At 70.9% G+C, this 111,358-nt stretch carries 109 protein-coding genes, 2 tRNA genes, 5 pseudogenes and 2 riboswitches (2 of these 118 only partly in view); of the genes and pseudogenes, 75 read left to right on the top strand and 41 right to left on the bottom strand.

Features of this window, described 5'->3' with window-relative positions; all coding sequences use genetic code 11:
• The 7 genes and pseudogenes from KKZ08_RS14865 to KKZ08_RS14835 all read left to right on the top strand — a co-directional run.
• Nucleotides 1–528: the 3' end of a uroporphyrinogen-III synthase gene (locus KKZ08_RS14865; RefSeq protein ID WP_223774905.1), read on the top strand. Its footprint begins 627 nt before the window's first position; 528 of the gene's 1,155 nt are visible here — the last part of the coding sequence; the start codon falls outside the window, past its left edge; it ends in the stop codon at nt 526–528.
• Nucleotides 529–654: 126 nt separating this feature from the next.
• Nucleotides 655–1,242 carry a CGNR zinc finger domain-containing protein gene (locus KKZ08_RS14860; protein ID WP_223774904.1) on the top strand — a complete coding sequence of 196 codons (588 nt, stop codon included), beginning with the start codon at nt 655–657 and terminating at the stop codon, nt 1,240–1,242.
• Between the two features lie 103 nt (nt 1,243–1,345).
• Nucleotides 1,346–1,921: a sigma-70 family RNA polymerase sigma factor gene (locus KKZ08_RS14855; RefSeq protein ID WP_223774903.1), complete on the top strand. Its 576-nt coding sequence runs from the start codon at nt 1,346–1,348 to the stop codon at nt 1,919–1,921.
• Nucleotides 1,918–2,717, top strand: a pseudogene (locus KKZ08_RS14850) (anti-sigma factor). Before KKZ08_RS14855 ends, KKZ08_RS14850 begins: the two are co-directional and overlap by 4 nt.
• Before the next feature lie 108 nt (nt 2,718–2,825).
• On the top strand, nt 2,826–5,168 hold the full coding sequence (locus tag KKZ08_RS14845) for a UvrD-helicase domain-containing protein (RefSeq protein ID WP_223779059.1): 2,343 nt from the start codon (nt 2,826–2,828) through the stop codon (nt 5,166–5,168).
• Between the two features lie 380 nt (nt 5,169–5,548).
• Complete coding sequence (locus tag KKZ08_RS14840) at nt 5,549–6,982, top strand: NAD-dependent malic enzyme (protein ID WP_223774902.1); 1,434 nt, start codon at nt 5,549–5,551, stop codon at nt 6,980–6,982.
• A 232-nt stretch (nt 6,983–7,214) separates the two neighbouring features.
• Nucleotides 7,215–7,496, top strand: a complete 282-nt coding sequence (locus KKZ08_RS14835) for an HU family DNA-binding protein (RefSeq protein WP_016645140.1) — start codon at nt 7,215–7,217, stop codon at nt 7,494–7,496.
• A 74-nt stretch (nt 7,497–7,570) separates the two neighbouring features.
• Here KKZ08_RS14835 and murA read toward each other — a convergent pair whose 3' ends face one another.
• Nucleotides 7,571–8,920 (bottom strand): UDP-N-acetylglucosamine 1-carboxyvinyltransferase, encoded by a 1,350-nt coding sequence (gene murA, locus KKZ08_RS14830; protein WP_223774901.1) that lies wholly within the window; start codon nt 8,918–8,920, stop codon nt 7,571–7,573.
• A gap of 253 nt (nt 8,921–9,173) precedes the next feature.
• Between murA and KKZ08_RS14825 the strand changes: the two genes are divergently transcribed.
• The gene (locus tag KKZ08_RS14825; RefSeq protein WP_223774900.1) at nt 9,174–9,773 is read left to right on the top strand and encodes a YqgE/AlgH family protein; all 600 of its coding nucleotides are present in this window, start codon (nt 9,174–9,176) and stop codon (nt 9,771–9,773) included.
• Here KKZ08_RS14825 and KKZ08_RS14820 read toward each other — a convergent pair.
• Nucleotides 9,746–10,642 carry a LysR family transcriptional regulator gene (locus tag KKZ08_RS14820; protein WP_223774899.1) on the bottom strand — a complete coding sequence of 299 codons (897 nt, stop codon included), beginning with the start codon at nt 10,640–10,642 and terminating at the stop codon, nt 9,746–9,748. The genes KKZ08_RS14825 and KKZ08_RS14820 overlap by 28 nt on opposite strands.
• An 83-nt stretch (nt 10,643–10,725) precedes the next feature.
• Between KKZ08_RS14820 and KKZ08_RS14815 the strand changes: the two genes are divergently transcribed.
• The 7 genes from KKZ08_RS14815 (at nt 10,726) to KKZ08_RS14785 (ending at nt 20,271) form a co-directional block, all read left to right on the top strand.
• Nucleotides 10,726–11,958, top strand: a complete 1,233-nt coding sequence (locus tag KKZ08_RS14815) for an MFS transporter (RefSeq protein ID WP_223774898.1) — start codon at nt 10,726–10,728, stop codon at nt 11,956–11,958.
• Nucleotides 11,959–12,091: 133 nt separating this feature from the next.
• Nucleotides 12,092–12,397, top strand: coding sequence for a DUF3039 domain-containing protein (locus KKZ08_RS14810; RefSeq protein WP_055550135.1), 306 nt, complete (start codon nt 12,092–12,094; stop codon nt 12,395–12,397).
• 102 nt (nt 12,398–12,499) lie between these two features.
• Complete coding sequence (locus KKZ08_RS14805; protein WP_223774897.1) at nt 12,500–14,200, top strand: beta-N-acetylhexosaminidase; 1,701 nt, start codon at nt 12,500–12,502, stop codon at nt 14,198–14,200.
• 281 nt (nt 14,201–14,481) lie between these two features.
• Nucleotides 14,482–15,387, top strand: coding sequence for an FAD binding domain-containing protein (locus tag KKZ08_RS14800; RefSeq protein ID WP_223774896.1), 906 nt, complete (start codon nt 14,482–14,484; stop codon nt 15,385–15,387).
• Entirely contained in the window at nt 15,384–17,387 is a 2,004-nt protein-coding gene (locus tag KKZ08_RS14795) for a (2Fe-2S)-binding protein (protein WP_223774895.1), read from the top strand. Before KKZ08_RS14800 ends, KKZ08_RS14795 begins: the two co-directional genes overlap by 4 nt.
• The gene (locus tag KKZ08_RS14790; RefSeq protein ID WP_223774894.1) at nt 17,384–19,687 is read left to right on the top strand and encodes a molybdopterin cofactor-binding domain-containing protein; all 2,304 of its coding nucleotides are present in this window, start codon (nt 17,384–17,386) and stop codon (nt 19,685–19,687) included. The genes KKZ08_RS14795 and KKZ08_RS14790 overlap by 4 nt, the downstream gene beginning before the upstream one ends.
• A 41-nt stretch (nt 19,688–19,728) precedes the next feature.
• A complete protein-coding gene (locus KKZ08_RS14785) occupies nt 19,729–20,271 on the top strand; it encodes an AAA family ATPase (protein ID WP_223774893.1) in 543 nt (180 codons plus the stop codon).
• A gap of 9 nt (nt 20,272–20,280) precedes the next feature.
• Here KKZ08_RS14785 and KKZ08_RS14780 read toward each other — a convergent pair.
• The 3 genes from KKZ08_RS14780 to KKZ08_RS14770 form a co-directional block, all read right to left on the bottom strand.
• Nucleotides 20,281–20,355, bottom strand: a tRNA-Cys gene (locus KKZ08_RS14780).
• Nucleotides 20,356–20,459: 104 nt separating this feature from the next.
• Nucleotides 20,460–21,047: a Uma2 family endonuclease gene (locus KKZ08_RS14775; protein ID WP_223774892.1), complete on the bottom strand. Its 588-nt coding sequence runs from the start codon at nt 21,045–21,047 to the stop codon at nt 20,460–20,462.
• 52 nt (nt 21,048–21,099) lie between these two features.
• Nucleotides 21,100–21,924 (bottom strand): helix-turn-helix domain-containing protein, encoded by an 825-nt coding sequence (locus KKZ08_RS14770; protein ID WP_223774891.1) that lies wholly within the window; start codon nt 21,922–21,924, stop codon nt 21,100–21,102.
• Between the two features lie 317 nt (nt 21,925–22,241).
• Here KKZ08_RS14770 and KKZ08_RS14765 point away from each other — a divergent pair, with 317 nt between their 5' ends.
• Nucleotides 22,242–22,772 carry a DinB family protein gene (locus KKZ08_RS14765; protein WP_223774890.1) on the top strand — a complete coding sequence of 177 codons (531 nt, stop codon included), beginning with the start codon at nt 22,242–22,244 and terminating at the stop codon, nt 22,770–22,772.
• Nucleotides 22,773–22,781: 9 nt separating this feature from the next.
• On the opposite strand, the gene KKZ08_RS14760 is transcribed toward KKZ08_RS14765, so the two are convergent.
• The gene (locus KKZ08_RS14760) at nt 22,782–23,174 is read right to left on the bottom strand and encodes a MerR family transcriptional regulator (protein WP_223774889.1); all 393 of its coding nucleotides are present in this window, start codon (nt 23,172–23,174) and stop codon (nt 22,782–22,784) included.
• Nucleotides 23,175–23,223: 49 nt separating this feature from the next.
• Between KKZ08_RS14760 and KKZ08_RS14755 the strand changes: the two genes are divergently transcribed.
• Nucleotides 23,224–24,108 carry an NAD(P)-binding domain-containing protein gene (locus KKZ08_RS14755; RefSeq protein ID WP_223774888.1) on the top strand — a complete coding sequence of 295 codons (885 nt, stop codon included), beginning with the start codon at nt 23,224–23,226 and terminating at the stop codon, nt 24,106–24,108.
• Here the strand turns inward: KKZ08_RS14755 and KKZ08_RS14750 are convergent.
• Nucleotides 24,086–24,541 (bottom strand): ATP-binding protein, encoded by a 456-nt coding sequence (locus tag KKZ08_RS14750; RefSeq protein WP_223774887.1) that lies wholly within the window; start codon nt 24,539–24,541, stop codon nt 24,086–24,088. The two genes, KKZ08_RS14755 and KKZ08_RS14750, sit on opposite strands and share 23 nt — an antisense overlap.
• Nucleotides 24,542–24,697: 156 nt before the next feature.
• Here KKZ08_RS14750 and KKZ08_RS14745 point away from each other — a divergent pair, with 156 nt between their 5' ends.
• The 6 genes from KKZ08_RS14745 (at nt 24,698) to KKZ08_RS14720 (ending at nt 31,222) form a co-directional block, all read left to right on the top strand.
• Complete coding sequence (locus KKZ08_RS14745; RefSeq protein WP_223774886.1) at nt 24,698–25,552, top strand: helix-turn-helix transcriptional regulator; 855 nt, start codon at nt 24,698–24,700, stop codon at nt 25,550–25,552.
• Nucleotides 25,549–25,893, top strand: coding sequence for a DUF397 domain-containing protein (locus KKZ08_RS14740; protein ID WP_223774885.1), 345 nt, complete (start codon nt 25,549–25,551; stop codon nt 25,891–25,893). The genes KKZ08_RS14745 and KKZ08_RS14740 overlap by 4 nt, the downstream gene beginning before the upstream one ends.
• 54 nt (nt 25,894–25,947) lie before the next feature.
• On the top strand, nt 25,948–27,390 hold the full coding sequence (locus tag KKZ08_RS14735) for an MFS transporter (protein WP_223774884.1): 1,443 nt from the start codon (nt 25,948–25,950) through the stop codon (nt 27,388–27,390).
• A gap of 123 nt (nt 27,391–27,513) precedes the next feature.
• Entirely contained in the window at nt 27,514–29,313 is a 1,800-nt protein-coding gene (locus KKZ08_RS14730) for a DEAD/DEAH box helicase (protein ID WP_223774883.1), read from the top strand.
• Nucleotides 29,314–29,641: 328 nt separating this feature from the next.
• A complete protein-coding gene (locus tag KKZ08_RS14725) occupies nt 29,642–30,283 on the top strand; it encodes a helix-turn-helix domain-containing protein (RefSeq protein ID WP_223774882.1) in 642 nt (213 codons plus the stop codon).
• Nucleotides 30,284–30,412: 129 nt separating this feature from the next.
• Nucleotides 30,413–31,222 carry a S16 family serine protease gene (locus tag KKZ08_RS14720; RefSeq protein WP_223774881.1) on the top strand — a complete coding sequence of 270 codons (810 nt, stop codon included), beginning with the start codon at nt 30,413–30,415 and terminating at the stop codon, nt 31,220–31,222.
• Here the strand turns inward: KKZ08_RS14720 and KKZ08_RS14715 are convergent.
• The 7 genes from KKZ08_RS14715 to KKZ08_RS14685 all read right to left on the bottom strand — a co-directional run bounded on the left by KKZ08_RS14715 (nt 31,152) and on the right by KKZ08_RS14685 (nt 36,356).
• Complete coding sequence (locus KKZ08_RS14715; RefSeq protein ID WP_223774880.1) at nt 31,152–31,358, bottom strand: hypothetical protein; 207 nt, start codon at nt 31,356–31,358, stop codon at nt 31,152–31,154. The genes KKZ08_RS14720 and KKZ08_RS14715 overlap by 71 nt on opposite strands.
• Nucleotides 31,359–31,370: 12 nt before the next feature.
• Nucleotides 31,371–31,970 carry a helix-turn-helix domain-containing protein gene (locus tag KKZ08_RS14710; protein ID WP_223774879.1) on the bottom strand — a complete coding sequence of 200 codons (600 nt, stop codon included), beginning with the start codon at nt 31,968–31,970 and terminating at the stop codon, nt 31,371–31,373.
• Between the two features lie 133 nt (nt 31,971–32,103).
• Entirely contained in the window at nt 32,104–33,072 is a 969-nt protein-coding gene (locus tag KKZ08_RS14705; protein ID WP_223774878.1) for a glycine betaine ABC transporter substrate-binding protein, read from the bottom strand.
• Nucleotides 33,069–33,923 (bottom strand): ABC transporter permease, encoded by an 855-nt coding sequence (locus KKZ08_RS14700; protein ID WP_223774877.1) that lies wholly within the window; start codon nt 33,921–33,923, stop codon nt 33,069–33,071. The genes KKZ08_RS14705 and KKZ08_RS14700 overlap by 4 nt, the downstream gene beginning before the upstream one ends.
• The gene (locus KKZ08_RS14695; RefSeq protein ID WP_223774876.1) at nt 33,920–35,188 is read right to left on the bottom strand and encodes a betaine/proline/choline family ABC transporter ATP-binding protein; all 1,269 of its coding nucleotides are present in this window, start codon (nt 35,186–35,188) and stop codon (nt 33,920–33,922) included. The genes KKZ08_RS14700 and KKZ08_RS14695 overlap by 4 nt, the downstream gene beginning before the upstream one ends.
• Complete coding sequence (locus KKZ08_RS14690) at nt 35,181–35,828, bottom strand: ABC transporter permease (protein ID WP_223779058.1); 648 nt, start codon at nt 35,826–35,828, stop codon at nt 35,181–35,183. The genes KKZ08_RS14695 and KKZ08_RS14690 overlap by 8 nt, the downstream gene beginning before the upstream one ends.
• Before the next feature lie 33 nt (nt 35,829–35,861).
• Nucleotides 35,862–36,356 (bottom strand): Lrp/AsnC family transcriptional regulator, encoded by a 495-nt coding sequence (locus KKZ08_RS14685; RefSeq protein WP_223774875.1) that lies wholly within the window; start codon nt 36,354–36,356, stop codon nt 35,862–35,864.
• A 121-nt stretch (nt 36,357–36,477) separates the two neighbouring features.
• Here KKZ08_RS14685 and hppD point away from each other — a divergent pair, with 121 nt between their 5' ends.
• On the top strand, nt 36,478–37,626 hold the full coding sequence (hppD, locus tag KKZ08_RS14680) for a 4-hydroxyphenylpyruvate dioxygenase (protein WP_223774874.1): 1,149 nt from the start codon (nt 36,478–36,480) through the stop codon (nt 37,624–37,626).
• Here hppD and KKZ08_RS14675 read toward each other — a convergent pair.
• Both KKZ08_RS14675 and KKZ08_RS14670 read right to left on the bottom strand, forming a co-directional pair.
• Entirely contained in the window at nt 37,623–38,453 is an 831-nt protein-coding gene (locus tag KKZ08_RS14675; protein ID WP_223774873.1) for an alpha/beta hydrolase, read from the bottom strand. The genes hppD and KKZ08_RS14675 overlap by 4 nt on opposite strands.
• Before the next feature lie 82 nt (nt 38,454–38,535).
• Nucleotides 38,536–38,901: pseudogene (locus tag KKZ08_RS14670) on the bottom strand (cupin domain-containing protein); the annotation flags it as partial.
• Between the two features lie 298 nt (nt 38,902–39,199).
• On the opposite strand from KKZ08_RS14670, the gene KKZ08_RS14665 reads away from it, so the two are divergent.
• The gene (locus KKZ08_RS14665) at nt 39,200–39,649 is read left to right on the top strand and encodes a MarR family winged helix-turn-helix transcriptional regulator (protein ID WP_223774871.1); all 450 of its coding nucleotides are present in this window, start codon (nt 39,200–39,202) and stop codon (nt 39,647–39,649) included.
• A 308-nt stretch (nt 39,650–39,957) separates the two neighbouring features.
• Here KKZ08_RS14665 and KKZ08_RS38975 read toward each other — a convergent pair.
• Nucleotides 39,958–40,758, bottom strand: a pseudogene (locus KKZ08_RS38975) (tetratricopeptide repeat protein); the annotation flags it as partial.
• Nucleotides 40,759–41,357: 599 nt separating this feature from the next.
• Between KKZ08_RS38975 and KKZ08_RS14655 the strand changes: the two are divergent.
• Entirely contained in the window at nt 41,358–42,728 is a 1,371-nt protein-coding gene (locus tag KKZ08_RS14655) for an FAD-linked oxidase C-terminal domain-containing protein (protein WP_223774869.1), read from the top strand.
• Between the two features lie 16 nt (nt 42,729–42,744).
• Here the strand turns inward: KKZ08_RS14655 and KKZ08_RS14650 are convergent, their stop codons facing one another.
• Nucleotides 42,745–43,230 (bottom strand): SsgA family sporulation/cell division regulator, encoded by a 486-nt coding sequence (locus KKZ08_RS14650; RefSeq protein ID WP_223774868.1) that lies wholly within the window; start codon nt 43,228–43,230, stop codon nt 42,745–42,747.
• A 267-nt stretch (nt 43,231–43,497) separates the two neighbouring features.
• Between KKZ08_RS14650 and KKZ08_RS14645 the strand changes: the two genes are divergently transcribed.
• Both KKZ08_RS14645 and KKZ08_RS14640 read left to right on the top strand, forming a co-directional pair.
• On the top strand, nt 43,498–44,973 hold the full coding sequence (locus tag KKZ08_RS14645) for an RDD family protein (protein WP_223774867.1): 1,476 nt from the start codon (nt 43,498–43,500) through the stop codon (nt 44,971–44,973).
• A 116-nt stretch (nt 44,974–45,089) separates the two neighbouring features.
• Nucleotides 45,090–45,842, top strand: coding sequence for an RDD family protein (locus KKZ08_RS14640; RefSeq protein ID WP_223774866.1), 753 nt, complete (start codon nt 45,090–45,092; stop codon nt 45,840–45,842).
• A 46-nt stretch (nt 45,843–45,888) separates the two neighbouring features.
• Here KKZ08_RS14640 and KKZ08_RS14635 read toward each other — a convergent pair whose 3' ends face one another.
• Nucleotides 45,889–46,152 (bottom strand): hypothetical protein, encoded by a 264-nt coding sequence (locus KKZ08_RS14635; protein ID WP_223774865.1) that lies wholly within the window; start codon nt 46,150–46,152, stop codon nt 45,889–45,891.
• A gap of 446 nt (nt 46,153–46,598) precedes the next feature.
• On the opposite strand from KKZ08_RS14635, the gene KKZ08_RS14630 reads away from it, so the two are divergent.
• Nucleotides 46,599–49,019 carry an immune inhibitor A domain-containing protein gene (locus KKZ08_RS14630; RefSeq protein WP_223774864.1) on the top strand — a complete coding sequence of 807 codons (2,421 nt, stop codon included), beginning with the start codon at nt 46,599–46,601 and terminating at the stop codon, nt 49,017–49,019.
• A gap of 111 nt (nt 49,020–49,130) precedes the next feature.
• Nucleotides 49,131–49,430, top strand: coding sequence for a hypothetical protein (locus KKZ08_RS14625; RefSeq protein ID WP_223774863.1), 300 nt, complete (start codon nt 49,131–49,133; stop codon nt 49,428–49,430).
• A 60-nt stretch (nt 49,431–49,490) separates the two neighbouring features.
• Here KKZ08_RS14625 and KKZ08_RS14620 read toward each other — a convergent pair whose 3' ends face one another.
• Nucleotides 49,491–50,075: an isochorismatase family protein gene (locus KKZ08_RS14620; RefSeq protein ID WP_223774862.1), complete on the bottom strand. Its 585-nt coding sequence runs from the start codon at nt 50,073–50,075 to the stop codon at nt 49,491–49,493.
• An 80-nt stretch (nt 50,076–50,155) separates the two neighbouring features.
• Nucleotides 50,156–51,484, bottom strand: coding sequence for a nicotinate phosphoribosyltransferase (locus KKZ08_RS14615; protein ID WP_223774861.1), 1,329 nt, complete (start codon nt 51,482–51,484; stop codon nt 50,156–50,158).
• Nucleotides 51,485–51,562: 78 nt separating this feature from the next.
• On the opposite strand from KKZ08_RS14615, the gene clpS reads away from it, so the two are divergent.
• The 10 genes from clpS (at nt 51,563) to KKZ08_RS14570 (ending at nt 59,485) form a co-directional block, all read left to right on the top strand.
• Nucleotides 51,563–51,877 carry an ATP-dependent Clp protease adapter ClpS gene (gene clpS / locus KKZ08_RS14610; protein WP_223774860.1) on the top strand — a complete coding sequence of 105 codons (315 nt, stop codon included), beginning with the start codon at nt 51,563–51,565 and terminating at the stop codon, nt 51,875–51,877.
• 28 nt (nt 51,878–51,905) lie between these two features.
• Nucleotides 51,906–52,511, top strand: coding sequence for a DUF2017 domain-containing protein (locus KKZ08_RS14605; protein ID WP_223774859.1), 606 nt, complete (start codon nt 51,906–51,908; stop codon nt 52,509–52,511).
• Nucleotides 52,512–52,873: 362 nt separating this feature from the next.
• On the top strand, nt 52,874–54,379 hold the full coding sequence (locus tag KKZ08_RS14600) for an amino acid permease (RefSeq protein WP_223774858.1): 1,506 nt from the start codon (nt 52,874–52,876) through the stop codon (nt 54,377–54,379).
• Nucleotides 54,380–54,465: 86 nt separating this feature from the next.
• Complete coding sequence (locus KKZ08_RS14595; protein ID WP_223774857.1) at nt 54,466–54,888, top strand: M67 family metallopeptidase; 423 nt, start codon at nt 54,466–54,468, stop codon at nt 54,886–54,888.
• A riboswitch (cobalamin riboswitch) is annotated at nt 54,861–55,011 on the top strand. Its footprint overlaps the gene before it by 28 nt.
• A gap of 42 nt (nt 55,012–55,053) precedes the next feature.
• Nucleotides 55,054–56,034, top strand: a complete 981-nt coding sequence (locus tag KKZ08_RS14590) for an ABC transporter substrate-binding protein (RefSeq protein ID WP_223774856.1) — start codon at nt 55,054–55,056, stop codon at nt 56,032–56,034.
• A gap of 80 nt (nt 56,035–56,114) precedes the next feature.
• Nucleotides 56,115–57,128, top strand: coding sequence for an iron ABC transporter permease (locus KKZ08_RS14585; RefSeq protein WP_223779057.1), 1,014 nt, complete (start codon nt 56,115–56,117; stop codon nt 57,126–57,128).
• Nucleotides 57,125–57,898 (top strand): ABC transporter ATP-binding protein, encoded by a 774-nt coding sequence (locus KKZ08_RS14580; RefSeq protein ID WP_223774855.1) that lies wholly within the window; start codon nt 57,125–57,127, stop codon nt 57,896–57,898. Before KKZ08_RS14585 ends, KKZ08_RS14580 begins: the two co-directional genes overlap by 4 nt.
• A gap of 101 nt (nt 57,899–57,999) precedes the next feature.
• The gene (locus KKZ08_RS38970) at nt 58,000–58,101 is read left to right on the top strand and encodes a putative leader peptide (protein ID WP_320590866.1); all 102 of its coding nucleotides are present in this window, start codon (nt 58,000–58,002) and stop codon (nt 58,099–58,101) included.
• Nucleotides 58,102–58,232: 131 nt separating this feature from the next.
• Nucleotides 58,233–58,520 (top strand): MoaD/ThiS family protein, encoded by a 288-nt coding sequence (locus tag KKZ08_RS14575; RefSeq protein ID WP_223774854.1) that lies wholly within the window; start codon nt 58,233–58,235, stop codon nt 58,518–58,520.
• 11 nt (nt 58,521–58,531) lie between these two features.
• On the top strand, nt 58,532–59,485 hold the full coding sequence (locus KKZ08_RS14570) for a cysteine synthase (RefSeq protein WP_223774853.1): 954 nt from the start codon (nt 58,532–58,534) through the stop codon (nt 59,483–59,485).
• 96 nt (nt 59,486–59,581) lie between these two features.
• Here the strand turns inward: KKZ08_RS14570 and KKZ08_RS14565 are convergent, their stop codons facing one another.
• The gene (locus KKZ08_RS14565) at nt 59,582–60,049 is read right to left on the bottom strand and encodes a type II toxin-antitoxin system PemK/MazF family toxin (protein WP_223774852.1); all 468 of its coding nucleotides are present in this window, start codon (nt 60,047–60,049) and stop codon (nt 59,582–59,584) included.
• Between the two features lie 222 nt (nt 60,050–60,271).
• Between KKZ08_RS14565 and KKZ08_RS14560 the strand changes: the two genes are divergently transcribed.
• Complete coding sequence (locus KKZ08_RS14560) at nt 60,272–61,024, top strand: MBL fold metallo-hydrolase (RefSeq protein ID WP_223774851.1); 753 nt, start codon at nt 60,272–60,274, stop codon at nt 61,022–61,024.
• A 71-nt stretch (nt 61,025–61,095) separates the two neighbouring features.
• On the opposite strand, the gene KKZ08_RS14555 is transcribed toward KKZ08_RS14560, so the two are convergent.
• Complete coding sequence (locus KKZ08_RS14555) at nt 61,096–62,343, bottom strand: PTS transporter subunit EIIC (protein WP_223774850.1); 1,248 nt, start codon at nt 62,341–62,343, stop codon at nt 61,096–61,098.
• Between the two features lie 224 nt (nt 62,344–62,567).
• A complete protein-coding gene (locus tag KKZ08_RS14550) occupies nt 62,568–63,893 on the bottom strand; it encodes a PTS transporter subunit EIIC (protein WP_223774849.1) in 1,326 nt (441 codons plus the stop codon).
• 234 nt (nt 63,894–64,127) lie between these two features.
• Here KKZ08_RS14550 and KKZ08_RS14545 point away from each other — a divergent pair, with 234 nt between their 5' ends.
• From KKZ08_RS14545 to rdgB, 4 genes are all read left to right on the top strand, one after another.
• Nucleotides 64,128–64,361: a PTS glucose/sucrose transporter subunit IIB gene (locus KKZ08_RS14545; protein WP_160505264.1), complete on the top strand. Its 234-nt coding sequence runs from the start codon at nt 64,128–64,130 to the stop codon at nt 64,359–64,361.
• A gap of 115 nt (nt 64,362–64,476) precedes the next feature.
• Nucleotides 64,477–65,223, top strand: coding sequence for a ribonuclease PH (rph, locus tag KKZ08_RS14540; protein ID WP_223774848.1), 747 nt, complete (start codon nt 64,477–64,479; stop codon nt 65,221–65,223).
• A 132-nt stretch (nt 65,224–65,355) separates the two neighbouring features.
• Entirely contained in the window at nt 65,356–65,751 is a 396-nt protein-coding gene (locus KKZ08_RS14535; protein WP_223774847.1) for a hypothetical protein, read from the top strand.
• A 44-nt stretch (nt 65,752–65,795) separates the two neighbouring features.
• On the top strand, nt 65,796–66,398 hold the full coding sequence (rdgB, locus tag KKZ08_RS14530; RefSeq protein ID WP_223774846.1) for an RdgB/HAM1 family non-canonical purine NTP pyrophosphatase: 603 nt from the start codon (nt 65,796–65,798) through the stop codon (nt 66,396–66,398).
• A gap of 57 nt (nt 66,399–66,455) precedes the next feature.
• Here the strand turns inward: rdgB and KKZ08_RS14525 are convergent.
• From KKZ08_RS14525 to bcp, 4 genes and pseudogenes are all read right to left on the bottom strand, one after another.
• Nucleotides 66,456–66,531 (bottom strand) — tRNA-Leu (locus tag KKZ08_RS14525).
• Between the two features lie 75 nt (nt 66,532–66,606).
• Nucleotides 66,607–66,684: pseudogene (locus KKZ08_RS14520) on the bottom strand (HNH endonuclease); the annotation flags it as partial.
• Between the two features lie 11 nt (nt 66,685–66,695).
• Nucleotides 66,696–68,192: a glycine betaine/L-proline transporter ProP gene (gene proP, locus KKZ08_RS14515; RefSeq protein ID WP_223774845.1), complete on the bottom strand. Its 1,497-nt coding sequence runs from the start codon at nt 68,190–68,192 to the stop codon at nt 66,696–66,698.
• Between the two features lie 159 nt (nt 68,193–68,351).
• Entirely contained in the window at nt 68,352–68,819 is a 468-nt protein-coding gene (bcp, locus tag KKZ08_RS14510; protein ID WP_223774844.1) for a thioredoxin-dependent thiol peroxidase, read from the bottom strand.
• Nucleotides 68,820–68,967: 148 nt separating this feature from the next.
• Here bcp and KKZ08_RS14505 point away from each other — a divergent pair, with 148 nt between their 5' ends.
• From KKZ08_RS14505 to KKZ08_RS14495, 3 genes are all read left to right on the top strand, one after another.
• A complete protein-coding gene (locus tag KKZ08_RS14505) occupies nt 68,968–69,288 on the top strand; it encodes a DUF3618 domain-containing protein (protein WP_223774843.1) in 321 nt (106 codons plus the stop codon).
• Between the two features lie 66 nt (nt 69,289–69,354).
• A complete protein-coding gene (locus KKZ08_RS14500; protein ID WP_223774842.1) occupies nt 69,355–69,699 on the top strand; it encodes a co-chaperone GroES in 345 nt (114 codons plus the stop codon).
• 63 nt (nt 69,700–69,762) lie between these two features.
• A riboswitch (guanidine-III (ykkC-III) riboswitch) is annotated at nt 69,763–69,828 on the top strand.
• A 52-nt stretch (nt 69,829–69,880) separates the two neighbouring features.
• Entirely contained in the window at nt 69,881–70,201 is a 321-nt protein-coding gene (locus KKZ08_RS14495) for a multidrug efflux SMR transporter (RefSeq protein ID WP_127912809.1), read from the top strand.
• 21 nt (nt 70,202–70,222) lie between these two features.
• Here KKZ08_RS14495 and KKZ08_RS14490 read toward each other — a convergent pair whose 3' ends face one another.
• On the bottom strand, nt 70,223–72,625 hold the full coding sequence (locus tag KKZ08_RS14490) for a transglycosylase domain-containing protein (protein ID WP_223774841.1): 2,403 nt from the start codon (nt 72,623–72,625) through the stop codon (nt 70,223–70,225).
• 186 nt (nt 72,626–72,811) lie between these two features.
• On the opposite strand from KKZ08_RS14490, the gene KKZ08_RS14485 reads away from it, so the two are divergent.
• The 4 genes from KKZ08_RS14485 to KKZ08_RS14470 are packed head-to-tail and all read left to right on the top strand — an operon-like array spanning nt 72,812 to nt 76,326.
• A complete protein-coding gene (locus KKZ08_RS14485) occupies nt 72,812–73,633 on the top strand; it encodes an ABC-2 family transporter protein (RefSeq protein WP_223774840.1) in 822 nt (273 codons plus the stop codon).
• Nucleotides 73,626–74,468 carry an ABC transporter permease gene (locus KKZ08_RS14480; RefSeq protein ID WP_223774839.1) on the top strand — a complete coding sequence of 281 codons (843 nt, stop codon included), beginning with the start codon at nt 73,626–73,628 and terminating at the stop codon, nt 74,466–74,468. The genes KKZ08_RS14485 and KKZ08_RS14480 overlap by 8 nt, the downstream gene beginning before the upstream one ends.
• 6 nt (nt 74,469–74,474) lie before the next feature.
• On the top strand, nt 74,475–75,440 hold the full coding sequence (locus KKZ08_RS14475; protein WP_223774838.1) for an ABC transporter ATP-binding protein: 966 nt from the start codon (nt 74,475–74,477) through the stop codon (nt 75,438–75,440).
• A 10-nt stretch (nt 75,441–75,450) separates the two neighbouring features.
• A complete protein-coding gene (locus KKZ08_RS14470; protein ID WP_223774837.1) occupies nt 75,451–76,326 on the top strand; it encodes a DUF1707 domain-containing protein in 876 nt (291 codons plus the stop codon).
• 111 nt (nt 76,327–76,437) lie between these two features.
• On the opposite strand, the gene KKZ08_RS14465 is transcribed toward KKZ08_RS14470, so the two are convergent.
• The gene (locus tag KKZ08_RS14465) at nt 76,438–77,760 is read right to left on the bottom strand and encodes an SGNH/GDSL hydrolase family protein (RefSeq protein ID WP_223774836.1); all 1,323 of its coding nucleotides are present in this window, start codon (nt 77,758–77,760) and stop codon (nt 76,438–76,440) included.
• Between the two features lie 380 nt (nt 77,761–78,140).
• Between KKZ08_RS14465 and KKZ08_RS14460 the strand changes: the two genes are divergently transcribed.
• The 3 genes from KKZ08_RS14460 to KKZ08_RS14450 all read left to right on the top strand — a co-directional run bounded on the left by KKZ08_RS14460 (nt 78,141) and on the right by KKZ08_RS14450 (nt 82,248).
• Nucleotides 78,141–79,352 carry a DUF445 domain-containing protein gene (locus tag KKZ08_RS14460; RefSeq protein WP_223779056.1) on the top strand — a complete coding sequence of 404 codons (1,212 nt, stop codon included), beginning with the start codon at nt 78,141–78,143 and terminating at the stop codon, nt 79,350–79,352.
• Between the two features lie 221 nt (nt 79,353–79,573).
• Nucleotides 79,574–81,130, top strand: coding sequence for an MFS transporter (locus KKZ08_RS14455; protein WP_223774835.1), 1,557 nt, complete (start codon nt 79,574–79,576; stop codon nt 81,128–81,130).
• 155 nt (nt 81,131–81,285) lie between these two features.
• Nucleotides 81,286–82,248: a helix-turn-helix domain-containing protein gene (locus KKZ08_RS14450; RefSeq protein ID WP_223779055.1), complete on the top strand. Its 963-nt coding sequence runs from the start codon at nt 81,286–81,288 to the stop codon at nt 82,246–82,248.
• Between the two features lie 105 nt (nt 82,249–82,353).
• Here the strand turns inward: KKZ08_RS14450 and KKZ08_RS14445 are convergent, their stop codons facing one another.
• From KKZ08_RS14445 to KKZ08_RS14430, 4 genes are all read right to left on the bottom strand, one after another.
• A complete protein-coding gene (locus tag KKZ08_RS14445) occupies nt 82,354–82,656 on the bottom strand; it encodes a hypothetical protein (RefSeq protein ID WP_223774834.1) in 303 nt (100 codons plus the stop codon).
• 94 nt (nt 82,657–82,750) lie between these two features.
• Entirely contained in the window at nt 82,751–83,263 is a 513-nt protein-coding gene (locus KKZ08_RS14440) for a nucleoside deaminase (protein ID WP_223774833.1), read from the bottom strand.
• A gap of 97 nt (nt 83,264–83,360) precedes the next feature.
• Nucleotides 83,361–83,564, bottom strand: a complete 204-nt coding sequence (locus tag KKZ08_RS14435) for a DUF397 domain-containing protein (protein ID WP_223774832.1) — start codon at nt 83,562–83,564, stop codon at nt 83,361–83,363.
• Complete coding sequence (locus KKZ08_RS14430) at nt 83,564–84,409, bottom strand: helix-turn-helix transcriptional regulator (RefSeq protein ID WP_223774831.1); 846 nt, start codon at nt 84,407–84,409, stop codon at nt 83,564–83,566. Before KKZ08_RS14430 ends, KKZ08_RS14435 begins: the two co-directional genes overlap by 1 nt.
• Before the next feature lie 214 nt (nt 84,410–84,623).
• Between KKZ08_RS14430 and KKZ08_RS14425 the strand changes: the two genes are divergently transcribed.
• Entirely contained in the window at nt 84,624–85,253 is a 630-nt protein-coding gene (locus KKZ08_RS14425; protein ID WP_223774830.1) for an ATP-binding protein, read from the top strand.
• A 44-nt stretch (nt 85,254–85,297) separates the two neighbouring features.
• Here KKZ08_RS14425 and KKZ08_RS14420 read toward each other — a convergent pair whose 3' ends face one another.
• Nucleotides 85,298–86,077 carry a hypothetical protein gene (locus tag KKZ08_RS14420; RefSeq protein ID WP_223774829.1) on the bottom strand — a complete coding sequence of 260 codons (780 nt, stop codon included), beginning with the start codon at nt 86,075–86,077 and terminating at the stop codon, nt 85,298–85,300.
• Nucleotides 86,078–86,315: 238 nt separating this feature from the next.
• Between KKZ08_RS14420 and KKZ08_RS14415 the strand changes: the two genes are divergently transcribed.
• The 3 genes from KKZ08_RS14415 to KKZ08_RS14405 all read left to right on the top strand — a co-directional run bounded on the left by KKZ08_RS14415 (nt 86,316) and on the right by KKZ08_RS14405 (nt 90,340).
• Nucleotides 86,316–87,002, top strand: a complete 687-nt coding sequence (locus KKZ08_RS14415) for a hypothetical protein (RefSeq protein ID WP_223779054.1) — start codon at nt 86,316–86,318, stop codon at nt 87,000–87,002.
• Between the two features lie 96 nt (nt 87,003–87,098).
• Nucleotides 87,099–88,517, top strand: coding sequence for a ParB/RepB/Spo0J family partition protein (locus tag KKZ08_RS14410; protein WP_223774828.1), 1,419 nt, complete (start codon nt 87,099–87,101; stop codon nt 88,515–88,517).
• Complete coding sequence (locus tag KKZ08_RS14405) at nt 88,514–90,340, top strand: DEAD/DEAH box helicase (protein ID WP_223774827.1); 1,827 nt, start codon at nt 88,514–88,516, stop codon at nt 90,338–90,340. Before KKZ08_RS14410 ends, KKZ08_RS14405 begins: the two co-directional genes overlap by 4 nt.
• On the opposite strand, the gene dcm (KKZ08_RS14400) is transcribed toward KKZ08_RS14405, so the two are convergent.
• On the bottom strand, nt 90,325–91,398 hold the full coding sequence (gene dcm, locus KKZ08_RS14400; RefSeq protein ID WP_223774826.1) for a DNA (cytosine-5-)-methyltransferase: 1,074 nt from the start codon (nt 91,396–91,398) through the stop codon (nt 90,325–90,327). The two genes, KKZ08_RS14405 and dcm (KKZ08_RS14400), sit on opposite strands and share 16 nt — an antisense overlap.
• A 271-nt stretch (nt 91,399–91,669) precedes the next feature.
• Between dcm (KKZ08_RS14400) and KKZ08_RS14395 the strand changes: the two genes are divergently transcribed.
• Nucleotides 91,670–92,224, top strand: a complete 555-nt coding sequence (locus tag KKZ08_RS14395) for an HNH endonuclease (RefSeq protein ID WP_223774825.1) — start codon at nt 91,670–91,672, stop codon at nt 92,222–92,224.
• Nucleotides 92,225–92,318: 94 nt separating this feature from the next.
• Nucleotides 92,319–93,566 (top strand): DNA (cytosine-5-)-methyltransferase, encoded by a 1,248-nt coding sequence (gene dcm / locus KKZ08_RS14390; RefSeq protein ID WP_223774824.1) that lies wholly within the window; start codon nt 92,319–92,321, stop codon nt 93,564–93,566.
• On the opposite strand, the gene KKZ08_RS14385 is transcribed toward dcm (KKZ08_RS14390), so the two are convergent.
• The gene (locus KKZ08_RS14385; protein ID WP_223774823.1) at nt 93,477–93,956 is read right to left on the bottom strand and encodes a very short patch repair endonuclease; all 480 of its coding nucleotides are present in this window, start codon (nt 93,954–93,956) and stop codon (nt 93,477–93,479) included. The two genes, dcm (KKZ08_RS14390) and KKZ08_RS14385, sit on opposite strands and share 90 nt — an antisense overlap.
• Nucleotides 93,957–94,004: 48 nt before the next feature.
• Complete coding sequence (locus KKZ08_RS14380) at nt 94,005–95,054, bottom strand: SEC-C domain-containing protein (protein ID WP_223774822.1); 1,050 nt, start codon at nt 95,052–95,054, stop codon at nt 94,005–94,007.
• Between the two features lie 172 nt (nt 95,055–95,226).
• Here KKZ08_RS14380 and KKZ08_RS14375 point away from each other — a divergent pair, with 172 nt between their 5' ends.
• Nucleotides 95,227–96,039 (top strand): class E sortase, encoded by an 813-nt coding sequence (locus KKZ08_RS14375; RefSeq protein WP_223779053.1) that lies wholly within the window; start codon nt 95,227–95,229, stop codon nt 96,037–96,039.
• A 28-nt stretch (nt 96,040–96,067) separates the two neighbouring features.
• Here KKZ08_RS14375 and KKZ08_RS14370 read toward each other — a convergent pair whose 3' ends face one another.
• Nucleotides 96,068–97,510, bottom strand: a complete 1,443-nt coding sequence (locus KKZ08_RS14370) for an MFS transporter (RefSeq protein ID WP_223774821.1) — start codon at nt 97,508–97,510, stop codon at nt 96,068–96,070.
• A gap of 108 nt (nt 97,511–97,618) precedes the next feature.
• Here KKZ08_RS14370 and KKZ08_RS14365 point away from each other — a divergent pair, with 108 nt between their 5' ends.
• From KKZ08_RS14365 to KKZ08_RS14345, 5 genes are all read left to right on the top strand, one after another.
• Nucleotides 97,619–98,149, top strand: a complete 531-nt coding sequence (locus KKZ08_RS14365) for a helix-turn-helix domain-containing protein (RefSeq protein WP_223774820.1) — start codon at nt 97,619–97,621, stop codon at nt 98,147–98,149.
• A gap of 58 nt (nt 98,150–98,207) precedes the next feature.
• Nucleotides 98,208–98,540 (top strand): DUF6412 domain-containing protein, encoded by a 333-nt coding sequence (locus KKZ08_RS14360; protein ID WP_223774819.1) that lies wholly within the window; start codon nt 98,208–98,210, stop codon nt 98,538–98,540.
• A gap of 148 nt (nt 98,541–98,688) precedes the next feature.
• The gene (locus KKZ08_RS14355; RefSeq protein ID WP_223779052.1) at nt 98,689–99,438 is read left to right on the top strand and encodes a YidC/Oxa1 family membrane protein insertase; all 750 of its coding nucleotides are present in this window, start codon (nt 98,689–98,691) and stop codon (nt 99,436–99,438) included.
• A gap of 149 nt (nt 99,439–99,587) precedes the next feature.
• Nucleotides 99,588–100,445, top strand: a complete 858-nt coding sequence (locus KKZ08_RS14350) for a fumarylacetoacetate hydrolase family protein (protein ID WP_223774818.1) — start codon at nt 99,588–99,590, stop codon at nt 100,443–100,445.
• Between the two features lie 338 nt (nt 100,446–100,783).
• Complete coding sequence (locus KKZ08_RS14345; protein WP_223779051.1) at nt 100,784–102,013, top strand: hypothetical protein; 1,230 nt, start codon at nt 100,784–100,786, stop codon at nt 102,011–102,013.
• A gap of 85 nt (nt 102,014–102,098) precedes the next feature.
• On the opposite strand, the gene KKZ08_RS14340 is transcribed toward KKZ08_RS14345, so the two are convergent.
• Entirely contained in the window at nt 102,099–102,566 is a 468-nt protein-coding gene (locus tag KKZ08_RS14340) for a heme-degrading domain-containing protein (RefSeq protein WP_223774817.1), read from the bottom strand.
• Nucleotides 102,563–103,675 (bottom strand): Gfo/Idh/MocA family oxidoreductase, encoded by a 1,113-nt coding sequence (locus KKZ08_RS14335; protein ID WP_223774816.1) that lies wholly within the window; start codon nt 103,673–103,675, stop codon nt 102,563–102,565. Before KKZ08_RS14335 ends, KKZ08_RS14340 begins: the two co-directional genes overlap by 4 nt.
• 68 nt (nt 103,676–103,743) lie before the next feature.
• On the opposite strand from KKZ08_RS14335, the gene KKZ08_RS14330 reads away from it, so the two are divergent.
• From KKZ08_RS14330 to KKZ08_RS14295, 8 genes and pseudogenes are all read left to right on the top strand, one after another.
• Nucleotides 103,744–104,940, top strand: coding sequence for an ROK family transcriptional regulator (locus KKZ08_RS14330; protein WP_223774815.1), 1,197 nt, complete (start codon nt 103,744–103,746; stop codon nt 104,938–104,940).
• A gap of 644 nt (nt 104,941–105,584) precedes the next feature.
• Complete coding sequence (locus KKZ08_RS14325) at nt 105,585–105,722, top strand: hypothetical protein (RefSeq protein ID WP_223774814.1); 138 nt, start codon at nt 105,585–105,587, stop codon at nt 105,720–105,722.
• Between the two features lie 258 nt (nt 105,723–105,980).
• A complete protein-coding gene (locus tag KKZ08_RS14320) occupies nt 105,981–106,409 on the top strand; it encodes an LPXTG cell wall anchor domain-containing protein (protein ID WP_223774813.1) in 429 nt (142 codons plus the stop codon).
• A gap of 78 nt (nt 106,410–106,487) precedes the next feature.
• Nucleotides 106,488–107,204: pseudogene (locus KKZ08_RS14315) on the top strand (GntR family transcriptional regulator); the annotation flags it as partial.
• Between the two features lie 145 nt (nt 107,205–107,349).
• Entirely contained in the window at nt 107,350–108,390 is a 1,041-nt protein-coding gene (locus KKZ08_RS14310; RefSeq protein WP_223779050.1) for an FAD-dependent oxidoreductase, read from the top strand.
• On the top strand, nt 108,387–109,088 hold the full coding sequence (locus KKZ08_RS14305) for an HAD family hydrolase (RefSeq protein ID WP_263303343.1): 702 nt from the start codon (nt 108,387–108,389) through the stop codon (nt 109,086–109,088). The genes KKZ08_RS14310 and KKZ08_RS14305 overlap by 4 nt, the downstream gene beginning before the upstream one ends.
• Nucleotides 109,085–110,653 carry a 2-aminoethylphosphonate ABC transporter substrate-binding protein gene (locus KKZ08_RS14300; RefSeq protein WP_223774812.1) on the top strand — a complete coding sequence of 523 codons (1,569 nt, stop codon included), beginning with the start codon at nt 109,085–109,087 and terminating at the stop codon, nt 110,651–110,653. Before KKZ08_RS14305 ends, KKZ08_RS14300 begins: the two co-directional genes overlap by 4 nt.
• 74 nt (nt 110,654–110,727) lie before the next feature.
• Nucleotides 110,728–111,358, top strand: the 5' portion of a protein-coding gene (locus KKZ08_RS14295) for an HAD-IIA family hydrolase (protein ID WP_223774811.1). 149 nt of this gene lie beyond the right edge of the window; only the first 631 of its 780 coding nucleotides appear in the window; the start codon lies at nt 110,728–110,730; its stop codon lies off the right edge, out of view.

The raw sequence follows: 111,358 nt of genomic DNA, 5'->3' as shown, positions 1-111,358 counted from the left end.
AGCGCGCCCGCCGCCGCGTCGCTGCTGGCCCGCGCCGAGGAGCGGGGCATGGTGGAGGAGTTCCTGGCCGCCCTCGGCCATGACGTGCTGCCCGCCTGTGTGGGGCCCGTGACCGCGCTGCCGCTCCAGTCGCGCGGCGTGGACACCGTCCAGCCCGAACGCTTCCGGCTCGGCCCCCTCGTCCAGCTGCTCTGCCAGGAGCTGCCCGCCCGTGCCAGGGCGCTGCCCATCGCCGGGCACCGCGTGGAGATCCGCGGCCATGCCGTCCTGGTCGACGAGGAGCTGCGGGCCGTGCCGCCCGCCGGCATGGCCCTGCTGCGCGCCCTCGCCCGCCGCCCCGGCTGGGTGGTGGCCCGCGCGGAGCTGCTGCGGGCGCTGCCCGGCACGGGCCGCGACGAGCACGCCGTGGAGACGGCCATGGCGCGGCTGCGTACGTCCCTGGGCGCGCCGAAGCTGATCCAGACGGTGGTCAAGCGGGGCTACCGGCTCGCGATCGACCCGGCGGCGGAGTCCAAGTACGCGGAGTGACAGCGGATCTGACGGCTCGTCGGACGTGTGCCGGTGGGAGGGGTTCCGGACCCGCCGGGCGGCGTGCACTGTAGGGGGTAGGCGACGGCATTCACTCACCGGTACCCCCAAGGCGGTGACAGGCGCATGGCGTTGGGCATGGCCCCGGCCCCGTACGAGCTGCGATTCGACTCCGGGCGGAGCTGTCTGGACCTCGTGGCGACGAACCACCCCGTGGAACGGCTCGACTCCGTACGCAGGCTGCGTGCCTGGCTCGCGGGTGCCGGTCTCGTCCCGCCGGGCGCCCCGCTGCCCGGCGCGGACCAGGGCTGGCTCACCGCGTTTCGCGAACTGCGGGCTCACGTCGCTGAGTTGGTACTCGGCGAAATCGAGAAGCGGCCCGCCGACAACGCCCTGGAGCACGTCAACGCGCTGGCCGCGGCCGCGCCCCCCGCCCCCCGCGCGGTGCGCACCGCCGACGGCTCCCTGGCCCGCGTCCTGCGCGACGACCCGGCCTGCGCGGCACTGCTCGCCGGCGTCGCCAGGGACGCCGTCGACCTGCTCACCGACCCCGTGGCCCGCGCCCTGCTGCGCCAGTGCGAGGGCGACACCTGCCCCATCGTCTACCTCGACACCTCCCGCGGCCACCGCCGCCGCTGGTGCTCCAGCGAGGTCTGCGGCAACCGCGAACGGGTGGCCCGCCACCGCCGCAGGGCGGCGCTCGCCCGGGCGTGAACCGGAGCCGAGCCGTGCGGCGTTGAACACCTGGGGCTTCGCGTACGTACCTCCGGCATGAGACCCACCCGACCCGCCCGAAGCGCGGACACCGGAGGCAGACGTGCGCAAGGATTCCGCTGTGGCCGATGAACGACCGCGGCCGCCCCGGCACCGTCTCGGGCGCCCGCCGGGGCCGGACGAGGAGTTGATGCGCGCGCTCTACCGCGAGCACGCGGGACCGCTGCTCGCGTACGTGCTGCGGCTGGTCGCGGGGGACCGGCAGCGCGCCGAGGACGTGGTGCAGGAGACGCTCATCCGTGCCTGGAAGAACGCCGGACAGCTCAACCGGGCGACCGGTTCGGTACGCCCCTGGCTGGTGACGGTCGCCCGGCGCATCGTCATCGACGGCCACCGCAGCCGGCAGGCCCGGCCGCAGGAGGTCGACCCGTCGCCGCTGGAGGTCATCCCCGCGGAGGACGAGATCGACAAGGCACTGTGGCTGATGACGCTCTCCGACGCCCTGGAGGACCTGACTCCCGCGCACCGGGAGGTACTTGTCGAGACGTACTTCAAAGGGCGTACGGTCAACGAGGCGGCCGCGACGCTGGGCATTCCCAGCGGCACGGTCCGCTCACGGGTCTTCTACGCGCTTCGCTCGATGAAGCTCGCACTGGAGGAGCGGGGGGTGAAGGCATGACCGGGTCCTACGACCACCACGGCGCGTGGCGGGACGACACCGTCCACGAGGCCGTCGGCGCCTACGCCCTCGGCGTCCTGGACGAGGCCGAGAGCGCGTGGTTCGAGGCGCACCTCGCGGACTGCGAGCCCTGCGCGCGGCAGTTGGAGGACTTCTCCGCCGTGGAGCCGATGCTGGCGGCGCTCGCCGGCCTCCCGGGCGGGCGCGGCGCACCGGAGATCGGCGAACGGCTCGCCGCGCGCCCGGCCCGCGCCTCGCCGACCGCCTCCTCGGCGAGGTGTCGCGCACGCGCGAGCGGCGGCGCAGGCGCGGCCTCTTCCTCGTCGCGGCCGCCGTCGCGCTGATCGTCGGCGGCCCCCTCACCGTCCTCGCGGTGACCGGCGACGACGGCAGCGGCCCGAAGAACCTCGCCGCGGACCCGCACCCCACCAGCCCCGCCGAGGACGCCTTCTTCCACCACATGGACGAGAAGAAGGCGGCCACCGACCCCTCGACCAAGGTCAGCGCCACGGTCGGCACGGAGAAGAAGGCCTGGGGCACCCACGCGGTCCTGGAGCTGAAGAACGTCAAGGGACCGCTCAAGTGCTCCCTCGTCGCCGTCGGCAAGGACGGCACCAAGGAGACGGTCACCAGCTGGTCGGTGCCCAAGTGGGGCTACGGCATCAAGGACAGTCCGGACAAGTGGGCGCGCGGTCCGCTGTACGTCCACGGGGGCGCCGCCATGGACCGCAACGACATCGACCACTTCGAGGTGACGACGTTCGACGGCGAGCGCCTGGTCGAGGTCGACGTGTAGGCGCGGCCAGGTGCACAAGCGCGGTCCCTTTCGCGTACGGTGGACGGCTGCTCAACAGGGGCAGCAGCACGCTCGAAAGGGGCCTCGGTGGCCGACGCCAACGCAGTGATGCCGTCAGGCACACGCGACCGCGAGATCAGTGTCGAACAGGACCATCTCGACCAGGTCTACCGACGTCTCGAGGAGAAGATCCACGAGGCCGAGTTCCTGATGAACGACGCCGCGAAGCGCTCCCAGGTCGGTACGCCGGGCGCGCTCGCCGAGCGCGACGCCCAGGTCTTCCGCGCAGGTGTCCATCTCAACCGGCTCAACAACGAGTTCGAGGACTTCCTGTTCGGCCGCATCGACCTGCTCCAGGGCAAGGACGGCAAGAAGGGCCCCGACGGCGCGTACACGGCCGTGGAGCCCGCCGAAGGCGCGATCACGGACGACAACACGGCCGAGATCGCGGAGACGCTGCACATCGGGCGCATCGGCGTACTCGACGCGGACTACTCCCCGCTCGTCATCGACTGGCGTGCGCCCGCCGCCGCCCCCTTCTACCGCTCGACCCCGGTCGACCCGGGCCGTGTCGTACGCCGCCGCGTCATCCGCTCCAAGGGCCGCAAGGTCCTCGGCGTGGAGGACGACCTGATGCGCCCGGAGATCACCGCGTATCTGCGCGGCGAGAAGCTGCCGGTGATCGGGGACGGCGCGCTGATGGCCGCGCTCGGCCAGGCCCGCAGCCACACCATGCGCGACATCGTGGCGTCCATCCAGGCCGAGCAGGACATGGTGATCCGCGCGCCCGCCGCCTCCGTGACGTACGTGGAGGGCGGCCCCGGCACCGGCAAGACGGCGGTGGCCCTGCACCGCGCCGCCTACCTCCTCTACCAGGACCGCCGCCGTTACGCGGGCGGCATCCTCATCGTCTCCCCGACCCCGCTCCTGGTCGCCTACACCGAGGGCGTCCTGCCCTCCCTCGGCGAGGAGGGCCAGGTGGCGATCCGCGCGGTCGGCTCCCTGGTCGACGGCGTCGAGGCCACGGTCTACGACTCCCCGGCGGTGGCCCGCGTCAAGGGCTCCTCGCGGATGCTCGGCGTGCTGCGCAAGGCGGCGCGGGGCGCACTGGAGGGCGTACAGGGCAGGCAGCCCAAGGCGCCCCGCGACGAGCAGCTGACCTTCGGCGACGATCCGGAGCCGCAGCCCGAGCAGTCCCAGGGCGCCCCCACCCGGCTGCGCGTCGTCGCCTTCGGCCGCCGCCTCGAACTGGACGCCGAGCAGCTGAACCGCATCCGCCGCAATGCCCTCGGCGGGACCGCCCCCGTCAATCTCCTGCGCCCGCGCGCGAGGAAGCTCCTCCTGGACGCCCTGTGGTCGCAGTCCGGGGCCGCGGGCCGCCACTCCGACCCGGAACTCGCCGCCGAGCTGCGCTCCTCCTTCGACGACGACATCACGTCCGAGGACGACTTCATCCGCTTCCTCGACGCCTGGTGGCCGGAGCTGACCCCCCGCGCGGTCCTCGCCGCGATGGGCGACGAGCGGCGCCTGGCCCGCTGGGCGCGCCGCGCCCTGAACCCCGGCGAGATCCGCAAGGTCGCCCGGTCCCTCAAGCGGGACGCCCTGTCCGTGCACGACGTGGCGCTGCTCGACGAGCTCCAGGCGATCCTCGGCACGCCGCACCGGCCCCGCAAGAAGAAGGAGCTCGACCCCCTCGACCTGCTCACGGGCCTGGAAGAGCTGATGCCGCAGCGCGAGGAGTCCCAGCGCGAGCGCGCCGAACGCCTGGCGGCGGAACGCACCGAGTACGCCCACGTGATCGTCGACGAGGCGCAGGATCTCACCCCCATGCAGTGGCGCATGGTGGGCCGCCGCGGCCGGCACGCCACGTGGACGGTCGTCGGCGACCCGGCGCAGTCCTCGTGGTCCGACCCGGACGAGGCGGCCGAGGCCCGCGACGAGGCGCTCGGCTCGCGCCCCCGCCGCCGCTTCACGCTCACCGTCAACTACCGCAACCCCGCCGAGATCGCCGAGGTGGCCGCGAGGGTCCTGGCCCTCGCGATGCCGGGCGCCCACTCGCCCTCGGCGGTCCGCTCGACCGGCGTGGAGCCCCGCTTCGGCGTCGTGCGCGACGGTGACCTCGGCGCGTCGGTGCGCGAGGAGGCGGCCCTGCTCCTGGAGCGGGTGAGCGGCACGGTCGGCGTGGTCGTCGCGATGAACCGCCGCGACCAGGCGGCCCGCTGGCTCGCCGGGCTCGGCGACCGCGTGGTGGCGCTCGGCAGCCTGGAGGCCAAGGGCCTGGAGTACGACGCGACGGTCGTCGTCTCGCCCGCGGAGATCGCCGACGAGTCCCCGGCGGGCCTGCGGGTCCTGTACGTGGCGCTGACGCGCGCGACGCAGCAGCTCACGGTCCTGTCGGGCGAGCGGGACGACCCGGACGCGGACGGCGTGCCGGACCTGCTCCGCGATTAGCCGCGCCGTGCTCCGCACGGCAGTTACCGGGACGGGAATTGCCTTACGGGGATCCTTTGTTACCTTGGATGTGGCACCGGCTCGATCCAAGCCCCCGGGCCCAACCTTCGTCGCTACGAGCGACCACTTGCCGCGAGGCGAGCATGGCGGGTCGGTGTCATGAACGGATGAGAGAGGCCCACGTCACCAAGTGACGTGGGCCTCTTTCTGTTTCCCTCAACTTCTCGTATGGTGGAAACAAGTTTCCGAAAGCGCACCACGGCGCGATGCACCGGCCGGTGAACAAAACGTTCTCAATCCGGGGCGGCTACCACGTACCCGGCGGTAGGTGCGACCATCGGACGGCAAGAGCTACAAGGTGAAAGCAGAGGAAGTCGGCCATGGCAACGGCGCCCAGCGTCTCCTACTCGATGACGGTCCGGCTGGAGGTGCCCGCGAGCGGAACCGCGGTCTCCCAGCTCACCACGGCCGTCGAGTCATCCGGGGGCTCGGTCACCGGCCTCGACGTCACGGCCTCCGGCCACGAGATGCTGCGGATCGACGTGACGATCGCGGCGTCCTCCACCACGCACGCCGACGAGATCGTCGAGCAGCTGCGCACCATCGAGGGCGTGACCCTCGGCAAGGTCTCCGACCGTACGTTCCTGATGCACCTCGGCGGCAAGATCGAGATGGCGTCCAAGCACCCCATCAGGAACCGTGACGACCTCTCCATGATCTACACCCCGGGTGTCGCCCGGGTCTGCATGGCGATCGCCGAGAACCCCGAGGACGCGCGCCGCCTGACCATCAAGCGCAACTCCGTTGCGGTCGTAACGGACGGATCGGCCGTCCTCGGCCTCGGCAACATCGGCCCGAAGGCCGCGCTGCCGGTCATGGAGGGCAAGGCGGCCCTCTTCAAGCGCTTCGCCGGCATCGACGCCTGGCCGCTGTGCCTGGACACCCAGGACACCGACGCCATCGTCGAGATCGTCAAGGCGATCGCCCCCGGCTTCGCGGGCATCAACCTGGAGGACATCTCCGCGCCCCGCTGCTTCGAGATCGAGGCCCGGCTGCGTGAGGCCCTCGACATCCCCGTCTTCCACGACGACCAGCACGGCACCGCGATCGTCGTCCTCGCCGCCCTCACCAACGCGCTGCGTGTAGTGGGCAAGGGAATCGGCGACGTGCGCGTGGTCATGTCCGGCGCCGGCGCGGCCGGCACGGCCATCCTCAAGCTGCTGCTCGCCGCGGGCGTCAAGAACGCCGTGGTGGCCGACATCCACGGCGTCGTGCACGCCGACCGCGAGGACCTGGTCTCCCACGACGTCGACTCGCCGCTGCGCTGGATCGCCGACAACACCAACCCCGAGGGCCTCACGGGCACGCTCAAGGAGGCCGTGGTCGGCGCCGACGTGTTCATCGGCGTCTCGGCCCCGAACGTGCTGAACGGCGACGACGTCGCGGCCATGGCCGACGGCGCCATCGTGTTCGCGCTCGCGAACCCGGACCCCGAGGTCGACCCCGCGATCGCCCGCCAGACGGCGGAGGTCGTGGCCACCGGCCGCTCGGACTTCCCGAACCAGATCAACAACGTCCTGGTCTTCCCCGGCGTCTTCCGCGGCCTGCTCGACGCCCAGTCGCGTACGGTCAACACGGAGATGATGCTGGCCGCCGCGGGCGCCCTCGCCGACGTCGTCGCCGAGGACGAGCTGAACCGGAACTACATCATTCCGAGCGTCTTCAACGACAAGGTCGCGGGTGCCGTGGCCGGTGCCGTGCGCACCGCCGCCAAGGCCGCGGGGACCACTGTGACGGGTCCCACGTCCGCCTGACCCTCGGCGCGTCGCGGGCTGTGGGGCCGCAAACGCCCCTTTAGGGTGGCGGACCATGGGCTCTGCGGCCCTTCGGAGGGTGCCGGATTGGCTTTCCCGCCGCAGGTGGGGGCAGGATGCGTAATCGGGCGCGAGGGTCTGACGTAAGACCCGGGTCCGGGGACTGTCCGAGGACCCTGGCAGCATCGGCTTCGATCACGCCTCAACGGCAAAAGAACACGGGAGTACAAACATGAACCGCAGTGAGCTGGTGGCCGCGCTGGCCGACCGCGCCGAGGTGACCCGCAAGGACGCCGACGCCGTGCTGGCCGCGTTCGCCGAGACCGTCGGCGAGATCGTTGCCAAGGGCGACGAGAAGGTCACCATCCCCGGCTTCCTGACCTTCGAGCGCACCCACCGTGCCGCTCGCACCGCCCGTAACCCGCAGACCGGCGAGCCGATCAACATCCCGGCCGGTTACAGCGTCAAGGTTTCGGCTGGTTCCAAGCTGAAGGAAGCGGCCAAGGGGAAGTAACCCTGAGCAGCTGAAAGGGGCGGTCACCCACCGGGTGACCGCCCCTTTCCCATGCGCTGACGCGCTGAGGGCCGTTACAGCGCCGTCCTGCCGTTCGGCAGCTCGACCTTCGCGCCGAGCTCCTGGAGCTTGTCCATGAAGTTCTCGTAGCCGCGGTTGATCAGGTCGATGCCGTGGACGCGGGAGGTGCCCTGGGCCGCGAGAGCGGCGATCAGGTACGAGAAGCCGCCGCGCAGGTCGGGGATGACCAGATCGGCGCCCTGGAGCTTCGTGGGGCCGCTCACGACCGCGGAGTGCAGGAAGTTGCGCTGGCCGAAGCGGCAGTCGGAGCCGCCGAGGCACTCGCGGTAGAGCTGGATGTGCGCGCCCATCTGGTTGAGCGCGGAGGTGAAGCCGAGCCGCGACTCGTAGACCGTCTCGTGGACGATGGACAGGCCCGCGGCCTGCGTCAGGGCGACGACGAGCGGCTGCTGCCAGTCGGTCTGGAAGCCGGGGTGCACGTCCGTCTCCAGGGCGATCGCGTTGAGCGAGCCGCCCGGGTGCCAGAAGCGGATGCCCTCGTCGTCGATCTCGAAGGCACCGCCCACCTTCCGGTAGGTGTTCAGGAACGTCATCATCGAGCGCTGCTGGGCGCCGCGGACGTAGACGTTGCCTTCGGTCGCCAGGGCCGCGGAAGCCCAGGAGGCGGCCTCCAGGCGGTCCGAGAGGGCGTGGTGGTTGTAGCCGCCGAGGCTGTCGACACCGGTGATCCGTATGGTCCGGTCGGTGTCCATGGCGATGATCGCGCCCATTTTCTGCAGGACGCAGATCAGGTCCTCGATCTCCGGCTCGACCGCGGCGTTGGAGAGCTCGGTCACACCCTCCGCGAGGACGGCGGTGAGCAGGACCTGCTCGGTGGCGCCCACGGACGGGTACGGCAGGCGGATCTTGGTGCCGCGCAGCCGCTGCGGGGCCTCCAGGTACTGGCCGCCCTCGCGCTTCTCGATGGTGGCGCCGAACTGGCGGAGCACCTCGAAGTGGAAGTCGATCGGCCGGCCGCCGATGTCACAGCCGCCGAGGCCGGGGATGAAGGCGTGCCCGAGGCGGTGCAGGAGCGGACCGCAGAAGAGGATCGGAATCCGCGACGAGCCGGCGTGGGCGTCGATGTCGGCGACGTTGGCGCTCTCGACGTGCGACGGGTCCAGGATGAGCTCGCCCGGCTCCTCGCCGGGGCGGACCGTCACGCCGTGCAGCTGGAGCAGGCCGCGTACGACACGCACGTCGCGAATGTCCGGGACATTGCGCAGCCGGCTCGGAGCGCTGCCGAGCAGCGCGGCAACCATGGCCTTGGGCACGAGGTTCTTCGCGCCGCGGACACGGATCTCGCCCTCCAGCGGGGTTCCGCCGTGGACAAGCAGTACATCGTCAATGCCGGTGACGGTCATGAATCTCGCGTTCCGATTGGATGGACGGGGGAACAAGGGGCAAGCGTAATGGCCGTGTACCCCCCTTCCGTAAGGCCAAGGGCACGCAAAACAGGTCATGAGTTCGCCACAACACGAACCGTACGGAACCGGACACTCCGGGTCACCGCCCCCCGCCGTGCGCTCCGGTCGCTCTCATGCGCCCTGAACTGCACCGGCTCACGTACGGCCATTACCTCCCCGCGCACCGCGAAGATGCGGGATCATGTGGTCCATGACCGAGGTGTCCTCGCTCACAGGGCGGCTGCTCGTGGCCACGCCGGCCCTGGCGGACCCCAATTTCGACCGTGCGGTGGTGCTGCTCCTCGACCACGACGAGGAGGGCTCGCTCGGCGTGGTCCTGAACCGTCCCACCCCCGTGGACGTCGCCGACATCCTGGAGGGCTGGGGCGACCTGGCCGGCGCGCCGGGCGTCGTCTTCCAGGGCGGCCCCGTCTCGCTGGACTCGGCGCTCGGCGTCGCGGTGATCCCCGGCGAGGAGGGCACGCCGCTCGGCCTGCGCTACCGCACGGGCCGCGTGGATCCCGTGGGCTTCCGCCGGGTGCACGGCGCGATCGGCCTCGTCGACCTGGAGGCCCCGCCGGAGCTGCTCTCCCCGGCCCTCGGCAGCCTGCGGATCTTCGCGGGCTACTCCGGGTGGGGCCCCGGCCAGCTGGAGAAGGAGCTGGAGGACGGCGCCTGGTACGTGGTCGAGTCCGAACCGGGTGACGTCTCCTCGCCGGACCCGGAGCGGCTGTGGCGCGCGGTGCTCAGACGCCAGCGCAGTGAGCTGGCGATGGTGGCGACCTACCCGGACGATCCGTCGCTGAACTGACCGGCGCCCTCCAGATACCGCTCGGCGAGCGGGTGCGCGTCCCTGGCCGGGACCACGAGGCGCACGGCGACGGGCGGCGCGTTCTTCAGGCGTACGTAGCGCAGCGCCGGGTGGGAGTGCCTGCGGGCCACCGGTTCCGGGGCGATGCCCACACCGTGGCCCGCGGCGACCGCCTCCAGCCATTCGTCGAAGTTGTGTGCGGTGCAGGCGAGCCGGGGGCGGCGGCCCTCGGGCCACAGCTCGGGCCCCGTCGTGCCGGTGACCGTGTTGACGACCAGCGGCAGGCCGGCGAGTTCCGTCCAGTCGACGACGCGGCGGCCCGCGAGTTCGGCCGCGTCGCGGGAGAGGACGGCGACGCGCGGCTCGTGCAGCAGCAGGCGCGAGCGCACCGCGCCGCCGGGCGGCAGCTCGCCCCGGACGACCGCGATGTCACAGGCGCCCGTCAGCAGGCCCGCGAGGGGGGCGTCGCCGCGCACCAGCCGCACGCCCGCGCCGGTGGCTTCCTTGAAGGCGGCGACGAGGGCCGCGCAGGCCTCGGGCAGCAGGGAGGTGAAACCGAGGCGCAGGACGGGCGGCTCGGCCCCGGCGGCGGTGCGCAGGGTGCCCTCCAGCCGGCGCAGCAGCGGCGCGAGGTCGTCCCGCAGCCGCTGTCCGGCCCCGGTGAGCGCCACCCGCCGTGTGGTCCGGTCGAGGAGCCGCGCCCCGAGGCTCTCCTCCAGGGCCCGCACGGCCCGGGTCAGCGCGGGCTGCCCGACGCGGAGCCGGTCGGCGGCGTGCGTGAAGCTCAGCTCGTCGGCGACGGCGAGGAAGGCGCGCAGGTGCCGCAGCTCGATGCCGTCCAGAGTTTCCTGGAGCCGTACGTCATTCATGCCGCCCCAGCATAAATACCCGCCGTGAGGCATTTCCCCCGGGATGCGGAGGGTGCCTACGTTTCCCTCGCCCGGCAGGACCGGTGAGGGACACGAGGGACACGAGGGAGCTGAACGGCGTGCGCAAGGTGTGGTTGCTGATGGTGGGGGCCTTCACGCTGGGGCTCGACGCCTATGTGATGGCGGGGCTGCTGCCGGTCGTCGCCGGGGATCTGGGGACGACCGTGTCGCTCGCGGGGCAGATGGTCACCGTCTTCACCCTCGCGTACGCGGTCAGCGCGCCGCTCGTGGCCGGGCTGCTGTCCGGCGTACGGCCCCGGGTGCTGATCCTCGCCGCGCTCGCCGTCTTCACCCTCGGCAACGGCCTCACCGCGCTGGCGCCCGGCCTCGGGGCGCTGCTCGCGGCGCGCGCGGTGGCGGGGGTCGGCGCCGGGGTGTACTCGGCGCTGTCCACGGCGGCCGCCGCCTCGCTGGGGGGGCCGGAGCGGCGCGGGCGGGCGCTCGCGCTGGTGATGGGCGGGATGAGTTCGGGCACGGTCCTCGGCGTCCCGCTGGGTGTGCTGCTCGCCGACCACACGTCCTGGCGGGCCACGATGTGGCTGGTGACGGGGCTGGGCACGGTCGCGCTCGTGGGTCTCGCGGTGGGGCTGCCGGAGGTGCCCGCCGAGCCGCCGGTCCCGATGCGGGCCAGGCTCGGGGCGCTCACCGACCGCACGGTGCTGCCCGTCGTGAGCGTCTCCTTCCTGGGCGCGGTGGCCAGCCTCGGCCTCTACACCTACCTCGCGCCGGTGCTCGACTCCTCGGGCGGCGTCGGCGAGAGCCAGGTGGCGCCGTACCTGTGGGCGTGGGGCATCGGCGGTGTGCTCGGCAGTGTGCTCGCCGGGCCGCTGGTGGACCGCACCGGCCGGGTGACGGCCCTGGTGACGGGGATCATCTCCGCCCTGGTCGTCGCGATGGGCGCCCTGCCGCTCCTCGGCGCCGCCGCCTTCCCCGCGCTCGTCGTCTGGGGAGCCGCGGGCTGGGCCTTCCAGGTCCCGCAGCAGCACCGCCTGCTCGCCCTGCGCGCCGAGCGCGGCACGGTGGCCCTCGCGCTCAACAACTCCGCCCTCTACCTGGGCAGCGCGGTCGGCTCCGCCTTGGCGGGCCTCGCCCTTTCGGTGGGTCTCGCTCCCCGCGCCTTGCCGTGGGCGGCGGCCGGGGTGGCTCTGGCGGGGCTCGCCCTGCACCTGTCCGCTGCGCGGGGCCGGGCGGGCGGGGGCGACTCCTGCGGCGTGCGGGCCGGTGGGGGCTTGTCGCGCAGTTCCTCGCGCCCCTGAGGGGGGCGTGGTGCGGTCTCGTTCGTTGTCTGCGGGTGGTGGGGGCTTGGCGCGCGGTTCCCCGCGCCCCTTCCGGGGCGCTCGCGGTCCGGCCGCTGCCGGGACGCCGCGCGCGTGAGTACCCTTGGCCCTTATGAGCACTCTTGAGCCCGAGCCCGAGCGCGGGGCAGGTACGGGGACCCTCGTAGAGCCGACGCCGCAGGTGTCGCACGGTGACGGCGACCACGAGCGCTACGCGCACTACGTCCAGAAGGACAAGATCATGGCGAGCGCGCTCGACGGCACGCCCGTCGTCGCGCTCTGCGGCAAGGTGTGGGTCCCCGGCCGCGACCCGAAGAAGTACCCCGTCTGTCCCATGTGCAAGGAGATCTACGAGTCCATGGGCGCAGGCGGCGACAAGGACAAGGGCGGCAAGGACGGCAAGGGCGGCAAGAAGTAGTCACCCCTTCCGGTCCTTGGTGAGACCCCTTCGCTCAGGGGGCGTTGCGTGTACCGCAACGCCCCTTTTGCGTTCCGCAATCGCGTGACAGCCTTGCGCGGCATGACCCTTGAGCGCCCACCCGTCGCCCACCACCGCCCTCATGGAAGGCGCTTCGCGCCGCTCGCTGAACTCATCCCGGCGCCCGCACGCGCCGAGGCCGTGCCTGGTTCCTCCTTCGCCGCCGGCCCCGCCACCACCCTGTGGGCAGGCCCCGGCACCGAGTCCACCGAACGCTGGCTCCGCGCCACGCTCGGCGCCGCGCTCGGGCTCCCGCTCACCCCCGGCGCCGAGGGAGCGGGTGGCTCCGTCTCCCTGCTGGTGGACGCCGCCCTGGAGCCGGAGGCGTACCGGCTCACCATCGACGAGGCCCGCGTCGAGATCCGCGGCGGCGCGGCCTCGGGCGTCTTCTGGGGCGCCCAGACCCTCCGCCAGCTCTTCGGCCCCGACGCCTTCCGGCGCGCGCGACTGCGGCCCGGCGCACGGCACTCCCTGCCCGCGTGCGTCATCGAGGACGCGCCCCGCTTCGGCTGGCGCGGCATGATGCTCGACGTGGCACGGCACTTCATGCCGAAGGACGGCGTCCTGCGCTACCTCGACCTGCTCGCCGCCCACAAGCTCAACGTCTTCCACTTCCACCTCACCGACGACCAGGGCTGGCGCGTGGAGATCAAGCGCCACCCCAAGCTGACGGAGACCGGTTCGTGGCGGGCGCGCTCCAAGTGGGGTCACCGCAACTCGCCGCTGTGGGAGGAGCGCCCGCACGGCGGCTTCTACACGCAGGACGACATCCGCGAGATCGTCGCGTACGCCGACTCCCTGCACATCACCGTCGTCCCCGAGATCGACATCCCGGGCCACTCGCAGGCCGCCATCAGCGCCTACCCGCATCTCGGCAACACGGACGTCGTCGACACCGGGGCGCTCACAGTCTGGGACACCTGGGGCGTCAGCAAGAACGTCCTCGCGCCCACCGAGGACGTACTCCGTTTCTACGAAGGTGTCTTCGAGGAGATCCTCGACCTCTTCCCGTCCACCTTCGTCCACGTCGGCGGCGACGAGTGCCCCAGGGACCAGTGGAAGGCGTCGCCCGCCGCGCAGGCCCGCATCAAGGAGCTCGGGGTCGATGGCGAGGACGGGCTCCAGAGCTGGTTCATCCGGCACTTCGACACCTGGCTCACCGAGCGCGGGCGGCGGCTCATCGGCTGGGACGAGATCCTGGAGGGCGGCCTCGCCGAAGGCGCCACCGTCTCCTCCTGGCGCGGTTACCGGGGCGGCATCGCCGCGGCCAAGTCGGGCCACGACGTCATCATGTGCCCCGAACAGCAGGTCTACTTGGACCACCGGCAGGACGGCGGCCCCGACGAGCCGATGCCCATCGGATTCGTCCGCACGCTCGAAGACGTCTACCGCTTCGAACCCGTCCCCGCGGAGCTGACGGAGGAGGAGGCCGCGCACGTCATCGGCACCCAGGCCAACGTCTGGACCGAGGTGATGGAGAACCAGGACCGCGTCGACTACCAGGTGTTCCCGCGCCTCGCCGCCTTCTGCGAGGTGGCCTGGCGCCGCCTGCCGGCCCCCGCCGAACGGGACTTCGCGGACTTCGGCCGCCGCATGGAGGCCCACTACGCGCGACTTGACGCCCTGGGGGTCGACTACCGCCCGCCGGGCGGCCCTCTGCCCCGGCAGCGGCGGCCGGCCCCCGAAGGACTGACCAACAGCGACCTCGGCCGCCCGATCGAGGGGCCGCCCCCGAACGTGTGAGGGCCCGTCCGGGTGCGCGGAACCGGCGGCCCGTTGCCCCGAACGCGGGCCGCCGGAAGCAGTGCGAAAACGGCATATCCCCCTGGTCTGGGGACGAATGCCTCCTAGCGGACCCCCGCGTCGGCCCCCGGCGAAGATGTGCCAGAGTTGCCACGTCCGGGTTGTGAGCACGTACCGTACGGCGGAACAGGCGTAACGGTGACACGTCGCGAACGGCGAGCACTTCACGTACGCGACGTAGGTGAAGTACGCGGCCGGGCATCGGGAAGGGGCAGCCGGTTTTGACCACGCACGCACCGCAGGCGGCACAGACACCGCGGTCGGTGAAGCTGCCCGCCACGCTCGACGAGGCCGTGGCGGCACTCGCCGCCATGCCCGCCGCCGTGCCCGTCGCCGGCGGCACGGACCTGATGACCTCCGTCAACTCCGGACAGCTGCGCCCCGCCGCCCTCGTCGGCCTCGGCCGCATCAGCGAGATCCGCGGCTGGCAGTACCAGGACGGCCACGCCCTGCTCGGCGCCGGCCTCACCCACGCCCGCATGGGCCGCCCCGACTTCGCCGCGCTGATCCCCGCCCTGGCCGCCGCCGCGCGCGCCGCGGGACCGCCCCAGATCCGCAACGCGGGCACCCTCGGCGGCAACATCGCCTCGGCCGCGCCCACCGGCGACGCGCTGCCCGTCCTCGCCGCCCTCGAAGCCGTCCTGATCATCGCGGGACCCGGCGGCGCCCGCCGCGAGGTCCCCGTCTCGCACCTGCTCGCGGGCATGGAGATGCTCCGCCCCGGCGAGCTCATCGGCTTCGTGCGCGTGCCGTTGCTGCACGCCCCCCAGGTCTTCCTCAAGGCCACCGGGCGCACCGGCCCCGGCCGGGCCACCGCGTCCGTCGCGCTGGTCCTCGACCCCGCCCGGCGCGGTGTGCGCTGCGCGGTCGGCGCCATCGCGCCCATGCCGCTGCGGCCCCTGGAGGCCGAGCAGTGGGTCGCCTCCCTGATCGACTGGGACGGCGGGCGCGGCAGCCTCGTGCCGGAGGCGGTCACCGCCTTCGGCGAGTACGTCGCCGCCGCCTGCATCCCCGACCAGCCCCCGGCGGCCGACGGCACCGAACAGCCGTTGACGCCCGCCGTACTGCACCTGCGGCGCACCGTCGCCGCGCTGGCCCGACGAGCACTGGGGAGGGCGCTGTCGTGAGCGACGACCGGAACACCCACAACGGCGGCGGCTGGCAGCCGCATCCGCAGGGCGAGTACGACTCGGACGCCACGGCGTTCGTGCAGCTCCCCGAGGGCATGCTCGACACCCCGCTCGCCGCGCCGGGCCACGGCTATGTGCCGCCGCAGATAACGGTCACCCCGACCACGTCGGACGCCACCGACCCGGCGGCGACCGGCACCTGGGTCATGCCGCCCGAGGTGACGGGCGCGGCGGGCGGCGGGCACCAGACGGTGGGCTGGCCCGACGCGGGCACGGCGCAGCGGCCCCACGCCGAACAGCAGCCCCACCAGCAGGACCAGCACCACGGCTACGACCCCCGGGCGACCGGACAGTGGAGCTTCACCGACGGCGACGCGGCGGAGCGGCAGGCGTACGGGCAGGAGTACGAGCAGCAGGCTCAGGGCTACGAGCAGCAGGAGTACGAGCCCGGGTACGACCAGGGCCACGCGCACGGTCAGGACCACGGCCAGGACCACAGTCAGGGCTACGGGCAGCAGTACGGGCAGGGCGTCGCCGCGCCCTCCTCCGACATCACCGGGCAGTGGTCGATTCCCGTCGCCGGCGGTGATCTGCCGGACGAGTCGGGCGAGTACACGGCGTCCTCGCAGGCCGGCGAGTTGGCCTACCCCGCGCGGACGCAGCACGACGCCTGGGCCGGAAGCGGCATGCCGCCCGCGACCCTGCCGGGCGGCGCGCCCGCGCCGTGGGCGACGGGCGCGGGGACCGGTGCGCCCTGGGGCGCACAGCCCCAGGAGGCCGCGCACCAGCTCCAGGAAGCGCCGGAGTTCCAGGAAGCCAGGGAGCAGGCCCACGCCGAGGCACCTCGGCAGGAGCCGCAGGAGAGCCGGTTCGAGCAGACGACGCTGCTGCGGGCGGTCAGCGTGCCGCCCGCCGGGCAGTCGGGGGCCGAGGCGGCGCGGGCGGCGCAGGCCGCGCAGGCCGCTCACGCGGCGGAGGCCGTCGAAGCCGCGCAGGACGCCGTCGAGGCCGCCCAGGAGGCCGCGGAGGCCGCCGAGATCGCGGAGGTCCTGGAGTCCTCGGAGCCGACGGACGAGTTCGAGGCCGCCGAGCAGGTCGACGTGGCCGAGGCCGCCCCGGAGACCGACGCCGAAGCGGTGCCGGAAGCGGCGCCCGAAGCTGCCGTGGAGCCCGCGGACGGGCCGGACGCGCCGGCCCTGCCCGACACGACGGACGAGGCGCTCGACACGGCCGCCGAGCCCGACGAGTCCGGTGAGCCCGTCGAGTCCGGTGAGACGCAGGCGGCGGAGAAGGCGACGGCAGAGACGACCGAGACGGCAGGGGCGGCAGACGCGACCGAGACGGCAGAGGCGACCGACGACGCCCCCGTCATCGCGCCCAACCCCCTCCACGACGACCACCCCCTCGGCTCCTACGTCCTGCGCGTGAACGGCACCGACCGCCCCGTCACGGACGCCTGGATCGGTGAGTCCCTGCTCTACGTCCTGCGGGAGCGGCTCGGCCTCGCGGGCGCCAAGGACGGCTGCTCGCAAGGTGAGTGCGGGGCGTGCAACGTCCAGGTGGACGGCCGCCTCGTCGCCTCCTGCCTGGTGCCCGCCGCCACCACCGCGGGCAGCGAGATCCGCACCGTCGAGGGCCTGGCCACCGACGGGCAGCCCTCCGACGTGCAGCGTGCGCTCGCCGCGTGCGGCGCCGTGCAGTGCGGCTTCTGCGTGCCGGGCATGGCCATGACCGTGCACGACCTCCTGGAGGGCAACCCCGCCCCCAGCGAGCTGGAGACCCGCCGCGCGCTGTGCGGCAATCTGTGCCGCTGCTCGGGCTACCGGGGCGTGCTCGACGCCGTGCGCGAGGTGGTCGCCGAGCGGCAGGCGTCCGCCGCCGCCGACACGGCCGCCGCGCAGGACGAGCGGGCCGAAGAGGCCCGCATCCCGCATCAGGCACCACCGGGCGCCGGTGGCGTCCACCAGACCGCGTACGAGGACGGAGGCCAGGCGTGAGCGAGGACACCGGCACCGCGGCCGCACCCGCCGACACCGCGCCGGGCGGCGAGCCGCTGCCGCACGGCATCGGCGCGTCCCTGCCGTCGGCGGAGTGCCGCGCCAAGACGGAGGGCACCTTCCCCTACGCCGCCGACCTGTGGGCCGAGGGCCTGCTGTGGGCGGCGGTGCTGCGCTCCCCGTACGCGCACGCGCGCATCGTCTCCGTCGACACCAGCCACGCCCTGGAGATGCCGGGCGTGCACAGCGTCATCACCCACGAGGACGTGCCCGGCGACGCGCTGCACGGCCGCCGGACGCCGGACCGGCCGGTCTTCGCCTCCGACGTCGTACGCCACCACGGCGAGCCGATCGCCGCCGTGGCCGCCGACCACCCCGACACCGCGCGCATGGCGGCCGCCGCCGTCATCGTCGAGTACGAGGTGCTTGAGCCGGTCACCGACCCGGAGAAGGCCTTCGAGGCCGAACCGCTGCACCCCGACGGCAACTTGATCCGCCACATCCCGCTGCGGCACGGCGACCCGGAGGCGGTCGGCGAGCTCGTCGTCGAGGGGCTGTACCGCATCGGCCGCCAGGACCCGGCGCCGATCGGCGCGGAGGCGGGCCTCGCGGTGCCGCGCCCCGACGGGGGAGTGGAGCTGTACGTCGCCTCCACCGACCCGCACGCCGACCGCGACCGCGCCGCCGCCTGCTACGGCCTCCCCGCCGACCAGGTCAAGGTTGTCGTCACGGGCGTCCCGGGCGCCACCGCCGACCGCGAGGACGCGAGCTTCCAGCTGCCGCTCGGCCTGCTCGCGCTGCGCACCGGCTGCCCCGTCAAGCTCACCGCGACCCGCGAGGAGTCCTTCCTCGGCCACGCCCACCGCCACCCCACCCTGCTGCGCTACCGCCACCACGCGGACGCCGAGGGCCGCCTGGTGAAGGTGGAGGCACAGATCCTGCTGGACGCGGGCGCGTACGCGGACACGTCGGCGGAGGCCCTGGCCGCGGCCGTCTCCTTCGCCTGCGGCCCCTACGTCGTACCGAACGCCTTCATCGAGGGCTGGGCGGTCCGTACGAACAACCCGCCGTCCGGACACGTCCGGGGCGAGGGCGCCATGCAGGTGTGTGCCGCGTACGAGGCCCAGATGGACAAGATCGCCAAGAAGCTGGGCGTCGACCCGGCCGAGCTGCGGCTGCGCAACGCCATGGCGACCGGCGACATCATGCCCACCGGCCAGACGGTGACGTGCCCGGCCCCCGTGGCCGAACTCCTCGCCGCGGTGCGGGACTTCCCCCTCCCCGAGCTGCCCAAGGACACCCCCGTGGACGAGTGGCTGCTGCCGGGCGGCCCCGAGGGCGCGGGCGAACCGGCCGCCGTGCGGCGCGGTGTCGGCTACGGCCTCGGCATGGTCCAGCTCCTCGGCGCGGAAGGCGCGGACGAGGTCTCCACGGCCACGGTGAAGGTCCACGACGGCGTCGCGACGGTGATCTGCGCGGCCGTCGAGACCGGCCAGGGCTTCGCGACGCTGGCCCGCCAGATCGTCCAGGAGACGCTGGGCATCGAGGATGTGCGCGTGGCCCCCGTCGACACGGACCAGCCCCCGGCGGGCCCGAGCTGCCGCGGCCGCCACACCTGGGTGTCGGGCGGCGCGGTGGAGCGCGCGGCGAAGATGGTCAGGACCCAGCTGCTCCAGCCGCTGGCCCACAAGTTCGGCATGTCCACCGAGCTGCTCCAGATCACGGACGGCAAGATCACTTCGTACGACGGCGTACTGTCCACGACGGTCACCGAGGCGCTGGACGGCAAGGAACTGTGGGCCACCGCCCAGTGCCGCCCGCACCCCACCGAGCCGCTGGACGAGGCCGGGCAGGGCGATGCCTTCGTGGGCATGGCGTTCTGCGCGATCCGCGCGGTGGTCGACGTGGACATCGAGCTCGGTTCCGTACGGGTCGTCGAGCTGGCCGTAGCCCAGGACGTGGGCCGCATCCTGAATCCGGCCCAGCTGAGGACCCGCATCGAGGCGGGCGTCACGCAGGGCGTGGGCGCGGCGCTCACGGAGAACCTCCGCACCCCGCGCGGCCTGGTCCGCCACCCCGACCTCACCGGGTACGCGCTGCCCACATCCCTGGACACCCCCGACATCCGCATCGTGAAGCTGGTGGAGGAGCGGGACGTCGTCGCCCCCTTCGGCGCGAAGGCGGCCAGCGCGGTCCCGGTGGTCACCTCCCCGGCGGCGATCGCCTCGGCGGTACGCGCGGCGACGGGCCGCCCGGTCAACCGCCTCCCGATCCGCCCGCAGGCGGCGGTGGCGCAGTAATCGATAGTGGCGAGCCGGACCCCGGTGGCACCATGAGCGGCATGACTGTCTCCCTCCCCACCGGCGTCATCGTCATCACCGGCATCATGGCGTCCGGCAAGTCCACGGTGGCGCAGGCGCTGGCCGAGCGGCTGCCGAAGGCAGCGCATGTGCGGGGCGACGTCTACCGCCGCATGATCGTCTCGGGCGGCGTGGAGTACGAACCGGGAGCCGGCGGAGAGGCGGAGGCTCAACTCGCCCTGCGGTACGGCCTGTCGGCGTCCACGGCGGACGCGTACGCGCGTGCCGGTTTCACGGCGGTCGTCCAGGACGTCATCCTGGGCGAGCAGCTGAAGACGTACGTGGACCTCGTCCGCACGCGCCCCCTCCACGTGATCGTGCTCGCCCCACGCCCCGACGTGGTCGCCGCCCGCGAGGCCGGCCGCGGCAAGACGGGCTACGGCGCGTGGACGGTCCAGGACCTGGACACGGGCCTGCGCGAGACGACCCCGCGGCTCGGGCTCTGGCTGGACAGCTCGGAGATGAGCGTGGAGGAGACGGTGGACGCGGTGCTGGGGCGGCTGGATGAGGCGCGGGTCGCCTGAGCCCCGCCCTGGAGGCCGTGGCGGGAATCGAACCCGCGTTACTGGATTTGCAGTCCAGCCCCTCAGCCACTCGGGCACACGGCCAAGTCGTTGACCTGACTCCTTGAACGTAGCCGGGGCCCGGCGGGGGGCTCAAGGGAACGGCCGGGTCCGCAATGTGACTGCCATGCGCCGTTCATGACGGGCGCTCAGGTGTACCTCGGCAGGTTGTCCGTGGGGATGGTCCACTCCGCGATCGTGACGGGCTCGCCGTAGACGAAGTCCTTGCGGGTCGCGTAGCGGGGGCCTTCCGGTGTGGCGTGGATGTCGGTCATGACCGCGCCCGAGCCGGTGCGGGGGTCGAAGATCACGTAGGTGGGGATGCCCAGGAGCGGGTAGTCCCGCATCTTGCCGACCCAGTCGTTGTCGGGGTTGGAGCGGGAGACGACCTCGACGGCCGCGATGAGCGTCCGTGGGTCGAACGCGCCCTGGATCTCCATGTCGGCCTCGGCGATCACCATGACGTCGGGGTGCCGCATGATCCCTTCCGGCAGGGCTTCGACGTCGGGGGTCCCGGTGTGCGCCACCAGCTCTTCCGGCATGACCTTCTCCAGGCGTTTCCGGATGCGCAGCGCGGTGAGCTCATGAGGTCCGGTCGGCGACATCATGTCGTGGACGATTCCTTCTTTGGTGATCTCGAATTTGCCCGGAAGGGTGTCGTCCATCGATCGCACGAACTCCCGCATGGTCCGGTAAGCGTGGCCGGCCACGTCCTTGTCGCTCGGGGCGACGGTCATGTCGCTCGCTCCTTGTCGTTCGTGGCCTGAAGCAGGAGTCATGACTTTCATGCTAGGCGGCTGCTCGTTCCCGGGCGCGGCACGCGGCGCAGTGACCCGGCTCCGGTGACCGGAAGGCGTGGTCGCAGCCGTCGCAGTTCTGGAGTGGTGCCGGGCGGGGCGGCCCGACGCGCGCCGCGGGCAGGGGTGGTGGCAGGAGTTCCGTCAGGCGGTGGGTCAGGAAGGCCGCCGGGTGGCGGATCGGCTCGTCCGGCAGGGCCGTGGTGAGGACGTGGCGTACGGCTTCGGGGGCGACGCCGCGTTCCAGCCAGGCGGTGACGGCTGGGGTGAGGCGGTGGATGTCGCGTGCGGTGAGGAGGAGCCGGGGGTCGTCGGCGCGCAGGCCCGTCAGTAAGTCGGCTGCGGGGTGCGGCCGCGGGGCCCGTGCGGGGAGTGACGTCGCTGGTTCGGGCTCCTCGGGTTCGGGCGCGGGAGCGCGGCGAGCAGGAGGGGCGGCGGCGGGGCGGGGCTGGGGCTTGTTGTACGAGAGGGTGCGGGTGACGATCCGGCCGGACGGCGTGCGTTCCTTGATCCGGGCGAGATAGCCGTGCGCCTCCAACTCCCGCAGGGCTGCCGCGATGCGGGTCTCGCCTTCCGGGAACTTCGCCGCCAGGGCCTTGATGCTGACCGGCGAGCCCTCGGGCAGGGACTGGATGTGCGTGGCCAGGCCGATCGCCGTCAGGGTCAGCTCGGGGTGCTGGGCCAGGTGGTTTCCCACGACGGTGAACTGGTCCGGATGGTGTTCGTTCACGTGGCCGACTCCGTTCCGGGAACGGTGGGAGTGCCCGGAGCGGGGGGACCGGGCGCGCGAGGGGGCGTTAAGCTGCTGGGCAGTCATCGGGAAGGTCCGTTCTTCCTGGGTGATCAGGCCCTCGCCTTGGGATTGCCGTCCCGGCGGGGGCCGTTTGCTGTTGTCGCCGACCTTGCCCGACCAAACCCCTTGATCACCAGCGGAGTTGGTGTCGATCACCCGTCCGACTGATCGCGCGCGCGATCGGTCAGGTGAGTGGATTCGGTGGGGGACGGGTGGGGTTGGTTCTTTCCCTGGTTCTTTGTCTTTAGGGGCGGGGGTAGCCGGGACGCGTGGGTCCGCGATCCGGCATGACCTCAAGTAGGTCTGAGATTGGCCTACTTCGCTCGTAGCGTTCCTCCCTGATGGCGGAGCAGTACGTAGGGAAGGCGGAGACCATGCACGATCTGCTGGACGCGTTGGACGGGCACCGGGAGGCGCTGCGGTACACCACCCGCGACCTCACCGACGAGCAGGCCGGGCTGCGCACCACGGCGAGCGAGCTATGCCTGGGCGGGCTGATCAAGCACGTCACCTCGGTCGAGAAGAGGTGGGGCGCCTTCATTCTGGAGGGCCCGTCCGCGCTGGTCGGGGTGACCGACATGACCGAGGCGGACTGGGCGCGGCGGGCCGACGAGTTCCGCATGCTGCCCGGCGAGACGCTGGCGGGCGTGCTGGACGCCTACGCCGAAGCCGCCCGCCGCACCGACGAGATGGTCGCCGGCCTGCCCTCCCTCGACGTGACCTACCCGCTGCCGGAGGCCCCCTGGACCAAGCCCGGCACACGCTGGTCGGCCCGCCGCACGCTGCTGCACATCATCGGCGAGACCGCGCAGCACGCGGGCCACGCCGACATCATCCGCGAGGCGCTGGACGGGGCGCGCAGCATGGGCTGACCGGATGACCTACGACGCGGCGCCGTCGAAGGGCGGGTAACTGTCGCCGCCCATCCGCTCGGCGGCGTCGATGTACCGGGTGAGGGCGTCGCGGGACCCGGCGAGCGTGGCCATCTGGTCCTCCAGCCGCCGCAGCCGCCCCCGCATCGCGGTCAGCAGCTCGGGGCACCCCGGCAGCTCCGGTGCCTCCCCGAGCGCGCACGGCAGTACGTACGCGATGTCCTCCGAGGACAGGCCGGCGCCCAGCAGGTGCCGGATCTGCTTCACGCGCAGCACGGCGCTCTCGTCGTACTCGCGGTAGCCATTCGCACCCCGGCCGGCCTCCAGCAGGCCCTGGGCCTCGTAGTAGCGCAACTGGTGGGCGTTTACGCCCGCCCGGCGGCTGAGTTCCCCGATCAACATCGCGCCCTCGCTTGACCTTCACACCGGTATGAACGTTGAAGATCCTGTCATGAGCAACCGAAGCGAAACCCCCGTGACAGTCATCGGCCTCGGACTGATGGGCCAGGCGCTCGCCGCCGCGTTCCTGAAGGCCGGTCACCCCACCACCGTCTGGAACCGTACGGCCGCCAAGGCCGATCAACTGGTGTCCGAGGGGGCGTCGTTGGCCCCATCAATCGCCGCCGCGCTCAAGGCGAGCCCCTTGACCGTCCTCTGCGTCACCGATTACGAAGCCGTACGCGAACTCCTCGGCGCGAGCGACGTCGACCTGGACGGTACAACGCTGGTCAACCTCACCTCGGGTGACTCGGCCCAGGCCCGGGAGGCCGCCAGCCGGGCCGAGCGGCGCGGCGCCCGCTACCTCGACGGCGCCCTCATGGCCATCCCGCCGGTGATCGGGACCGCCGACGCGGTCATCCTGCACAGCGGGCCCCGAGCGGACTTCGAGGCGCACGAACCCGTACTCGAAGCGCTCGGCACCCTCACCTACCTCGGCGACGACCCCGGTCTCGCGTCGCTGTACGACGTGGCGGGCCTGGCCATGATGTGGAGCGTCCTGAACGCCTGGCTCCAGGGCACCGCCCTGCTCAGGACCGCCGGTGTCGACGCCGTGACGTACGCGCCGTTCGCCCGGCTGATGGCCGCCGGTGTCGCCGACTGGTTGCCCGGTTACGCCGAGCAGGTCGACAAGGGTTCCTTCCCCGCCGACGTCGCCGCTCTGGAGACCGACGCGCGGTCCATGGCCCACCTGATCGAGGAGAGCGAGGCGGCGGGCATCAACGCGGAACTCCCGAAGCTGTTCAAGGCGATGGCGGACCGGGCCATCGCGGCGGGACACGGGGGCGAGCAGTACCCCGTACTGATCGAGGAGTTCAGCAAGCCGAGTGTCGGCTGATCGGGGGCGGGGAGGTCAGTTCCGCCCAGACGGTTTTGCAGGGGGCGGGGCCGTCCGTCGTGCCCCAGCGGTCCGACAGGGCCTCCACCAGGAGGAGGCCCCGGCCCGACTCGGCCTCCGGCAGCGGTCGTTGGGCGGTGCTCGGCGGGTGGCGGTCCGTCCTCGCGTCCGTCACCTCGATACGGAGCGTGTCCGTGCCGGTGAGCATTAGAGCGAGGCGGAAGCTCCTGCCGGGCACGTGGCCGTGCAGCACGGCGTTGTTCGCCAGCTCGGCGACGATGTGCTCCGCGGTTTCGTAGGGGCGCTCCCAGCTGCGGAGTTGCTCCCGCGCCAGCAGCCGGGCCAGGCGGGCGCCTCTGCGGGTGGCGGAGAGCAGGACCGTGAACTGGTGTGTGGGGGCGGGGCTCTGCACCCCGGCGGTCTCTTGGTTCACGTCACTCAGAGTGGCCGTGCGAGTGCGCCGTGAACAGTGCTGCGGGCCGTGCGTATCGCGTTTGTCCCACGCTTGTCCCGCGTTGTCTCGGCTGTCTTGGGTGACGTACGGGTACGAGTGCGCGTTGGACCTGGACGGACGTCGGAGGTGGGCGCGGTGGAAGCACGCAACGACGGTGTCGACGAACCCGGTTGGGATGTCGACCCCGAGGACGAGATCAGTGCGGCGGTCGAGATGGTCGGCCAGCACCTGAAGCTGCGGAGGGAGGCGGCGGGGCTCCGCGTCGCGGAGTTCGCCGACGCGGTCGGCTACGGGGAGGACATGGTCCGGAAGATCGAGCGCGGGGTGCGGATTCCTCGGCCCGAGTATCTGGACATGGCGGATGGGGTGCTGCGGGCGGAGGGGCTGGTCTCCGCGATGAAGCCGAAGATGCGGGAGGCCAGGTATCCGAAGAAGGTGCGGCAACTGGCGAAGCTGGAGGAGCGGGCGGTCGAGGTCTGCCTCTACAGCAACCACAACATCCATGGGTTGTTGCAGACGGAAGAGTATGCGCGGGCGCTGCTCGGTACATGGCGGCCCGCGCTGTCCAGCAGTGAGATGGAGCGGGCACTGGCGGCGCGCATGGCCCGGCGGTCCATCTTCGACCGTACGCCTTCCCCGGATCTCAGCTTTGTCCAAGAAGAGGTGACGCTTCGGCGCCCGATCGGAGGGAGAATGGTGCTGCGTCGGCAGCTCGAACGGCTGCTGGAGTTGGGGCAGTTGTCGAACGTCGAGATCCAGGTAATGCCGACCGACCACGTGGGTCACCCGGGAACGGCAGGCTTGATCGAGGTGCTCAAATTCGGCGACGGCACCGCAATGGGGCGTTCTGACGGTGTGTTCAACAGCCGCCCTGTCTCGGACCCGAAGCAGCTCCGTATCCTCGAACTGCGGTATGGCATCATCCGGGCCCAGGCTCTCCCGCCGCGGGAGTCATTGGCCTTTATCGAGCAAGTGCTGGGAGAGACATGATCCGCGAAGCCGCTGCTGGACCCGGTTCCGAGCTGCACTGGTTCACGAGCAGTTACAGCAGCAGCAGCGACCCCAACGACTGCGTTGAAGTCGCCCTGGACTGGCGCAAGAGCAGCTACAGCAGCAGCAGTAACGGCGAGGACTGCGTAGAGGTCGCGCAGGGCTGGCACAAGAGCAGCTACAGCAGCAGCAGTGAGGGCGAGGACTGCGTCGAGGTCGCCGCCCCCACCCCCACCTCCATCCACATCCGCGACTCCAAGACCCCCACCGCCCCCCACCTCACCGTCACCCCCGCCACCTGGTCCCGCTTCCTCGCGGACGTACGACCAAGGGCCCACTGAACCCCCGCCTCCGGACAGGGGTAAAACACGCCCACGCCTCTTACCCTGAGGCGCATGACCGAGACTGGCGTCGCCGCCGAAACCACCGCCCCGCCCCGCCCGGAGGGCCCCGGCGTCCTGGGCAAGCCCTACCGCGCCCTCAGCATCGGCATCGTCTCCGTCGTGCTGCTGATCGCCTTCGAGGCGACCGCCGTCGGGACGGCGATGCCGATCGCCGCACGGGAGCTGGACGGGGTCGCGCTGTACGCCTTCGCGTTCTCGGGGTACTTCACCACCAGCCTCTTCGGCATGGTGTTCAGCGGGCAGTGGGCCGACCGGCGCGGGCCGCTCGGGCCGCTGGCGGGCGGCATCTCGCTCTTCGCGGCGGGGCTGCTGCTGAGCGGGACCGCGAGCGTGATGTGGCTGTTCATCGCGGGACGCGCCGTGCAGGGGCTCGGCGGCGGGCTCGTCATCGTCGCGCTGTACGTCGTCGTCAGCCGGGCGTATCCGGAGCGGCTGCGGCCCGCCATCATGGCCGCCTTCGCGGCGAGCTGGGTCGTGCCGTCCGTCGTCGGGCCGCTGGTGTCCGGCACCGTCACCGAGCACCTCGGGTGGCGGTGGGTCTTCGTCGGCATCCCCGTTCTCGTCGTCGTGCCGCTCGCCCTCGCGCTGCCCGCGATCCGGCGGACCGCCGCCGGGCCCGTCGACGCGTCGGCGCCCGTCGCCCCCTTCGACCGGCGCCGCATCCGCCTGGCGCTCGGGATCTCGCTGGGGGCCGCGCTCCTTCAGTACGCGGGTCAGGACCTGCGGTGGTTCTCGCTGCTCCCGGCGGTGCTCGGCGCCGTCGTCCTCGTGCCCGCCGTCCTCGGACTGCTGCCGCGCGGCACGTACCGCGCCGCCCGTGGCCTGCCCTCCGTGGTGCTGCTGCGCGGGGTGGCCGCGGGGTCGTTCATCGCGGCCGAGTCCTTCGTGCCGCTGATGCTCGTCACGCAGCGGGGGCTGAGCCCGACCATGGCCGGGCTCTCGATCGCCGTGGGCGGGGCGACCTGGGCGCTCGGGTCCTACGTACAGTCGCGGCCCCGCATGGAGCCCTACCGGACGCGGTTCGTGGCGACGGGGATGGTGCTCGTCGCCGCGTCCATAGCCGCCGCGCCCACCGTCCTCATCGCGGCCGTGCCCGTGTGGATCATTGCGGTCGCCTGGGGCCTCGGCTGCTTCGGCATGGGCACGGTCATCGCCTCCACGAGCGTGCTGCTGCTCCGGCTCTCGCCGCCCGAGGACGCGGGGTCGAATTCGGCCGCGCTCCAGATCTCCGACGGACTCTCGAACGTCCTGCTGCTCGCGGTCGGTGGCGCCGCGTTCGCCGCGCTCGGCGGCGGCACGGTGGGCGCGGGCCACGGCCCGGACGGCGTCTCGGCCTCGCACCCGGCCGCCTTCGTCGCCGTCTTCCTGCCCATGGCCGCGGTCGCCCTGGTGGGGGCGTGGGTGGGCACCCGGCTGACGGAGCGCAAGCCCTGAGCCGTCATGTGACACCCGTCGCACCCGCCCCGGCAGCCGCCCTGAACTCGGCGGTACGTCAACATCTCACCGGTAGGGTGGCCCGGTTGTCTTACGTACCCGAGCCGTAAAAACCCGGAGACCGTGACTACCACCAGCGCCGCCGCCAACTCCTCCCACCACCTCTCCCCGGCCTTCCCCGGCCGCGCCCCCTGGGGCACCGCCAACAAGCTGCGTGCCTGGCAGCAGGGGGCGATGGAGAAGTACATCCAGGAGCAGCCGCGAGACTTCCTCGCCGTCGCCACCCCCGGCGCCGGCAAGACGACGTTCGCGCTCACGCTCGCGTCGTGGCTGCTGCACCACCATGTCGTGCAGCAGGTCACCGTGGTCGCGCCCACCGAGCACCTCAAGAAGCAGTGGGCCGAGGCGGCGGCCCGTATAGGCATCAAGCTGGACCCCGAGTACAGCGCGGGACCGCTCAGCAAGGAGTACCACGGCGTCGCCGTGACGTACGCGGGTGTCGGCGTACGCCCGATGCTGCACCGCAACCGCTCCGAGCAGCGCAAGACCCTCGTCATCCTGGACGAGATCCACCACGCCGGTGACTCGAAGTCCTGGGGCGAGGCCTGCCTCGAAGCCTTCGAGCCCGCGACCCGGCGCCTCGCGCTCACCGGTACGCCCTTCCGGTCCGACACCAACCCGATCCCCTTCGTCACGTACGAAGAAGGGAACGACGGCATCCGGCGCTCCGCCGCCGACTACACCTACGGCTACGGCAGCGCGCTCGGCGACGGCGTCGTGCGGCCGGTGATCTTCCTGTCGTACTCGGGCAACATGCGGTGGCGTACGAAGGCCGGCGACGAGATCGCCGCGCGGCTCGGCGAGCCGATGACCAAGGACGCCGTCTCGCAGGCCTGGCGCACCGCGCTCGACCCGCGCGGCGAGTGGATGCCGAACGTCCTCAAGGCCGCCGACACGCGGCTCACCGAGGTCAGGAAGGCCATCCCCGACGCGGGCGGGCTCGTCATCGCCTCCGACCAGGACTCCGCGCGCGCCTACGCCAAGCTGATCCGCGAGATCACCGGGAGCAAGGCCACGGTCGTCCTCTCCGACGACACCGGCGCCTCGAAGCGCATCGACGACTTCAGCGCGAGCACCGACCGGTGGATGGTCGCCGTCCGCATGGTGTCCGAAGGCGTCGACGTGCCGCGCCTCGCGGTGGGTGTCTACGCGACGACGATCTCCACGCCGCTGTTCTTCGCGCAGGCCGTCGGCCGCTTCGTGCGGTCCCGGCGGCGCGGCGAGACCGCGTCCGTCTTCCTGCCGACCGTCCCCGACCTGCTGACCTTCGCCAACGAGATGGAGGTCGAGCGCGACCACGCCCTCGACAAGCCGAAGAAGGAGGGGGAGGAGGACCCCTACGCCGAGTCCGAGAAGGAGATGGACGAGGCGAACAAGCAGGAGGACGAGGACACCGGCGAGCAGGAGCAGTTCTCCTTCGAGGCGCTGGAGTCCGAGGCCGTCTTCGACCGGGTGCTCTTCGACGGCGCCGAGTTCGGCATGCAGGCGCATCCGGGGAGCGAGGAGGAGCAGGACTATCTCGGCATCCCCGGTCTCCTCGAACCCGACCAGGTGCAGATGCTGCTCCAGAAGCGGCAGGCCCGGCAGATCGCGCACAGCCGCAAGAAGCCGGACGAGGAAGCCGACCTGCTCGAACTGCCCGCCGAGCGGCGTCCCGTGGTCTCCCACAAGGAACTGCTCGGGTTGCGCAAGCAGCTGAACACGATGGTCGGCGCGTACGTCCATCAGAGCGGGAAGCCGCACGGCGTGATCCACACCGAGCTGCGGCGCACGTGTGGCGGGCCGCCGAGCGCGGAGGCCACGGCGGGGCAGCTGCGGCAGCGCATCGCGAAGGTCCAGGAGTGGGCCACCCGCATGAAGTGAGCCCGTTCGGCTCGGGGGCCGGGAGCGGGGCGTTCCGAGTGCGGAGGGCTTGTGCGGATGTCGTACGCCTGTCCGGATCGGCGCGCCACGCGTAACGGGGCAGATGGGGGCGGTGCGGGCGCCCCCATGCCCGGATTCTGGACTGAGTCTTCCGCTGAGCGGGACGATCTCGCTACTGTCCCCGACACACGCACACGCCCCGTGGCAGCGCCGCCGCGGAGCGCAGCCGGTGTTCCGACCGGCGGCCTCTGACGCGCGTCGCCCACGGGACCGGCGGCGCAACCGCCGCGTAAGGAGGTCGCCGACCCTCACCAAAGGAGTGGGCGTCGTGACCGCGGAGACATCCCAGACGCTGGACCGAGGACTGCGCGTCCTCAAGCTGCTGGCCGACACCGACCATGGCCTCACGGTCACCGAGCTGTCCAACAAGCTCGGCGTGAACCGCACCGTGGTGTACCGCCTGCTCGCCACGCTCGAACAGCACGCCCTCGTACGACGCGACCTCGGCGGGCGCGCCCGCGTCGGCCTCGGCGTGCTGCGCCTGGGCCGCCAGGTGCATCCACTGGTGCGGGAGGCGGCGCTGCCCGCGCTGCGTTCGCTCGCCGAGGACATAGGGGCGACGGCCCACCTGACCCTCGTCGACGGCTCGGAGGCCCTCGCGGTGGCGGTGGTCGAGCCCACGTGGACGGATTACCACGTCGCGTACCGGACGGGCTTCCGGCACCCCCTGGACCGGGGCGCCGCGGGCCGCGCCATCCTGGCCGCCCGCCAGGGCCTGGTGACCGACCCCGGGTACGCGCTCACCCACGGCGAACTGGAGGCCGGGGCGAGCGGGGCCGCGGCGCCGCTGGTCGGCGTGACCGGGATAGAGGGCAGCGTGGGCGTGGTGATGCTCGCGGACTCCGTGCCGGAGCGGGTGGGGCCGCGGGTGGTGGACGCGGCTCGGGAGGTCGCCGACGCGTTGCGCTGAGGCCGCGGGGCGAGCGGAGCCGTGCGCACCCGGGAGATCGCCGGCTCCGCCGAGCTCGTCCTCAACCGCCGGACGGGCTTGATGGGGCGCCCGCTCGGGTGGGGTGTTCCGTCACGTTAGATTGATCCCGTGGTCTTCTCCTTCGCTCGATTCACGCGGCCCCAGGCCCTCGCCGTCTGCGCCCTGCCCGTCGTGGCCCTGCTCGCCGTCGCGGGGCTCGCGCCGTTGCCGTATGCCGTGGCGCAGCCCGGTGGTACGGCGGACGTGCTGGGGGAGCACGAGGGCAAGCCGGTGCTCACCATCACCGGCGCGCCCACCCGCGAGACCAAGGGCGAGCTGCGCATGACGACGATCGTGGCGACGGGCCCGCAGATGGACGTGCGGCTCGGCGACGTGATCGACGGCTGGTTCCGCACGGACCGCGCGGTGATGCCGAAGGACTCGGTCTACCCGACCGGGGACAACGTGAAAGAAGTCCAGAAGCACAACCTCGGCGACATGAAGGAGTCGCAGGACGACGCCACGAAGGCGGCGCTGTCCTACCTGAAGGCCAACGGCTTCGACGGCACCGACAAGGTGGACGTCAAGGCCGACCTCGGCAAGATCGGCGGTCCCAGCGCCGGGCTTTTCCTCTCGCTCGGCATCATCGACAAGCTGGACGGCGACGGCAGCGGCCGTGACCTCACGGGCGGCGGCAAGATCGCCGGCACCGGCACCATCACCGCCGACGGCGAGGTCGGCGCGGTCGGCGGCGTCGCCCTGAAGACGCAGGCCGCGCGGCGTGACGGCGCCACGGTCTTCCTGGTCCCGAAGGCCGAGTGCGCGGATGCCCAGGCGGAGCTGCCGAAGGGCCTGCGCCTGGTCCCGGTCACGACACTGAAGGGCACGGTCGACTCACTGCGGGCCCTGGAGAAGGGCGCGAAGGTCCCGAGCTGCTGACCAGCCGCAGGCCCAGCTCGACCAGGGTCCAGCCGAGCCGGGCGCCGAGCCGGGCGCGGGAGTCCCGTGCGGGTGCCTCGCGTCGTAACTCCTCCGCGCGCGCGTGGTGCAGCATCAGGTGTACGTCGGGGTGCATGCCGTGCCCCTCTCAGGTGCCGTCGGCCTTCGGCCGGGTCGGGAAGATGTGGGAGTGGACGCGCACCTTGGCCACGTCCGGTGTGTCCTCTTCGGGCGCCGACGCGCGGTAGCTCTCCACGAGTTCATGGATCTTGCCGCTCAGCTCGGCGGCGAGCCCGGGTGTCAGCCGCAGGGTGAAATCGCTGGTGTCCGCGGCCTCGTCCCACTCCTGTGACCACTCGTGCCGCGTGGCGATCCAGGTGGAGACCTCCTGGGCGCGCTGGGTCGCGTACTCGTGCAGGAGGGTGCTCAGCGCGCCGCGCACCTCTGGGTCCGGGTCGCGGATGAGGTTCTCGTCGGTCCGCGTGCCCTGGTGGGCCGACCGCCACCACCGCTCCCGCCCCTTGCCCCGCTCCGGGTCGTCCTCCACGAACCCGTACTCCGCGAGCTGCCGCAGGTGGTAACTGGTCGCCCCGCTCGACTCGCCGAGCCGGGCGGCGAGTTGGGACGCGGTCGCCGGGCCGTCGAGGCGCAGCGAGGAGAGCAGGCGCATGCGCAGCGGATGCGCGAGGCCGCGCAGTGTGCGGGCGTCGAGGTGGTGGACCTTGCGGGGCGCGGGCTGTTCCGTCATGCCCTCAGCGTAGAGATGCAAAGACTCCGTTGCAACGGGTTCTTTGCAACGGGTTCTTTGTAACCGGATGCTTGTAACCGGGTACTTGTATCCGGGTACTTGTGACGGGGACCGCGTAACTCCCGTATCGCGGTCACTCCTTGACGAAGCCCTCCGCGATCAGCCAGTCCTTCGCCACCTCGTGCGGGTCCTGGCCCTCCACGTCCACCTTGGAGTTCAGCTCCCGCGCCACCGCGTTGTTCAGTTTCTTCGTGATCGGCGCCAGGATCTCCGCCATCTGCGGGTACTTCTCCAAGGACTTGCTGTTGATCTCCGGGGCCGCGTTGTAGTTGGGGAAGAAGCGCTTGTCGTCCTCCATCGTCGTCAGGTTCATCGCCTTGATGCGGCCGTCCGTCGTGAAGACCTCGCCGTACGTGCACGTCCCCTTGGACACCTGCGTGTAGATGATGCCGGTGTCCATCTTGGTGATGTCGGCCGCCGGGACGCTCATCCCGTACTCCTTCTGCATGCCCGGCAGCCCGTCCTCGCGCGAGGCGAACTCGCTCTCCACACAGAGCGTGACGGCCTTCGGGTCGGACTTGGCCAGGGCCGCCACGTCGGAGAGCGTCCTCGTCCTGTACTTCGCCGCGTTCCGCGCGTTCGTCGCCAGCGCGTACGTGTTGTTGAGCGTGGCCGGCGGCAGCCACGTGACGCCGTTCCTCAGGTCCGCGTCGCGCACCGCCTGCCACTGCTTGTGCGGGTCGTCGATCGGCTCGGTGTTGCCCTGGTACGTGATCCAGGCGGTGCCCGTGTACTCGTACATCGCGTCCGCGTCGCCGCTCTTCACGGCCTCGCGCGCGCCGATCGAACCCTGGATGCCCGTGCGGTCGAGCACCTCCGCGCCCGCCGCCTCGAAGGCGATGCCCATGATCGCGCCGAGGATCAGCTGCTCGGTGAACTCCTTGGACGTGACGGTGAGGTCGGCGCCCTTGAGGGGCAGGCCCCGGCCGATGGAGCCGGGCCTGACGTCGTCCACCATGGGGCTGCCGCTGGTCAGGCCGCAGCCGGCCAGCAGCGCCGCGGCCAGCACTCCGACGGCCCATGTGCGCGCGGTGACTTTCATGAGCCCGCCTCCAGCCCGCGCGGGCGCAGGAACAGTTCGGCCAGCGACGCCAGCCAGTCCACCAACAGCGCCAGCACGATCGTCAGGATCGAACCGAGCATCAGGACCGGCATGCGCTGGTTGGTCATGCCGGTCGTGATCAGGTCGCCGAGGCCGCCGCCCCCGCCGAACGTGGCGAGGGTCGCCGTGCCGACGTTCAGGACGAGCGCCGTCCGCACGCCCGCGAGGATCAGCGGGACGGCCAGCGGGAGTTCGACCTTGCCGAGGACGCCGAGCGGTGACATGCCGATGCCGCGCGCGGCTTCGAGCAGCGTCGGGTCGTTCGCCTTCAGGCCCGCGATCGTGTTGGACAGGACCGGCAGGACGGCGTAGACGATGATGCCGATCAGCGCCGCCTTCTCGCCGATGCCCAGCCAGATCACCAGCAGGGCCAGCAGGCCGATCGCCGGGGTCGCCTGGCCGACGTTGGCCAGCGCCATCGCGGCCGGCGCCGCCCTGCGCAGCTTCCCGCGGGTCAGCAGGATGCCGAGCGGGATGGCGATGATCAGGACGAAGAAGGTGGAGATGACCGTGAGCTGGATGTGCTGGCGGAGCCTGAGCCAGACGTTGCCGTTCGCCAGCGCGTTCCTGGAGATCGAGTCCAGGTCCGTCTGCTGGAACCACCCCCAGGTCAGCAGCAGCACCACCGCGAGGACGGCGGGCAGGAACGTGACCTTCTGCCAGGTGACGCGGCGCGTCTGCCTCCCGGCGGCCGGTGGCGGCGGAGCCTCCTGCTCGCTCTCGCCGACGTCACGGAAGGCGAGGCCCTTGACCTCGTGCTCCCCCTCGGGGCGGTGTTCGTGCGGCCTCATGCCCTCGCCGCCCCTCCGAGCTCCCCGGGCCCCGCGCCCTCCTGCTCCTGGTGGGTCAGCTGGGCGCGCTGCTCCTCCAGTTCGTGCTGGTGCTCGATGGCGTCGAGGCGGTCGGCCTCCAGCATCTCGTGGACGGAGTTCAGCAGCGTCTCCATGTCCACCACGCCCGTGTACTCGCCGCGCCGCCCGGTCACCGCGACCCGGCCCGCGTTGTCCGTGAGCACCGCTTCGAGCGCGTCGCGCAGCGTGGCGTCGCGGGTCACCGTGTCGTGGACGAGGGTGCCCGCGCGGGCCAGGGAGCCGCGGGCCCGCATCAGGTCGCCGCGGCGCAGCCACTTGTAGGGGCGGCCGCGCTTGTCGAGCAGGAGCAGTTCGTTCGTGGTGCCCCCGCGCAGCTTGTCGAAGATGTCCTGGAGCGGGTCGTCGACGGTCACCGTCGGTACGTCGGCGATCTCCACATCGCGTACGCGCGTCAGGTTCAGCCGCTTCAGCGCCGCGCCCGCGCCCACGAAACCGGAGACGAAGTCGTCCGCCGGGTTGGTCAGGATCGCCTCGGGCGTGTCGAACTGCGCGATGTGCGAGCGCTCGCGCAGCACGGCGATGCGGTCACCGAGCTTGATGGCCTCGTCGAAGTCGTGCGTGACGAAGACGATCGTCTTGTGCAGCTCGCTCTGGAGCCGGATCAGCTCGTCCTGGAGGTGGTCGCGGGTGATCGGATCGACCGCGCCGAACGGCTCGTCCATCAGCAGGACGGGTGGGTCGGCCGCCAACGCCCGCGCCACACCGACGCGTTGCTGCTGGCCGCCGGAGAGCTGACGCGGATAGCGGTCGTGGAACTCGCCGGGATCCAGGCCGACCAGGTCGAGCATCTCCTCCACCCGGGAGCGGATGCGCGCCTTGCCCCAGCCGATCATCTTCGGTACGAGGGCGATGTTCTGGGCGACCGTCATGTGCGGGAAGAGGCCGGAGGACTGGATGGCGTAGCCGATCTTGCGCCGCAGCTTCACCGGGTCGATGTCGGTGACGTCCTCGCCGTCGATGCGGATGCGGCCGCCGGTCGGCTCGATCAGGCGGTTGATCATCTTCAGCGTCGTCGACTTGCCGCAGCCGGACGGCCCGACGAAGATCACCGTCTCGCCCGCCTTGATCTCCATGCTGACGCTGTCCACGGCCGGCTCGGGGCTGCCCGGATAGCGCTTGGTGAGGTTCTCCAGCTCGATCGTCGCCCCGGAGGTGGCGGCGCCGGACTCGGTGGGCTCAGACACGGATACCCCTTGGGATCGTCAGCCGGCCGATCAGGACGTACGCGGCGTCGAAGAGCAGCGCAAGGACGATGATGCCCAGCGTGCCCGCGAGCACCTGGTTGAGCGCGTTCTTGCTGCCGAGCGAGCCGATGCCGCGGAAGATCTCGTTGCCGAGGCCGGGCCCGGAGGCGTACGCGGCGATGGCGGCGATGCCCATCAGCATCTGGGTGGAGACCCGGATGCCGGTGAGGATCGGCGGCCAGGCGATCGGCAGCTCCACCCGGAAGAGCCGGGCGGCCCTGGACATCCCGATGCCCTTCGCCGCGTCGACGAGCGAGGGGTCCACGCCCCGCAGGCCGACGATGGCGTTGCGCACGATGGGCAGCAGGCCGTACAGGGTCAGGGCCACGACGGTCGGCGCGACGCCGAGGCCCACGACCGGGATCAGCAGGCCGATCATGGCGAGCGACGGGACGGTGAGGATGGTGGAGGTGACCGTCGTGGCGACATTGCCCGCCCACTCGCTGCGGTAGGTGAGGACGCCGATCAGTACGCCGATCACGGTCGCCACGACCATGCACTGGAAGACGGCGCTCGCGTGTTGGTACGCGTTCGTCAGCAGCTGTTCGTGACGGGTGCCGAGGTAGTCCCAGAAATTCACTGCCGTGCTCACCTCGCCTTTTCTCGAAGGTGCTCAGGGGCCGTAGGACTCGGGGGCGCAGGGGTCTTCGGACGCCTGTTCCACGAGCGGGATGATCCGCAGCGGAACGGGATTTTCCATGACGATCGCGGTGGAGGCCCGGACGATGCCATCAAAACCCACGACCCGGTCGATCACACGTTGGAGATCCGCGTTCGACCGCGCCACGAGGCGGCAGAGCATATCGCCGTGGCCCGTGATGGTGTGGAGTTCGAGCACCTCGGCGACGGTCGCCAAATGGGCCCGCACATCCGCGCCCTGCCCCTGTTTGATCTCCAGCGTCGCGAAGGCCGTGACGGGATAGCCGAGCGCCGCCGGGTCGACCTCCGGGCCGAACCCGCGGATGACTCCATTGGACTGAAGCCGGTCCATCCGCGCCTGCACCGTGCCGCGCGCGACCCCGAGCCTGCGGGACGCCTCAAGAACCCCGATACGCGGCTCGCGCGCCAGGAGCACGATGAGCCTGCCGTCCAGATGATCGATCGCCATGCGGCCTCCAGGGTGGTCATCATGTACAGATAGCCCGGCCATCCTGGCCCCCCGCTGTACAGATTGACCACTGAAAACGCGAACTATTGCGCACCTTGTGGATCGGCGGGAGCCTCAGCACATGACTGAGACCAGCACCCACCCCACCCCGGACACCGCGCGCGAGGCCGATCCCTTCCCGGTCAAGGGAATGGACGCGGTCGTCTTCGCCGTGGGCAACGCCAAGCAGGCGGCGCACTACTACTCCACGGCCTTCGGCATGAAGCTCGTTGCCTACTCCGGACCGGAGAACGGCAGCCGCGAGACCGCCAGTTACGTCCTCACGAACGGCGCCGCCCGCTTCGTGTTCACCTCCGTCATCAAGGCCTCCTCCGAGCGGGGCCACTTCCTCGCCTCCCACGTGGCCGAGCACGGTGACGGCGTCATCGACCTCGCCATCGAGGTCCCCGACGCCCGCGCCGCGTACGCGTACGCCGTCGAGCACGGGGCGCGCGGCATCGTCGAGCCGTACGAGGAGAAGGACGAGAACGGCAAGGTCGTGCTCGCCGCCATCGCCACCTACGGCAAGACCCGCCACACGCTGGTGGAGCGCACCGACTACGACGGCCCTTATCTGCCCGGCTTCGTCTCCGCGCAGCCGATGGTCGAGCCGCCGGCCAAGCGGACCTTCCAGGCGATCGACCACTGCGTCGGCAACGTCGAGCTCGGCAAGATGAACGAGTGGGTCGCCTTCTACAACAAGGTCATGGGCTTCACGAACATGAAGGAGTTCGTGGGCGACGACATCGCGACCGAGTACAGCGCGCTGATGTCGAAGGTGGTCGCGGACGGCACCCTCAAGGTGAAGTTCCCGATCAACGAGCCCGCCATCGCCAAGAAGAAGTCGCAGATCGACGAGTACCTGGAGTTCTACGGCGGCGCGGGCGTCCAGCACATCGCGCTCGCCACGAACGACATCGTCGAGTCCGTGCGCACGATGCGCGCGGCGGGCGTCCAGTTCCTCGACACCCCCGACTCGTACTACGACACGCTCGGCGAGTGGGCCGGTGAGACCCGCGTGCCCGTGGAGACCCTGCGCGAGCTGAAGATCCTCGTCGACCGCGACGAGGACGGCTACCTGCTCCAGATCTTCACCAAGCCGGTCCAGGACCGCCCGACCGTCTTCTTCGAGATGATCGAGCGGCACGGCTCGATGGGCTTCGGCAAGGGCAACTTCAAGGCGCTGTTCGAGGCGATCGAGCGGGAACAGGAGAAGCGGGGCAATCTCTAGCCGCCGGACGAGTCCGGCATCCCCGGCCGGGCCCCGGGCCTCGTGCGCGCGTGTACGAAGTCCAGGGAGCGCGTGAAGATCTCCTCGACCCCGGCGTCGGGGAGGCCGTGCCAGCCGTGGTCCGCGCCGGGGACCGTCCACAGTTGCGCCGATGCCCCCGCCCCGCGCAGCGCGGCGGCCAGCGACGCGCTGTGCGAGTGGTCCACCATCGTGTCCGCGTCGCCGTGCACCAGCAGGAACGGCGGCGCCCCCGGGTGTACGCGGCTCAGCGGACTGCCCGCCCGCGCCGCCTCCGGTACGGCCGCCGGGGCCGCGCCCAGCAGGAGCGCCTCGGGGGTGACGGGGTCCTCGGGGCGGAACGGGCCGCGCGCGGCGGTCAGATCGCTCGGCCCGTACCAGATCACGGCACCGGCGAGGCCCGGCCCGTCCAGCGCGAGGAGCGAGGCCAGGTGCCCGCCCGCCGACTCGCCCCAGACCACGGTCCGCCCGGTGTCGATGCCCAGCTCGGGGCCGCGCAGGGTGAGCCAGTGCAGGGCGGTCCGGACGTCGTCCAGCGGGGCGGGGAAGCGGGCCTCGCCGCTCAGCCGGTAGTCGACGCAGGCCACGCCGAACCCGGCGGCCGCGATGCGCGCGAACGGCCCCGGGGACCACTGCCGCGTCCGCGGACCCATGTCGTCACGCCGCCCCTGGAGCCAGGCACCGCCGTGCACGAACAGCACCAGCGGCGCCGGTCCGGCCGTGGGGGCGGCGCCCGGCAGCCACAGGTCGAGTTCCAGGGGGCGGCTGCCCATGGCCTGCCGGTAGGGCACGCCGCGCAGCTCGCGCACGCCGGCTCGCGCGCCGCCGCCGGTGGCAGCGGGGCCCGGTCGGGGTGCGGCGCGGCGATCAGCCGGCGCAGCGCGGGGCCGGTCACCGGGTGCGCCACTGGTGGTCGGGGAGGAAGTTCACGTCGTACTCCTGGGGCACGGTCCCGAACTTGTGGGGCGCGGGTATGAGCGGCCGGTGCGGCAGGCCGTGCTGTTCCGTGGGCGCGCCGAGGTTCTCGAAGAACCGCTCGAAGGTGCCGCCGGGGCCCGCGGCGACGCCGACGACCTGGCTGTGGTGGCGCTCCATGCGGTAGGCGTGCGTGCAGTTCTTCGGTACGAAGCCGAAGTCGCCGGGGGTGAGCAGCTTCTCCTGCTGGACGCCCTCGGTGTCCTCGACGAACAGCCGGACGGCGCCCTGGGTGACGTAGAAGACCTCGTGGGTGTCGGCGTGCACGTGGGCGGGGATGAGGTCGCCCTTGGGGCCCTCCACGGTGAAGAAGTTGAAGGTGTTCTCGGTCTGCTCGCCGCCCGCGTAGACGGTGACCAGGTCGCCGAAGAGATGGGCGCGGTCGCCCTCGCCCTTCTCGATGAAGTAGGGCTTGCCGGGGTCCGCAGGGATGCGGGAGGCGGGGCGGTAGCGCGTGGCGTACTCGATGGTCATGGAATGCTCCGGGGAAGTCGGACCGCAGGGATACCTGAAGACTGTCAGGTAGCCTGACATTCGAAAGTGCCGGTGAGCAAGCCGGTGAGCACATCTGTGAGGAAAAATGCCGCCCACCCAGCGCGACCTGCCCCAACTCCTCGGCGAGGCCCGCCGCTGGTGCGAGGAGGGGCTCTTCGCCGCCATGGCGGCCGCCGGCGAGACCCCGGTCTCCCCGACACAGGTGCAGCTCTGCTCCGTACTGGACGAGGAGGGCACCACCGTCTCCGAACTGGCGCGGCGCATGGGCGTCACCCGGCAGACCGCCCACCAGGCCGTGCACGGACTCGTCGCCGCCGGGATCCTCGAACAGGTCCCTGACCCCGCCTCCGCCCGGCAGCGCCTGATCAGGCGCACCGCCGAGGGGGAACGCGCCCACCGCCTCGCCAAGGCCGCCCTCGCCCGCATCGAGGAGCAGCTCGCCGCACGCATCGGCGAGGACCTGGCCGCCGCCCTGCGGGCCGCCCTGGAGGCGCCGTGGGGGCCGCCGCCCGGCGCGGACTCAGTTCCCGGGTGACGCCGTGCGCACGCGACCGGGAGACGCCGGGGACGACCGGCGAGGGCTGCTCGGGGCCGCCCGCGCGGCGTCCGGGGCGGGGCGAGGCCCGCCGCGGCGAGGAGTGGCCCGGCGCGGCCCGGCGCGGCTCCGCCCGCCGCTCGGGACCGGCGCCGCGCTTCGTACACCTGCTCTGGCCCGCCCTCCGGCGGATCGCCCAAGGCCGCCAGGGCCCGCTTCGCCTTGGGCACGGCGAGCGGCGAGAAGTACGGGTTGATCCGCAGGGCCTCCCCGATGTGCCGCCGCGCCGCGCCGTACTTGCCGAGCTGCCGCTCGATCTCCCCGCGGTGGTAGGCGAACAGCGCGCTGCGCGGCCCCTTCTTCATCGCCTCGGTGACGAGCTTCAGGCCCTTCTCGCCCTCCCCGGAGCGGTGCAGCGCCCAGCCCAGCGCGTCCGCCGTCTGCGGATTGCCGTGCCGCTTGTACTCCGCCTTCAGCCGCTCCACCGCGGCCTCCGCGTCACCGTGGTCCGCCTCGAAGAGACCGAGCACCCGTTCGTTGTTGACGCCGCCCGCGCCCTCCTCCCGCACCCGCGCCCGCAGCACGTCGTACTGGGCGCGCGCGGCGGGCCGCAGCTTCAGCGCCTCGTACAGCTCGCCCAGCTCCAGGGCGTACTCGGGCTGCGGCTGCCTGGTGAGCGCCGAGCGGTAGGCGTGCAGCGCCTCCGAGGTGTGGCCGAGCGCCGCGAGCGCGCGGCCACGGCCCGCCAGCGAGGCATGGTGGTCGGGATCGGCGGCGAGCGCCGCGTCGTAGTGGCGCAGCGCCTCCGCCGGCTCGCCCCGCTCCCACGCCAGCTCCCCGACACGGTGCAGGCACGCCGCCCTCTCCGCGGGCCCGTCGGCGAGCGCCGCCGCGTCGGTCAGCGCGGCGTTGGCGTCCTCGCGCCAGCCTCGGTCGCGGTAGACCTGCCCGGTGCGCGCCTTCACGGCGGAGCGCGAGCCCAGCTTCTTGAGGGACTCCAGGGCCTTGCCGACCGCCTTGGCGTCACCGAGCCCGGTGTAGGCGTCGATCAGCGTGGAGTGGCCCACCCACCGCTTCGGCGCCTGCCGGACCGCCCGCTCGCCCCACATGCGGGCCGCACGGAAGTCGTGCCGGGCGTTCGCCAGGGCGGCGAGCCCCGCCAGCGCCTCCGGATTGCCCTCGGGCCGCGCCTTCAACGACGTACGCAGCGCCTGCTCGGCCTTCGGGTAGTACGCGACGTCGGCGGTGCGCGCGCCCCGCGCCACATACGCCGAGCCGAGCATCGCCCAGGAGTGTCCGTCGCCCGGGTGCGCCCGCAGATGCGTCTCGCGGTCCCCGATGAGCGCCGCCAGGTCCGCCAGCGCCGCCGGCCTGCCCGCCTCCACGGCCACCCGGGCACGCCCCACCGGTCCTAGCGCGGGCGGCGAGGCCTTCCCGCGGTCCAGCGGCACCAGCACATAGGCGGCCCCGAGCGCCACCGACCCCGCCGCGCAGGCGACCAGCGCACGCCGCACCGAACGCCGCATCGGGGGCCGGTAGGGCTTCGGGGAGGACCCGTAGGACTTCCGGGGCGACCTGTAGGGCTTCAGAGGGGACCCGTAACGCTTCATGACACTCACTGTGCGTCAATACGAAGAGCACATCCCGGCACGGGGAAGGGCGCGGCACACGGGTTCACACCGATGGCCCCGGGTGCGACGCTGTGATCATGAGCCGCACCCTCGTCGAACTCCTCCAGGAGGGACTGCCCGCCGAGGCGGTCCTCACGGACCCGGACGTCACGTCCGCGTACTCCCACGACATGGCGAGCTTCTGCGCCGCCGGTGTCCCCGCCGTCGTGGTCCTGCCCCGCACCGTCGAACAGGTCCAGCACGTCATGCGCACCGCCACCGAGCTGCGCGTCCCCGTGGTGCCGCAGGGCGCCCGCACCGGCCTGTCCGGTGCCGCCAACGCCAGCGACGGCTGCATCGTGCTGTCCCTCGTCAAGATGAACCGCATCCTGGAGATCAGCCCCGTCGACCGGATCGCCGTCGTCGAACCGGGCGTCGTCAACGCCGCGCTCTCCCGAGCGGTCGGCGAACACGGCCTGTACTACCCGCCGGATCCCTCCAGTTGGGAGATGTGCACCATCGGCGGGAACATCGGCACCGCCTCCGGCGGCCTGTGCTGCGTCAAGTACGGCGTCACCGCGGAGTACGTCCTCGGGCTCGACGTCGTCCTCGCCGACGGGCGGCTCATGAGCACCGGCCGGCGCACCGCCAAGGGCGTCGCCGGATACGACCTCACGCGGCTGTTCGTCGGCTCCGAGGGCAGCCTCGGCATCGTCGTCCGCGCCGTCCTCGCGCTGAGGCCGAAGCCGCCGCAACAGCTGGTGCTCGCCGCCGAGTTCGGGTCGACCCAGGCGGCCTGCGACGCCGTCTGCAAGATCATGGAGGGCAGTTACGTCCCGTCGCTGCTCGAACTGATGGACCGTACGACCGTGCGGGCCGTCAACGCGCTGGCGAACATGGGGCTGCCCGAGACCACCGAGGCCCTCCTGCTCGCCGCCTTCGACACCCCGCACCCCACGGCCGATCTCGCCGCCGTCGGCGCGCTCTGCGAGGCGGCGGGCGCCACCCAGGTCGTCCCGGCCGAGGACGCCGCCGAGTCGGAACTCCTGCTCCAGGCGCGGCGGTTGTCCCTCACCGCGCTCGAAGCCGTCAAGGGCACGACGATGATCGACGACGTGTGCGTGCCGCGCTCCAGGCTCGCGGAGATGCTCGACGGTGTCGAGCGCATCGGCGAGAAGTACGGCCTGACCATCGGCGTCTGCGCCCACGCGGGCGACGGCAACACGCACCCCACCGTCTGCTTCGACGCGGCGGACGCCGACGAGGCCCGGCGCGCCCGCGAGTCCTTCGACGAGATCATGGCCCTCGGTCTCGAACTCGGCGGCACCATCACCGGCGAGCACGGCGTCGGCGTCCTGAAGAAGGAGTGGCTGGCGCGCGAGCTCGGCCCAGTGGGCGTGGAGATGCAGCAGGCCGTCAAGGCGGCCTTCGACCCGCACCACCTCCTCAACCCCGGAAAGCTGTTCTGACGGCCGGAAGGGGTGATCACTCGCCGTCCTTGGACTCGTCCGAGGGCCACGGGTCGCGCAGCCACAGCTCGTCCACGCGGCCACAACCAAAGGTGGGCGCGAGCAGCTCGGCGAGGCCGTCGTCGATGCCGAGCTGCTCGGTCTCGGAGCCCGGGGGCACCACCCGCAGGGTGCGCTCCAACCAGGCGGAGACGGCCGCCGCCGGAGCCTCCAGGAGGGCGTCGCCGTCCGGTGAGCTGAGCGCCATCAGGACGACGCCGCGGCCGTCCACCTTCGTCGGCCAGACCCGCACGTCACCGTGGCCGCACGGCCGGAACACCCCCTCCACCAGCAGCTCGCGGGCGAACGTCCAGTGCACGGGGTGCTCGGAGCCGATGTGGAAGGCGATGTGGACGGCGTAGGGATCGGCGGTGCGGTAGGTGAGCCGGGCCGGGACGGCGACGAGCCGTTCCGGCGAGAGGATCAGCTTGATTTCCAGTTCGCGTTCCACCACGGAGTGCATGTCGGTGCGTTCCTTTCTCGTAGGGACCCTGGGAGCGGCCCCGTACGAGTGGAGAGCGCGTGATCGCCGAAGCATTACGCGGGTTCGGGAAATTTTCTCCGGACGACTTCGAAGAGGGGGCGTCGACGGGGGCGTGGAGCTCGCGGGGGAAGTGTGGGGACCGTGCCCGGATAGTGGTCCGTAGGGCGGGAGCCGCCCGGTGGGACACGGAGGTCTGATAGATGTGGAGCCCTCAAAAGACCCCCGAGCAGATACGGGACGACGGACATGAGCGCCCCAACTCCGGCCCCAGGCGACGACAGGCCGCGCGAAGGCTACTACCCCGACCCGTCCATTCCGGGATATGTCCGGTACTGGAACGGCGCCGCCTGGGTGCCCGGTACGAGCCGTCCCGCGCCGTCCGACGGCGAACCCCTCCCGGCACCGCCCGGCACCGGCCGGGGCACGGGCGCCCCGGTGACGCCGCCCGCCGTGGAGGAGACCGGCCCGCACTTCTTCGACGAGGAGCCCCTGGCGGCCGGCCAGGAGCAGCACGGCGTCCGCCCCGAGCCCGCCTCCGCCTGGCAGGCCGACGCGACCCGGCAGTCCGGCCTCGGTGGTGAGCAGGAGCGTCGCATCTCGTGGGGTGCCCAGGGCAGGGCCGACCCGCGTGTGCCGAGCGACGGGACCCCGGCCGCCGGGCCCGCGGCGGCGCCCGAGCCGCCCGAGGACGAGAGCAACCCCGGCACGGTCATGATCCGCGCCGTCAAGCCGGGCGCGTCGAAGCCGACCGCCGGCGAGGGAACAGTGACGTTCCGCCGCCCCACGGGCCCGGTGAAGCCCGCCGACGGGGCGGCCACGGGGGCGCCCGCCCCCACGCCGACTCCCGCACCGGTGGCCGACGGCACCATGACGATCCGCGCCGTGCGGTCCGCCTCCGGACAGCAACAGGGCGCCCAGACCGCCACCTCGCAGCCCGCCGTCCCCGCGCAGGCCTCCGTACCGCCGCAGGCACCCGCCCCCGCCCAGGCTCCCGCGCCGCAGCCCCAGCCGGTCCAGCAGCCCCAGCCGGGCGCCGCGACCCCGCAGCCCACCGTGCCGCAGCAGGGCGGTGCCCCGCGCCCGTCACCTCCGGGCCCGGCGGCGGCTCGCAGTCCTGGGCCCAGCAGGTGCACCAGCTCGCGGGCGCCGCCCCGGCCCCAGGGCAGGGCGACGGACAGCCGGTCGTGCCGTGGAAGCCGGTGGCCGACGACCCGTTCCTCGCCGCCGCGCGCCCAGGCGTCGGCCAGGCCCGCCGGACTCGGCAGGCGCCTCGCGGCGCGGCTCGTCGACACCGTCGCCCTCGCGGCGGTCACCGGGGCCGCGGCCCTGCCGCTCGGCGCCGAGGCCGCCGACCACGTCGACAGCAAGATCGACGCGGCGAAGCTGTCGGGGGAGAAGACCACGGTCTGGCTGCTCGACGGCACCACCGCGGGCTACCTCGGCATCATCCTCGCCGTCCTCCTGCTCTTCGGCGTCGTGTACGAGGCGCTGCCCACCGCCAAGTGGGGCCGCACCCTGGGCAAGAAGGTCTGCGGCATCGAGGTGTGGGACATCGAGGAGCACGAGCCGCCGACGTTCGCGGCGGCCCTGCGGCGCTGGCTGGTCTACAGCGTGCCCTGCCTGTTGGTGGTCGGTGTCGTCGGCGTGCTGTGGTGCCTCTTCGACAAGCCGTGGCGGCAGTGCTGGCACGACAAGGCGGCCAATACCTTTGTCGCAGGTTGAGCCGCCGGATGAGCAGACGTACGTACGCCGTGGTGTGAGGGGTACGTACGCCGTCGGGTAACCCGGTCAGCCGCTCGCCGGATGCGGAGCGGGGGCCGTCGCGGTCGACTCGGGCCATGAGCACCGAACCGCCGCAGTACCCGCCGCCGGACGACGACCCGTTCAAGAAGCAGCCGCCCGGCGGGCCTTCCCCCGGGTCCGGCGGTGGCTCCCCGTACGACACCCCGCCACCGGGCGGCGGCGCCCCCTACGGGAACACGCCTCCGGGTTCCGGCGGCGGCACGCCCTACGGCGTCCCGCCCCCGCCCTCCGAGGGCGACCCCTACGGCGGCAGCGGCAACCCGTACGGCGGCGGCGCCGGCGGCCCCTACGGGGGCGGTCCGGGAGGCCCGGGCGGCTACGGCGGGCAGGATCCGCTGGCCGGCATGCCCCCGCTGGCCGACAGCGGCAAGCGCGTCCTCGCCCGCATCATCGACATGATCCTCGTGGGCATCGTCGTCTGGCTGCTGTCCTGGCTGTTCGACACGTCCGAGTACGACGTCGACCCCGACAAGGTGAACACGGGCAGGTCCTTCGGCCAGTCGCTGCTGGCCGCCGTGCTCTACATGGCGTACGACACCGTCATGATCTCCAGGACCGGGCAGACGCTCGGCAAGAAGCTGCTGGGGATGCGCGTCGCGAACCTGAACGACGGCGCCACGCCCAGCATGCAGACCGCGCTCGCCCGCGCGGCCGTCCTCTGGCTGCCGTTCGCCTTCTGCTGCGCCTGCATCTGGACGGCGATCTGCGGCGGCTGGAGCTTCTTCGACAAGCCCTACAGACAGGGCCTGCACGACAAGGCCGCCAAGACGGTGGTGGTCAGCGTCTAGCGCGAAAAGCCCGGTGCGGCGGCATCGGAACCGGCGGGCCCGTGTGTCACGGGCCCGCCGGTTCGCGTACGGATTCGGCGAGCACCGCGCGCTGCGCGGGGACCCGCTCCGGGGCCGCGGGCACGGCGGGCGCCGCCGACGCGGGCGCCGGTACCGTCATCGCGACCAATAAGCCGAGGCCGAGCGCGGCCATGGCGATCACCGCGACGCCGATCCCCGACTCGGTCCGGGAGAGCAGCAGCATGGCGAGGGTGGAGAAGACGACGGTCACCGAACCGTAGGCGATCTGTGCGGTGGTCGGACGTGGCATGGGACGAGGCATGACGTGATCCGTCCTCGGCAGGAGATGGCTGTATACGAATCAAAGGGTGCCCGACACCGACGACTTGGGATCTGCCGCCTCGCGCGGTAGCGCACCGTCGATTGAGTCTATGACGCTGCATGCCCGACGGGAACGGTCGGTAAGCGTGACCTAACCCACGGTGCCGCAGCACGGGGGGCGCACGGGTTCATGGCGTCCATCAAGTGGACGGTGCGGCGCGCCCGTTGGCCGGTCCCGTGGAGGAGTGCTCCGTGTCCGGATAACGGACCCGGCGGTCGCATAGTGCACTTGGCCTGTGCAAGTCAAGGTCTGTCTTTTCTCCCGTACTTCCGGTCGAATGTCGTCACTTGTGACGCGTACATCGCGCGCGGACCTCCTCCGACCGGGATCTCGGTCCGCCATTCGCGCGGGCGCGTGGGGAGGACATTCATCAAGTGACAGCCAGAACACGCACGTTCAGAGCCACGGCCGTGGCCGTGGCGGTGGCCGCGGCCACCGCCACGTACTCGGCGACGACGGCCACGGCCGCGCCCGGGGACGGAGCCCCGGGCGCAGCGCCCGCCGTCGACCGGCAGGACCCGTCGCGCCCCAAGGCGCACGTCGACCACGACCTCGAAGGACCGTTCAGCAAGCAGCAGGCGCAGCAGCGCAAGGCGGCCCTCCAGCAGGTCGTCGCGGGCGACGCCAAGGTGCAAAAGCGCGGTGCCTCGAAGGTGGTCAAGCTCGACGACAAGAAGTACGTCGAGCTCGGCCGCGAGAAGACCGACAAGATCTTCACGATCCTGGTGGAGTTCGGGGACAAGGTCGACGACACGACCATGTACGACCCGGACGGCCCCGACGGCCCGGAGCCGCCCGTCAAGAAGTACGGCGGCAAGCCCGGCCCGCTGCACAACAAGATAGCCAAGCCCGACAGGGCGAAGGACAACAGCACCGCCTGGCAGGCGGATTACAACCGCAAGCACTTCGAGGACCTGTACTTCGGAGAGGGCAAGGACAGCAAGGGCAAGACCAAGCACTCGCTGAAGACCTACTACGAGAAGACCTCCTCCGGCCGCTACTCGGTCGACGGCGCGGTCTCCGACTGGGTCAAGGTCGACTACAACGAGGCGCGGTACGGCTCGAACTACTGCGGCGAGTCCAACTGCGCCAACGTCTGGGACGCGGTCAAGGACGGCGTGACCGCCTGGACCAAGGCCCAGAAGGCCCAGGGCCGCACCGACGCGCAGATCAAGGCGGACCTGGCCAAGTACGACCTCTGGGACCGCTACGACTTCGACAACGACGGCGACTTCAACGAGCCCGACGGCTACATCGACCACTTCCAGATCGTCCACGCGGGCGAGGACGAGTCGGCCGGCGGCGGCGCCGAGGGCGAGAACGCCCTGTGGGCGCACCGCTGGTACGCGTACGGCAACGACGCGGGCAAGACCGGCCCCGGCAACAACAAGGCCGGCGGCACCCAGATCGGCGACTCGGGCATCTGGGTCGGCGACTACACGATGCAGCCGGAGAACGGTGGCCTCGGCGTCTTCGCCCACGAGTACGGCCACGACCTCGGCCTGCCGGACCTGTACGACACCACGGGCAAGGGCGAGAACTCGGTCGGCTTCTGGTCGCTGATGTCGGCCGGTTCCTGGCTCGGCACCGGCAAGGACGCGATCGGTGACCTGCCCGGCGACATGACCGCCTGGGACAAGTTCCAGCTGGGCTGGCTCGACTACGCCAAGGCCAAGGCGGCCACGACCTCCGAGCACAAGCTGGGCGTCGCGGAGTACAACACCCGCCACCGCCAGGCGCTCCTGGTCGACCTGCCGAAGAAGGCCGTCACCACCAAGATCGTGAAGCCCGCCGAGGGCGCGAAGCAGTGGTGGAGCGACCAGGGCGACGACCTGAAGAACACCCTGACGCGCTCCGTCGACCTGACCGGCAAGACCAAGGCCGAACTGTCGCTCCAGGGCTGGTGGGACATCGAGGCCAACTACGACTACCTCTACACCGAGGTCTCCACGGACGGCGGCGCCAACTACACGCCGGTCGACGGCACCGCCGACGGCAAGCCGATCACCCGCGACGCCGGTGACAAGCCCGCGCTGACGGGTGTCTCGGGCGCGTACAAGAAGCTGGTCTTCCCGCTCGACGCCTACGCCGGCAAGAAGATCGACATCCGCTTCCGCTACGCCACGGACGGCGGCGCGGGCGGCAAGGGCTTCGCGGCCGACGCCCTCACGATCACCGCGGACGGCGCCAAGCTCTTCGAGGACGGCGCCGAGGGCGACGACAACGGCTGGACGTCGAAGGGCTTCTCGCGCATCGCCGAGTCCTTCACCAAGAAGTACGACCAGTACTACCTGGCCGAGAACCGCCAGTACGTCTCGTACGACAAGACCCTCAAGGTCGGCCCGTACAACTTCGGCTTCTCGCAGTCCCGCCCCGACTGGGTCGAGCACTACCCCTACCAGACCGGCCTGATGATCTGGCAGTGGGACACCTCCCAGAAGGACAACAACACCAGCCAGCACCCCGGCCAGGGCCTGATCCTGCCGGTCGACGCGCATGCCAAGCCGCTGAAGTGGAAGGACGGCTCGCTCCTGCGCAACAAGATCCAGCCGTTCGACGCGCCCTTCAGCAAGTACGCGACCGACAAGTTCACGCTCCACAACGCGGACGTCGCGCTGAAGATCAAGTCCCAGAAGGGGGTTTCGGTCTTCGACGACCGCAAGGGCACCTACTGGTACGCCTCGAACCCCACGGGCAGCGTCAAGGTCACTGACACCAACACCCAGATCAAGATCATCAAGCAGCCGAAGGACGGCTCGACGATCACGGTCCAGGTGGGTCGCTCGACGAAGTAATTAGCGTTTGTGCAGGTCAAGCCATGATCGGCCGTCGCCCTCTAGCGGGTGGCGGCCGATCGTGTTTAGGTGCGTGCTGTGTACTTCTTATTGACGGGGGAGTGACCGAGCATGTCCGCAGGAGGTTTCTGCAAGCTGCCGAACGGCAGCGTGGTGGTGGCACTGACCCTGCCGAGTCCGTCGGAGGCGGGCGGCGCGGTGCGGATGATCGTGCACGCCGTGAACCGCGCGAGGGCGCTGACGCGGCTGCGGAACCTCGGCCTGCGGGCGGTGTATCTGCGGGGCAACGCGCAGCCGCCGACGCCGGACGAGGTCACGGCGGTGCTGCACCATCCGGACGGGTTGATATGGCGGACGGCGCCCAATGCCCTGGAGGAGCTCTGGCACCCGATCAGGGCCCTGCGGCGCTGAGCGGCGCCCGTAATAGCCCCTCCGGCGTTCGAGGAGCGGGGTCCGGGGCGGAGCCCCGTGTCAGACGACGGGCTTCCCCGTCAGTTCGACCCCGGCCGCCCGAAGCTCCACCAAGGCCCTCTCCGTGCTGGCTCCGTCGACCCCCGCCGTGAGGTCCAGCAGCACGGTCGTCCGGAACCCCTCCCGCGCGGCGTCCACGGCAGTGGCGCGTACGCAGTGGTCCGTGGCGATCCCGACCACGTCCACCTCGGTGATCTCCCGCTCCCGCAGCCACTGGGCCAGCGACACGCCGTTCTCGTCCACGCCCTCGAAGCCGCTGTAGGCGGCGGCGTAGGCGCCCTTGTCGAAGACGGCGTCGACCGCGCCGGAGGCGACGGCCGGGGCGAAGTTCGGGTGGAAGCCGATGCCCTCGGTGCCCGCCACGCAGTGCGGCGGCCAGGAGCCGGCGTAGTCCGGGTGGTCGGAGAAGTGGCCGCCCGGGTCGATGTGGTGGTCACGGGTGGCCACCACGTGGCGGTAGCAGGCCGGGGCCTGGCCGATCAGCTCGGTGATGGCGGCGGCCACGTCCGCGCCACCGGCCACCGCGAGGCTGCCGCCCTCGCAGAAGTCGTTCTGCACGTCTACGACGATCAGTGCGCGGCGCATGGGCGGTGCCCTTCTGCTGTGGGGACTACGAGCCTAGAGACTTCAGGGGCGTTGCGGGAGGGGGCACCTGCCCGGGTCCGTCAGAGATATTCCGTCGGGATGACCGCCTCGCCCCGCGACAGCTGCGTCGCCGACAGGGGCAGGCGGGCGCGGGCGGCGGCGTGCCGGTCGCGGACCGCGTCCAGCGGCTCACGGGCGATGACCTGTCCGCCCTTGACCAGCTCGACCTGGAGCCGGTCGTCGATCAGCTCGGCGGGCACCGGCCCGGTGCCGATGACCTCGGCCTCCGCGACGCCGTACGCGTCGCTCCGGCGCGCGGCCCACTTGCGGCCGCCGACCGAGCTCTTGGCACCCAGCGACTTCTTCGCCACGGGCTCCAGGGGGGCCTTGGGGTCCGCCGAGTGGGCGCGGGCCACCAGCTTGTAGACCATGGAGGCGGTGGGGTGCCCGGAGCCGGTGACGAGCTGGGTGCCCACGCCGTACGCGTCCACGGGCGCCGCCGCGAGCGAGGCGATGGCGTACTCGTCGAGGTCGGAGGTCACGACGATCTTCGTGTTCGTCGCGCCGAGGTCGTCCAGCTGCTGGCGTACCCGGTGGGCGACGAGCAGCAGGTCGCCGGAGTCGATGCGGACCGCGCCGAGCTCGGGCCCGGCGACCTCGACGGCCATGCGGACCGCCTCGGTCACGTCGTAGGTGTCCACGAGCAGCGTGGTGCCCCGGCCGAGCGAGTCGACCTGGGCGCGGAAGGCGTCGCGCTCGCTGTCGTGCACCAGGGTGAAGGCGTGGGCGCTGGTGCCGACGGTCGGGATGCCGTAGCGGAAGCCGGCGGCCAGGTCGGAGGTGGTCGCGAAGCCGCCGACGTAGGCGGCGCGGGAGGCGGCGACGGCGGCCAGCTCGTGGGTGCGGCGGGCGCCCATCTCGATCAGCGGGCGGTCCCCGGCGGCCGAGGACATGCGGGAGGCGGCGGCCGCGATCGCCGAGTCGTGGTTGAGGATGGAGAGGATCACCGTCTCCAGGAGCACGCACTGGGCGAACGATCCCTCGACCCGCAGGATCGGCGAGCCCGGGAAGTACACCTCGCCCTCGGGGTAGCCCCAGATGTCGCCGCTGAAGCGGTAGCCGGACAGCCACTCCAGGGTGGGCTCGTCGACGATGCCGCGCTCGCGCAGGAAGCCGAGGACGCCGGCGTCGAAGCGGAAGTTCTCCACGGCGTCCAGGACCCGGCCCGTGCCCGCCACGACGCCGTAGCGCCGCCCCTCGGGCAGTCTGCGGGTGAAGACCTCGAAGACCGAACGGCGCTCGCCGGTACCGGCTTTCAGCGCCGCCTGGAGCATCGTCAGCTCGTACTGGTCCGTGAAGAGCGCCGTCGAGGGAACATCCACCGGCAGGCCAAGGTCCGCTGTGTTCATGGGAAGGATGCTACCCGCATCTCGTCACTCTGACGATTTCCGGGTCCGTTTGTGCGAGTGCCCCCCAGGGGTGGCAGCATGGGACAGGTGAGTACGGCTCCCGCAGAGATCACCCGCCCGGAATCGGACGAAGAGGCGCTCGTCGTCCCCGAGCCGGACGTCCCCTGGATCACGCTCGTGCACAACGATCCGGTCAACCTCATGAGCTACGTGACGTACGTGTTCCAGACGTACTTCGGGTACTCGAAGGAGAAGGCCACCAAGCTGATGATGGACGTGCACCAGAAGGGCCGCGCGGTCGTCTCCACCGGCAGCCGCGAGGAGATGGAGCGCGACGTGCAGGCCATGCACGGGTACGGGCTGTGGGCCACCCTTCAGCAGGACCGCAAGTAGCGGCGGACCGGAAGCAGCGACGCATCTGATGCCAGGACAATTCGAAGCGATTCCCGGGGGCGGCGCCGCCGTCGCGCTCGACGAGGTCGAGATCTCGATCATCCGTTCCCTCGCCGTGCAGCTCCTGGAGCTGATCGGTCCGGGCCCGGGCGGCGAGCCCTCCGACGACCCCCTCGCGGAGCTGTTCGCCGAGGGCCCCAGCGAGCCGCCCGCCGATCCGGTGATGCAGCGCCTGCTCCCGGACGCGTACGGCGGCCCCGGCAGTGAGACCGGAGACGTCGGGCAGGAGGACGAACTGCGGGCCTATTCGGCCGAGTTCCGCCGCTTCACGGAGAATGACCTGCGGGCCAAGAAGCGGGACGACGCGCTGGTCGTGATCCGTTCGCTCGACTCGCTGGCGTCCTCGGGCGAGGGCGGAGCTGTCCTGAAACTGTCGTCGGAGGAGTCGCGGCACTGGCTCGGCGCCCTCAACGACCTCCGGCTCGCGATCGGCACCCGCCTGGAGGTCACCGACGAGGAGGACGCCGATCTGCTCTACCGGCTCCCCGACTCCGACCCCCGCAAGCCGATGGTGATGGCCTATCTCTGGCTGGGCGGACTGCAGGAGACGCTGGTCGGGACGTTGTTGGACTGAAAACCGGTGCATATGACAGCGAAATTTGCCGCACCGGACGCCTGTCGCCTCCGCAGCGAACTGTTCGCTCAACGGACGCTCAAATCCGGATAACGATCCCATCACTTCATTGCCCATATTTGCCGCTCGAAGAGGACTTTGTCCGCTTCTCTCTGTGATGTGCGCCACAGGTGGCTGATTCCCTCACTGTTGCCGTCGTGATAAATCTTCACGACCGCTCGGTGACGCCACCCATGTCATCGAGGGCGCTCTGGCCGGCAGACCGCCGGTAGCACTCCATACATATCCGGGGGGATCAGGACCTGATCCGCAGCCATCAACGCGGTACGCGGGCGCGGATCAACATGGAGAAAGGCGTCACCATGACCTCAGTGCAGGTCGAAGAGCAGTACGACGGGCACGACGGCAATGGTGCCGTGCAGGCCGCGGGCGGCCCGTCCGGCGAGGGCGAGGGCTACCAGCGCGGTCTGGGGGCCCGGCAGATCCAGATGATCGCCATCGGCGGTGCCATCGGCACCGGCCTGTTCCTCGGCGCGGGCAAGGCCATCCACAAGGCCGGCCCCAGCCTCATCCTGGCGTACGCCATCGCGGGCCTCGTCATCTTCTTCATCATGCGGGCGCTCGGCGAGCTCCTCATGTACCGCCCCGTGTCGGGCTCCTTCTCGGAGTACGCGCGCGAGTTCATGGGCCCGTTCTTCGGATTCGTGACCGGCTGGACGTACTGGCTCTTCTGGGTCGTCACCGGCATCACCGAAGTCACCGCGGCCGCCCAGTACATGCAGTACTGGACACATGACTCGTTCCCACAATGGGCGTACGCGCTCGTCTTCACGGTCATCCTGTACGGCGCGAACCTCATCTCCGTGAAGCTCTTCGGTGAGCTGGAGTTCTGGTTCTCGATGGTCAAGGTCACCGCCATCATCGGCATGATCCTGATCTGCATCGGCATCCTCACCATCGGCTTCTCCGACGCCGGTGACACCGCCTCCGTGGCCCACCTGTGGAACCAGGGCGGCTTCTTCCCGAACGGCATCGGCTCCACGCTGATGACGCTGCAGATCGTGATGTTCGCCTTCCTCGCCGTCGAGCTGGTCGGCGTCACCGCGGGCGAGTCCAAGGACCCGAAGACCGTCCTGCCCAAGGCCATCAACACCGTGCCGTGGCGCATCGCCGTCTTCTATGTCGGCGCACTGATCATGATCCTCTCGGTCGTGCCGTGGACGCACTTCAAGCCCGACGTCTCGCCGTTCGTCGCGGCCTTCGAGAAGATGGGCCTCGGCGTCGGCGCCGCGATCGTGAACTTCGTGGTCCTCACCGCCGCGCTCTCCTCCTGCAACTCCGGCATGTACTCCACCGGCCGCATGCTGCGCGACCTCGCGCTCAACAGCCAGGGCCCGAAGGCCTTCACCAAGCTCACGAAGAACGGCCTGCCGCTGGTCGGCACCACGGCCTCCGCCGCGTGCATGCTGGTCGGCGTCTGGATCAACTACCAGTGGCCCGGCAAGGCGTTCACCTACGTCGTCTCCTTCGCGACCATCTCCGGCATGTGGGCCTGGATCATGATCCTGGCCTCCCAGATCCGCTACCGCCGCAAGGCCGACCGCGGCGAGCTGCCGCAGTCCACCTTCCGGGCGCCGGGCGCCCCGTACACCAGCTGGTTCGCGCTGCTCTTCATCGGCATGGTCATCGTCCTGATGGGCATCGACAAGGACAACCGGATCTCGCTGTACGCCGCTCCGGTCTGGATCGCGATCCTCACAGTCGCCTACCTGGTCCTGAAGAAGCGCAACCCGCAGGCCGCCGCGTTCACCAAGCGCAAGATCGGCGCCGCCGCCACCTCCGGCAGCGAGCCGGTCACCAAGGACTGACCTCCTCGCAGAGGCCGCTGTCCAGCATGTGGGCCCGCCCGTACCACACTTCGGTACGGCGCGGGCCCTCTGCTTATCCTGGCGCCATGCTGACCATCACCCAGGCCCTCCACGACCAGATCGTCGCGCACGCGCGCCAGGACCACCCCGACGAGGCGTGCGGCGTGGTCGCGGGCCCGGCGGGCACCGGCCGCCCCGAGCGCTTCATCCCGATGCTCAACGCCGCGCGCTCGCCCACGTTCTACGAGTTCGACTCGGGTGACCTGCTCAAGCTCTACCGCGAGATGGACGACCGCGACGAGGAGCCCGTGGTCATCTACCACTCGCACACCGCGACCGAGGCGTACCCCTCCCGCACCGACATCACGTACGCCAACGAACCCGGCGCCCACTACGTCCTGGTCTCCACCGCGGACACCGACGACGCGGGCCCCTTCCAGTTCCGCTCGTACCGGATCGTGGACGGCGAGGTCACCGAGGAAGAGGTAAAGGTCGTACAGGCATACTGAGCTTTACCCACGAGGGCGGCAGGACCCAGGAAGCCGGTGCGAACCCGGCACGGTCCCGCCACTGTGACCCCGCCCCTCACCCGGCGGGGGAGTCAGGTACTGACCTGCCGCCTTCCTCCACGCAACGCAGGGGACGCGGAAATCCCCTGGAGGAGGCAGTACGTCATGTCCCGCGCCCTTCGCGTGCTCACCGCCGCGGCCCTGCTCGTCCCGCTCGCCGCGTGCTCCACCTCGTCCGGCGACCGCTCGGACAAGCCCGCCGCCAAGGCCCCCGGCTTCCCGTACACCGTCACCAACTGCGGTGTGAAGACGACGTACGACGCACCGCCCGAGCGCGCCGTCACCATGAACCAGCACGCCACCGAAGTGATGCTGGAACTCGGCCTCAAGGACCGCCTGGCGGGCACCGCCTACCTCGACGACAAGGTCCTGCCGAAGTACGAGAAGGCGTACGAATCCCTCCCCGTGCTCGCCAAGGAGTACCCCTCCTTCGAGAAGCTGCTCTCCGCCGACCCCGACTTCGTCTACGGCGGTTACGCCAGCGCCTTCCTCGCCGGCGACGGCCGCAGCCGCTCCGCGCTCGCCAAGTCCGGGATCAAGAGCCGCCTCAACGTCGAGGGCTGCGCGAAGCGGGCGGTCACCATGGACGACGTGTACCGCGAGGTGCGGGAGGTCGGCGCCACCTTCGGGGTGCGCGAGCGCGCCGAGAAGTGGGTGAGCGGGGCGAAGCGCGAACTGGCCGCCACCGTGCAGAAGTCGAAGAACTCGCAGAACTCGAAGAGCGGGAAGCCGGTCTCCGTCTTCGTCTACGACAGCGGCGACAAGACCGCGTTCACAGCGGGCGGCCGCGGCATCGGCAACGACATCATCGAGCGGGCGGGCGGCCGCAACGTCTTCGCCGACGTCGACAAGGCCTTCAGCGACGCGTCCTGGGAGAAGGTCGTCGAGCGCCGCCCCGAGGCCATCCTCATCCTCGACTACGGCGCCACGACCGTCGCCCAGAAGAAGAAGCGCCTCCTCGACGACCCGGCCCTCGCGGACGTCCCCGCCGTCAAGCACGAGCGCTTCGCGGTGCTGCGGCTGTCGGACGTGGTCACGGGGGTACGAGCGCCGGAGGCGGTGAGGAAGCTGGCGGCGCAGCTGTGACCTCCCACTCTCAGCCCGTCCGGCGTTTGAGGACGAGCCCGAAGGGCGATCGACGGGGGTCGAAGGGGCGGCGCCTCACGATCCTGACGGCACTCACCGCAGCCCTCGCGGCCGCGGTCCTCGCCGGCCTCGCCCTGGGCTCCGTACGCATCCCGCCGAGCCAGGTCCTGGACATCCTCACCGGCGGTGCGGAACCCTCTCCGTTCCGCACGATCGTGCTGGACGTCCGCCTGCCCCGGGTCCTGCTCGGCGCGGCCGTCGGCGCCGGCCTCGCGGTCATCGGCGCCGTCCTCCAGGCACTGGTACGCAACCCCCTCGCCGACCCCTTCCTCCTCGGCGTCTCCTCGGGCGCCTCCGTCGGCGCCGTCAGCGCGATCGTCCTCGGCGGTGTCTTCGGCCTGGGCGCCGCCCTCAGCACCGCCGTCACCATCCCCGCGGCCTCCTTCGCGGGTGCGCTGCTCGCGCTCGTCCTCGTCTACGCCCTGGCCCGAAGCGGTGGCGGAGGCTTCGCCACCGGGCGGCTGATCCTCGCGGGCGTCGCCGTCTCGTACGTGCTCACCGCCCTGACCAGCCTCATCCTCGTCACCGCCGACAGTGCCGACCACCTCAAGGAAGTCCTGTACTGGACGCTCGGCGGCCTCGGCGGCGCCCGCTGGGACATGCTCGCCCTGCCCTGCGCCGTCCTGGCCGTGGGCACCGCCCTCCTGGTGGCGCTGGCCCGCCCGCTGGACCTGCTGCTCGTCGGCGAGGAGGGCGCCACCGTCCTCGGCCTGGACACCGCCCGCTTCCGCGCCGCCGTCTTCGTCCTCGCCTCGCTCCTGACCGGCGTCCTCGTCGCGTACAGCGGGGCCATCGGCTTCGTCGGCCTGATGGTGCCGCACGCCGCCCGCATGCTGGTCGGCGCCGCCCACCGCACCCTGCTCCCGGTGGTGGCGCTGATGGGCGCGGTCTTCCTGGTCGCCGCCGACCTCGCCGCACGCACGCTCGCGGCGCCCCAGGACATCCCGGTCGGCGTCCTCACCGCCCTCACCGGCGGCCCGTTCTTCCTGTGGCTGCTGCACAGGAGCCGTACGCACGAAGGGGCGCCCGCGTGAAGCTGCGCACCGAGAACCTCGGCTACACCACCCCCGGTGGCGCCCGCCTGCTCGACGGCGTCTCACTGACCGTCGCCGACGGCGAGACGGTCGGCATCGTGGGGCCCAACGGCAGCGGCAAGACGACCCTGCTGCGCTGCGTGTACGGCGCGCTCACCCCGACCGCGGGCCGCGTCCTGCTCGACGGGGACGACCTGACCGCGCTCGGCGCCAAGGCCCGCTCGCGGCGCGTCGCCACCGTGCCGCAGGACGGCCAGGCGGGCTTCGACCTCACCGTGCGGCAGGTCGTCGCGATGGGCCGCTCCCCGCACAAACGCTTCTGGGAGGGGGACACCGCGCGGGACGAGGAACTGGTGGGGGCCGCCCTGGCGCGCGTCGGCGCCGAGGCCGTCGCCGACCGCTCCTTCGCCGCGCTCTCCGGCGGCGAACGCCAACGCGCCCTGGTGGCACGGGCGTTGGTGCAGCATCCCGCGGTCCTCGTCCTCGACGAGCCGACCAACCACCTCGACATCCGCTACCAGCTGGAGATCCTCGGCCTGGTCGGCGGCCTCGGCACGACCAATCTCCTCGCCCTGCACGACCTGAACCTCGCGGCGTACTACTGCGACCGCCTGCATGTCCTGCGCGCCGGCACGCTGATCGCCTCCGGCACCCCCAAGGAGGTCCTGACCAGCGATCTCCTCGCCGAGGTGTACGGCGTGACGGCGGAGGTCGCGGTGCACCCCGCGACCGGGTCGCCGACGGTCACCTACCTCCCCGCGCCCAGGTGACAGCCGTCCGACATCAGCCGACATCCAGCCGGTGGACGGAAACCATCCACCATGTGAGATCACATTCCAGAACCCGGACCGGGAATCGATACGATGAGCGCATGGTTTCCCACGACGTGAGCGACAAGATGCCGGGCATGCTGCTCGTGGCGCGTCTGCACGTCGACCTGTGCAGGCTCAGCAGCGCCATCTGTTCGCGCTGACCCCTGCCGCCGTACGGCCGGAAACGGGCCGCGGCGCCTCAACCGCGTACGACCGCGCACACCGGTGCACGACCACGACCGGACCGCCGCGCGCCCCTTCACCTGAACTCTCCCGACAGGAGCCCTCAGCCATGGCCATCGAGGTCCGCATCCCCACCATCCTCCGCAGCTACACCGACGGCGAGAAGGCCGTCCAGGGCAACGGCGACACCCTCGCCGAGCTCTTCGGCGACCTCGACTCGCGGCACGCGGGCATCGCCGAGCGACTCATCGACCCAGCGACCGGCGACAAGCTGCGCCGCTTCGTGAACGTGTACCTCAACGACGAGGACGTCCGCTTCCTCGACGGCATCTCCACGAAGCTCAACGACGGCGACAGCGTCACGATCCTGCCGGCCGTCGCCGGCGGCATGGTTTAGGCCCGTCCCGGATGCCTCGCTACGACTCCCCGCTCGCCGCGGTCGGCAACACGCCGCTCGTCCGCCTGCCGCGCCTGTCCCCCTCCGACCAGGTCCGCATCTGGGCCAAGCTGGAGGACCGCAACCCGACCGGCTCCATCAAGGACCGGCCGGCGCTGCACATGGTCGAACAGGCCGAGAAGGACGGCCGGCTGACGCCCGGCTGCACGATCCTGGAGCCGACCTCCGGCAACACCGGCATCTCGCTCGCCATGGCGGCCAAGCTCAAGGGCTACCGCATCGTGTGCGTCATGCCGGAGAACACCTCCCAGGAGCGGCGCGACCTGCTCGCCATGTGGGGCGCCGAGATCATCTCCTCCCCGGCGGCAGGCGGCTCCAACACCGCCGTCCGCGTCGCCAAGGAGCTGGCAGCCGAGCACCCGGACTGGGTGATGCTCTACCAGTACGGCAACCCCGACAACGCGGGCGCCCACTACGCCACGACGGGCCCGGAGATCCTCACGGACCTGCCCTCCGTCACCCACTTCGTGGCGGGGCTCGGCACCACCGGCACCCTCATGGGCGTCGGCCGCTACCTGCGCGAACAGAAGCCCGACATCAAGATCATCGCCGCCGAGCCGCGCTACGACGACCTCGTCTACGGCCTGCGCAACCTCGACGAGGGCTTCGTCCCCGAGCTGTACGACGCCTCCGTCCTGACCAGCCGCTTCTCCGTCGGCTCGGCCGACGCGGTGACCCGCACCCGGGAACTGCTCAAGGAGGAGGGCATCTTCGCGGGCGTCTCCACCGGCGCCGCGCTGCACGCCGCGATCGGCGTCGGCAGGAAGGCGGTGGCGGCGGGCGAGCGGGCCGACATCGTCTTCGTCGTCGCCGACGGCGGCTGGAAGTACCTGTCGACCGGCGTCTACACCGCCCCGACCACCGAGGCGGCCATCGAGACGCTCCAGGGCCAGCTCTGGGCCTAGCCGCCGCGCGAAGTCCGCTGCCCGGGCCGGTTCCCCGACCCGGGCAGCGGCGTTTCCCCGGCCCGGGCAGCGGCGGCCGAGGCCGCCCGGCGACGCTCACCCCGCCAGATACTTCACCTGGTCCCACAGCACCGGATCCACCACCCCGGCCCTGCGCCGGAACTCCCACAGCGGTACGTCCCGCAGCTCATCGGTCTCCAGGAAGCTGGGACGGCCATGCGCGTCGCCGACCGCACCCGGCGGCAGCGGAATCACGCCCGCCCGCTCCTCGTGGTACTTGCTGGTGATCTTCGCGACGCGCGCCCGCTCCCCGCGCACCGACAGGACCAGGCACGGCCGGTCCTTGCCGCCGGGCCCGTCCTCATAAGGCACCCGCGCCCACCAGATCTCCGCGGGCCGCGGCGCGGAAGCCGCCGCCAGGGCCCCGCGGCGGCCGCTTCCGGGCAGGGCGCCCGGCGGACGGGTGCCGGGCCGCCGGGGCCCGCGCCCCCAGCCGTCCACCAGCGCGACGACCAGCGCGAGCACCACCACGGCGGCCAGCGCGAGCCACCAGGACGTGTCCATACGCACGACGGTACCGGTGCGCCACCCGTACCGCCCGCCCCGCCCGCCACTGAACCCCCGGCCCGCACGCCCGCCCCGCACGCCCCCCGAACCGGTGACAGCGCAGGTGAGTTCCCCCACAACGGCCCGTGACGGAGGAGCGACCAGGCCTTTTGCGCCTTACGCTCGACGGACCGCACACCCACCCCCCAGCTCTTTCGCCAGCGCGGAGGTTCCAGCTTCATGAAGCTCACCGTCGTCGGCTGCTCGGGGTCGTTTCCGTCCGCGGAGTCGGCCTGTTCGAGCTACCTCGTCGAGGCCGACGGCTTCCGGTTGCTGCTCGACATGGGCAATGGAGCCCTCGGCGAGCTGCAGCGCCACATCGGTCTGTACGACCTCGACGCGATCTTCCTCAGCCATCTGCACGCCGATCACTGCATCGACATGTGCGCGTACTTCGTGGCGCGCTACTACCGGCACGAGGGCGGCCGCTGCGCACCCATCCCGGTCTTCGGCCCCGAGGGCACCGAGCAGCGCCTCACCACCGCGTACGCCGACACGCCCTCGGCCTCCTCGATGAGCGAGGTCTTCGACTTCCACACGGTGAAGCCGGCGTCGTTCGAGATCGGCCCGTTCTCGGTGCGCACGGAGAAGGTGCGCCACCCCGTCGAGGCGTACGCCATCCGCGTCGAACACGGCGGCAGGTCCCTCACGTACTCCGGCGACACCGGCAGCTGCGACAGCCTGGACGAACTCGCCGCGGGCACGGACCTGTTCCTGTGCGAGGCGGCGTTCACGCACGGCAAGGAGAACATCCCCGACCTGCACCTGAACGGCCGCGAGGCGGGCGAGTGCGCGCAGCGCGCCGGTGCGGGAAGGTTGCTGCTCACGCACATCCCGCCGTGGACGGACCCGCGGGTGAACCTCGCGGACGCGCGGGCGGTGTACGGGGGGCCGGCGGACCTGGCGGCGGCTGGAGCGACGTACGAGGTCTGATCCCGCCGACGCACGCCGAAGGCCCCGGAACCGAACCGGTTCCGGGGCCTTCGGCGTGAGCGGGGTGAGGGCTACGCCTTGGTGAGGTCCTCGATCTCCTCCTCCGGCTCACGGCCCGGGGTGGTGAGGTTGAACTTGAGGATCGCGAACCGGAAGACGAAGTAGTACAGCGCCGCGAAGACCAGACCGATCGGGATGATCAGCCACGGCTTGGTCGCGAGGCTCCAGTTAAGGGCGTAGTCGATGAAGCCGGCGGAGAAGTTGAAGCCGGCGTGCACACCGAGCGCCCAGGTCACCGCCATCGAGACGGCCGTCAGCACAATGTGGAGCGCGTAGAGGACCGGGGCGATGAACATGAAGGTGAACTCGATCGGCTCGGTCACACCGGTCACGAACGAGGTCAGCGCCAGCGAGATCATCATGCCCATCACGACCTTGCGGCGCTCGGGGCGCGCGCAGTGGGCGATGGCGATCGCGGCGGCCGGGAGGCCGAACATCATGATCGGGAAGAAGCCCGACATGTACATACCGGCGGACGGGTCACCGGCCAGGAAGCGGGCGATGTCGCCGTGGACGATCTCGCCGCCGTCGTTGAAGGAGCCGAGCTGGAACCAGGCGATGGTGTTGACGAACTGGTGCATGCCGATCGGGATCAGCGCGCGGTTGATGCCGCCGAAGAGCGCGGAGCCACCGGCGCCGAGACCGGTCATCCACTCGGCGAAGTTCTCGATGCCGTGACCGATGGGCTCCCAGACCAGACCGAAGAAGACGCCGACGAGGATGCCGACGAAGGCCATGATGATCGGGACGAGACGGCGGCCGTTGAAGAAGCCGAGCCAGTCGACCAGCTTGGTGCGGTGGTACTTCTGCCACAGCATCGCGGCCAGCAGGCCCATGATGATGCCGCCGAGGACCCCTGGATTGTTGTAGACGGCCGGAGCGTCCTCGCCCTTCTTGACCACCGCTTCGGTGACCGGGAAGGCCTCGAGTACCTTGCTGTAGACGAGGAAGCCGACGACGGCGGCGAGCGCGGTGGAGCCGTCCGCCTTCTTGGCGAAGCCGATGGCCACACCGATGCAGAAGAGGAGCGGCAGCGAGCCGGTGATCGCACCGCCGGCGTTGTTGAAGACCGCGGCGACCTTGTCCCAGCCGAGGCCGTCCTTGCCGAAGACGTCATCCTGACCGAGCCGCACCATGATGCCGGCGGCGGGCAGGACGGCGATGGGCAGCTGGAGACTGCGGCCCACCTTCTGCAAGCCCTGGAACAGGCCGGAGCCCCGCTTCTTCGCGGGCGCCGCCTTGGCGGTGGCCGTACTCATGTCTTCCTCCATGTGCGGGTGCTGTCGGGGACAGTTGGGGGTGGACAGCATCCAGGTGGTCTACACCACTCACTGGTGTAGACCTGTTGTAGCACGGTGAAGGTGACATAAGGAACCTGTGATTCCTGTGTGCTGGGCCATATCCGGAAAAGGCCGACGAAAGGCCCCCGGACCCGAGGTCCGAGGGCCTTGCGGAGGGGCCCGGGCGCTACGGTGCCGAGGAGTCACGCCTTCGTCTGCTCCCGGTCCAACGCCTCCGCCTCCTCCTCCGGCTCCCGCCCCGGCGTCGCCAGATCGAACTTCACGATCACGAAGCGGAACACGAAGTAGTACACGACCCCGAAGCCCAGACCGATCAGCAGGATCAGCCACGGCTTCGTCGCCAGGCTCCAGTTGATGACGTAGTCGATCAGCCCCGCCGAGAAGCTGAAGCCGTCCTTCACGCCCAGCGCCCACGTCACCGCCATCGAGACACCGGTGAGCACCGCGTGCAGCGCGTACAGCAGCGGGGCGATGAAGAGGAACGAGTACTCGATCGGCTCGGTGATGCCCGTGACGAACGACGTCAGACCGACCGAGAGCATCATGCCGCCGACCACCTTGCGCCGCTCCGGCCGCGCGCAGTGCGTGATCGCCAGCGCCGCCGCCGGCAGCGCGAACATCATGATCGGGAAGAACCCCGAGGTGAACTGGCCCGCCGACGGGTCACCCGCGAGGAACCGGTTGATGTCACCGTGCACCATCGTGCCGTCCGGCTTCGTGTAGTCACCGAACTGGAACCACACGAACGTGTTCAGGAACTGATGCAGGCCCACCGTGAGCAGCGCGCGGTTCGCGACGCCGAAGATGCCGGAGCCCAGCCAGCCCAGATCCACCAGCCACTTCGAGAAGCTCGTCAGCGCGTCACCGATCGGCGGCCAGATCCAGACGCACAGCCCCGCGAAGACCAGCCCGACGAAGGCCATGATGATCGGCACCAGGCGGCGGCCGTTGAAGAAGCCGAGCCAGTCGACCAGCTTCACGCGGTGGTAGCGCTGCCAGAACCACGCGGCCAGCAGCCCCATCACGATGCCGCCGAACACCCCGGGATTCTGGTACGCCGCCTGCGCGACCGTCCCGTCCTCCGCGACGCAGACGCCGCCCCACATCCCGGCGGCGGAGAAGGTGGTGTCGGTGGGGCAGTCGTCGGGGAAGGCGCGGAGCACCGCGTAGTAGACGAGGAAGCCCGCGACCGCGGCGAGCGCCGTGGAGCCGTCCGACTTCTTCGCCATGCCGATCGCGACGCCGATGCAGAACAGCAGCGGCAGGCCGAGCGAGGAGTCGAGCAGGGAACCGCCCGCCGCCGCGAAGACCTTGGCGACGTTCGTCCAGCCGAGCCCGTCGTCGCCGAAGACGTCCGGCTGGCCGAGGCGGTTGAGGATGCCGGCGGCCGGCAGGACCGCGATGGGGAGCTGGAGGCTGCGGCCCATCTTCTGCAAGCCCTGGAACAGGCCGTTCCACCACTTCTTCCGTGGCTTCTTCCGTGGGGCCGCGGCAGCGTCGGAACTCATCGGCGTCCTCCCGGGACAGGCCTGGTTTGGCGGTCGTCGAAAACTGGTGTAGACCAGTTGAGAACGGGTGAGAGCGCCGCCTCGACGGGAACCGGCATGAGGCGACACCTTGATCGTCATCATTGGGCACGCGTGCCGTATCCGCCCGCGAAGATGGTCCAACCGTGCGTTAACGTGACATAGCGGACCTGCGGCGCGCTGAGGGCCGCGTCCTTTGGAACCAGGGAGAAACACATGGCCAGCAAGGCTGAGAAGATCGTCGCCGGGCTCGGCGGCATCGACAACATCGAAGAGGTCGAGGGCTGCATCACCCGCCTCCGCACCGAGGTCAACGACCCGAGCCTCGTCGACGACGCCGCGCTGAAGGCCGCCGGCGCCCACGGCGTCGTCAAGATGGGCACCGCGATCCAGGTCGTCATCGGCACCGACGCCGACCCGATCGCCGCGGACATCGAAGACATGATGTGAGTTCCTGAACCGCAGGGCTCCACGGCTGCACGGCCGCAGGGCTGCACGGCTGCACGGACGAGGGCCTTCCCCTGACCGGGGAAGGCCCTCACCCATGTCCCGATAGGCTCAGCCCATGTCCTCTACGCCCGCCCCCCGCATCGACGGCCGCACCCCCCAGCAACTCCGCCCCATCACCATCGAACGCGGCTGGAGCAAGCACGCCGAGGGCTCCGTCCTCATCTCCTTCGGCGACACCAAAGTCTTCTGCACCGCCTCCGTCACCGAGGGCGTCCCGCGCTGGCGCAAGGGCAGCGGCGAGGGCTGGGTCACCGCCGAGTACTCGATGCTGCCCCGCTCCACCAACACCCGCGGCGACCGCGAAGCCGTCCGCGGCAAGATCGGCGGCCGCACCCACGAGATCTCCCGCCTCATCGGCCGCAGCCTGCGCGCCGTCATCGACTACAAGTCCCTCGGCGAGAACACCATCGTCCTCGACTGCGACGTCCTCCAGGCCGACGGCGGCACCCGCACCGCCGCCATCACCGGCGCCTACGTCGCCCTCGCCGACGCCGTCGCCTGGGCCCAGGGCAAGAAGCTCGTCAAGGCAGGCCGCAAGCCCCTCACCGACACCGTCTCGGCCGTCTCCGTCGGCATCGTCGGCGGCGTCCCCCTCCTCGACCTCTGCTACGAGGAGGACGTGCGGGCCGAGACCGACATGAACGTCGTCTGCACCGGCGACGGCCGCTTCGTCGAGGTCCAGGGCACCGCCGAGGCCGAGCCCTTCGACCGCAAGGAGCTCAACGCGCTCCTCGACCTCGCCGTCGGCGGCTGCGAGGACCTCGCCGCCCTCCAGCGCGAGGCGCTCGAAGCGACACGGTGACGATCACGCGGCGGTGACCTTCGCCGCGCACGCAACCAACGACCCCCTGACGGGCGTTGTTACAAGTAGTCACGAGTACGGGCGCACGGGCACCACCGTGCGCCCGTACGCACCTTGGGGAGGGACCGAACCATGGCCGCGCGCCACCGTCGTATCGCCACCACCGTCGCCGCCGTACTGATCGCCGTACCGGCCGGTGTCGGCCTCGTCGGCTGCAGCGCCGTCGAAAAGGCCCTGGACTGCGTCCAGACCGCCGACACCATCGCCGACAGCGTCACCGACCTCCAGCAGGCCGTCGAGAACGCCGCCGACAACCCCGCCGAGGCCGACCGGGCCCTCGACGACATCGGCAAGAACCTCGACAAGATCAGCGACAAGACCGACGACACCGACGTGAACAAGGCGGTCGACGACCTCGACAAGGCCGTCGACAACGTGCGCGAGGCCATCAAGAGCGGTGACGGCACCCCTGACGTGGGTCCCGTCACCGACGCGGCGGGCGAACTGACGAAGGTCTGCACGCCGTAGCGGACCCGTCGTGCCCCCCGGATGCTTGCTTGGATACTGGGGGCATGACCCGCCTCATCCTCGCCACCCGCAACAACGGCAAGATCACGGAACTGAGGGCGATCCTCGCCGACGCAGGCCTCACCCATGAGCTCGTCGGCGCGGACGCCTACCCCGAGATCCCCGACGTCAAGGAAACCGGCGTCACCTTCGCCGAGAACGCCCTGCTCAAGGCGCACGCCCTCGCCCAGGCCACGGGTCTGCCCGCCGTGGCCGACGACTCCGGCCTCTGCGTCGACGTCCTCGGCGGCGCCCCCGGTATCTTCTCCGCCCGCTGGGCGGGCCGCCACGGAGACGACGCCGCGAACCTGTCCCTCCTCCTGGCCCAGCTGTCCGACATCGCCCCGGAACACCGCGCCGCCCACTTCGCCTGCGCGGCGGCCCTGGCCCTGCCGGACGGCACGGAACGGGTGGTGGAGGGCCAACTGCGCGGCACCCTGCGCACCGCCCCCTCGGGCTCGGGCGGCTTCGGCTACGACCCGATCCTCCAGCCGGAGGGCGAGACGCGCACGTGCGCGGAGCTGACGGCGGAGGAGAAGAACGCGATCAGCCATCGCGGCAAGGCGTTCCGGGGGCTGGTGTCGGTGGTGCGGGAGTTGTTGGGCTGAGGGGCCGCACATGCCGAAGGCCCGGCTCGCGTGGTGCGGGCCGGGCCTTCGGTCTGGTGGTACGCCCGGTCGGATTCGAACCGACAGACACGTCGACCTAAACGACGCCGCTCAGCCTTTGGCGTACGGGCGCAGGTCGCTGTACAGCTTACTGTCCCTGCGGGCGCGTGCGGGAGCGAACGGCGAAAGATGTCGTCTGGCTGTGGCATCACGGGCAGAGGTACCGCAGATTCTCGCGCCTGGTGTCCAGCCGGTCGCCGTTGATGTGGTCGATCTCCAGGACCAGGGGGGGCGAGGTCAGAACCGCGGAGCCGTCGCCTGGGCCTCGACCAGTTCCGCCGCCTCCTCCTTCGTCTCCACCGACGGTGGTGAACCCGACAGCGGCTTCTGGGCCGTTTCCTTCATGCAGGCCACCGCGATGACGCCGACGACCGCCGCTGCCATCGAGTAGTACGCCGGGACCATGTCCGTACCCGTGACGCTGATCAGGGACGTGATCACCAGGGGCGCCGTGCCGCCGAAGAGGGAGGCGGAGAGGTTGTAGCCCACGGAGAGGGAGCCGTAGCGGACCGAGGTGGGGAAGAGGGCCGGGAGCGTCGCCGACATCGTGCCGAGGAGGCAGACCAGGGAGAGGCCGAGCAGGAGCATGCCGCCCGAGACCGCGAGCAGGCTGCCCTGCTTGATGAGGAGGAAGGACGGGAGGGAGAGGAACAGGAAGCCCAGCATTCCCGTCATCAGCAGCGGCTTGCGGCCGAAGCGGTCGGAGAGCCTGCCGACCTGGTTCATGATCAGCATCAGGACGATCATCGTGCCGATGAGGATCAGCAGGCCGTGGGAGTCGTCGTAGCCGAGCTCGTCGGAGAGGTACGTCGGCATGTACGACAGCAGCATGTAGTCGGTGACGTTGTACGCGCCGACGAGCGCGACGCAGAGGATCAGCGTCGGCCAGTGCCGCCGGAAGATCTTCGCCAGGTCGCCCTTGGCCGTGGTCTCCACGGTGGAGGCGCCTTCGGACGCCGAGTGGAAGCTGGCGTCCTCCAGCTTCTGGAAGGCGGGCGTCTCGTCGAGCTTGAGGCGCAGGTAGAGGCCGACGAGGCCCAGGGGACCCGCGACCAGGAACGGTACGCGCCAGCCCCAGGACTCCATGGTGTCCGCGCCGAGCGTGGTGTTCAGGATGAGGACCAGACCGGCCGCGCCGGTGTAGCCGGCCAGGGTGCCGAGCTCCAGGAAGCTGCCGAAGTAGCCGCGGCGCTTGTCGGGGGCGTACTCGGCGATGAAGGTGGACGCGCCGCCGTACTCACCGCCCGTGGAGAAGCCCTGGACGAGGCGGAAGAAGATCAGCAGGACCGGGGCCCAGAAGCCGATCGTGGCGTAGGACGGGATCAGGCCGATGGCGAGCGTGCCGATCGCCATCATGATCATCGTCAGCGCGAGGACCTTCTTGCGGCCGATCTTGTCGCCCATCGGGCCGAACACCATGCCGCCGATGGGCCGGACCAGGAAGGAGACCGCGAAGGTCGCGAAGGAGGAGATCAGCTGGACCGTGTCGTTCCCGGAAGGGAAGAAGACGTGGCCGATGGTGACGGCCAGGTAGCTGTAGATGCCGAAGTCGAACCACTCCATGGCGTTGCCGAGCGAGGCGGCCTTGACCGCCCGCTTGACCGCGGCTTCGTCCGTGACCGTGATGTCGGTGCGGCGCAGCGGCGGGTTCTTGCGCCGTTTGGCGGCCCGGAACAGTGTGCGGTGGCGTCTGATCGCCTCGGTATCGGCCGCGGTCTCGTCGTGGGCCGCCATGGAGTGGTTCCTTTCGTTCTTCGGACGTGCTCCCCCGAAAATCCCCTCCGGCTCACTTGCTCGGTCATCGCCGATGCAAACGGAAGCCCCCTGTGAGGGGGGCTTTGTCACAGTGTGGGCCGACGGCAGGGCCGGTGTCGGGGCCGCGGGAGCCGTCGGTCAGACGCCGAGGTCCCTGATGATCTTGGCGACGTGGCCGGTCGCCTTCACGTTGTAGAAGGCGTGCTCGACCTTGCCCTGTTCGTCGACGACGACGGTGGAGCGGATGACGCCGGTCACCGTCTTGCCGTAGAGCTTCTTCTCACCGAAGGCGCCGTAGGCCTCCAGGGTCTCCTTGGAGGGGTCGCCGACCAGCGTGACCTTGAGGTTCTCCTGCTCGCGGAACTTCGCGAGCTTCTCCGGCTTGTCCGGCGACACGCCGATGACGTCGTATCCGGCCGCGGCGAGGACGTCGAGGTTGTCGGTGAAGTCGCAGGCCTGCTTGGTGCAGCCGGGGGTGAGGGCGGCCGGGTAGAAGTAGACGATGACCTTGCGGCCCTTGTGGTCGGCCAGCGAGACGTCCTTGCCGTCGGCGTCGGGCAGGGTGAAGGCGGGGGCGGTGTCGCCGGGCTGAAGTCGCTCGCTCATCTTCGGTCTCCTCGCGGTGGGCATGCGTAAAAGGTGTGGTGACGGAGTCGAGCGTAATAGGGGTGCCGTGGGGTGCGGCGCGCGTGAAGCTGACAGACTGTGGTCACGGATCACGTCCACATCATCGATACGACCTGGAGGCAGCGCGGTGTCGGATGCCAGGACCCCTGCGCAGATCGAGGCGGACATCAAGCGCCGGCGCGACCAGCTGGCCGAGACCCTCGACGAGATCGGGGTGCGCGTCCACCCGAAGACGATCGTCGGGGACGCGAAGGCGAGGGTCGTCTCCAGTGTGGACAACTCACTGGGCCGGGCGTACGTCGGGGCGAACCGATTCGTCTCGGACGTGAAGGGCCGGTTCGTCGCGGAGGACGGTTCACCCCGTATCGAGCGGATCGTCCCGGTCGCCCTGGTGGCCGTGGGGCTCGTCGGGCTGTGCGTGGTGGCCTCGCGGCGCCGCGACAGCTGACCCGGTGGGCCGCATACCTGCCCCCGGAGGGCCGCATACCGTGCCGGTGCGGGTAGGTTCGGTGGCGTGAGCGAGAAGACCCACCACGACGACAAGCTGCCCATCCGGATGCTGCACGACCGCGTGCTCGTGCGGCAGGACACCAGTGAGGGCGAGCGGCGCTCCGGCGGCGGCATCCTGATCCCCGCGACCGCGGCCGTGGGCCGCAGGCTCGCCTGGGCCGAGGTGGTCGCCGTCGGGCAGAACGTCCGCACGGTAGAGCCGGGCGACCGGGTGCTGTACGACCCCGAGGACCGCGCCGAGGTCGAGGTGCGGGGCGTGGCGTACGTCCTGATGCGCGAGCGCGATCTGCACGCCGTGGCCGCGGACCGGTTCGAGGGCTCCGAGGACACGACGGGCCTGTATCTGTAGCCGGGCCCGCCAAGGACCTTCGGCAAGGGGCTGGTGACCACTGTCACCGGCCCCTTACGCATGCCTTTGCTACGATGGAAGCACCCCGACGAGACGCGCCGTACCGGGTTTCCGCAAAGACGACGCGCCCCCATCAGGCGACACGCGCCCGGCGCGTGTCCTACTCGTCGGAGGTGCCGTCATGGCCTGGGTTCTGTTGATCGTCGCCGGTCTGCTCGAAGTGGGCTGGTCGATCGGGATGAAGTACACCGACGGATTCACCCGGCTGTGGCCCAGCGTGTTCACGGGCGCGGGCATCGTCGCGAGCATGCTGCTGCTGTCGTACGCCGCCAGGTCGCTGCCCATCGGTACCGCGTACGGCGTGTGGGTGGGCATCGGTGCCGCGGGCGCGGCGGTGCTCGGCATGGTGATCCTGGGTGAGCCGGTCACCGCCGCGCGGATCTTCTTCGTCTGCTTGCTGCTGGTGGCCGTGGTCGGCCTGAAGGCGACCTCCGGGCACTGACCCGGCCCGGGGCGGCGGGCGCTAGTCGTCCGTCAGGGCGCCGATCGCGCCGCCGTCCGAGGCGCCGCCGTCGTCGGTGGCTCCTCCCGCGTCGGTGCCGCCGTCCGTCGGGCCGCCCGGGGTTCCTCCGTCGGCCGTTCCGCCGTCGGTGGCGCCGCCGTCCGTGGTGGCTCCGCCGTCGGTCTGGTCACCCGTCTGGCCGCCGGTGGCCGGTCCGCCGGTGTCCGTGCCGCCGTCGGTGGTGGTCGCGCCGCCGGTGTCCGTGCCGCCGCCGGTGGTGGTGGCGCCGCCCGTGCCGGTGCCGCCGTCCGTCGTGCCGCCGTCGGTGGGGCCGCCCTCGGTGGGCTTGCCGCTCTCCGGGGGCAGCGTGCCGCCGGTGGTGGTCGGGTCGGGCGGCAGCGGCAGGTCAGCGCCCTGCTCCAGCTCCAGGTCGAAGTCCTTGACCGGCTTGCCCTCCAGGGCGGCCTTGGTGAACTGCGCCCAGACGCGGGCCGGGTAGGCGCCGCCGTTGATGCGGGTCTCGCCGAGGGCGCCGTACAGCGGGGTATGCGCGCCGGTCTCCGGGTCCTGGCCCATGACGGCGACCACGGTGGCGAGGTCGGGGGTGTAGCCGGCGAACCAGGCCGCCGTGTCGTTCTCTGCGGTGCCGGTCTTGCCCGCGGCGGGCCGCCCCGCGCCCTGGGCGGCGGTGCCGGTGCCGCCCTGGACGACGCTCTGCAGGATGGACGTGGTGGTGTCGGCGGCCTCGCGGGTGACGGTCTGCTTGGTGGCCTGCTCCGGCAGCTCGACCTCCTCGCCGCCCTTGGTGACCTTCTCGACGATCGTGTACGTGCCGTGCTTGCCGTGGTTGGCCAGGGTCGCGTACGCCTCGGTCATGTCCAGGACGCTCGCGGTGGAGGGGCCGAGCGCGATGGAGGGGGACGCGGTGAGGTCGGGGGTGGTCTTCGGGACGCCGAGGGCGATCGCGGTGTCCTTGACCTTGTCGGCGCCGACGTCGACGGCCATCTGCGCGTACACCGAGTTCACCGACTTGTCGGTGGCCTCGCGGACGGTGGTCTCGCCGTAGGAGACCTGGTCCTCGTTCTCGGGGGCGTACGTGCCGCCGCTCCAGCCCTGCACGGGACGCTTGTTGGTGCCGTCGTACACGGTGTTGGGGGTGATGGGGCGGCCGTCCTGGGTGACCGAGCCGTTCTCCACCGCCGAGGTGAACACGAACGGCTTGAACGTCGAGCCGACCTGGTAGTCGCGGCGCGTGGCGTTGTTGACGTACTGCTTGGTGTAGTCGATGCCGCCGTACATCGCGACGACCTTGCCGGTGGCCGGGTCGATGGAGGCGCCGCCCGCGCGGACGTTGCGGTCCACCTTGCGGGCGTCCTTGTCGACCTTCGACATCACCTGGTCGTCGACGGCCTTCTTGAAGGCGTCCTGGCGGTCCTTCTGGAGCGTGGTGGTGATGCGGTAGCCGCCCTTGGCGAGGGTGTCCTCATCGATGATCTTGTTGGTGGTGAGGTAGTCCTCGACGGCCTTCACGACATAGCCGCGCTGCCCGGACAGGCCCGCCGCGCCCTTGGCCTCGTCGGGCATCGGGAACTTCGCCTTCGCCCGGTCCGCCTTGCCGAGCCAGCCCTCCTTGACCATGCCGTCCAGGACGTAGTTCCAGCGGCCCGCCGCGCGCTGCTTGTTCTCGGGGTGCGTGGCGACGTCGTACGCGTTGGGGGAGTTGAGCAGGGTCGCGAGGTAGGCGCCCTCGGCGGTGGAGAGGTCCTTGACGTTCTTGCCGTAGTACGCCTGGGCGGCGGCCTGCACGCCGTACGCGTTGCGGCCGAAGTAGCTGGTGTTCAGGTAGCCGGAGAGGATGTCGTCCTTGCTCACCTCGCGGTCCAGCTTGATGGAGATGAAGAACTCCTTCACCTTGCGGGTGACCGTCTGCTCCTGGCCCAGGTAGTAGTTCTTCACGTACTGCTGGGTGATCGTGGAGCCGGACTGCTTGCCCTTGCCGGTGACGGTGTTCCAGGCCGCGCGGACCATCGCCTTCGGGTCGACCGCGGACTCGCTGTGGAAGTCGCGGTCCTCGGCGGCGAGGACGGCGCGCTGGACGTGCAGGGGGACTTCGGACAGCGGGACGTTCTCGCGGTTGACCTTTCCGTCACGCGCGATCTCCGTCCCGTCCTCGTACAGGTAGACGTTGCTCTGCTTGGTCGCCGCGGCGTTGGCCGGGGGGATCTCCACCAGCAGGTAGCCGGCCAGGAAGGCGCCCACGCAGAGCAGGGCCAGCAGCAGGAAGCCGCCGAGGACCATGCGCCAGGTCGGGAAGAGCCGCCGCCAGCCCGTGCGCTTGGGGCGCTTCGGCTTCTTGGCCTTGCCGGTCCCGGTGGCCTCGCCACCGTCCCCGGCGGGGCCCTGCTGCTGCGGCTCGTCGCTCATGTCTTGCGGAACTCCCGGTTAGCGTCGTACGTCCAGTACGCCTCGTAACCCCCATTGCACACTGTCGCCACAGGAGTCGACACCAGGCACGCGCCCCCGAGGCGAAAATGCCTGGCGCGTGCGATCCCGGTCACAGTACGATCCTGCGCTTTGGCCCGATTCGGGACGAGGCTCACTGTGAAAGGGATGCACGTGCGCGCAGGACGGTTCCGTCTGTACGCCGCCGTCGCCGAAGGAGGGTTCCGCAGATACGCCACTTACCGGGTCGCGACCGCGGCAGGAGTGTTCACCAACACCGTCTTCGGGCTGATCCTCGCCTACACCTACCTCGCGCTCTGGGACGAGCGGCCCGGCCTCGGCGGGTACGACCAGGCGCAGGCCGTCACCTTCGTCTGGCTCGGGCAGGCCCTGCTCACGGTCATGGCGCTGATGGGCGGCGGCTTCGAGGGCGAGCTGATCGAGCGGATCCGCACCGGTGACATCGCCGTCGACCTCTACCGGCCCGCCGACCTCCAGGCCTGGTGGCTGGCGAGCGACCTGGGCCGCGCCCTCTTCCAGCTCCTCGGGCGCGGCGTCCTGCCGATGGCGGCCGGCGCGCTCGTCTTCGACCTGGCGCTGCCCGCCGATCCGCTGCGCTGGCTCGCGTTCCTCACGGCCGTCGTGCTCGGCGCCCTCGTCAGCTTCGCGCTGCGCTTCCTGGTGGCGCTCTCCGCGTTCTGGACCATGGACGGCGCGGGCGTCAGCCAGGTGGCGATGCTCGCGGGCACCTTCTTCTCCGGGATGCTCCTGCCGCTGAACGTCTTCCCCGGGGCGCTCGGCGAGGTCGCCCGCGCGCTGCCCTGGTCGGCGCTGCTCCAGGTCCCCGCGGACGTGTTCCTCGGCCGGCACACCGGCCTCGACCTGATACGCATGTACGCCTTCCAGCTCGGCTGGGCCGCGGCGCTGCTGACCGCCGGGCGGCTGCTCCAGGCCGTGGCGACCCGACGGGTGGTGGTCCAGGGTGGCTGACCCGTCCCGGGTGCGCTTCCGGCGGGCCCAGGTGCGCGACGGCCTGCGCGCCTACCGGCTGATCTCCGCCATGTGGGTCCGCTCCCTCATGGCCTACCGCCTGTCCTTCGCGATGACCGCGCTCGGCAACTTCGCGGTGACCGCCTTCGACTTCGCGGCGATCCTGCTGATGTTCTCCCAGGTGGACCGGCTCGGCGGCTACTCGCTGGCCGAGATCGCCTTCCTGTACGGCGCCTCGTGCACCGCCTTCGGCCTCGCCGACCTCTCGCTGGGCTCCATGGACCGCCTCGGCAAGCGGGTGCGCGACGGCACCCTCGACACGCTCCTCGTGCGGCCCGCCCCGGTCATCGCCCAGGTCGCCGCCGACCGCTTCGGGCTGCACCGGATCGGCCGGCTCACGCAGGGCGCGCTCGTCCTCACGTACGCGCTGGTGGTCCTGGACATCGACTGGACCGTGGTGAAGGTCCTGACGGTGCCGATGATGCTGCTCGGCGGGGCGGGGATCTTCGGGGCGCTGTTCGTGGCGGGCGCGGCCTTCCAGTTCGTGGCGCGGGACGCGGCCGAGGTGCAGAACGCCTTCACGTACGGCGGCACGACGCTGCTCCAGTACCCGCCGACCGTCTTCGCCAAGGACCTGGTGCGCGGCGTCACCTTCGTCCTGCCGCTCGCCTTCGTGAACTGGCTGCCCGCCCTGTACGTCCTCGGGCGGCCCTATCCGCTCGACCTGCCGGTGTGGGTGGCGTTCACGCCGCCGCTGGTGGCCGCGGGCTGCCTCGCCCTCGCCGGGCTCGCCTGGCGCACGGGTCTTCGTTCGTACCGCAGCACAGGGAGCTGACGCCTCATGGAAACCGACCTCATCGAGCTGGACGGCGTCGAGAAGGTCTTCGACGTCCGCAGGAAGACGGGCTTCCTGCGGCGCGAGCGGCACGAGGTGCGGGCGGTCGACGGCATCTCCTTCACCGTGCCGCGCGGCGAGATGGTGGGCTACATCGGGCCGAACGGCGCGGGAAAGTCGACGACGATCAAGATGCTGACGGGGATCCTGACGCCGAGCGGCGGCCGGCTGCGCGTGGCGGGCATCGACCCGTCCCGCGACCGCACCCGCCTCGCCCGGCGCATCGGCGTGGTCTTCGGCCAGCGCACCACCCTCTGGTGGGACCTGCCGCTCATCGACTCGTACCGCCTGACGCACCGCATGTACCGCATCCCGGACGCCCGCTACCGCGAGAACCTCGACCGGTGCGTGGAGCTGCTCGAACTGGGCGCGCTGCTGGACGTGCCCGTGCGCCAGCTCTCGCTCGGCCAGCGGATGCGCGGCGACATCGCGGCGGCGCTCCTGCACGACCCGGAGGTGCTCTACCTGGACGAGCCGACGATCGGCCTTGACGTCATCAGCAAGGCGAAGGTGCGCCAGTTCCTGCGTGATCTGAACGCGGAGTCCGGCACCACCGTCCTGCTCACCACCCATGACCTCACTGACATCGAGCAGCTCTGCAAGCGCGTGATGGTCATCGACCACGGGCGCCTGATGTACGACGGTCCGCTGGCCGGCCTGCACGAGGTGGGTGAGAGCGAGCGCACCCTCGTCGTGGACCTGGAGCGTGAACTGCCGCCCATCGAGGTCGAGTCGGCGCGGGTGGTGAAGGTGGAGGGCCCGCGCCAGTGGCTCGCCTTCCCGGCGGCGGAGTCGGCGGCTCCCCTTGTCGCGCGGATCGCGGACCGGTACCCCATGGTCGATCTCTCGGTCAGGGAGCCGGACATCGAGGCGGTCATCGCCAAGATGTACGCGGACAAGGTGACCTCGTAGGCTGCCCCTCATGAGTGACGCTGCATCCTCCGGGGGAACATCGCACGGACCCGCCGGGCCCGAACTGCCCGACCTGCGGGCCGCCGACGCCGACCGTGAGCGGGTCGCCGAGCTGCTGCGGGACGCGCTGGCCGAGGGCCGCCTCGACATGTCGGAGTTCGAGGAGCGCCTGGACGCCACGTACAAGGCCCGCACCTACGGCGAGCTGGAGCCGATCACCCGCGACCTGCCCACGCACGGGGCCGCCAAGGTGTCCATGGTGAAGCGGCCCGGGAGCCCCGAGAGCGATGCCCCGGCCACCATCGACTGGGCGGGGCGGATGGTGGACGGCGAACCGTCCTCGGTCGGCGGCTTCGCCTTCTGGAGCGGGTTCAGCCGCAAGGGCGGCTGGGTCGTGGGGCGGCAGTTCACCGCGTTCGCGATGTGGGGCGGCGGCGAGATCGACCTGCGCGAGGCGTACTTCACCGAGCGCGACGTGGAGATCCGCTGCTTCACCGTGATGGGCGGCCTCCAGGTCATCGTGCCGCCCGAGATGAACGTCGTCGTCCGCGGCTTCGGGATCATGGGCGGCTTCGACGACAAGGCGACCGGTGTGGGCACCCCCGGCTCGCCCCGCGTGGTCGTCAAGGGCTTCGCCCTGATGGGCGGCGTCGGCGTCGACCGCAAGCTGCGCAAGGCCGAGAAGCTGCGGCTCAAGGAGGAGCGGCGGCGCGAGAAGCTGGAGCGCCGGGAGGCGCGTCGTGCGGCGCAGCTGGAGCGGCATCGCCTGGGGCACGGGGAGCGGCATGAGTTGCATGCGCGTAAGCGTGAGAAGCGGCGGGAGGGGCCGCCGCGGGTGACTGGGTCGCAGGATGTGCCGCAGGACAGCCCTGGGGATTCGCAGTAGGGGGTCTTGGGTGGCCGGCGTCGGGCGTCCGCGGGCCGTGTGGGGCTGGTCGCGCAGTTCCCCGCGCCCCTGTGGGGGCGGCCCCGAGGCGGCCCGCGGACGAAGGGGCCGTCAGAGTTGTGCCGCCGCCGAGCCCTTGAGGTGCGAGAGGTTGAAGGTCTCCGCCATCTTGCGGTAGCCCGCGTCGGACGGGTGCAGGTGGTCGCCCGAGTCGTACTGCTCGCGCAGCGTGCGCGGGTCGTACGGGTCGCGCAGGGCGCGGTCGAAGTCGACGAACTCGTCGAAGACCCGGCCCGAGCGGATCTGCTCGTTCACCGACTGGCGGACCGCTTCGAGCGCGGGCTCGTAGCCGCGGTGGCCGCCGAACGGCATCAGCGTCGCGCCGACGACGCGCAGGCCGCGCGTGTGCGCCTGCCGGGTCAGCTCGCGCAGGCCCTCGACGATGCGGTCCGGGTCGTTCTGGTGCGGGTTGCGCAGGATGTCGTTGACGCCGAGGGCTATGACCACGGCCTTCACGCCCGTGCGGTCGAGCACGTCACGGTCGAAGCGGGAGAGGCCCGACGGGTTGACGGCGGGCCGCCCGCGGCCGTCGGACAGGATGCGGTTGCCGCTGATGCCCTGGTTGACGACGCCGTAGCGGGGCGCGCCCGACTCCTCGCGCAGGCGGTCGGCGAGGACGTCGGTCCAGCGGCGGTTGGCGCCCATCGTGGACGTGATGCCGTCGGTGATGGAGTCGCCGAAGACGACGACGGTGCCGTCGGTCTCGGTGCTCAGCACGTCGACCGCGGAGAGGTAGCGCCAGTAGGGGCTCTGCTCGGTGTAGGCGTCGCCCGCCGCGTCCTCGGTGCGGTCGCCCTCGGCGACGAAGCTGATCTGGCGCGCGTGCGGGTGGTACGTCACCGGGCCCGAGGGCGTCGGCGAGTACGTCGTCACCAGCAGGTCGCTGTCGTGCGGGACCCGCAGCCGGGCACCGTCGCTCATCACCTGGGCGCCCGGCGGGATCACCACCGAGGTGTTGCCGTTGAACGTGAGGCGGCGCAGCGTGCCGGGGGCCGCGGCCGGGTCGTTCGACGCGGAGGCCAGCGCGACGGAGGCGTGGGTGATGCTCAGCGGCGTGGTTCCGTAGAGGTTCGACAGGGTGATGCGGACGCTCTCGCCGCCGACGCTGGTGTGCACGACGTTGCGGATGGAGCGGCCTGCGAACCCCTTGCGTTCCGTGCCCGGTTCGTACCCCGCGGGCGAGGCGGACCAGGAGCCGACCCAGGTGCCGGAGGAGGCGGGGGCGGCGGAGTTGCGGGGGCCCTGCGGACCCGCGCTGATGGTGTCCTGCGAGCCGTCGTCGGTGCCGGCGACGCCGACGTATATGGCGGCGGAAATCACCACTATGACCGCGATGACCGCGGCGAGAAGGGCATAACCGTGTCGCTTGGTCATGCGGGCTCTGTCTCCTCGGGCAGGGGGAGCCCCGAGGCTCCGGTGTGATCATCCCATGATGCGGCATGGTCCGTGAGGCGGCCGACACTGCCCCCCTCCGCTCTTTGAGACGCCGGGAACTTGTCGTTCGTTCCAGGAGTAGGGAGGAAGGGACGGAGAACACATGACGCGGAATCATGCGGATGAGGACGAGGCGAACGGGCCAGGTGGAGTGAGTGCAGAGCGCAAATGCGGAGAAAAGGCCTGAATCGGGTGATGGCCGCCTATCGGGTGAAGGCGGTCCGATCGGAGTGCCCTCGGCGGCTCCGGTGACCCCGGCGGCCCCCGGTGGCTTCACCTACAGCCCCGCCGACGAGGAGAAGCGGCGCGGAGTACGCCGTATGAAGATCACGGCGACGGGACTGCTCGTCTTCGTCGCGCTCGTCTACGTACTGGCGAAGTGGGCACAGCACTCCGGAGCCGGCGCCTGGACGGGGTACGTCGCGGCGGCCGCCGAGGCCGGCATGGTCGGCGCGCTTGCCGACTGGTTCGCCGTGACGGCGCTCTTCCGGCACCCGCTCGGCCTGCCCATCCCGCACACGGCGATCATCCCGAACAAGAAGGACCAGCTGGGCGCCTCCCTCGGTGACTTCGTGGGGGAGAACTTCCTCTCCGCCGACGTCGTACGAGGCCGCCTGCACGCCGTGGGCATCGGCGGCCGCCTCGGCACCTGGCTGGCCCAGCCCGCGCACGCCGACCGCGTGACGGCCGAACTGGCCACGGCGCTCAGGGGCGCGCTGACCGTCCTGCGCGACTCCGACGTGCAGGCCGTCGTCGGCGAGGCCATCACGCGCCGCGCCGACGCCCAGGAGATCGCCCCGGGCATCGGGAAGATGCTGGAGAAGATCGTCGCCGACGGCGGCCACCGCAGGGTCGTCGACCTGGTCTGCGTACGCGCCCACGACTGGCTGGTCGAGCACGCCGACTCGGTGATGGACGCGGTGCAGGGCGGGGCGCCCGGCTGGACCCCGCGGTTCGTCGACAAGAAGGTCGGCGACCGCGTCTACAAGGAACTGCTGCGCTTCGTCACCGAGATGCGGGACATGCCGGAGCACCCCGCGCGCGGGGCCGTCGACCGCTTCCTCGCCGACTTCGCCGCCGACCTCCAGTCCGACTCGGACACGCGGGAGCGCGTGGAGCGCCTCAAGCGGGAGGTCCTCGGGCGCGGTGAGGTGCAGGACCTCATCGCCTCCGCCTGGTCGGCCGTGCGGTCCATGATCGTGGCCGCCGCCGAGGACGAGCGCAGCGAGTTGCGGATGCGCGTGCGGGCCTCGCTGCTCTCGCTCGGCGCCCGGATGGCGCAGGACGGCCGGCTCCAGCAGAAGGTGGACGGCTGGGTCGAGGGCGCGGCGGTGTACGTCGTCACGACCTACCGGGCCGAGATCACCTCCCTGATCACGGACACCGTGGCGGGCTGGGACGCGGAGCACACCTCGAAGAAGATCGAGGCGCACATCGGGCGGGACCTCCAGTTCATCCGGATCAACGGCACGGTGGTCGGCTCTCTGGCGGGGCTGGCGATCTATACGGTGTCGCGGTTGTTCGTGGGGTAGGGCGCTGCCGTCGGCGTGACGTGACGTGACGTTACGTGGCGTGGCGTGGCGTGGCGTGACGGGCTTGGCTTGGGGCCTTCCGGCGGTGGTCGGCGCGCGTGAGGAAGCGTTTGCCGGGCACTCTGGAGTTGCTCACTCGGAGTTGAGGGGGCCGTCGCCCGCGCAGCGCCACCAGTCGGCAGCGGTACGGCGACGTGGGAACAGCGGAAGGAGCCGCCCGCATGACCGCGTCGTCCACGCCCGCCGCGCCCCCGCCGCCTCCTGGCCCTGGCTCCGGCCCCGGCTCGGGCTCCGAGGCCACCGTCACCACGGCCGTGCCGGCCCGCCTCGACCGCCTGCCCTGGTCCCGCTGGCACTGGATGATCGTCATCGGCCTCGGCACGGTCTGGATCCTGGACGGGCTCGAAGTCACCACCGTGGGCAACATCGCGAGCCGCCTCTCCGAGGAGGGCAGCGGCCTGGCGATCAGCTCCGCCCAGGTCACCGGCATCGCGGCGGCCCTGTATGTGGCGGGCGCCTGCGCCGGGGCGCTGTTCTTCGGCCGGCTCACCGACAAGTTCGGCCGCAAGAAGCTGTTCATGGTGACCCTCGCGGTGTACCTCGGCGCCACCGCCCTCACGGCGCTCTCCTTCGACGCCTGGTGGTTCTTCCTCTTCCGGTTCCTGACCGGCTTCGGCATCGGCGGCGAGTACGCGGCCATCAACTCGGCGATCGACGAGCTGATCCCGTCCAAGTACCGCGGCCGCGTCGACCTCATCATCAACGGCAGCTACTGGCTGGGCGCGATCGGCGGCTCGCTGCTCTCCGTCGTCATGCTCAACACCGACATCTTCCCCAAGGATCTCGGCTGGCGGCTCACCTTCGCCATGGGCGTCGTCCTCGGCCTGGTGATCCTCCTCGTACGCCGCCACGTCCCGGAGAGCCCGCGCTGGCAGTTCATCCACGGCCGGGGGGAGGAGGCGGAGGGCCTCGTCTCGGCGGTGGAGAGGGAGATCGAGGCGGAGAAGGGGAAGCCGCTGCCGCCGCCCGCCGGTGAGATCACCATCCACCAGCGCAAGAGCATCGGCTTCGGCCTGATCGCCAAGACGGTCTTCCGCGACTACCCGAAGCGCGCGGTCCTCGGCCTGTCCCTCTTCATCGGACAGGCGTTCCTGTACAACGCGATCACCTTCGGCTTCGGCGCGATCCTGACCAAGTTCTTCGACATCCCCTCGGGCAGCACCGGTTACTACTTCGCCGTCATCGCCGCGGGCAACTTCCTGGGCCCGCTCTTCCTCGGCAAACTGTTCGACACGGTGGGCCGCAGGATCATGATCTCGTCTACGTACATCGTCTCCGGCGTCCTGCTCTTCGTCACGGCCTGGCTCTTCGACCGGGGCTCGCTGAGCGCGGTGACGCTCACGGCGTGCTGGTGCGTCGTCCTGTTCTTCGCGTCGGCGGGCGCGAGCAGCGCGTATCTGACCGTCTCCGAGATCTTCCCGATGGAGACCCGGGCCATGGCCATCGCCTTCTTCTACGCGATCGGCACGGCGGCCGGCGGCATCAGCGGCCCGCTGATCTTCGCCAAGCTGACCGAGTCGGGCGTCGTCGGCGACACGGTCCTCGCCTTCCAGATCGGCGCGGGGCTGATGTGCGCGGCGGGCCTTGTGGCGGCGGCGTTCGCGGTCAAGGCGGAGAGGCGGTCGCTGGAGGACATCGCGGCGCCGCTGTCCATGGTGGCGCCGGAGGCGGGGCCCGGCGGGGGGCGGCAGGGACGGGAGAGCGGGGTGACGCCTTAGCGGGCGCCGCCTTGGCGGGCGCCGTCGGCCGGATCGAGCGCCCATGCAAAAATCCGGCCATGGCGGTGAAGTCGGAGCGGACGCCGGAGCGGATCTCTGAACGGGCCTCGGAACGGACCTCTGAACGGGCCTCGGGACGGGCCTCGGAGCGGACCATGGTGGCGGTCCTGATCAGGGACGGCGTACTCCCGATGGAGCTCGGCCTGGTGCACCAGCTGCTGGGCACGGCGCGCTCGGCGACGACCGGTGACCTCCTGTACGACGTCCGCACCTGCGCCCCGCGGCCCGGCAGGATCCGGACGGACGCGGACTTCCCGGTCTACGCGGCGCACGGCCTGGACGTGGTCGCGGCGGCGGACACGGTGATCGTCCCGGCGTCGCACGAGAGCGACGAGAGCCTGGGGCCGGGCTCCCTGCCCCCGGAGCTGGTCTCGGCCCTGTCGCCCCGGGAGGCCCGCCGGGTGGCGTCCATCTGCACGGGCGCGTTCGTCCTGGCGGCGGCCGGTCTCCTGGACGGCCGCCGGGCGACGACACACTGGCTGTCGTCGGACCGCTTCGCACGGACGTTCCCGGCGGTGCGGGTCGACGCGGACGTCCTCTACGTCGACGAGGGCGAGGTGCTCACCTCGGCGGGCGAGGCCGCGGGCATCGACCTGTGCCTGCATCTGATCCGCTCCGAGCACGGCGCGGCGGTCGCGGCGGAGGTGGCCCGCCGCACCGTCGTACCGCCCCACAGGGAGGGCGGCCAGGCCCAGTACATCCGACGCCCGCTGGCGGAACCGCGGCTGACGTCGACGGCGGGCGCCCGCGCCTGGGCCCTGGCACACCTCGCCGAACCCCTGACGCTGGCCGACCTGGCGGCGGTCGAATCGATGAGCGTACGCACCTTCAGCCGCCGCTTCCGCGAGGAGACGGGCCTGACGCCGATGCGGTGGCTGACGCAGCGCAGGGTGGAGCGGGCGCGCGAGCTCCTGGAGTCCACGGACCACACGGTCGACCGCATCGCGGCGGAGGCGGGCTTCGGCACGGGCGCGTCGCTGAGGCAGCACTTCGCGGCGGGGGTGGGGGTGTCGCCGGGGGTGTACCGGGCGACGTTCCGGGGGGCGCGGGCGGAGTGACGGGGCGGCGGCGTACCGGGGGCGGCCTGCCGGGGGTGGCCTGCTCGGCCCCGCCGGTCGCGTGCCGGGTTGGCTCAGCCCCCGCCGATCGCGTGCCCGGCCTGCTCAGCCCCGCCGGTCGGCGAACAGGTACGAGGCGACCCCGACGGCGCCGGCGACCCCGAGGACGGACGGCCAGGCGCCCACCTTCTTGGCCAGCGGGTGCGACCCGGCGAACCCGGCGACGTACGCGGCGCTGAGCGCGGCGGCGGTCTTCGCCCCGGCGTCCTCCCGCCACTGCCGGGCGGCGAGGCCCCCGGCGGCGGCGAGCACGACCCCGCCAAGGGGCCGCTTCTTGGTGAACCGGGCGACGCCGTACCCACCGATCAGCCCGCTCGCCGCCATGACCGCGCCCGGAATCCTCGCCATGATCGCCCTACCTCTCGCCAAAGTCTCTCTCGGCTCTCTCTCGGCTCTCTCGGCCCGAGGCTAACGCGCGGCGGCCGGAAACCGGCGGCCGGGATCAGAGCTTCGGTTCCATGGGGCCGGGCTGCGCGGCCGCCCACGCGGCGAGAACATCCACCGCGGCCGACCGCGGCGCACCGTCGACGGGCACCTCGTCCACCAGCCGCCGCTCGGCGTTGGGCAACGCCACGTCGCGATAGAACTGGAGGTCCTCGTGCCCGTTGAGGGCGGCGTCACGGGTGGTGGCGCCATAGACGACGCGCGGAATCCCGGCCCAGTAACAGGCGACGAGGCACATGGGGCAGGGCTCACTGCTCGCGTACAGCACACCGTCCGGGAAGGAGAACCGCCCGAGCCGCCGCCCGGCGTCCCGCAGGGCCATGACCTCGGCATGCGCGGTCGGATCACTCATCTCGACGACGGAGTTGACCCCGTCCCCCACCACTTCCCCACCCACGACGAGCACGGCCCCGAAGGGCTTCTTGCCGCCGTCGTCCAGCGCGCGCCGGGAGTTGGCGATGGCGTGGTCGAGGAACGTGCGGTCCTGGTCGTTCTCGGGGGCGTAGGGCAAGGGGTCTTCCTCTCTCGTACGTTTCACGGCACACCGTGCTTGCGGCGGGTTACACCCCGAAGCCGACCTCACACATAGACCTCGCTGCCCAGCGGCATCAGGAACGGTTGACCGTAACCGCGACGAACCGGGCCCAGGCCGAAGAGGAGACCAGGAGGTGGGGCCCATCCGCCTGCTTGGAGTCGCGTATAAGGACGCCACGAGGGAGGAACGCGGCCTCTAGGCACTCGGTGGTGTTGCCCCCGCTGTACGAAGACTTGAACCACGAGAGGGCTGAGGGCGTCAGGCACTCAACAGGCATTACAGCTCCTTGCGGACGCGTTGAATCATGGAGGAGGAAGCTTCCATGTCCAACGCTTGTGCGCGGAGGTAGTCGAACGCAAGCCGGTAGCGCTCCAGTTCCTCGTCCTTCTCCAGGAAGAGTGAGCCCGTGTGGAGGTCGACGTACACGACATCCAGCGCTGGCTCAGTACCGCCGATGATCACGAAGCTCCCGAGCGCGGCAGAGTGAGCCCCTTTGGAAAACGGCAGAACCTGAAGCGTGATGCCGGGCGACTCGTTCACTTCGAGAAGGCGGTCGAGTTGGCCTCTCATGGTTGAGGGGGAACCGACGACGCGACGGATGACGGACTCGTCGAGGATGGCCCACAGCCGAGGGGGGTCCGCTCTGTTAAGGATTTCCTGCCGCTTCATGCGGATGTTCACGAGCCGCTCAATCTCCGCTGGAGCGAGCCGCATTTCGTTGGCGTACTGGACGGCTGTGCTGTAAGCGCGTGTCTGCAGCAGTCCAGGGACGTAGACGCACGAGAAGTGGTCCTCTCGTACTGCCTCGTCCTCAAGCGTGAGGAGGAGGTTCATGCTCTCGGGGATCGAGTCAGTGAACGATCTCCACCATCCCTGCTGCTTGACATCCTTGGCGAGTGCCACGACCGCGCGGCGTTCGGCATCGCTTGCCGCGTACTCGCGGCAAAGGGCATCGATCACGAGCCACTTGACTGGGCCGGCCTGCGTCTCATACCGGCTAACTGTTGCCTTGGACACCCCGACGAGGGTGCCAGCTTCCTCAAGGGTCAGGCCCTTGCGGGCGCGCAGTTTTCGCATCATGGCGCCTAGTTGGCGTCGGCGTGTGGTGGTCCGTAGCGACATTTAGCTCCTCCCTGGAGGCCGGGCGCCCGACCCTAAGGGCCGGAATCAGGCTATGGCGCCGACGAGTTGACGTTCTAGTGCATTCACTCGAAGGGTCTTCATGAGAAGTTACATAGCGAGAGTTCTCTGTGCCATGCTGGCTGTAGTTCACTACGCGGTGTAGCCGTACGGATGCGGCAGGCGCAGCGCTGCGTGGCCTGGAGGGAGCCTCTCCATGTCCATTCACGAAGAGGGTGCAAGGCGGCCGCGGTGCGTCTTGCCGTTTGAGGCGGCGGCTGAGGAGCTGCATCAGCTCCGCAAGGAGGTGAAGCGCACCCTGGAGCAGTGGGGTGCGCGAGACCTCGCTGACGAGGCGGAACTGGTCGCGACCGAGCTGGTGACAAACGTCATCAAGCACGTTGGTGAAGGGGCGTCTGCGGCCCTGGTCCTCGAGGTGAGAGGTGACCGCCTTCGGGTGGAGGTGCACGACAAGAGCCGTACTGTGCCGGCTCTGCGTGTGGTGTGCGGGGAAGCGGAATGCGGGCGTGGCCTCCACCTGCTGGCCTCCCTGTGTGAGGAGTGGGGCACCCTGCTCACGGAGGCCGGAAAGGCCGTCTGGTGTGACCTCTCCATTGAGCCGGCCCGCCACTGCATGCGGGTACGGCGGGCCGCGCTGGTCCTTGCGGAGTACCGACGAGTGGCCGGCGCGAGTTCTGCCGTAATGCCGACTTCCGCAGTTCTAGAGGAGTCGGTCACGGATTTGATCACCGACCTGCTGCATTGGCTACAGGCGCAGGGCAGGGACCCGGACCAGACGCTTGACCGGGCGCAGATGCACTTCGAGGCGGAGGCTGACGTGGCGTAGGCGGGAGACGCCACGCTTGTCGGCACGGACGGAGTCAGTGGTTCTTAGCGGTTTTGGATCGCCGCCAATATGGTCTGGGCGTCGGCGACTTGGTCCTCGTCGAGCAGTGTCAGGGCGATGCGGATGGGGACCTGGATGTCCTCGCGGTCGGCAGCGGCGTGGAGCATCGCCTCGATCGCTTCCTCCGCTCCGGCCATGCGGAACGAGGTGACAGTCTGTGGAAACTCCTGCGTGCCCAGGTTCATGCCCAGCATCCACGCGATGAATTGCGCATGCCGAAACCGGCCCTCCGCCACGTGGTGGAGATAGTCGGCGATGTCGGTGGCGTGCTTGTCAGGAGCAAGGTGCCGGTCCCCCATCGGCCGGGGGACCGGCACCTTGGCCTGTACCGGCAAACGTGCGGCTTTCCTGCGGGCATGCAGCATGCGCCTTCTATGACTTCGTGTCCAGGCCTCAGAAGCCGGCCGCCGCCGCATGAGAGAGGCAAGAACTTGCGCGGCGGCATCGGGATCAGTTCTCTCGACCGTGGCGGCCGTGCGCAGGGCGAGGAGGTGTGGCAGTGAGTGCGGCAGCCTCATGTCACGTGCCTGCGCTTCTTCTTCGAGGACCTTGTAGATGCGCTCCAGCGGTCCCGGCTCGTCCGGTACGCGCTCCCCCTTGTAGCAGGAGATGCTGGACAGCCCCACACTCGCCTTGCTCGCGATCACCTTGTGGGGAACGGCCACGGCCTCCACGATCTCGCTGAAGGCGGCGAAGAACGCCTCCCTGATTCCCCCCGTGGGCCCGCCGTGTTGCGTGATTCTGTGTGCGGGTCGTTTGGTCATGCCAGCCCTTCGCCGCCGGTGCTCGAAGTTTGCGTAGACCTTCCATACTGCTCCGCCCGCCGCCAGGTTGAATAGGCATTTCGTCGATTGCGGCAGTGCAACATCTTGCAGCGCCGCAATCCATCGTCATGACTGGCTTTTGGCGGTGGCCTTGGGTCAGGGTCTCTAGTGCTGGCTGAAGCCGGAACGACCCTCGGCTTCGATGGGGACACAGGAGACCGGACGTAAGGGGTACGTGGTGGAGATGCCGTCGTGGACGGACACGAGGCTCGGCACGATGAAGCGCGCCGGCTTGTGGCTGGTGACCGTGGTGGGTGAAGGGAACGTCTTCACCAAGGAGGACGTGAAGGCGGCTTTCCCAGGGGTCAGTCAGGCCGACCGCCGGGTCCGTGACCTGCGGGACCACGGCTGGCAGATCAACACGAACCGTGAGGACGCTTCCCTCGGTCAGCATGAGCAGCGCTTCGTGAAGCAGGGGGAGCCGGTGTGGCAGCCGGGTAAGGGCACGCGGCCCGGTACCTCGATCACTCAGACCCGGCGGCGTGAAGTGCTCGCCCGGGACGGACACTTCTGCCGGTCGTGTGGCATCGCGCCAGGTGAGATCTACGCCGGCACCTATGAGTCGGCCCAGATCGACATCGCCCGCCGGGCGGTACGGCTGCCGGACGGTACTGAGGAGACGCAGCTCGTAGCCGAGTGCAACCGCTGCCGGGTAGGCGGGCGCGGCGCAGTGACCGCGGACATCGGGGACATGCTGAAGCGCGCCGAGGGGCTCAGCGGCCTGGACCGCAGGATGCTCTCATTCTGGATGGAGCGCGACCAGCGGGAGTTCAGCGCGGCGGAGGCGTTCTGGGCGGATTACCGGTCGCTTCCCGAAGAGTCGAGGGCGAAGATCCGTGAAGCTATGAAGCCGTCGGCCGAGTAGGCGGCGCGACCTCTTGTCATCTCGGCCACGCTTCCTCCCATGGGGCGGGAAGCGTGGCCGACAGCAGTAACGACCCTGTCAATTCAAGGAGGACCTGTGGGTAAGGACTTTGGCCGGCCGCCACTAGCGGATGAGAACAAGACGCGGGTCGATGAGCGGCTCAAGGAAGTCGCGGCCGGGAATGGCGTCCGCGAGACGCTCACCGTTGAGTGGCGTACGCAGCCGCTGCACGTCGAGGTCATCGACATGCCGGTGGAGGAGCTCTACTACAACCCGGGCACACATCGCATCCAGGCTCAGCGGAGCCACGACCTAGAGCGGGACAAGCTGCTTGATGAGTCGCCCTGGGCACCGGACAGCCAGGATTATCTCCACCACCTGCTGCGGATGCTGCCGGAGGACCCTTCCAAGGAAGACCCCGATTTCAGGGAGTTGATGGAAAGCCTTCGCACCGACCGTCAGAAGGAACCCGGTCTCATCACGCGGGACGGTGTCCTTGTTAATGGCAACACGCGTCGTGCAGCCCTCAAGGAGCTGGGTGTCACAAACATCCGGGTCGGTGTGCTGCCCGAGTCGTGCACGTGGGACGACATCAACTCGGTGGAGTTGTCTCTCCAGCTCCGGCCGGATCAACGCCGCGAATACTCTTACATCAACCGGCTTCTGGCCATGGAGGAGCAACACCATTCGGGACGTACGCTCGCGGATGTGGCCCGGGAGTTCCGCATCCGTACCCAAACGTGTGAGCAGGACCTATGGGTTCTGTCCTGCCTCCGCGATCTGATCGAGCGGTCAAATGACGGGCGTGCGCGGCTCCGACTGCTGGACTTCGAGAAGCACCAGGAGAAACTCCGCGAGGTGTATCGCCGGTACTCGAAGGAGTCTTTGGTAAGCAGGGACAATGCGGAACGTCTCAAGGAGACGCGGCTTGCGGCCATCGTCCTTGAGTTCTCCAAGACTGACGTACGTCTTATCGAACCCGATTTCAGGGAACGCTACTTGGACAAGAGGTTGCCAGCCGCATTGAGGACGGAACCCGGCGCCCCGGCGGCAGGTGTGGCCATCCCCGGGCTCAACCGGACCGTCAAGTCCACTGCGCCTGCGGTCGCCCAGGCCAAAGCGCTGACCGACATAATTCTGAAAGCGAAGGCCGTCACGACCGTGGAAGACGCCTTGCTCACCGAGCGCAGCAAGGCGGCCGCCGAGACGTTCAGTGCCGCACAAGAGGCATTCGAGAACGCCCTGGAGCCCGCGGGCAAGGACGCTCGGGTCCGTAAGCGCAAGCAAGCGGCACAAGACCGCATCACGGATGCCTGCCAGGACATCGAGCAGTGCATCACAGACCTCACGCTCGCCAAGGCTTCGGGCAGCCTTGATGAGGAGGCTTTCGATGAGGCGGTCCTGAACCTCCGCGAGACTCTGACGAAGCTCGCGGTAGCGACCCAGCGCAGTATCAAAGCACCTGGCGACGGCGTCTCCTGGCTTCGTGAATCGGTTCGGAAGGAGGGAGTGTGACCGCGACCGCGGAACCATCACTGCGCATCACCTCTGACGTCACCCGCACACGTGCCGTCCTGCGTGCGGCCCCGGGCCATGAAGGCGATTTCGCCAGGCTGGCAGCTCGGTTCCCCGCTGCCGGGCAGCGCACTCTCCTGTCAGTGGAAGTCGAACTAGATGACTTCCTCACCGGGCTAGAGGCACTGACTGTCTGGCCTCACCCTGATGTGGAGTGGGAAGAAGAGCTGGCGACCCTTGTCGGCGGCGTGCTCGATGACGCTGAGCGTGCCGAGCAGTGGCTGGAGGAGCCCGCCGCGGCTCCTGCCGTCACGGCGGACACTGTTCTGGACCAGCTCGGCTCGGAGTGGCGCGCTGATCTTACTGACTTCCAGCGACGGGACATCGCGCGTCTCCTGTCCCTGCGGCACGGAGCGAACTTCTCCGTGCCAGGGGCGGGTAAGACCCGTGTTGGCCTCGCGGTGTTCGCCGCGATGCGGGAACGGGGCGACGCGAGTCGGCTGCTCGTCGTCAGCCCCAAGTCCGCTTACGAGTCATGGGGCTACGAGAGCGCGGTGTGCTTCAAGGAGCCGCTTGCCGCCCGGGTTATGAAGGGAACCCCCGGCCCGGGAACGGATGTCTTGATCGTGAACTACGAGCGGCTTGACCGCTCTCTCGCTGGGCTCGCGACCTGGCTTCGTTGCGCACCATCGATGATCATCCTCGACGAGGCGCACCGCATGAAGCTTGGAGCACGGGGCATCTACGGCAGCGCCTGCATGGCTCTGGGGCCGCTGGCTCGGCGGCGCCTCATCCTCACCGGAACGCCCGCCCCCAACGGAGCGCGCGACCTGGAGAACTTGTTGTCCTTCGTCTGGCCTGGACACGGCCGCAGAGTGGTCACCAATGCCGTAGCCGGTGGAGATCTCTCCCATGCGAGTACGGTGCTGCGCCCATTGTTCACCCGGACCACCAAGAACGAACTCGGGCTCCCCCCCTTCGAAACGCGCATTCGGCATGTAGCACTGCCACCTCTGCACCGAGAGATATACGACGCGCTCGTCGGTCGTTACACCATCCGGGCCGAGGCAGGCCGGGAGGACTTCGATGCCCTGGGCAAGGCCATGCTGCGCCTGCTCATGGCGGCGACCAGTCCCGCTCTGCTTATGGAGGGAGAGAGCCGGTATGCGCCCCTTGACTATCGAGTTCCACCTTTGGAAGTGCCGCAGACGGACTCTCTTTACTCGCTTCTCAAACAACTGCCTGACTATGAGCTCTCCCCGAAGTACAAGGAAGCGCTGAGCATCGTCGCGGAGAACGCGGCTTTGGGGCGGAAGACGCTGGTATGGACGACCTTCGTGCGAAGCATCACCACGATGGAGCGGCTCTTCTCCGCTTACCAGCCAGCGGTGGTGCACGGGGGGACACCCGACCGCGAGGAGCAGCTCAAAAGATTCAGGGAAGACCCTGACTGTCATGTGCTTCTCTCTAACCCCGCGACCTTGGGTGAGGGAATCAGTTTGCACCACGTATGCCATGACGCCGTGTACGTGGACCGTGACTTCATGGCAGGCCGGTTCTTGCAAAGCCTCGACCGTATTCACCGGCTCGGGCTTGCCCCTGGAACAGAGACACGGGTCACGGCACTAGCGGCGGAGGGGACGATCGACGAGGTAGTTGCCTTGCGGTTGGGCGAAAAGCTCGAATTCATGGGGAAGATCCTGGATGATCCATCCGTGCAGCAGCTCGCGGATCTTCAGGAGGAGCCCTCGCTCACGGCAGGTATGGACATGGCTGATGTGCGAGCGCTCCTGCGGCACATCGATTCTCATGCCGTGAGGTGAAGAGGGGCCGCGACGCGTGGTGGTCCGTCGGGTCGCCGGCTGTGGGGAATATCCGCGCTCCGGGGAGAGGCACCCGTCTGATCCAGGGCCTCCGCGATAGCGCTGCCGACCGCTCGCGCCATGGGCGGTGGAAACGCGTTGCCCACTTGTCGGCAGACGGACGTCTTGCCTCCTGCGAACGTCCAGTCCGGTGGAAACCCCTGAAGTAGAGCGAGTTGTTTCGCGGTCAGCTTCACCGGTAGCTGGTCATGAGGTGATGGGGGCTCATCGGCGACGCTGGAGCCGTTCACCCCGATCTCCGCCCAAACCTGTCTTGCCCGGGATGGCCCCAGATCGGGACCCCCGTGCTTCCGTGAGCCACCGCACAATGTCGGCGCGATGCGCTGGGCCTGAGAGGCCCAAGGGTCGGCGAGTTCCCAGCCCCTGGATGCCATGGACTCCCGCAGCACGTCGCCTACATGGACTGTCTCCGTAGTGAGCGTGAGCGGTTCAGGCCAGCGGAAGTTGGCGAAGGTCTGGGTCTCCAGGCCTACCAAGACCGCGCGCGGCCGCAACTGCGGAACACCGAAGTCGCGGGCATACAGCAGACGCCACTCTGCGGTGTAGCCAAGGCTTGAGAGAGTGCGGAGGATGTCAGCCCGGTAGGCCGAGAACTTCTCCTGAAGCAGCCCTCTGACGTTCTCGAGGAGGATCGCCCTCGGCTGGACAGTCGGCACGAGGGCGAGTACCGCGGGGATCAGATCACGTTCGTCGAGCAGCCCCAGCTGTCGGCCGGCGACCGAGAAGGGCGGACACGGCGCCCCGGCCGCCATGAGGCAGGGGCGGGCCAAGGTCGCGGCCCGCTCACATTCCGCTGACCGGATGTCTGCTTGCAAGACGTTCCAGTCCGGTCGGTTCTGCCGCAGCGTCTGGCAGGCGTCGCGGTCGAGCTCTACCAGTGCCTGGTGATGGAAGCCGGCCTGCGCGAGGCCAAGAGCCTGGCCGCCGGCTCCGGCGCACAGCTCGACGCACGTGCGGTCGCTGGTTGTGACGGTTTCATGGAGCACTGCTGATCCCATCGATGCAGGACTTGAGGGTCGCAGGAAGCTTGCCGCTACTTGCCGCGGCAAGTAGCGGCAAGCTACGGTTTCCATCCGATGGGGGCACCCATAGAACGTATGAGCGATCGGTGAGCGAGTGACTGAATCAGAGTTGAGCTGGCGGAACGAGGGCCTGGGCACGCGGGTCCGCGTCGCGTTGTGGCTTCGCGATGAGGTCGGCGAGGGGGGGGTCTTCTCCAGAGCCAGACTCCGCGCGGCGATTCAAGGTGCGGAGCAGGTGGATCGCCGCATGCGCGACCTGCGTCCTGCCGGATGGGTCATCAGGACCAACCGTGACCGGCCGAGCCTGCAGCCTGACCAGCTGTACCTGGAGGCGATTGGGCGCCCTGTCTGGGAGCCCGAGCACAGGGCGGCAGGTCTGCGTCAGATCAGTTCCAAGACCAGGCGGCTGGTGCTGGAGCGGGACGGCCACGCCTGTCGCCGGTGCGGGCATGCGGCTGGCGAGGCGTACGCGGATGATCCGAGCGCACATGTACGGCTCACCGTGGGGCACGTGAACCCGCACAGGTCCGGCAGCGCGGCCGAGGCTGAGGACCTGATTACGGAGTGCGCTCGCTGCAACGAGACCGTGAGGCACCTCACGGGGGTGCAGATGACCAAGGAGCAGGTCTGGGACCGGGTGACGGAGTTGCGCAGGCGCGATAAGCAGGAGCTGCTCAGCTGGATGAAAGCCGATGGGCGTGCCATGTCACAGATGGAAAGGGTATGGGCGATGTACCGGCAGCTTCCGGCGGTCCTGAGGGAGGATCTCAGGAGGGACTTGGACGGTCTCTTGGGAAGCTGACACCTCTCTGAGGTAGTCGGCCGGTCATGTGCCTCCTGGTCCGGAGGGATGCGACACTTGCGTGTCTGCAACATCGCCGTACCAGGAGGAGCCGATGGGGACCGCCCGCCACAAGCTGACCTCGATCGAGATCTGCGCGGGTGCCGGCGGCCAAGCTGTTGGGCTTCACCAGGCTGGCTTCCGGCACCTCGCGCTGGTGGAGATCGACAAGCATGCCGCTGAGACGCTGAGGATGAATATCGCGGCGCGTCCCTCGTGGAGCTGGGAGAAGGAGCACTGCCTGGTTCGTGAGGTGGACGTCACGAAGTTTGAGCCGCTTGAGGAAGTTCCTGACCCGGAGAGCCATGAGGCGAAGCGGGGTTCTGGTCGGCAGAAGCAGATGCTCCGCCGGGGACAGCTTGATCTTCTTGCTGGTGGCGTTCCCTGCCCGCCCTTTTCGGCGGCGGGGCATCAGCTGGGCCGGGACGATGAACGTGATCTTTTCCCTCGCATGTTGGATCTCGTTGAGGAACTAAGGCCTCGCGCGGTCATGATCGAGAACGTCCGGGGGCTGGTGCAGCCGGAGCGTAAGTTCCGCTATTACCGCAACCACATCAAGAACCGGCTGCGGAAAGCCGACTATGTCATCTGCGGCTGGCGCGTTCTGGAAGCCCAGGACTACGGGGTTCCTCAGCTCAGGCCCCGCGCCATCCTGGTCGCAATCCGCAAGGACGAGTACCGCGGCTTCGACTGGCCAGTTCCTCAGAAGAAGCTGTTCCGGGTAGTCGATGCACTGGGACCCAGCATGAAAAGGCGGCTTGGGGCGGGTACCGAACGCTTCGAGAAGTGGCACCGTGACGCGAATCTCGGCACTGTCGCTCCGACGCTGGTGGGGGGGTCCAAGAAGCACGGCGGAGCGGACCTTGGTCCGACCCGGGCGAAGAAGGCCTGGGCGGCTCTGGGCATTGATGGCATGGGTGTAGCCAATGACGAGATCAGCATGGTTGACCCTGACCGGGACCTGGGCAACCTGACTAGGGGACCTAAGCTCACGGTCCAGCAAGCTGCCATCATCCAGGGCTTCCCAGGCGACGAGGACCCTGAGGGCCCGTGGCAGTTCAGCGGAGGCAAGACGGCCCGCTATCGTCAGGTTGGTAACGCGTTTCCGCCTCCGGTCGCCGAGGCTGTGGGCAGAGCCATTCATGCGGCACTGTCCCGTAAGGGCCCGGTTCTTGAGGATCCGAACCCTGCGTATGAGCCTGAGGACGATCCGTCACTGGTCGCCGCTGAGATTCCTATGCAGCAGAGCCTGCCGACGCTCGAGGACGACGCGGAGAACGCTGCTAGCGCACTCCTCCGGTGACTCGTGTTCCCAGAAGCGGAGAACCGTCCATCCGGCCGCTGACAGCTGCTCATCGGTGTCACGGTCGCGCTTCACATTGCGGACGACTTTCTCGGACCAGTAGCCGGAATTGGTCTTAGGCGGGACGTAGTGCTCAGGGCACCCGTGCCAATAGCAACCGTCAACGAAGACCGCGACCTTTATGGGCCGGAAGACGATGTCGGCTGTACGCCGGAGGCCAGGAAGAGGTTTCGCGGCGACGCGGTACCGCAGCCCCTGAGCGTGCAGCAGGCGACGGAGCAGCCATTCCGGCTTGGTATCCCTGCTCCGGATCGCCTGCATGTTGCGCCGCCGGGCCGCCGACGAGGCCCATGATCCCGCTGGAGGGGTCCATTCTGCGTTCTCGGGCACGGCGTCGTTCTCCCAATGGCGCTGCTGAGATAGAACAAGAGGGCAGCATCAGGTGGTGCTGTTACCACCATGGCACGCCCCATACGCCACCCCCGACCCACACCAGCACCCCTCCGCCCCCTCCGGCGGCCATGTCACCGCGCGGCCCCGTGCCGCCAGTGTCGTCGCGTACTGGGGAAGCAGTTCCGGGTCGGCCGGGGAGGTGGACTCCGAGGCTGCGAAGGCCTCGTAGGACGGGACCGTGCCGGTGACGATGCCGAGGTTCGGGGTGCCGGAGGCGGACAGTTCGCGCAACGAGGACTCTATGGTCGCCAAGTGTGCCGCGTGGGAGGGGTATTCGGCCGTCAGGGACGGGTACGCCGTGAGGAGTTCCGTCAGTTCCGGTTCCGGCCAGTGCAGGATCGCCACCGGGAAGGGGCGGGACAGGGCCTCGCGGTACGAGCCCAGTTCCGCCTGGAGGCGGGTGATCTCCGCGCGGAGCTCCGCCGGGTTCTCCGAGCCGAGCGACCAGAGCCGCTTCGGGTCGTGGAGTTCGTCCAGGGGGACGCGGGCCGTGGAAATCCGGTCCGCCAGGGCGTCCCACGCGTCGTGGTCGGCGCCCAGGAGGCGGCGTACGCGGTGGCGGCCGAAGAGGAGGGGGTGCGTCGTGTACGGGGGGTCCTGGATGGCGTCCGGGGGAAGCAGCAGGGTCGCCGCCTCCGTCAAGGTGGCGTGGGCCTGTTCCAGTTCGTCGTGGGATTCGAGGGACTCCGCCACGATCACCCACGGCGCCGGGTCCCGGGGTGCCGCCGTGCGCACGCCCTCGATGATCGCCCTCGCCTCCGCCTCGTGGCCGTACTCCCAGAGGTTCGCGGCCTTCAGGGCGCGGATGAGGAGAGGGGCGGCCGGGGGGCGCTCGGCTTCCGCCGACAGCAGGCGGTCGTAGAGCGTCGTCGCGCGGTCGCGGGCGCCGGCCAGTTCGAGGTGGGCGGCGGCCTGGAGGAGCAGGTGTTCGGCGTCCTCCGGGTACAGGCCGGCCGTGCGTTCCAGGCGCGCGGCTTCGGCGATGTGGTCGGCGTCGACGTGATCGGCAGCGGCGGCAGGCTTCTCGGGGCGCATACGGGACACCGTACTGCCGAGCGGGTCTCTTGCAGGAGGGCCGGTTCGGTGGATGGTCCCGGCTGCCCCTGGCCCGGCCATGGATTGTTCCGGGGGCAGCGCCTATCCTCCGGGCGGCCGTCCGTCGCGGGGGTGTGAGGGAGGCGTCGTGCGGGAGCGGGTTCCGGTTCCGGTGGTGCAGCAGGGGCGCGGCGCCCGGCGGCCCCTCTGGGCGCGCGTGCTGTGGGGCGGGGGCGAGGCCGCCGTCACTCTCGGGCTCGTACTCCTTCTGTTCGTCGCCCATCAACTGTGGTGGACCAACCGGCAGGCCCGCGCCGCCGCCGAGCGCACGGTCCAAGCCCTTGAGGAGGAGTGGGGGGCTTCAGCTCCGGCTCCAGATTCAGCTCCGGCTCCGGCTCCGGCTCCGGATTCAGCTTCAGATCCAGATTCAGCTCCGGCTCCGACTCCGGCTTCAGATCCAGCTTCAGATCCAGATCCAGCTTCGTCCTCGGGGAGCGCCGCCCGTTCCTCGGGGCCTTCGGTCGGCGGGGCCTCCGACCAGGCCTACGCCATCCTCCGCATCCCCGAGCTCGGCGTCCGCGTCCCCGTCGCCGAGGGCATCCGCAAGAGCGGCGTGCTCGACCAGGGATACGTCGGGCACTATCCCCGTACCGCCCAGCCCGGCCGGGCCGGGAACTTCGCCCTCGCCGGGCACCGCAACACCCACGGCGAGCCCTTCCGGTACATCAACCGGCTGCGGAGAGGGGACGAGCTGCGGGTCGAGACCCGGAGCGCCGTGTACACCTACGTCGTCGACAAGCTGCTGGAGCGGACCTCCGCCCGTGACGGGGGTGTCCTGCGGGACGTGCCGCGCAGCGAGGTGCGGAAGGGGTACGGGTACGGCGCGCCGGGGTACTACATCACGCTCACCACCTGCACCCCCGAGTACACCTCCAAGTACCGGCTCGTCGTGTGGGGGACCCTGCGGTCCATGCGACCCCGATAGGGCCTCGGCGCGGCCCCCGGCAGGAGCCTCAGCCCCGCCTCTCCCGCAGCAGCAGGACGCCCGCCGCTGCCAGTACGCCGAGCCCCGCCGAGACCAGCATCGCGACGTCCGCGCCGTGTGCGAGGTCCCCCGAGGCCGTGGAGACCGCGATCATCAGGGCGACGCCCGCCGCCGAACCGATGTACCGCGCCGTGTTGTTGGCCCCCGACCCCATCGCCGCGCGGTCGGCCGGCACGGACTCGACGGCCAGCAGCGGGAGCGCGGCGTTCAGGAGGCCGCTGCCCGCGCCGGAGATCAGGAGGCCGGGCAGGAGGCGGGGCCACGAGCCGGACGAGGCCGCGCCCAGCATCGTCAGGACGGCCGCGACGTGCAGCCCGAAGCCGAGGGCCAGCTGGTGGCGCGCGGAGATCCGGCCCCCGAGCCGCCTCGCCTGGAGCGCCACGGCGAAGGAGGCGCCGGACCAGAGGAAGATCAGCCAGGCGGCACCCATCGCCGACATGCCGATCGTGTGCTGCAGCAGCGCCGGCAGGTAGCTGAACAGCGCGATCACGGAGAAACCGGTGAACAGCGCCCCGGCGGACGAGGCGAGGAAGAGCGGGCGGCGCAGCAGGCCGAGGTCCAGGACCGGTGCCGCCGCGCGGCGCTCCACGGCCACGAAGAGCCCGGTGAGCAGCACGGCCGCCAGGAGCAGGGCGCCCACCGGCGCGCGCAGCCAGCCGTCGCGGCCCAGAGTGAGCGCGGCCACCAGCGCGGTCGCCGCGAGTCCGAGCGTGAGCGCCCCGGCCAGGTCGGTCCGGCCGCCCCGCGGCGTGCGGGACTCCGTCAGCGCGCGCGGGGCGAAGGCGGCGACGATCAGGGAGGCGGCGCCCAGCACGGCGTACGCCCACCGCCAGTCGGCCGCGGCGAGCCCGCCCGCGACGAGCGGGCCCACCGCGATGCCGCCGCTGACGCACGCCCCCCAGATGCCGGTCGCCCTGACGCGGCCGTGCCCGGCGGGGAAGGCGTGCACGAGCAGGCCGAGGCTGGTCGCGAGGATCGCCGCGCTCGCCGCGCCCTGGGCGACGCGGGCGAGGGTGAACAGCAGGGTGGTCTGCGCGAGCGCGCCCAGCGCGGTGGCGACGCCGAGTCCGGCCGTGCCCCAGAGGAACACCCGCCGCCTGCCGTGGTCGTCGGCGATGCTGCCGGCGGCCAGGAGGAACGCGGCGAGGCCGAGCGGGGTGCCGTTGAGCAGCCAGGCCTGGGCGGTGAGCGAGGTGCCGAGGGACGCCGCCGTGTCGGGGAGGATGACGGCCGGCGCGGTGTAGGTCATCAGGGCCACGGCGGTGGCGGCGCTCGTGACGGCGAGGGTCGCGGTGGGACGGGGCGCGCGGTCCGCCCCGCCCTGGAGGGGAGCGGGCCGGGGCGGGGTGGACCGGGGCGGTGCGGTGGTCTGGGCCGGGGCGGTGGATTCGCCCGGTGTGGAGCGGGGCATGGCTCGGCGCCTCCTAGGTTCAGTGAATGAACTCTCAAGTGCGGCTCACGGTAGCAGTGGAAGTTCATTCATTGAACCTGGATGTCCCGAGTCGACTAAGGTGGACGCATGGCTCTCGGCAAGGACTACGTCTCGCAGCAGTGCTCGATGGCCCGTGCGCTGGAGATCGTCGGGGAGCGCTGGACGCTGCTCGTCATCCGCGACGCGCTCTACGGAGTGCGGCGCTACAACGACTTCCTCGTTCACCTCGGCATCCCGCGCGCCGTGCTGGCCGCGCGCCTCCAGACGCTCGTCGCCGCGGGGGTCCTGGAGAAGCGGTCCTGCCCGGACGTCCCCTCGCGCCATCAGTACGTCGTGACGGAGCGCGGCCGGCAGCTGTGGTGGGCCGTGTGCGCGCTCGGTGCCTGGGGCCGCGACAACTTCACCGGGAGCCAGCCCCTGCGGGTCTTCCGTCACGCCGAATGCGGCACGGAGCTGGGCGTCGTCGGCGACTGCCCCGGCTGCGGCATCCTCGTACCGCCCGAGGACGTGGAGATGCTGCCGGGCCCCGGGCTCGACATGGAACCCGCGGATCCGGTCAGCCGCGCCCTGGCCAGGCCCCGACGCCTCCTTCAGCCGGTCGAGACCGATCCTGTATAACGGGCGGTACGACAAATCTCGTGCACATCTCGTGGGACACGGAGAGGGGGGACCGACGGTGCGGGAGCTCATCCGTGGCATCCGTGGGTGGCAGACCGCCGCGCGTCCGGCCCTGCTCCTGCTGTTCCTGCTCGTCGAGGTCGTCCTCGTCGACACCGGCGGCCTGACCGCCGCCGTCGCCCTCGCCGCGACCGCCGCCGCGGGCTCCGCGCTCGCCGTCTGCTCCGTGATCGCCGCGCGCTGCGCGCCCGTCGTGCCCCGCACCCGAGTGCGTACAGCCATCCGCGACCGTGAACGGCGCACCGCCTTCCTGCCCCAGCGCGACCCCGACGCCCGGGGCCGCAGGCGCCCCCGAGCGCCCGGCCGTCCCCTCCTGACGGCCGCCGCGTAGGGGATCGCACCACCCACCGCACCACCGCCCCTCGCGGGTCGTCACGCCGACGCGATGTCTGTCTGCCATCGCCTCCACTCCCGGCACGACGAGACCCCCGGAGGGCTCCGCCATGTTCGACTTCCTGTCCGACTCCTTCTCCGCCTTCATGTCCGTGTTCGCCGGGCTGGTCGAGAACCTCGCCGACCTGCTCGACCCCCTCTTCCACGCCTCGGCCACCGCCGCCGCGATCGTGCTCTTCACCGCCTGCGTACGACTCCTCGTCCACCCCCTGTCGCGCGCCTCGGCCCGCGGCCAGAAGGCACGCGCCAAGCTCTCGCCGCAGATCGCGGAATTGCGCAAGAAGCACGCCAAGAACCCGGAGAAGCTCCAGAAGGCGGTCATCGAACTGCACCGCAAGGAGCAGGTCTCACCGCTCTCCGGCTGCCTGCCGAGCCTCTTCCAGCTGCCCGCGTTCTTCCTGCTGTACCACCTCTTCTCCAGCTCCAGCATCGGCGGCGAGGCGAACGCGCTGCTCGGCCACACGCTCTTCGCCGCGCCCCTCGGCGGGCGGTGGACCGACGCCCTGGCCGACGGCGGGCTCTTCGGTGCGCAGGGACTGGTCTACCTGGCGCTCTTCGCCCTTGTCGCGGCGGTCGCCACCTTCAACTACGTGCGCACCAAGCGCCAGATGGCGGTCGCGCCGCAGCCCGGGGCCGGCGACCCGCAGGTACCGGGTATGGCCGCCATGACGAAGGTGATGCCGCTGATGTCGTTCATGACTCTGTTCACGGTGGCCGTGGTCCCGCTGGCCGCCGCGCTGTACGTGGTGACCAGCACGACCTGGAGCGCGGTGGAACGCGCCGTGCTGTACCGGGACATGCCCGTGGGGGCCGGGGCGCTGGCCTCCGCCGCCTGAGGGGCACGGGGCGTTCGCTACCGCCGAGTAACGGTCCAGTACGTGAACGGGGTATTGCGGACCGGACGCCTTGCTTGGAGGATCGACCAATCCCTGACCTCCGATGGCCGCATCCATCGGCCGGGCTACCGAAGGAATGGAGTTCGACCATGAAGCTGCTGCGAGTCGGTACGGCCGGGGCGGAGCGCCCCGCGCTGCTCGACGCCGGAGGGACCCTGCGTGACCTGTCCGGGCTCGTCACGGACATCGACGGGGCGCTGCTCTCCGACGCGGGCACGCTCGACCGGATACGGGCCGCCGCGGGTGCCGGGGTGCTGCCGGCGCTGTCGGCCGAGGGGCTGCGCGTCGGGCCGCCGGTCGCCCGCATCGGCAAGGTCGTCTGCATCGGGCTCAACTACCACGACCACGCCCGCGAGACCGGGGCCGAGCCGCCGGCCGAGCCCGTCATCTTCTTCAAGGCGGCGGACACGGTGATCGGCCCGGACGACACCGTGCTGGTGCCGCGCGGCTCGGTGAAGACCGACTGGGAGGTCGAGCTGGCCGTGGTCATCGGACGTACGGCGCGCTATCTGGAGTCCCACGAGGAGGCGCTGGCGCACGTCGCGGGGTACGCGGTGGCACACGACGTGTCCGAGCGGGAGTTCCAGATCGAGCGGGGCGGCACCTGGGACAAGGGCAAGAACTGCGAGACGTTCAACCCGCTCGGCCCCTGGCTCGTCACCACCGACGACGTCCCGGACCCGCAGGCGCTGTCCCTGAAACTCTGGGTCAACGGCGAACTGAAGCAGGACGGCACGACCGCCGAGCAGATCTTCCCCGTGGCGGAAGTGGTGCGCTACGTAAGCCAGTTCATGACGCTCTACCCCGGTGACGTCATCAACACCGGTACGCCGGCGGGCGTCGCCATGGGGCAGCCCGAGCCGAAGCCGTATCTGCGGGCCGGGGATGTCGTGGAGCTGGAGATCGACGGGCTCGGGCGGCAGCGGCAGCAGCTGAAGGACGCGTAGGCGGCGCCCGCGTGCAAGTCGGCCCCACGGGTAAGCGGCCCCGCACGCAAGCCGCCCCCGCAGGTAATCGGCCTCGCACGCAAGCCGCCCCGCCCACTCCCCCCACCAGCCCTGATGGCCGCCGCGGGGGCGGAACAAGCCCCTCCGTGATCCTTTGTGGCTAGTTCGGGGCTTACGCCACCACCGCCTGTGGCCGCTACATTCACCCCCGACCGCACACACAGGACCAGGCGACCAGGGGGAAACAGGCAATGCTGCGCTCCATAGGGCCCGTAAGCCGCTTCGGCAGATCATTCACGGCGGTGACCGCCACGGCGGCCACCCTGGCGGTCACCGCCATGAGCCTCGTCGCCTCACCGGCCGCCGCGGCACCCACCGCCTCACCGGCTGCCGCCACGACGGCCCGGCCCGGCGACACCTGTACGGCGGCCGACCTCGGCACCCGCAAGCCGTACATCAAGTCCACCGAAGTCTCCCCGACGATCACCCACTTCAAGGGCTGGTTCGTCACCGAGGGCACCACCGGCAACCAGGTCGTCACCACCAGCACCCAGACGGTCATCTCGGTCTCCGTCGGCGTCACCGGCGGTCTCGAGGGCAGCTTCCCCGTCCAGACCCTCACTGCCGCCGGTGCGACCCTGGGTCTGAGCGTGAAGGTCGACGCCTCCTCCACGAGCACCGAGTCGAACGCGGTCACGTGGAACTTCAACCAGCCCGGCTACTACGGCGTCTACAAGGGCACCAAGAAGGTCACCGGTACGTACGCGAGCCTGAACTGCAACCGCGTCCAACAGAGCGGCGGCGGCTGGGCGTTGAAGTGGATCGAGGGCCCCGGCGGCGGCAACTTCACCACCTTCACCACCGTGGAGGAAGGCGCGGTGCGCTGCCAGGACAGCGTGCCCGCGAACAGCATCATGGCCAAGGCGCAGAGCCTCCTCGACTGCGGCTCGCCCGCCGCGAAGGCCGAGCGCCCGGCGGGTGCGGTGCCGCCCACGGCGAAGCAGGAGCGGGACCGCCTCGCGCAGCGCCAGGCCGCCACCGGCGGCAAGGTCGCCGGACAGCCCAAGGCCGGCGGGCCCGGGGCGAAGGCCGGCGCGCCCAGCGCGAAGGCCGACCTCAGCTGCGGGGCCGAGCTCTACAGGATCGGCGTACCCGGCAGGCCCCTCTTCTGGGGCGCGCCGCACCTCAGGGCCGACAGTGTCCGCCTGCGGCCCTCGACGATCTTCAGCGGCAATCTGGACCAGTGGCGCCTGTGCAACGTGACGGAGCGCGACGGGGTCATCGAGGCGACCCTGTGGAACTTGGGCAACCAGGCGTGCGCCACCATCCCCGTGCAGAGCGCGGGCGCCGACCAGGCGCCCCTGATGATGGCGGCCCCCTGCACGGAGGACGACCTCCAGCGGTTCTACATCTACCGTGATGTGCCCGGCAGCTCGAAGATCGGTGTGCAGAACAAGTACACCGGCTCCATGATGGGCCACGACCGGTACGCGGACGGGGAGTCCGTACGCCAGTACTCCAGCGGCAGGCAGGACGGTACGGGTACGTACACCCTGAACCGGGTCTGACGGCGCACGCGCTGCGAGCGGCCCCGCACGAGAACCCGGGACTTCCCGGTTCCGCGCGGGGCCGCTTTCCGTTGGCCGAGGGGGATCAGGCGGCGATGAACCGCTCCAGGGCCTCCACCACCAGCGCGTGGTCCTCCACCTGCGGCAGCCCCGACACCACCACCGTGCCGATGACCCCCGCGCCCTCGACCGTGATCGGGAACGCGCCGCCGTGCGCCGCGTACGTGTCGAGGTCCAGGCGGGAGGAGTCCTCGAAGGTCGTGCCCTTGGCGCGGAAGCGGGCGCCGACCAGGTAGGACGAGCAGCCGTAGCGTTCGACGACGCGTCGCTTGCGGTGGATCCAGGCGTCGTTGTCCGGGGTCGAGCCGGGCAGCGCCGCGTGGAAGAGCTGCTGGCCGCCGCGGGTGATGTCGATCGCCACCGGGGCGCGGCGCTCGCGGGCCAGCTCCACCAGGAGCGAGCCGAGCCGCCACGCGTCGTCGTACGTGAAGCGGGTCAGGACCAGGCGGCGTTCCTGCGCCTGAAGCTCGTCGATGCTCGGCGCGGCGGTCACAGGGTCACCGTCACACCGTCGCGGGCCGAGCGGCGGGCCGCCTCCAGGACGTCCAGGGCCGCGGCGGCCTGGAGCGCGGTGACGGGGTTCTCTCCGGTGCCGCGCAGGGCGTCGGCGATCGCCGCGTAGTACGCGGGGTAGTCGCCGGGCAGCGTCCGCACGGGGCGGCCGCCGCCGGTCGCCGGGGACTCCCCGGAGCCGATCCGGCCCCACATCGTCTCGGACTCCACGCCCCAGGGGTCCTGCGTCGCGGGGCGCCTGCCCTCGCGCAGGGCCGCCTCCTGCGGGTCGAGGCCGTACTTCACGTATCCGGCCTTCGAGCCGAGGACGCGGAAGCGCGGGCCGAGCTGGGCGGTGGTGGCGCTCACGTACAGGTGCGAGCGGACGCCGTTCGTGTGGGTGATCGCGATGAACGTGTCGTCGTCGGCCTGCGCGCCCGGGCGGCGCACGTCCGACTCGGCGTAGACACGCGCGGCGGGGCCGAAGAGGACCAGGGCCTGGTCGACGACGTGGCTGCCGAGGTCGTAGAGAAGGCCGCCGATCTCCTCGGGGTCCCCGGACTCGCGCCAGCCGCCCTTCGGCTGCGGCCGCCACCGCTCGAAGCGGGACTCGAAGCGCCATACGTCGCCGAGCTCGCCGTCCGCGAGCAGCTGCCGCAGCGTACGGAAGTCGTTGTCCCAGCGGCGGTTCTGGAAGACGGACAGGAGCAGTCCGCGCTCGTCGGCGAGGGCGGCCAGGTCGCGTGCCTCGGCGGCCGTGCCCGCGAGCGGCTTGTCGACGACGACCGGCAGGCCCGCCTTGAGGGCGGCCCTGGCGAGCGGCACGTGCGTCTTGTTCGGCGACGCGATGACGACCAGGTCCAGCTCGTCCGCCCGGTCCCACAGCTCGTCGGCCGAGGCCGCGCAGCGCAGGCCGTCGCCGAACTCGGCACGGGCCTGGGCCTGCCGTTCGGGGTTGGACGTCACCACCGTGTCGAGGGCGAGGCCCTCGGTGGCGGCGATCAGCGGGGCGTGGAAGACGGAGCCCGCGAGGCCGTACCCGACGAGGCCGACGCGGAGCGGGGGAGCGCCGGTGCCACCACCAGTCGCCTCAGTCTCGGTCTCAGTCACATTCGCAGTCATGCGAACCACTTAAGCAACGGTGTTGCCAAAGTGCAAGCGGGCGGCACAATGGCCGGGTGAAGTCGTACGTGAACAGGGCGAACTCCGGAGTCAACCTGCCGGCGCTGCGCGGCCACAACGCCGCGCTGGTGCTCGATCTGCTGCGCGTGGCGGGCCGCGCCGGCATCAGCCGCCTGGAGCTGGCGGAGCGCACCGGGCTCACCCCGCAGGCGGTCAGCAAGATCACCGCGCGGCTGCGCGCCGAGGGGCTCGCCGCGGAGGCGGGCCGCCGTGCCTCGACGGGCGGCAAGCCCCGCACGGTCCTGCGCCTGGTCCCCGAGGCGGGCCACGCGGTCGGCCTCCACCTGGACCGCGACGAACTGCGCGCGGTCCTCGTCGACCTGACCGGCGCGGTGGTCGCCGAGCGCCGCGCTCCGCTGGACTTCGGCGCGGGCGCGCGGGCGGTCGTGGAGTCGGCGGCAGGGGAGGTGCGGGCGCTGCTGGCGGACGGGGAGGTGCGGGGGCTTACGACGAGCGCGACGAGCGGGGAGGCGGGCGCGGTACCGGGGCCCGGCGGTGTCGGTGTCGCGCTGCCCGGGCCGCTCGACCACGCGGCGGGTGTGCTGCGGCGCGTGACCGGGTTTCCCGAGTGGGACGGGTTTCCGCTGCGGGACGCGCTGGCGGAGCGGCTCGGGCTGCCCGTCGCCGTGGACAAGGACACCAACGCCGCCGCCCTCGGCCTGGCCCTCGCGGGCGATGACGCCGCCGGTTCCTTCGCGTATCTGCATCTGGGCACCGGGCTCGGCGCGGGACTCGTGCTCGGCGGCGCCCTGCACCGCGGCGCCCGCACCGGAGCGGGTGAGTTCGGCCACCAGGTGCTGCGGCTGGACGGGCCGCTCTGCGAGTGCGGGGACCGCGGCTGCGTCGAGGCGCTGTGCCTCGCGGCCGTGGCCCGCGGCGAGCTCGACGAGGCCGCGCGGGTCCTCGGCACCGCCGCCGGCAACCTGGTGGGGCTGCTGGACATCGACCGCGTCCTGCTCGGCGGACGGACCGTGTTCGCCGCGCCGGAGCTGTTCGTACGTGGCGTGGGCGAGGTCGTCGCCGAGCGCGTCCGGCGTGGCGGCGGGGGAGCGGAGGTGCCCGTCGCCCTCGCGCCCGGCGGGGCGCGCGGCGTCGCGGAGGGGGCCGCGCAGTTGGTCCTCGCACCCCTGTTCGGCCGCGCGGACGCGGTGCTTCCGGCCGGTCGTGTGGTGGCGGATCGTCCCTCCGGTTGATCAGCTCCCGGCCAGTCGTCCTCCGGTCAGTCGTCTCCTCGGTTGATCGGGTCCCGGCCGGTCGTGTGGCGGCTGATCGTCTGGCCGGTTGATTGGCTTCGGGCCGGTCGTGTGGCGGCCAATTGGCTCCCCGTTGATCAGCTGCCGGCCGGTCGTGTGGTGGCCGGTCGTCTGGCCGGTTGGTCGGCTTCGGGCCGGTCGTCTTCCAGCCAGTCGTCTCCTGGGTTGGTCGGGTCCCGGCCAGTTGTGTGGTGGCCGATCGTCTGCCCGGTTGATCGGCTTCCGGCCGGTCGTGTGGTGGCCGGTCGTCTGGCCGGTTGGTCGGCTTCGGGCCGGTCGTGTGGCGGCCGGTCGGCTCCCCGATTGGTCGGCTCCCGGCCGCCGCCTCACGGTCAATCGGCTGCCCGGTTAGCGGGTCCCGGCCAGTCCTCCGTCGGCCAATCACGATACGCGGGATCTCGACTGATCGTGGGGTTCTTGAACGGCCGATCGGGCCTACCGGGGGGTGGCGCTCCGGTGCGGCAGGGGCCGCGTGGCAGGGTCGCGGCCATGACCGGTGACCCGGTCACCGCGCCCACCTCACCGGCCCCCGGCGTACGCATCACAGCCTGGCAAAGGCCCGTCCACCCCGGCAAAGGTCCGTCATGCGATTCCCCAGCTCCGCCCCCTTCGGCCTCGCCACCACGGTCGCCACCACCCTCGCCACCGCCCTCGCGTCCACCGTGGCGGCCGCCCCCGCCGCCGCCGAGGAGCCCGGCCAGGCGGCGCCCGTCCGCAGGTAAGCAGGGCCACGTAAGCGTGCCCCGCCGAGCTGCGCCCCGCCCGACCGCGCCGACTTCCCCCTCGCCACCCGGATCCACGAGGGCCCCGGCGCCTACCGCCCCGGCGGCCCCCGGCAGGACTGGACGATCGACCTCACCAACGCCACGGACGAGACCTGCGCCGGCGTCCACCCGATCCTGGTCCTCGTCGGCCAGCGGCAGCCGCTGCTGCCGGAGCAGATCCGGCTGGAGTTCCACGACGGGACGCGCTGGCGGTCCGTGCCGTTCGAGAAGACCGACCAGGACGAGAACATCGGCGTCCTCGACGACGGCTTCCCCGGCTTCACCGTCGGCCCCGGCAGGACCGTCACCGTGAAGGTCCGCCTCGCCTTCACCTCCGACGCCCTGCCGAACCGCGTCATGGCGTCGGCGGCGCTGGTGCAGCGCAGGGAGGACGACGGCGAGTGGGTCGGCGACTCCAACGACTACGGCTTCGCCGTCGCGGCCGACGCCCCTGACGATGCCGAGGACGCCGAGGACGCCGAGGACTCAGCGGGGGTGTCCACCGCGCGGCCGGAACCGATCGAGCAGCTGGCGCAGACCGGCCCCGCCACCCTGCTCCGCCTCGGGGCGGCCGCGGGTGCCCTCCTCCTCGGCGGCGCCGCCCTGCTGGCCCGCTACCGCAGGTTCCGAGCGACCGGCCGCTGAGCCGTCCCGCACCGGATCCCCTGACGCGGGCCCCGTTCACGTACGTCTGCGTTCACGTACGTCTGCGAACATCCCCGGGTGGACAACCCGAACCCCGCTCAGCCGCCCGCCCACCTGCTGGACCAGGCGCCCGGTGCCCCCATCCGCTCCGGCATCCCCGAGCACGGGCGCATCCCGAAGTACTACGCCGTGAAGGCCCGGATCGCCGCCCTCACGGACGAGTTGGGGGACGGGCAGACGCTGCCCACCGAGCGGGACCTCGCCGAGCGGTACGAGGTGGCGCGCGAGACCGTGCGCCAGGCGCTGCGCGAACTCCTCCTGGAGCGGCGGCTGCGCAGGCAGGGCCGCGGCACCGTCGTCGCGGGCCCCAAGCTGGAGCAGCCGCTCTCCCTGGCCAGTTACACCGAGGGCGTATGCCGGCAGGGGCGCACGCCCGGCCGTCACCTCATCTCCCTCGACCGCTTCCCGTGCCCGGCCGCGCTCGCCGCCGAGATCGACGCCGGGCCGGGCGAGCCGGTCTGGCACATGGAGCGCGTCCTGCTCGCCGACGACGAACGGGTCGGCCTGGAGAGCACCTACGTGTCCGTGGCGCGGCCGCCGCGCCTCGACCGCGACTTCGAACCGGACTCCTCCTTCTACGTCTACCTCCGCGACCAGCTCGGCATCGGCTTCGGGGACGCCGACGAACGCGTCGAGACGGTCCTCGCCACCCCGCGCGAGGCCCTGCTCATCGGGACGCCGCCCGCCCTGCCCATGCTGCTCATCCACCGCCTCTCACGGGACACCGACGGCCGCATCACCGTCCCGTTGCCGTTCGGCCCCGCGCGGGCCACCCGTCCGCAGGAGCGTTGCCGCCGTGAGAGTCATCGTCGTAGGAGCCGGCGTGGTGGGCACCATGCACGCCTGGCACGCAGTGGAACGCGGCCACTAGGTCGTACAGATCGAGCGCGAGAGCGAGGCCCGAGGGGCGTCACTGCGCAACTTCGGGCAGATATGGGTGAGCGGCCGCGCGGGCGGCGAGGGGCTGGAAACCGCCCTGCGCGCACGTGAGTTGTGGGAGGCGATCGGTGAGCGCGTGCCGGGCCTCGGCTTCCGGGCCAACGGCTCCCTGACCCTCGTACGCACCGAACGCGAGCGCGCGGTCGCCGAGGCCGCGCTGACCCGCCCCGACGCCGCCGCCCGCGGCTACGAGCTCCTCGGGGAGAAGGAGGCCCGCGCCCTCAACCCGGCCCTGCGCGGCGACTTCCTCGCCGCCCTGTGGTGCGAGCGGGACGCCGCCGTCGAGCCCCGCACCGCCCAGCTCCGGCTGCGCGAAGCCCTCCTGGCCTCCCCGCGCTACACCTTCCTGCCCGGCCGCGAGGTCCGCGAGGCCGTCGGCGAGAACGCGGTGCGCGACGACCACGGCGACGTGCACACCGGGGACGTCGTCGTGCTCGCCACCGGCGCCTGGCTCGGCGGCCTGGTGCGCGAACTGGCCGGGCCCGGGCTGCCCGTGCGGCGCGTCCGCCTCCAGATGATGCCGACCGCGCCGCTCGGCGAACCGCTCACCACGTCCGTCGCCGACGCCGACAGCTTCCGCTACTACCCGGCGTACCGGTCCGCCGCGCTCGACGCGCTCGACGCCGGGCAGGCACAGACCCCGACCGCCGCCGCGCACAAGATGCAGCTGCTCATGGTGCAGCGCGCGGACGGCGGCCTGACCATCGGCGACACCCACGAGTACGAACACCCCTTCGCCTTCGACACCGTCGAGGACCCCTCCGACCACCTCACCGAGGTCGTCGAGGGCTTCCTCGGCCGCCCGCTGCCGAAGATCACGCGGCGCTGGGCCGGGGTGTACGCGCAGTGCGTCGACACCAGCCGTGTCGTGCACCGCCAGCAGGTGCGCGACGGCATGTGGCTGGTCACCGGGCCCGGCGGGCGCGGCATGACCTGCTCGCCGGCGATCGGCGAGACGACCGCGAACGAACTGGGATGGTGAGCGCTGTGCAGGACGACCGCATCGGTCTCGTCGTGCTCGACATGGCCGGGACCACCGTCGCCGACGGCGGCCTCGTCGAGCGGGCCTTCTCCGCCGCCGCGGCCGGACTCGGCGTCGAGCCCGGCTCGGCCGACCACGCCGAGAAGCTCGCGTACGTGCGCGCCACGATGGGCGAGTCCAAGATCTCCGTCTTCCGGCACCTCTTCGGCGAGGAGGCGCTCGCCCGGCGGGCCAACGCCGCCTTCGAGAAGGCGTACGGGGAGCTGGTCGACGGCGGCCGGATCGCACCGGTCCCGGGCGCCCGCGAGGCCATCGAGAAACTGAAGTCGGCCGGTAGGACAGTGGTACTGACCACCGGCTTCGCCCGCGTCACCCAGGACGCCATCCTGGACGCCCTCGGCTGGCGCGACCTCGTCGAGCTGGCGCTGTGCCCCGCCGACGCGGGCGGCCGGGGCAGGCCCTACCCGGACATGGTGCTCAGCGCCTTCCTGCGCACCGGGGCCGTGGCGGGCGTCCAGGAGGTCGCCGTCGTGGGCGACACCGCGTACGACATGACGAGCGGGGTGCGGGCCGGGGCGGGCGTGCTGACCGGCGCCCACGGCGAGGCGGAGCTGCGGGAGCACGGCGCCACGCACGTCCTCGCCTCGGTCGGCGACCTGCCCGGGCTGCTCGCCCCGCCCGCCGGGGCGCGGACATGAGCAGCGGCATCCGCTTCGACCGGGTCAGCGTCGCCTACGGCAGGACCACCGTCCTCGACGCGCTCGACCTGACCGTCGAGCCGGGCGAGGTCATGGCGCTGCTCGGACCCTCCGGCTCCGGGAAGACCACCGCGCTGCGGGCCGTCGCGGGCTTCGTGCGGCCCGCGTCGGGGCGCGTGTTCATCGGTGAGCGCGACGTCACCGCGCTGCCGCCGCACCGGCGGGGCATCGGCATGGTCGTCCAGCAGTACGCGCTGTTCCCGCACATGCGGGTCGAGGACAACGTCGCCTTCGGCCTGAAGGCACGCAAGGCCGCCAAGTCCGGAATCGCCGGGCGGGTCGCCGAGGCCCTGGAGATGACCGGGATGGCCGCGTACGCCAAGCGGTTCCCGCGCGAGCTGTCCGGCGGCCAGCAGCAGCGCGTCGCCATCGCGCGGGCGCTGGCGGTCCGGCCGGGCGTGCTGCTCCTCGACGAGCCGCTCTCCGCGCTCGACGCGCAGCTTCGCTCCGGCATGCTGGCCGAACCGGCGCGCCTGCATCGGGAGTTGCCGGACGTGTCGATCCTGTACGTCACCCATGACCAGGTGGAGGCGCTGACCCTCGCCGACCGCATCGCCGTCATGGACCGGGCGCGGCTCCAGGACTGCGGGACGCCGCAGCAGCTCTACCGCGCGCCGCGCACGGAGTCGACCGGCATCAAGGTCAACTACGTGGGGGGCGGCTCCGGCGAGATGGTGCAGCGCGCCGTCCGCGAGAAGTCCAACACCCAGGCCGACGTCATCATCACGCTGCCGCCCTTCATCCAACAGGCCGACGAGAAGGGGCTGTTGAAGGCGTACAAGCCCAAGGGGTCCGAAGAGGTCGACGGCGCCGACAAGGCCGCCGACGGCAAGTGGACCTCCGTCGTCAACAACTACTTCGGCTTCATCCACAACAAGAAGGAGCTGCCGGGCGGCAAGGCCCCCAAGACGTGGGAGGACCTGACCGGCAGCGCGTACAAGGGCAAGGTGCAGTACTCCACGCCCGGCGTCGCGGGCGACGGCACCGCCGTGCTCATCAAGGCCATGCACGACTTCGGCGGCCGCGAGCCCGCGATGGCGTACCTGAAGAAGCTCCAGACCAACAACGTCGGCCCCTCCGCCTCCACCGGCAAACTGGCGCCCAAGGTCGACAAGGGCGAACTGCTCGCCGCCAACGGCGACGTCCAGATGAACTACGCCCAGTCCAAGGACATGCCGAACCTCAAGATCTGGTTCCCCGCCAAGGAAGGCGGCGAACCGACCACCTTCGCCCTGCCCTACGCGGCCGGACTCGTCGACAAGGCCCCGCACGGCGCCAACGCGAAGAAGCTCCTCGACCATCTGCTCAGCCAGGATGCGCAGCGGCAGGTGAGCGAGGTCGGCGGCGGCTTCGCGGCCCGCAAGGACGTCAAGGCCACCGACGCCAACGCGGTCGCCCTCGACAAGATCATGGACGGCGTCGAGATCTTGGAGCCGGACTGGGCGGACATTTCGGAGAACCTCCGGAGCTACGTGGAGGACTGGAAGTCGGCCATCGGCAGCTGATCGTAGGGTGGGGGGCGTCGGCACAGCGCTGTCCCGGCGCCCCAGCCAACCCGTACACCGCAGGAGTGCACCTCATGGCAGAGCGCAAGCCCATCGAATCGTGGCTCACCGACATGGACGGCGTACTCATTCACGAGGGCGTCCCGATCCCCGGTGCCGACGCGTTCATCAAGAAGCTGCGCGACTCCGGCAAGCCCTTCCTGGTGCTGACGAACAACTCCATCTACACCGCGCGCGACCTCCAGGCCCGGCTGACCCGCATGGGCCTCGAAGTGCCCGTCGAGAACATCTGGACCTCCGCGCTCGCCACCGCCAAGTTCCTGGACGACCAGCGCCCCGGCGGCACGGCCTACGTCATCGGCGAGGCGGGCCTGACCACGGCCCTGCACGACATCGGGTACGTCCTGACCGACCACGACCCGGACTACGTGGTGCTCGGCGAGACCCGCACCTACTCCTTCGAGGCCATGACCAAGGCGGTGCGCCTCATCAACGGCGGGGCCCGCTTCATCTGCACCAACCCCGACGAGACCGGCCCCTCCACCGAGGGCCCGCTGCCCGCCACCGGCGCCGTCGCCGCGCTGATCACCAAGGCGACCGGCAAGAACCCGTACTTCGCGGGCAAGCCGAATCCGCTGATGATGCGGACGGGGCTGAACGCCATCGGGGCCCACTCGGAGACCAGCGCGATGATCGGCGACCGCA

This window comes from Streptomyces sp. 135 (assembly GCF_020026305.1).
In the GTDB taxonomy this organism is placed as follows: domain Bacteria; phylum Actinomycetota; class Actinomycetes; order Streptomycetales; family Streptomycetaceae; genus Streptomyces.
This window is presented reverse-complemented; position numbering and strand designations above follow the sequence as displayed.

Bases quoted from the DNA above. Each gene is read 5' to 3' on its own strand.
- KKZ08_RS14640 (WP_223774866.1), top strand. From the start codon at position 45,090: ATGAGCACCGAACCGCCGCAGTACCCGCCGCCGGACGACGACCCGTTC.
- KKZ08_RS14860 (WP_223774904.1), top strand. From the start codon at position 655: ATGGCGTTGGGCATGGCCCCGGCCCCGTACGAGCTGCGATTCGACTCC.
- KKZ08_RS14705 (WP_223774878.1), bottom strand. From the start codon at position 33,072: ATGAAAGTCACCGCGCGCACATGGGCCGTCGGAGTGCTGGCCGCGGCG.
- rdgB (WP_223774846.1), top strand. From the start codon at position 65,796: ATGACCCGCCTCATCCTCGCCACCCGCAACAACGGCAAGATCACGGAA.
- KKZ08_RS14595 (WP_223774857.1), top strand. From the start codon at position 54,466: ATGCTGACCATCACCCAGGCCCTCCACGACCAGATCGTCGCGCACGCG.
- KKZ08_RS14755 (WP_223774888.1), top strand. From the start codon at position 23,224: ATGAGCAACCGAAGCGAAACCCCCGTGACAGTCATCGGCCTCGGACTG.
- KKZ08_RS14685 (WP_223774875.1), bottom strand. From the start codon at position 36,356: ATGGCGATCGATCATCTGGACGGCAGGCTCATCGTGCTCCTGGCGCGC.
- KKZ08_RS14810 (WP_055550135.1), top strand. From the start codon at position 12,092: ATGAGCACTCTTGAGCCCGAGCCCGAGCGCGGGGCAGGTACGGGGACC.
- KKZ08_RS14435 (WP_223774832.1), bottom strand. From the start codon at position 83,564: ATGCCTGTTGAGTGCCTGACGCCCTCAGCCCTCTCGTGGTTCAAGTCT.
- dcm (WP_223774826.1), bottom strand. From the start codon at position 91,398: ATGGGATCAGCAGTGCTCCATGAAACCGTCACAACCAGCGACCGCACG.
- KKZ08_RS14805 (WP_223774897.1), top strand. From the start codon at position 12,500: ATGACCCTTGAGCGCCCACCCGTCGCCCACCACCGCCCTCATGGAAGG.
- KKZ08_RS14665 (WP_223774871.1), top strand. From the start codon at position 39,200: ATGCCGCCCACCCAGCGCGACCTGCCCCAACTCCTCGGCGAGGCCCGC.
- KKZ08_RS14740 (WP_223774885.1), top strand. From the start codon at position 25,549: ATGATCCGCGAAGCCGCTGCTGGACCCGGTTCCGAGCTGCACTGGTTC.
- hppD (WP_223774874.1), top strand. From the start codon at position 36,478: ATGACTGAGACCAGCACCCACCCCACCCCGGACACCGCGCGCGAGGCC.
- KKZ08_RS14655 (WP_223774869.1), top strand. From the start codon at position 41,358: ATGAGCCGCACCCTCGTCGAACTCCTCCAGGAGGGACTGCCCGCCGAG.
- KKZ08_RS14355 (WP_223779052.1), top strand. From the start codon at position 98,689: ATGTCCGTGTTCGCCGGGCTGGTCGAGAACCTCGCCGACCTGCTCGAC.
- KKZ08_RS14590 (WP_223774856.1), top strand. From the start codon at position 55,054: ATGTCCCGCGCCCTTCGCGTGCTCACCGCCGCGGCCCTGCTCGTCCCG.
- KKZ08_RS14620 (WP_223774862.1), bottom strand. From the start codon at position 50,075: ATGCGCCGCGCACTGATCGTCGTAGACGTGCAGAACGACTTCTGCGAG.
- murA (WP_223774901.1), bottom strand. From the start codon at position 8,920: ATGACCGTCACCGGCATTGACGATGTACTGCTTGTCCACGGCGGAACC.
- KKZ08_RS14840 (WP_223774902.1), top strand. From the start codon at position 5,549: ATGGCAACGGCGCCCAGCGTCTCCTACTCGATGACGGTCCGGCTGGAG.
- KKZ08_RS14605 (WP_223774859.1), top strand. From the start codon at position 51,906: ATGCCAGGACAATTCGAAGCGATTCCCGGGGGCGGCGCCGCCGTCGCG.
- KKZ08_RS14845 (WP_223779059.1), top strand. From the start codon at position 2,826: ATGCCGTCAGGCACACGCGACCGCGAGATCAGTGTCGAACAGGACCAT.
- KKZ08_RS14535 (WP_223774847.1), top strand. From the start codon at position 65,356: ATGGCCGCGCGCCACCGTCGTATCGCCACCACCGTCGCCGCCGTACTG.
- KKZ08_RS14820 (WP_223774899.1), bottom strand. From the start codon at position 10,642: ATGAATGACGTACGGCTCCAGGAAACTCTGGACGGCATCGAGCTGCGG.
- KKZ08_RS14615 (WP_223774861.1), bottom strand. From the start codon at position 51,484: ATGAACACAGCGGACCTTGGCCTGCCGGTGGATGTTCCCTCGACGGCG.
- KKZ08_RS14625 (WP_223774863.1), top strand. From the start codon at position 49,131: ATGTCCGCAGGAGGTTTCTGCAAGCTGCCGAACGGCAGCGTGGTGGTG.
- KKZ08_RS14455 (WP_223774835.1), top strand. From the start codon at position 79,574: ATGACCGCGTCGTCCACGCCCGCCGCGCCCCCGCCGCCTCCTGGCCCT.
- KKZ08_RS14475 (WP_223774838.1), top strand. From the start codon at position 74,475: ATGGAAACCGACCTCATCGAGCTGGACGGCGTCGAGAAGGTCTTCGAC.
- KKZ08_RS14835 (WP_016645140.1), top strand. From the start codon at position 7,215: ATGAACCGCAGTGAGCTGGTGGCCGCGCTGGCCGACCGCGCCGAGGTG.
- KKZ08_RS14365 (WP_223774820.1), top strand. From the start codon at position 97,619: ATGGCTCTCGGCAAGGACTACGTCTCGCAGCAGTGCTCGATGGCCCGT.
- KKZ08_RS14825 (WP_223774900.1), top strand. From the start codon at position 9,174: ATGACCGAGGTGTCCTCGCTCACAGGGCGGCTGCTCGTGGCCACGCCG.
- KKZ08_RS14765 (WP_223774890.1), top strand. From the start codon at position 22,242: ATGGCGGAGCAGTACGTAGGGAAGGCGGAGACCATGCACGATCTGCTG.
- KKZ08_RS14465 (WP_223774836.1), bottom strand. From the start codon at position 77,760: ATGACCAAGCGACACGGTTATGCCCTTCTCGCCGCGGTCATCGCGGTC.
- KKZ08_RS14345 (WP_223779051.1), top strand. From the start codon at position 100,784: ATGAGCCTCGTCGCCTCACCGGCCGCCGCGGCACCCACCGCCTCACCG.
- KKZ08_RS14785 (WP_223774893.1), top strand. From the start codon at position 19,729: ATGACTGTCTCCCTCCCCACCGGCGTCATCGTCATCACCGGCATCATG.
- KKZ08_RS14560 (WP_223774851.1), top strand. From the start codon at position 60,272: ATGAAGCTCACCGTCGTCGGCTGCTCGGGGTCGTTTCCGTCCGCGGAG.
- KKZ08_RS14325 (WP_223774814.1), top strand. From the start codon at position 105,585: ATGCGATTCCCCAGCTCCGCCCCCTTCGGCCTCGCCACCACGGTCGCC.
- KKZ08_RS14300 (WP_223774812.1), top strand. From the start codon at position 109,085: ATGAGCAGCGGCATCCGCTTCGACCGGGTCAGCGTCGCCTACGGCAGG.
- KKZ08_RS14485 (WP_223774840.1), top strand. From the start codon at position 72,812: ATGCACGTGCGCGCAGGACGGTTCCGTCTGTACGCCGCCGTCGCCGAA.
- KKZ08_RS14600 (WP_223774858.1), top strand. From the start codon at position 52,874: ATGACCTCAGTGCAGGTCGAAGAGCAGTACGACGGGCACGACGGCAAT.
- KKZ08_RS14645 (WP_223774867.1), top strand. From the start codon at position 43,498: ATGAGCGCCCCAACTCCGGCCCCAGGCGACGACAGGCCGCGCGAAGGC.
- KKZ08_RS14760 (WP_223774889.1), bottom strand. From the start codon at position 23,174: ATGTTGATCGGGGAACTCAGCCGCCGGGCGGGCGTAAACGCCCACCAG.
- KKZ08_RS14370 (WP_223774821.1), bottom strand. From the start codon at position 97,510: ATGCCCCGCTCCACACCGGGCGAATCCACCGCCCCGGCCCAGACCACC.
- KKZ08_RS14700 (WP_223774877.1), bottom strand. From the start codon at position 33,923: ATGAGGCCGCACGAACACCGCCCCGAGGGGGAGCACGAGGTCAAGGGC.
- KKZ08_RS14570 (WP_223774853.1), top strand. From the start codon at position 58,532: ATGCCTCGCTACGACTCCCCGCTCGCCGCGGTCGGCAACACGCCGCTC.
- KKZ08_RS14635 (WP_223774865.1), bottom strand. From the start codon at position 46,152: ATGCCACGTCCGACCACCGCACAGATCGCCTACGGTTCGGTGACCGTC.
- KKZ08_RS14495 (WP_127912809.1), top strand. From the start codon at position 69,881: ATGGCCTGGGTTCTGTTGATCGTCGCCGGTCTGCTCGAAGTGGGCTGG.
- KKZ08_RS14430 (WP_223774831.1), bottom strand. From the start codon at position 84,409: ATGTCGCTACGGACCACCACACGCCGACGCCAACTAGGCGCCATGATG.
- KKZ08_RS14735 (WP_223774884.1), top strand. From the start codon at position 25,948: ATGACCGAGACTGGCGTCGCCGCCGAAACCACCGCCCCGCCCCGCCCG.
- dcm (WP_223774824.1), top strand. From the start codon at position 92,319: ATGGGGACCGCCCGCCACAAGCTGACCTCGATCGAGATCTGCGCGGGT.
- KKZ08_RS14350 (WP_223774818.1), top strand. From the start codon at position 99,588: ATGAAGCTGCTGCGAGTCGGTACGGCCGGGGCGGAGCGCCCCGCGCTG.
- KKZ08_RS14555 (WP_223774850.1), bottom strand. From the start codon at position 62,343: ATGAGTACGGCCACCGCCAAGGCGGCGCCCGCGAAGAAGCGGGGCTCC.
- KKZ08_RS14715 (WP_223774880.1), bottom strand. From the start codon at position 31,358: ATGCACCCCGACGTACACCTGATGCTGCACCACGCGCGCGCGGAGGAG.
- KKZ08_RS14445 (WP_223774834.1), bottom strand. From the start codon at position 82,656: ATGGCGAGGATTCCGGGCGCGGTCATGGCGGCGAGCGGGCTGATCGGT.
- KKZ08_RS14650 (WP_223774868.1), bottom strand. From the start codon at position 43,230: ATGCACTCCGTGGTGGAACGCGAACTGGAAATCAAGCTGATCCTCTCG.
- KKZ08_RS14470 (WP_223774837.1), top strand. From the start codon at position 75,451: ATGAGTGACGCTGCATCCTCCGGGGGAACATCGCACGGACCCGCCGGG.
- KKZ08_RS14395 (WP_223774825.1), top strand. From the start codon at position 91,670: ATGCGCGACCTGCGTCCTGCCGGATGGGTCATCAGGACCAACCGTGAC.
- KKZ08_RS14490 (WP_223774841.1), bottom strand. From the start codon at position 72,625: ATGAGCGACGAGCCGCAGCAGCAGGGCCCCGCCGGGGACGGTGGCGAG.
- KKZ08_RS14460 (WP_223779056.1), top strand. From the start codon at position 78,141: ATGAAGATCACGGCGACGGGACTGCTCGTCTTCGTCGCGCTCGTCTAC.
- KKZ08_RS14450 (WP_223779055.1), top strand. From the start codon at position 81,286: ATGGTGGCGGTCCTGATCAGGGACGGCGTACTCCCGATGGAGCTCGGC.
- KKZ08_RS14425 (WP_223774830.1), top strand. From the start codon at position 84,624: ATGTCCATTCACGAAGAGGGTGCAAGGCGGCCGCGGTGCGTCTTGCCG.
- KKZ08_RS14565 (WP_223774852.1), bottom strand. From the start codon at position 60,049: ATGGACACGTCCTGGTGGCTCGCGCTGGCCGCCGTGGTGGTGCTCGCG.
- bcp (WP_223774844.1), bottom strand. From the start codon at position 68,819: ATGAGCGAGCGACTTCAGCCCGGCGACACCGCCCCCGCCTTCACCCTG.
- proP (WP_223774845.1), bottom strand. From the start codon at position 68,192: ATGGCGGCCCACGACGAGACCGCGGCCGATACCGAGGCGATCAGACGC.
- KKZ08_RS38970 (WP_320590866.1), top strand. From the start codon at position 58,000: ATGGTTTCCCACGACGTGAGCGACAAGATGCCGGGCATGCTGCTCGTG.
- KKZ08_RS14380 (WP_223774822.1), bottom strand. From the start codon at position 95,054: ATGCGCCCCGAGAAGCCTGCCGCCGCTGCCGATCACGTCGACGCCGAC.
- KKZ08_RS14420 (WP_223774829.1), bottom strand. From the start codon at position 86,077: ATGACCAAACGACCCGCACACAGAATCACGCAACACGGCGGGCCCACG.
- KKZ08_RS14770 (WP_223774891.1), bottom strand. From the start codon at position 21,924: ATGACTGCCCAGCAGCTTAACGCCCCCTCGCGCGCCCGGTCCCCCCGC.
- clpS (WP_223774860.1), top strand. From the start codon at position 51,563: ATGGGACAGGTGAGTACGGCTCCCGCAGAGATCACCCGCCCGGAATCG.
- KKZ08_RS14775 (WP_223774892.1), bottom strand. From the start codon at position 21,047: ATGACCGTCGCCCCGAGCGACAAGGACGTGGCCGGCCACGCTTACCGG.
- rph (WP_223774848.1), top strand. From the start codon at position 64,477: ATGTCCTCTACGCCCGCCCCCCGCATCGACGGCCGCACCCCCCAGCAA.
- KKZ08_RS14575 (WP_223774854.1), top strand. From the start codon at position 58,233: ATGGCCATCGAGGTCCGCATCCCCACCATCCTCCGCAGCTACACCGAC.
- KKZ08_RS14545 (WP_160505264.1), top strand. From the start codon at position 64,128: ATGGCCAGCAAGGCTGAGAAGATCGTCGCCGGGCTCGGCGGCATCGAC.
- KKZ08_RS14550 (WP_223774849.1), bottom strand. From the start codon at position 63,893: ATGAGTTCCGACGCTGCCGCGGCCCCACGGAAGAAGCCACGGAAGAAG.
- KKZ08_RS14710 (WP_223774879.1), bottom strand. From the start codon at position 31,970: ATGACGGAACAGCCCGCGCCCCGCAAGGTCCACCACCTCGACGCCCGC.